Origin of the sequence: Parvularcula dongshanensis (assembly GCF_014199615.1) — a bacterium.
GTDB lineage: Bacteria > Pseudomonadota > Alphaproteobacteria > Caulobacterales > Parvularculaceae > Parvularcula > Parvularcula dongshanensis.
The window spans coordinates 218,986-331,254 of sequence record NZ_JACHOB010000002.1 but is presented as its reverse complement, the minus strand read 5'-3'; the positions used below and the strand labels follow the sequence as shown (position 1 = coordinate 331,254).

Annotated in this window: 111 protein-coding genes and 1 tRNA gene (2 of these 112 cut by a window edge); 72 read left to right on the top strand and 40 right to left on the bottom strand. The window is 65.9% G+C overall.

Features of this window, described 5'->3' with window-relative positions; genetic code table 11:
* The 3 genes in view from GGQ59_RS07305 to GGQ59_RS07295 are tightly spaced (at most 29 nt apart) and all read right to left on the bottom strand, a layout consistent with a single transcriptional unit that may run on beyond the window.
* A protein-coding gene (locus tag GGQ59_RS07305) for a phosphoglycerate dehydrogenase (RefSeq protein WP_183817126.1) crosses the window boundary here: on the bottom strand, positions 1–782 show its 5' portion. 115 nt of this gene lie to the left of the window's left edge; 782 of the gene's 897 nt are visible here — the first part of the coding sequence; its start codon is at positions 780–782; its stop codon lies beyond the left edge, outside the window.
* Positions 783–811: 29 nt separating this feature from the next.
* Complete coding sequence (locus tag GGQ59_RS07300) at positions 812–1,516, bottom strand: acylneuraminate cytidylyltransferase family protein (protein WP_221400923.1); 705 nt, start codon at positions 1,514–1,516, stop codon at positions 812–814.
* Positions 1,513–2,481 carry a glycosyltransferase family 2 protein gene (locus tag GGQ59_RS07295; RefSeq protein WP_183817125.1) on the bottom strand — a complete coding sequence of 323 codons (969 nt, stop codon included), beginning with the start codon at positions 2,479–2,481 and terminating at the stop codon, positions 1,513–1,515. The genes GGQ59_RS07300 and GGQ59_RS07295 overlap by 4 nt, the downstream gene beginning before the upstream one ends.
* 218 nt (positions 2,482–2,699) lie before the next feature.
* Here GGQ59_RS07295 and GGQ59_RS07290 point away from each other — a divergent pair, with 218 nt between their 5' ends.
* Positions 2,700–3,899: a hypothetical protein gene (locus GGQ59_RS07290; RefSeq protein WP_183817124.1), complete on the top strand. Its 1,200-nt coding sequence runs from the start codon at positions 2,700–2,702 to the stop codon at positions 3,897–3,899.
* Positions 3,900–3,914: 15 nt separating this feature from the next.
* A complete protein-coding gene (locus GGQ59_RS07285) occupies positions 3,915–6,206 on the top strand; it encodes a 6-hydroxymethylpterin diphosphokinase MptE-like protein (RefSeq protein WP_183817123.1) in 2,292 nt (763 codons plus the stop codon).
* On the opposite strand, the gene GGQ59_RS07280 is transcribed toward GGQ59_RS07285, so the two are convergent.
* From GGQ59_RS07280 to GGQ59_RS07270, 3 genes are read right to left on the bottom strand one after another with little or no spacing between them, the layout of a single operon-like run.
* Entirely contained in the window at positions 6,187–7,224 is a 1,038-nt protein-coding gene (locus GGQ59_RS07280) for a glycosyltransferase (protein ID WP_183817122.1), read from the bottom strand. The genes GGQ59_RS07285 and GGQ59_RS07280 overlap by 20 nt on opposite strands.
* On the bottom strand, positions 7,221–8,414 hold the full coding sequence (locus GGQ59_RS07275; RefSeq protein ID WP_183817121.1) for an ABC transporter ATP-binding protein: 1,194 nt from the start codon (positions 8,412–8,414) through the stop codon (positions 7,221–7,223). Before GGQ59_RS07275 ends, GGQ59_RS07280 begins: the two co-directional genes overlap by 4 nt.
* On the bottom strand, positions 8,411–9,193 hold the full coding sequence (locus GGQ59_RS07270) for an ABC transporter permease (RefSeq protein WP_183817120.1): 783 nt from the start codon (positions 9,191–9,193) through the stop codon (positions 8,411–8,413). The genes GGQ59_RS07275 and GGQ59_RS07270 overlap by 4 nt, the downstream gene beginning before the upstream one ends.
* Positions 9,194–9,381: 188 nt before the next feature.
* On the opposite strand from GGQ59_RS07270, the gene GGQ59_RS07265 reads away from it, so the two are divergent.
* A complete protein-coding gene (locus GGQ59_RS07265) occupies positions 9,382–10,422 on the top strand; it encodes a methyltransferase domain-containing protein (protein ID WP_183817119.1) in 1,041 nt (346 codons plus the stop codon).
* Between the two features lie 14 nt (positions 10,423–10,436).
* On the opposite strand, the gene GGQ59_RS07260 is transcribed toward GGQ59_RS07265, so the two are convergent.
* Together GGQ59_RS07260 and gmd are read right to left on the bottom strand one after the other, a co-directional pair.
* The gene (locus GGQ59_RS07260; RefSeq protein ID WP_183817118.1) at positions 10,437–11,411 is read right to left on the bottom strand and encodes a GDP-L-fucose synthase family protein; all 975 of its coding nucleotides are present in this window, start codon (positions 11,409–11,411) and stop codon (positions 10,437–10,439) included.
* A complete protein-coding gene (gmd, locus tag GGQ59_RS07255) occupies positions 11,408–12,445 on the bottom strand; it encodes a GDP-mannose 4,6-dehydratase (RefSeq protein WP_183817117.1) in 1,038 nt (345 codons plus the stop codon). The genes GGQ59_RS07260 and gmd overlap by 4 nt, the downstream gene beginning before the upstream one ends.
* Positions 12,446–12,523: 78 nt before the next feature.
* On the opposite strand from gmd, the gene GGQ59_RS07250 reads away from it, so the two are divergent.
* The 4 genes from GGQ59_RS07250 to GGQ59_RS07235 all read left to right on the top strand — a co-directional run bounded on the left by GGQ59_RS07250 (position 12,524) and on the right by GGQ59_RS07235 (position 15,982).
* The gene (locus tag GGQ59_RS07250) at positions 12,524–13,885 is read left to right on the top strand and encodes a hypothetical protein (RefSeq protein ID WP_183817116.1); all 1,362 of its coding nucleotides are present in this window, start codon (positions 12,524–12,526) and stop codon (positions 13,883–13,885) included.
* Positions 13,882–14,706, top strand: a complete 825-nt coding sequence (locus GGQ59_RS07245; RefSeq protein ID WP_183817115.1) for a 6-hydroxymethylpterin diphosphokinase MptE-like protein — start codon at positions 13,882–13,884, stop codon at positions 14,704–14,706. Before GGQ59_RS07250 ends, GGQ59_RS07245 begins: the two co-directional genes overlap by 4 nt.
* A gap of 30 nt (positions 14,707–14,736) precedes the next feature.
* The gene (locus GGQ59_RS07240; RefSeq protein ID WP_183817114.1) at positions 14,737–15,681 is read left to right on the top strand and encodes an FkbM family methyltransferase; all 945 of its coding nucleotides are present in this window, start codon (positions 14,737–14,739) and stop codon (positions 15,679–15,681) included.
* Between the two features lie 100 nt (positions 15,682–15,781).
* Complete coding sequence (locus tag GGQ59_RS07235; RefSeq protein WP_183817113.1) at positions 15,782–15,982, top strand: transposase; 201 nt, start codon at positions 15,782–15,784, stop codon at positions 15,980–15,982.
* 524 nt (positions 15,983–16,506) lie between these two features.
* On the opposite strand, the gene GGQ59_RS07230 is transcribed toward GGQ59_RS07235, so the two are convergent.
* Positions 16,507–18,363, bottom strand: coding sequence for a calcium-binding protein (locus GGQ59_RS07230; RefSeq protein ID WP_183817112.1), 1,857 nt, complete (start codon positions 18,361–18,363; stop codon positions 16,507–16,509).
* 201 nt (positions 18,364–18,564) lie between these two features.
* Between GGQ59_RS07230 and GGQ59_RS07225 the strand changes: the two genes are divergently transcribed.
* From GGQ59_RS07225 to GGQ59_RS07210, 4 genes are all read left to right on the top strand, one after another.
* Positions 18,565–18,765: a hypothetical protein gene (locus tag GGQ59_RS07225; RefSeq protein ID WP_183817111.1), complete on the top strand. Its 201-nt coding sequence runs from the start codon at positions 18,565–18,567 to the stop codon at positions 18,763–18,765.
* Positions 18,766–18,889: 124 nt separating this feature from the next.
* Entirely contained in the window at positions 18,890–20,290 is a 1,401-nt protein-coding gene (locus tag GGQ59_RS07220; RefSeq protein WP_183817110.1) for a M23 family metallopeptidase, read from the top strand.
* Between the two features lie 97 nt (positions 20,291–20,387).
* Entirely contained in the window at positions 20,388–21,020 is a 633-nt protein-coding gene (locus tag GGQ59_RS07215) for a histidine phosphotransferase family protein (protein ID WP_183817109.1), read from the top strand.
* Positions 21,021–21,141: 121 nt separating this feature from the next.
* A complete protein-coding gene (locus GGQ59_RS07210; RefSeq protein WP_183817108.1) occupies positions 21,142–21,522 on the top strand; it encodes a response regulator in 381 nt (126 codons plus the stop codon).
* Between the two features lie 12 nt (positions 21,523–21,534).
* Here GGQ59_RS07210 and GGQ59_RS07205 read toward each other — a convergent pair whose 3' ends face one another.
* On the bottom strand, positions 21,535–22,005 hold the full coding sequence (locus GGQ59_RS07205; protein ID WP_183817107.1) for a nicotinamide-nucleotide amidohydrolase family protein: 471 nt from the start codon (positions 22,003–22,005) through the stop codon (positions 21,535–21,537).
* A complete protein-coding gene (locus tag GGQ59_RS07200; protein ID WP_183817106.1) occupies positions 22,002–23,174 on the bottom strand; it encodes a bifunctional 2-C-methyl-D-erythritol 4-phosphate cytidylyltransferase/2-C-methyl-D-erythritol 2,4-cyclodiphosphate synthase in 1,173 nt (390 codons plus the stop codon). The genes GGQ59_RS07205 and GGQ59_RS07200 overlap by 4 nt, the downstream gene beginning before the upstream one ends.
* A 132-nt stretch (positions 23,175–23,306) precedes the next feature.
* Between GGQ59_RS07200 and GGQ59_RS07195 the strand changes: the two genes are divergently transcribed.
* The 49 genes from GGQ59_RS07195 (at position 23,307) to GGQ59_RS06955 (ending at position 68,748) form a co-directional block, all read left to right on the top strand.
* Positions 23,307–24,137: a hypothetical protein gene (locus GGQ59_RS07195; RefSeq protein ID WP_183817105.1), complete on the top strand. Its 831-nt coding sequence runs from the start codon at positions 23,307–23,309 to the stop codon at positions 24,135–24,137.
* A gap of 51 nt (positions 24,138–24,188) precedes the next feature.
* The gene (locus GGQ59_RS07190) at positions 24,189–25,505 is read left to right on the top strand and encodes a metal-dependent hydrolase family protein (RefSeq protein ID WP_183817104.1); all 1,317 of its coding nucleotides are present in this window, start codon (positions 24,189–24,191) and stop codon (positions 25,503–25,505) included.
* 256 nt (positions 25,506–25,761) lie between these two features.
* Positions 25,762–26,283, top strand: coding sequence for a 50S ribosomal protein L10 (gene rplJ, locus GGQ59_RS07185; protein ID WP_183817103.1), 522 nt, complete (start codon positions 25,762–25,764; stop codon positions 26,281–26,283).
* A 12-nt stretch (positions 26,284–26,295) separates the two neighbouring features.
* Positions 26,296–26,676, top strand: coding sequence for a 50S ribosomal protein L7/L12 (rplL, locus tag GGQ59_RS07180; protein ID WP_183817102.1), 381 nt, complete (start codon positions 26,296–26,298; stop codon positions 26,674–26,676).
* 253 nt (positions 26,677–26,929) lie between these two features.
* The gene (locus GGQ59_RS07175; RefSeq protein WP_183817101.1) at positions 26,930–27,430 is read left to right on the top strand and encodes a hypothetical protein; all 501 of its coding nucleotides are present in this window, start codon (positions 26,930–26,932) and stop codon (positions 27,428–27,430) included.
* Between the two features lie 69 nt (positions 27,431–27,499).
* On the top strand, positions 27,500–28,246 hold the full coding sequence (locus GGQ59_RS07170; protein ID WP_183817100.1) for a fimbrial biogenesis chaperone: 747 nt from the start codon (positions 27,500–27,502) through the stop codon (positions 28,244–28,246).
* A 12-nt stretch (positions 28,247–28,258) separates the two neighbouring features.
* Positions 28,259–30,709, top strand: coding sequence for a fimbrial biogenesis outer membrane usher protein (locus GGQ59_RS07165; RefSeq protein ID WP_183817099.1), 2,451 nt, complete (start codon positions 28,259–28,261; stop codon positions 30,707–30,709).
* On the top strand, positions 30,709–31,563 hold the full coding sequence (locus GGQ59_RS07160; RefSeq protein ID WP_183817098.1) for a hypothetical protein: 855 nt from the start codon (positions 30,709–30,711) through the stop codon (positions 31,561–31,563). The genes GGQ59_RS07165 and GGQ59_RS07160 overlap by 1 nt, the downstream gene beginning before the upstream one ends.
* Positions 31,564–31,824: 261 nt before the next feature.
* A complete protein-coding gene (gene rpoB, locus GGQ59_RS07155) occupies positions 31,825–35,910 on the top strand; it encodes a DNA-directed RNA polymerase subunit beta (protein ID WP_183817097.1) in 4,086 nt (1,361 codons plus the stop codon).
* A gap of 95 nt (positions 35,911–36,005) precedes the next feature.
* The gene (gene rpoC, locus GGQ59_RS07150) at positions 36,006–40,226 is read left to right on the top strand and encodes a DNA-directed RNA polymerase subunit beta' (RefSeq protein ID WP_183817096.1); all 4,221 of its coding nucleotides are present in this window, start codon (positions 36,006–36,008) and stop codon (positions 40,224–40,226) included.
* A 69-nt stretch (positions 40,227–40,295) separates the two neighbouring features.
* Complete coding sequence (locus tag GGQ59_RS07145; protein WP_183817095.1) at positions 40,296–41,303, top strand: glycosyltransferase family 2 protein; 1,008 nt, start codon at positions 40,296–40,298, stop codon at positions 41,301–41,303.
* Between the two features lie 9 nt (positions 41,304–41,312).
* Positions 41,313–42,269, top strand: a complete 957-nt coding sequence (locus GGQ59_RS07140) for a sulfotransferase family protein (RefSeq protein ID WP_183817094.1) — start codon at positions 41,313–41,315, stop codon at positions 42,267–42,269.
* Between the two features lie 278 nt (positions 42,270–42,547).
* Positions 42,548–42,919 (top strand): 30S ribosomal protein S12, encoded by a 372-nt coding sequence (gene rpsL, locus GGQ59_RS07135; RefSeq protein WP_183817093.1) that lies wholly within the window; start codon positions 42,548–42,550, stop codon positions 42,917–42,919.
* A gap of 33 nt (positions 42,920–42,952) precedes the next feature.
* Positions 42,953–43,423: a 30S ribosomal protein S7 gene (rpsG, locus tag GGQ59_RS07130; RefSeq protein ID WP_183817092.1), complete on the top strand. Its 471-nt coding sequence runs from the start codon at positions 42,953–42,955 to the stop codon at positions 43,421–43,423.
* A gap of 59 nt (positions 43,424–43,482) precedes the next feature.
* Positions 43,483–45,576 (top strand): elongation factor G, encoded by a 2,094-nt coding sequence (gene fusA, locus GGQ59_RS07125; protein WP_183817091.1) that lies wholly within the window; start codon positions 43,483–43,485, stop codon positions 45,574–45,576.
* Between the two features lie 47 nt (positions 45,577–45,623).
* Positions 45,624–46,799, top strand: a complete 1,176-nt coding sequence (tuf, locus tag GGQ59_RS07120; RefSeq protein WP_183817090.1) for an elongation factor Tu — start codon at positions 45,624–45,626, stop codon at positions 46,797–46,799.
* A gap of 117 nt (positions 46,800–46,916) precedes the next feature.
* Complete coding sequence (gene rpsJ, locus GGQ59_RS07115; RefSeq protein WP_183817089.1) at positions 46,917–47,228, top strand: 30S ribosomal protein S10; 312 nt, start codon at positions 46,917–46,919, stop codon at positions 47,226–47,228.
* A 5-nt stretch (positions 47,229–47,233) separates the two neighbouring features.
* The gene (rplC, locus tag GGQ59_RS07110; protein WP_343074287.1) at positions 47,234–48,202 is read left to right on the top strand and encodes a 50S ribosomal protein L3; all 969 of its coding nucleotides are present in this window, start codon (positions 47,234–47,236) and stop codon (positions 48,200–48,202) included.
* The gene (gene rplD / locus GGQ59_RS07105; RefSeq protein WP_183817088.1) at positions 48,202–48,822 is read left to right on the top strand and encodes a 50S ribosomal protein L4; all 621 of its coding nucleotides are present in this window, start codon (positions 48,202–48,204) and stop codon (positions 48,820–48,822) included. Before rplC ends, rplD begins: the two co-directional genes overlap by 1 nt.
* Entirely contained in the window at positions 48,819–49,130 is a 312-nt protein-coding gene (locus GGQ59_RS07100; protein ID WP_183817087.1) for a 50S ribosomal protein L23, read from the top strand. The genes rplD and GGQ59_RS07100 overlap by 4 nt, the downstream gene beginning before the upstream one ends.
* A 4-nt stretch (positions 49,131–49,134) precedes the next feature.
* The gene (gene rplB, locus GGQ59_RS07095; protein WP_183817086.1) at positions 49,135–49,974 is read left to right on the top strand and encodes a 50S ribosomal protein L2; all 840 of its coding nucleotides are present in this window, start codon (positions 49,135–49,137) and stop codon (positions 49,972–49,974) included.
* A gap of 19 nt (positions 49,975–49,993) precedes the next feature.
* Complete coding sequence (gene rpsS, locus GGQ59_RS07090) at positions 49,994–50,272, top strand: 30S ribosomal protein S19 (protein ID WP_183817085.1); 279 nt, start codon at positions 49,994–49,996, stop codon at positions 50,270–50,272.
* Positions 50,272–50,652: a 50S ribosomal protein L22 gene (rplV, locus tag GGQ59_RS07085; protein ID WP_183817084.1), complete on the top strand. Its 381-nt coding sequence runs from the start codon at positions 50,272–50,274 to the stop codon at positions 50,650–50,652. The genes rpsS and rplV overlap by 1 nt, the downstream gene beginning before the upstream one ends.
* Positions 50,652–51,386, top strand: coding sequence for a 30S ribosomal protein S3 (gene rpsC, locus GGQ59_RS07080; RefSeq protein WP_183817083.1), 735 nt, complete (start codon positions 50,652–50,654; stop codon positions 51,384–51,386). The genes rplV and rpsC overlap by 1 nt, the downstream gene beginning before the upstream one ends.
* Positions 51,387–51,456: 70 nt before the next feature.
* Positions 51,457–51,870 (top strand): 50S ribosomal protein L16, encoded by a 414-nt coding sequence (gene rplP / locus GGQ59_RS07075; RefSeq protein WP_183817082.1) that lies wholly within the window; start codon positions 51,457–51,459, stop codon positions 51,868–51,870.
* A gap of 3 nt (positions 51,871–51,873) precedes the next feature.
* Complete coding sequence (rpmC, locus tag GGQ59_RS07070; RefSeq protein WP_183817081.1) at positions 51,874–52,089, top strand: 50S ribosomal protein L29; 216 nt, start codon at positions 51,874–51,876, stop codon at positions 52,087–52,089.
* Positions 52,089–52,346: a 30S ribosomal protein S17 gene (gene rpsQ / locus GGQ59_RS07065; RefSeq protein WP_183817080.1), complete on the top strand. Its 258-nt coding sequence runs from the start codon at positions 52,089–52,091 to the stop codon at positions 52,344–52,346. Before rpmC ends, rpsQ begins: the two co-directional genes overlap by 1 nt.
* A gap of 79 nt (positions 52,347–52,425) precedes the next feature.
* Positions 52,426–52,794, top strand: a complete 369-nt coding sequence (gene rplN, locus GGQ59_RS07060) for a 50S ribosomal protein L14 (protein WP_183817079.1) — start codon at positions 52,426–52,428, stop codon at positions 52,792–52,794.
* A 2-nt stretch (positions 52,795–52,796) separates the two neighbouring features.
* Entirely contained in the window at positions 52,797–53,111 is a 315-nt protein-coding gene (gene rplX / locus GGQ59_RS07055) for a 50S ribosomal protein L24 (protein WP_183817078.1), read from the top strand.
* Positions 53,104–53,682: a 50S ribosomal protein L5 gene (gene rplE / locus GGQ59_RS07050; RefSeq protein WP_183817077.1), complete on the top strand. Its 579-nt coding sequence runs from the start codon at positions 53,104–53,106 to the stop codon at positions 53,680–53,682. The genes rplX and rplE overlap by 8 nt, the downstream gene beginning before the upstream one ends.
* Before the next feature lie 67 nt (positions 53,683–53,749).
* Entirely contained in the window at positions 53,750–54,055 is a 306-nt protein-coding gene (gene rpsN, locus GGQ59_RS07045) for a 30S ribosomal protein S14 (RefSeq protein WP_183817076.1), read from the top strand.
* A gap of 10 nt (positions 54,056–54,065) precedes the next feature.
* Positions 54,066–54,464 (top strand): 30S ribosomal protein S8, encoded by a 399-nt coding sequence (gene rpsH / locus GGQ59_RS07040; RefSeq protein WP_183817075.1) that lies wholly within the window; start codon positions 54,066–54,068, stop codon positions 54,462–54,464.
* Positions 54,464–54,997, top strand: a complete 534-nt coding sequence (rplF, locus tag GGQ59_RS07035) for a 50S ribosomal protein L6 (RefSeq protein WP_183817074.1) — start codon at positions 54,464–54,466, stop codon at positions 54,995–54,997. Before rpsH ends, rplF begins: the two co-directional genes overlap by 1 nt.
* A gap of 46 nt (positions 54,998–55,043) precedes the next feature.
* The gene (rplR, locus tag GGQ59_RS07030) at positions 55,044–55,406 is read left to right on the top strand and encodes a 50S ribosomal protein L18 (RefSeq protein ID WP_183817073.1); all 363 of its coding nucleotides are present in this window, start codon (positions 55,044–55,046) and stop codon (positions 55,404–55,406) included.
* An 11-nt stretch (positions 55,407–55,417) separates the two neighbouring features.
* Positions 55,418–55,999, top strand: coding sequence for a 30S ribosomal protein S5 (rpsE, locus tag GGQ59_RS07025; RefSeq protein ID WP_183817072.1), 582 nt, complete (start codon positions 55,418–55,420; stop codon positions 55,997–55,999).
* A gap of 8 nt (positions 56,000–56,007) precedes the next feature.
* Entirely contained in the window at positions 56,008–56,190 is a 183-nt protein-coding gene (gene rpmD / locus GGQ59_RS07020; RefSeq protein ID WP_183817071.1) for a 50S ribosomal protein L30, read from the top strand.
* An 83-nt stretch (positions 56,191–56,273) separates the two neighbouring features.
* Positions 56,274–56,765 carry a 50S ribosomal protein L15 gene (gene rplO, locus GGQ59_RS07015; RefSeq protein ID WP_183817070.1) on the top strand — a complete coding sequence of 164 codons (492 nt, stop codon included), beginning with the start codon at positions 56,274–56,276 and terminating at the stop codon, positions 56,763–56,765.
* A 137-nt stretch (positions 56,766–56,902) separates the two neighbouring features.
* Positions 56,903–58,249, top strand: coding sequence for a preprotein translocase subunit SecY (secY, locus tag GGQ59_RS07010; RefSeq protein WP_183817069.1), 1,347 nt, complete (start codon positions 56,903–56,905; stop codon positions 58,247–58,249).
* Positions 58,246–58,830, top strand: a complete 585-nt coding sequence (locus GGQ59_RS07005) for an adenylate kinase (protein ID WP_183817068.1) — start codon at positions 58,246–58,248, stop codon at positions 58,828–58,830. The genes secY and GGQ59_RS07005 overlap by 4 nt, the downstream gene beginning before the upstream one ends.
* Before the next feature lie 456 nt (positions 58,831–59,286).
* Positions 59,287–60,024 (top strand): phosphatase PAP2 family protein, encoded by a 738-nt coding sequence (locus tag GGQ59_RS07000; RefSeq protein ID WP_183817067.1) that lies wholly within the window; start codon positions 59,287–59,289, stop codon positions 60,022–60,024.
* On the top strand, positions 60,017–61,069 hold the full coding sequence (locus GGQ59_RS06995; RefSeq protein WP_183817066.1) for a phosphatase PAP2 family protein: 1,053 nt from the start codon (positions 60,017–60,019) through the stop codon (positions 61,067–61,069). The genes GGQ59_RS07000 and GGQ59_RS06995 overlap by 8 nt, the downstream gene beginning before the upstream one ends.
* A gap of 42 nt (positions 61,070–61,111) precedes the next feature.
* A complete protein-coding gene (locus GGQ59_RS06990; RefSeq protein WP_183817065.1) occupies positions 61,112–62,176 on the top strand; it encodes an acyltransferase family protein in 1,065 nt (354 codons plus the stop codon).
* Between the two features lie 208 nt (positions 62,177–62,384).
* Positions 62,385–62,753, top strand: coding sequence for a 30S ribosomal protein S13 (gene rpsM / locus GGQ59_RS06985; RefSeq protein WP_183817064.1), 369 nt, complete (start codon positions 62,385–62,387; stop codon positions 62,751–62,753).
* Entirely contained in the window at positions 62,753–63,160 is a 408-nt protein-coding gene (gene rpsK, locus GGQ59_RS06980; RefSeq protein WP_183817063.1) for a 30S ribosomal protein S11, read from the top strand. Before rpsM ends, rpsK begins: the two co-directional genes overlap by 1 nt.
* Before the next feature lie 46 nt (positions 63,161–63,206).
* The gene (locus GGQ59_RS06975; protein ID WP_183817062.1) at positions 63,207–64,223 is read left to right on the top strand and encodes a DNA-directed RNA polymerase subunit alpha; all 1,017 of its coding nucleotides are present in this window, start codon (positions 63,207–63,209) and stop codon (positions 64,221–64,223) included.
* 94 nt (positions 64,224–64,317) lie between these two features.
* Positions 64,318–64,737, top strand: a complete 420-nt coding sequence (gene rplQ, locus GGQ59_RS06970; RefSeq protein ID WP_183817061.1) for a 50S ribosomal protein L17 — start codon at positions 64,318–64,320, stop codon at positions 64,735–64,737.
* 81 nt (positions 64,738–64,818) lie between these two features.
* Positions 64,819–66,219 carry a Do family serine endopeptidase gene (locus tag GGQ59_RS06965; RefSeq protein WP_183817060.1) on the top strand — a complete coding sequence of 467 codons (1,401 nt, stop codon included), beginning with the start codon at positions 64,819–64,821 and terminating at the stop codon, positions 66,217–66,219.
* Positions 66,216–67,508, top strand: coding sequence for an AAA family ATPase (locus GGQ59_RS06960; protein ID WP_183817059.1), 1,293 nt, complete (start codon positions 66,216–66,218; stop codon positions 67,506–67,508). Before GGQ59_RS06965 ends, GGQ59_RS06960 begins: the two co-directional genes overlap by 4 nt.
* Positions 67,509–67,566: 58 nt before the next feature.
* Positions 67,567–68,748 carry an energy transducer TonB gene (locus GGQ59_RS06955; protein WP_183817058.1) on the top strand — a complete coding sequence of 394 codons (1,182 nt, stop codon included), beginning with the start codon at positions 67,567–67,569 and terminating at the stop codon, positions 68,746–68,748.
* 132 nt (positions 68,749–68,880) lie between these two features.
* Here the strand turns inward: GGQ59_RS06955 and GGQ59_RS06950 are convergent, their stop codons facing one another.
* From GGQ59_RS06950 to GGQ59_RS06855, 20 genes are all read right to left on the bottom strand, one after another.
* A complete protein-coding gene (locus tag GGQ59_RS06950) occupies positions 68,881–69,612 on the bottom strand; it encodes an SDR family NAD(P)-dependent oxidoreductase (protein ID WP_183817057.1) in 732 nt (243 codons plus the stop codon).
* On the bottom strand, positions 69,599–70,030 hold the full coding sequence (locus GGQ59_RS06945; RefSeq protein WP_183817056.1) for an HIT domain-containing protein: 432 nt from the start codon (positions 70,028–70,030) through the stop codon (positions 69,599–69,601). Before GGQ59_RS06945 ends, GGQ59_RS06950 begins: the two co-directional genes overlap by 14 nt.
* Before the next feature lie 81 nt (positions 70,031–70,111).
* Complete coding sequence (locus GGQ59_RS06940) at positions 70,112–70,555, bottom strand: hypothetical protein (RefSeq protein WP_183817055.1); 444 nt, start codon at positions 70,553–70,555, stop codon at positions 70,112–70,114.
* 58 nt (positions 70,556–70,613) lie between these two features.
* Positions 70,614–71,123: a hypothetical protein gene (locus GGQ59_RS06935; protein WP_183817054.1), complete on the bottom strand. Its 510-nt coding sequence runs from the start codon at positions 71,121–71,123 to the stop codon at positions 70,614–70,616.
* A 38-nt stretch (positions 71,124–71,161) separates the two neighbouring features.
* Positions 71,162–72,316, bottom strand: coding sequence for a GNAT family N-acetyltransferase (locus GGQ59_RS06930; protein ID WP_183817053.1), 1,155 nt, complete (start codon positions 72,314–72,316; stop codon positions 71,162–71,164).
* Between the two features lie 63 nt (positions 72,317–72,379).
* The gene (gene leuB, locus GGQ59_RS06925) at positions 72,380–73,432 is read right to left on the bottom strand and encodes a 3-isopropylmalate dehydrogenase (protein WP_183817052.1); all 1,053 of its coding nucleotides are present in this window, start codon (positions 73,430–73,432) and stop codon (positions 72,380–72,382) included.
* A complete protein-coding gene (gene leuD, locus GGQ59_RS06920) occupies positions 73,429–74,010 on the bottom strand; it encodes a 3-isopropylmalate dehydratase small subunit (RefSeq protein ID WP_183817051.1) in 582 nt (193 codons plus the stop codon). The genes leuB and leuD overlap by 4 nt, the downstream gene beginning before the upstream one ends.
* A gap of 150 nt (positions 74,011–74,160) precedes the next feature.
* Positions 74,161–75,561 carry a 3-isopropylmalate dehydratase large subunit gene (leuC, locus tag GGQ59_RS06915; RefSeq protein WP_183817050.1) on the bottom strand — a complete coding sequence of 467 codons (1,401 nt, stop codon included), beginning with the start codon at positions 75,559–75,561 and terminating at the stop codon, positions 74,161–74,163.
* A complete protein-coding gene (locus tag GGQ59_RS06910) occupies positions 75,558–76,742 on the bottom strand; it encodes a 2-isopropylmalate synthase (RefSeq protein ID WP_183817049.1) in 1,185 nt (394 codons plus the stop codon). Before GGQ59_RS06910 ends, leuC begins: the two co-directional genes overlap by 4 nt.
* Before the next feature lie 196 nt (positions 76,743–76,938).
* Complete coding sequence (locus tag GGQ59_RS06905; protein WP_183817048.1) at positions 76,939–78,213, bottom strand: threonine ammonia-lyase; 1,275 nt, start codon at positions 78,211–78,213, stop codon at positions 76,939–76,941.
* The gene (locus GGQ59_RS06900) at positions 78,197–78,487 is read right to left on the bottom strand and encodes an ACT domain-containing protein (RefSeq protein ID WP_183817047.1); all 291 of its coding nucleotides are present in this window, start codon (positions 78,485–78,487) and stop codon (positions 78,197–78,199) included. Before GGQ59_RS06900 ends, GGQ59_RS06905 begins: the two co-directional genes overlap by 17 nt.
* A gap of 1 nt (position 78,488) precedes the next feature.
* Positions 78,489–80,186 (bottom strand): acetolactate synthase 2 catalytic subunit, encoded by a 1,698-nt coding sequence (gene ilvG / locus GGQ59_RS06895; RefSeq protein WP_343074284.1) that lies wholly within the window; start codon positions 80,184–80,186, stop codon positions 78,489–78,491.
* Positions 80,183–80,368, bottom strand: a complete 186-nt coding sequence (locus GGQ59_RS06890) for a hypothetical protein (protein WP_183817045.1) — start codon at positions 80,366–80,368, stop codon at positions 80,183–80,185. Before GGQ59_RS06890 ends, ilvG begins: the two co-directional genes overlap by 4 nt.
* Positions 80,369–80,370: 2 nt before the next feature.
* Positions 80,371–81,396, bottom strand: coding sequence for a ketol-acid reductoisomerase (gene ilvC, locus GGQ59_RS06885; protein ID WP_183817044.1), 1,026 nt, complete (start codon positions 81,394–81,396; stop codon positions 80,371–80,373).
* A gap of 4 nt (positions 81,397–81,400) precedes the next feature.
* Entirely contained in the window at positions 81,401–83,083 is a 1,683-nt protein-coding gene (gene ilvD / locus GGQ59_RS06880) for a dihydroxy-acid dehydratase (RefSeq protein WP_183817043.1), read from the bottom strand.
* 378 nt (positions 83,084–83,461) lie between these two features.
* Positions 83,462–87,940, bottom strand: coding sequence for a glutamate synthase large subunit (gene gltB, locus GGQ59_RS06875; RefSeq protein WP_183817042.1), 4,479 nt, complete (start codon positions 87,938–87,940; stop codon positions 83,462–83,464).
* A 71-nt stretch (positions 87,941–88,011) separates the two neighbouring features.
* A complete protein-coding gene (locus tag GGQ59_RS06870; protein WP_183817041.1) occupies positions 88,012–88,845 on the bottom strand; it encodes a hypothetical protein in 834 nt (277 codons plus the stop codon).
* On the bottom strand, positions 88,842–90,329 hold the full coding sequence (locus GGQ59_RS06865; RefSeq protein WP_221400943.1) for an NAD(P)-dependent oxidoreductase: 1,488 nt from the start codon (positions 90,327–90,329) through the stop codon (positions 88,842–88,844). Before GGQ59_RS06865 ends, GGQ59_RS06870 begins: the two co-directional genes overlap by 4 nt.
* A 129-nt stretch (positions 90,330–90,458) precedes the next feature.
* Positions 90,459–91,244 carry a TorF family putative porin gene (locus GGQ59_RS06860; protein WP_183817039.1) on the bottom strand — a complete coding sequence of 262 codons (786 nt, stop codon included), beginning with the start codon at positions 91,242–91,244 and terminating at the stop codon, positions 90,459–90,461.
* A 130-nt stretch (positions 91,245–91,374) separates the two neighbouring features.
* Positions 91,375–92,766 carry an ammonium transporter gene (locus GGQ59_RS06855; protein ID WP_183817038.1) on the bottom strand — a complete coding sequence of 464 codons (1,392 nt, stop codon included), beginning with the start codon at positions 92,764–92,766 and terminating at the stop codon, positions 91,375–91,377.
* A gap of 182 nt (positions 92,767–92,948) precedes the next feature.
* On the opposite strand from GGQ59_RS06855, the gene proB reads away from it, so the two are divergent.
* The gene (proB, locus tag GGQ59_RS06850; protein WP_183817037.1) at positions 92,949–94,007 is read left to right on the top strand and encodes a glutamate 5-kinase; all 1,059 of its coding nucleotides are present in this window, start codon (positions 92,949–92,951) and stop codon (positions 94,005–94,007) included.
* A gap of 5 nt (positions 94,008–94,012) precedes the next feature.
* On the opposite strand, the gene GGQ59_RS06845 is transcribed toward proB, so the two are convergent.
* From GGQ59_RS06845 to GGQ59_RS06830, 4 genes are all read right to left on the bottom strand, one after another.
* Entirely contained in the window at positions 94,013–94,774 is a 762-nt protein-coding gene (locus tag GGQ59_RS06845) for a UDP-2,3-diacylglucosamine diphosphatase (protein WP_183817036.1), read from the bottom strand.
* Between the two features lie 45 nt (positions 94,775–94,819).
* On the bottom strand, positions 94,820–95,737 hold the full coding sequence (gene egtD, locus GGQ59_RS06840) for an L-histidine N(alpha)-methyltransferase (RefSeq protein ID WP_183817035.1): 918 nt from the start codon (positions 95,735–95,737) through the stop codon (positions 94,820–94,822).
* Positions 95,738–95,745: 8 nt separating this feature from the next.
* Positions 95,746–97,005, bottom strand: coding sequence for an ergothioneine biosynthesis protein EgtB (gene egtB, locus GGQ59_RS06835; protein WP_221400922.1), 1,260 nt, complete (start codon positions 97,003–97,005; stop codon positions 95,746–95,748).
* A 64-nt stretch (positions 97,006–97,069) separates the two neighbouring features.
* Positions 97,070–98,035 carry an NAD-dependent epimerase/dehydratase family protein gene (locus GGQ59_RS06830; protein ID WP_183817033.1) on the bottom strand — a complete coding sequence of 322 codons (966 nt, stop codon included), beginning with the start codon at positions 98,033–98,035 and terminating at the stop codon, positions 97,070–97,072.
* A 78-nt stretch (positions 98,036–98,113) separates the two neighbouring features.
* Between GGQ59_RS06830 and GGQ59_RS06825 the strand changes: the two genes are divergently transcribed.
* From GGQ59_RS06825 to GGQ59_RS06795, 7 genes are all read left to right on the top strand, one after another.
* Positions 98,114–98,722, top strand: a complete 609-nt coding sequence (locus GGQ59_RS06825) for a nicotinate-nucleotide adenylyltransferase (protein ID WP_221400921.1) — start codon at positions 98,114–98,116, stop codon at positions 98,720–98,722.
* Between the two features lie 217 nt (positions 98,723–98,939).
* Positions 98,940–99,335 carry a ribosome silencing factor gene (gene rsfS, locus GGQ59_RS06820; protein ID WP_183817032.1) on the top strand — a complete coding sequence of 132 codons (396 nt, stop codon included), beginning with the start codon at positions 98,940–98,942 and terminating at the stop codon, positions 99,333–99,335.
* 18 nt (positions 99,336–99,353) lie between these two features.
* Entirely contained in the window at positions 99,354–99,842 is a 489-nt protein-coding gene (locus tag GGQ59_RS06815) for a 23S rRNA (pseudouridine(1915)-N(3))-methyltransferase RlmH (RefSeq protein ID WP_183817031.1), read from the top strand.
* 45 nt (positions 99,843–99,887) lie between these two features.
* Positions 99,888–101,060, top strand: coding sequence for a peptidoglycan DD-metalloendopeptidase family protein (locus GGQ59_RS06810; protein WP_183817030.1), 1,173 nt, complete (start codon positions 99,888–99,890; stop codon positions 101,058–101,060).
* Positions 101,061–101,216: 156 nt separating this feature from the next.
* Positions 101,217–102,698 carry a S41 family peptidase gene (locus GGQ59_RS06805; protein WP_246408514.1) on the top strand — a complete coding sequence of 494 codons (1,482 nt, stop codon included), beginning with the start codon at positions 101,217–101,219 and terminating at the stop codon, positions 102,696–102,698.
* 38 nt (positions 102,699–102,736) lie between these two features.
* Complete coding sequence (locus tag GGQ59_RS06800; protein ID WP_183817029.1) at positions 102,737–103,048, top strand: hypothetical protein; 312 nt, start codon at positions 102,737–102,739, stop codon at positions 103,046–103,048.
* 62 nt (positions 103,049–103,110) lie between these two features.
* Positions 103,111–104,121, top strand: coding sequence for a glycoside hydrolase family 5 protein (locus GGQ59_RS06795; protein WP_183817028.1), 1,011 nt, complete (start codon positions 103,111–103,113; stop codon positions 104,119–104,121).
* Here the strand turns inward: GGQ59_RS06795 and GGQ59_RS06790 are convergent, their stop codons facing one another.
* The 3 genes from GGQ59_RS06790 to GGQ59_RS06780 form a co-directional block, all read right to left on the bottom strand.
* Positions 104,122–104,973, bottom strand: coding sequence for a TerC family protein (locus GGQ59_RS06790; protein WP_183817027.1), 852 nt, complete (start codon positions 104,971–104,973; stop codon positions 104,122–104,124).
* Between the two features lie 218 nt (positions 104,974–105,191).
* Positions 105,192–106,217 (bottom strand): zinc transporter ZntB, encoded by a 1,026-nt coding sequence (locus GGQ59_RS06785; RefSeq protein WP_183817026.1) that lies wholly within the window; start codon positions 106,215–106,217, stop codon positions 105,192–105,194.
* 46 nt (positions 106,218–106,263) lie between these two features.
* Positions 106,264–106,340, bottom strand: a tRNA-Met gene (locus tag GGQ59_RS06780).
* 362 nt (positions 106,341–106,702) lie between these two features.
* Between GGQ59_RS06780 and GGQ59_RS06775 the strand changes: the two genes are divergently transcribed.
* The 4 genes from GGQ59_RS06775 to GGQ59_RS15410 all read left to right on the top strand — a co-directional run bounded on the left by GGQ59_RS06775 (position 106,703) and on the right by GGQ59_RS15410 (position 110,106).
* On the top strand, positions 106,703–107,413 hold the full coding sequence (locus tag GGQ59_RS06775) for a glycoside hydrolase family 11 protein (RefSeq protein WP_183817025.1): 711 nt from the start codon (positions 106,703–106,705) through the stop codon (positions 107,411–107,413).
* A 202-nt stretch (positions 107,414–107,615) separates the two neighbouring features.
* Positions 107,616–108,110 carry a CREC-EF hand family protein gene (locus GGQ59_RS06770; protein ID WP_183817024.1) on the top strand — a complete coding sequence of 165 codons (495 nt, stop codon included), beginning with the start codon at positions 107,616–107,618 and terminating at the stop codon, positions 108,108–108,110.
* Positions 108,111–108,112: 2 nt separating this feature from the next.
* Positions 108,113–108,817, top strand: coding sequence for a response regulator (locus GGQ59_RS06765; protein WP_183817023.1), 705 nt, complete (start codon positions 108,113–108,115; stop codon positions 108,815–108,817).
* The gene (locus GGQ59_RS15410; protein ID WP_183817022.1) at positions 108,814–110,106 is read left to right on the top strand and encodes an ATP-binding protein; all 1,293 of its coding nucleotides are present in this window, start codon (positions 108,814–108,816) and stop codon (positions 110,104–110,106) included. The genes GGQ59_RS06765 and GGQ59_RS15410 overlap by 4 nt, the downstream gene beginning before the upstream one ends.
* Here the strand turns inward: GGQ59_RS15410 and cysN are convergent.
* Together cysN and cysD are read right to left on the bottom strand one after the other, a co-directional pair.
* Positions 110,091–112,001 carry a sulfate adenylyltransferase subunit CysN gene (gene cysN / locus GGQ59_RS06755; protein ID WP_183817021.1) on the bottom strand — a complete coding sequence of 637 codons (1,911 nt, stop codon included), beginning with the start codon at positions 111,999–112,001 and terminating at the stop codon, positions 110,091–110,093. The two genes, GGQ59_RS15410 and cysN, sit on opposite strands and share 16 nt — an antisense overlap.
* On the bottom strand, positions 112,001–112,269 hold the 3' end of the coding sequence (cysD, locus tag GGQ59_RS06750; protein ID WP_183817020.1) for a sulfate adenylyltransferase subunit CysD. It continues 637 nt past the right edge of the window; only the last 269 of its 906 coding nucleotides appear in the window; the start codon falls outside the window, past its right edge; its stop codon occupies positions 112,001–112,003. The genes cysN and cysD overlap by 1 nt, the downstream gene beginning before the upstream one ends.

The window sequence follows — 112,269 nt, the reverse complement described above, 5'->3', positions numbered from 1 at the left end:
AGCGGACTCTCAGTAGGCAGGGGCTCCGTTTCGAAGACATCTAGAGCCGCTGCTGCGATTGCACCCGACTGCAAACCCCTGTGGAGCGCCTGCTCCCGAATAATAGGACCACGAGCGACGTTCACGACAAAAAGTCCCCGTTTTACGCGGTCGACGATTTTATCGTTGAACATGCCGGCCGTATGCACGTTCAGAGGGCAAGTAAAGATCAAGAAGTCGAGCGTCTCGATCGCTTCTGGCCACACAGCCGCTCGTACTTCGAGGTCGGGGACGGCCACGAAAGCTGGGTCATAAGCAATGACCTCCATTCCGAACGCCAAGCAGCGACGAGCCGTCTCGCGCCCGATATCGCCAAATCCGACGATACCACAGCGCTTGTTCCATAGAGACACGCCAGCAGGTTTCGGCCACCCACCCGCTCGCACCTCTCGGTCGATCCGGTATAGAGACCGAGCGAGACCAAGGACGTAACCTGCCGCGACGTCCGCGACTTCGCGACCGAACACCCCCGGCGTGTTCGTGATTGGAATGCCTCTACGTTCGAAGGCTGCGAAGTCGACGTTATCAACGCCAACGCCCCACTTCACCGCCGCTCGTAGCCGACTGCCTCCTGCGTCTAGGACGCGTTCGGATGCAGGATCGTCTCCGATGATCCAGCCGTCATAGCCGGGCAGGAGATCGATCAACTCATCTTCGCTTAGGACCTGGGTCACGTCGCCTGGGCAACCTTCGAGCCCTGCGGCGTCGAAGTCATCGCCGAACTCCTCAAACAGTCGAAGCATGGGCGGACATGTGACTAGCACACGCGGCTTCATAGCAACGCCTCCGATGGGGCGGGACCACGCAGTAGAAGGCTTTCCGCTAAGTACCAGTCTGACCTTTCGTCAATGTCGACCGACTCCAACGGAGGAGTACGGTACAAGAGAGGCTTCAGTCCAATGCGTGCTCCGGTCTTGGCGAAGCTCTCGCGGCTGAAGAGGTAGGCAACGGAGTTCTCCTCAAAGTAGGGTTCGAGGTCCTGGGTCCGGATCAAATCGTTCGGGTCGTGATTGATCGGTGTACCAGCACCAGTATAGAATCGTGTTTGTAAGCGGTTGACCGAGAACAAACTATCGGCCCTTTTAGTGGCCAGCGCCTCTTCGTACTGATCGATCATGTCACCGATCGTGGCGGCCGAAAGAAGGGGATTGGTGGTGTGGGTCATGAAGTAGGCGTCGCCGCCAATAGCGTGTACATCGTCCTGAAGAACCAAGTTCATCGATACGAAGTCGCCACGAAGATCAGGCCGCCGTTCGCGTAGAACGATGCGTTCGTCTGAACCGCCTTCCAAACCGGCCGCCGCAAGCTCGGACAACGCATCGGTGTTGATCACGACCCGGCTGATGCGAGGCTCTTCAAGCAGAGCATCTAGGATCCAACGGAAGAGCGGTTTGCCAGCAATCGGACGGAAGTTCTTACCGCGAACCCGCTCGCTGTTAGCCTTCATTGGTAGGAGGGCTGTCACGTCGAGGCTCATGATTGCACCTCGATGCGACCAGCATCAAGCTGTGCTGTACTGGCGGCGCGTTCGCCAGTCGCAACACGTGGATAGTAGTAGGCCTCCTGTTCGGCGCGCGACAAGCGCCGGTTCTCATTGTGGCCCTTGTAGGTGCCCCAGAACTGCGCAGCGCGGAATTTCACCGTACTGAGTAGTTCGTTCAGCAGCCGCTTTTCTCGACGAGCTTCGATCCAGTCGTGCCAGACGCCAGCGGCGAAGTACCTAAGGCTGTCACGTCGCCCCACATGGATGTTCGGCATGATGTCACGTAAGGTAAGCGCTTCGCGGTAGTACCGATTTCTGGTCTGACGAAGCGTCTCGTCATGAATGTGGTAGACAGGGGCTTCAGCGACGTAGCCGACCTCGTAGCCAATGGTGGTCAGATGCTTCGCGAGCACCATGTCCTCTAACCCCGTGCACTGCTCGTCAAACCGATGATTCTCCCATATTTCTTTCAGGATCGCCGCATTCGCGTTGTTGCAGAAGAAGCCATCCTGCGGAACCTGGCTTTGTTCCGGAAAGTACTTCGCGAAGATCTGCTTCTCGGAAAACTTCGTCGTGTCGTGTCCGACCTGCCGACCATACACGTAAGCCGCATGTCCTTCGCGCAGCGGCGCAATCAGATTCGCTAGCCAGCGGTCATGTGTCGGGATGCAGTGGCTTGAGATGAAGACGAAGATCCGACCTCGAGCCGCTTCGCACCCCCAATTCAGACTGCGCCCAAAAGTAAAGCGATGCTGCGGGATGGTCACGACCTCCACGCCATTCGCCTCGGCGATATCGACCGTTCGATCAATCGAGCCACTGTCCACCAAAATGGTTTCGACAATAAGGCCATCCGTCTTTTGACGTCGGCATGCATCAAGCGCGGCGCCGAGCCAACGCTCCTCGTTGAGAGACCGAAAGATAATCGATACGTCAACCGGCTCGCTGGCGCTCGTCATGTGGATTGCCCTTCATGGTCGGACCGTCGCGGACACTATGCGAGGCGGTTTGCCGAGGCAACGCGGGCCTGAGCGGATTGAACCGTAGAAAACTAAATTGGTTGTAGGATGCAGGGTGGCAGGAAGCGGAAATGACACGTCGGGTATTCGTCGTCGGAAACGGACCGTCCTTGCGCCACGTCCCGCGAGAGGGGCTTCTGTGCGAGCGCTGGATCGGCATGAACGCAGCCTACCGGGCGTGGTCACAGGAACAGTCGTGGCCGACTTACTACGCTTGCCTGGACCTTGTCGTCGGTTTGTCCCACGCGTCGGCCATCACCGATATGGTCGAGCAGGCTGGGTCGCTGGGCATTGAGCAATTTCTTCTCCGTCGAAACCTGCTCGACGCTGCGCCTTCGATCCGCCGTTCGGACAAGGTGCTGTGCTACGATGATCTTCCAAAAAGTGGCATTCTGGCCCGCTGCCGGCCGGTGACGACTGGTAGTCATGCTGCCTTGTGGGGTGCCGAGTTGGGCTACGAAGAGGTTGTGCTTCTCGGAATCGACGGCCGTTACGTCGAAATGCTTCCGCAAGCTAAGCGCGAAGAGGGGATAGAACTCCGGATCCAACGTCAGGCGGCGAATCCGAACTACTACTTTGATGAATATCAGCAGGTTGGAGATCGCTACTGCGTGCCCAACCCGGGTGGGGGGACACATGCGATCGCGTGGCGCCGCGCCGCGCGCGCGCTTGATCAGCGCGGCGTGACGGTACTGAACGGCTCGAAAGCATCGGCTATCGACCGTTTCGAGACCGCCAAGGTTACGCTCGTCGAGGGGCGGCTGGACGTAGCGAGGTTAGGTTGCATGCCGCCGGGCGAGCCGCCAGCCGAAAGGTCGGATCCGCATGACCGGGTAACCGCCGAAACGGTGTTGAGCGCTCTCGCTCCTGCTTGGTACGGCCGCCTTTGGGATCCGCGCGGCATCGCGAGCCGCCGGCTCGCGCAACGGTTCGGCTGGCGGGTGCTCGAACAGTTGCCGAGTTCTTCGGATGCCTTGCGATGGGATGTCCTGGAGGCCGCAGACCCCGATGACCCCAACGAAGATTTTGGGGGGGTCGTCGTTCGCGGCGGCGGGGCCAATGCTGCGAGTTTAGCCCAGCAACTCGATCAGAAGTGGGATTTAGTCGCCGTCCTGAGGCGGCAAGGAGCGCGCGTCCGCCTTGGGGCACCGGACGGTTCCCCTTTGGCGCCGCAGGACGTGCTGGTGGCCCTACGCGAGCGGTGGCCGCCGATGCCTTCGTACGCGTCCGCTCTCGAAGTCGCCGCGCGTCCACCACACCGCCGTGCCGCAGCATTTCGACGCTTCCGGTCGTGGCGGAGCCGCGCGGCGCAAAGAGTCCGATCGCTGGTCCACGTCTTCGCAGCGGACAGGTCCTAGGTTAGTCGTCCCAACATGACCAAGGAAACCAAGCTGCGCTCAGAACTCGCGACCTACGAAGCACTTAAGGCGGAGTTGCCGCTGCAAGACCCGATATACCTGCCGACGGACAAGCTGCCTCTGGATGAGCAGATCAACGGCCTCAGAAGGGTTCGGGACCTATACCGGTCCGGCCTGCAACAGCATCGCGACTCGCTTCGCTTGCTCAAGCGCCGGTATGAAGGCTGCCCCCGCGCTTTCATTATTGGAAATGGACCGAGCCTCAATCAGACCGATCTGTCGAAGCTGGCTGGAGAGGTGACCTTCTGCGTCAACGGCTTCTTCCTTAAGGCGCTCGAACTCGACTGGACCCCGACGTTCTACGTCGTGGAGGACCACCTGGTGGCAGAGGATAGGGCCGAAGAAATCAACGCCCTGACAGGTTCGATCAAGCTATTCCCTGCCTCTTTGCGATACTGTCTGGATGAGGGACCGGACACAATCTTCTTCGATCATCGCCCGCGGCCGAGCTTTCCCGACGGCTTCGATTTCTCGACGCAGGCAGACAGAGTAACCTACACCGGCTGTACGGTGACGTTCACCTGCCTGCAGATCGCTCACTGGTTGGGTTTTCGTGAGCTTTACCTCGTGGGTGTAGATGCGAGCTACGCTATTCCTGGCGACGCGAAGAAATCCGACGCATATGGGACCGGCGTCCTCGACATGGTGTCGGATGACCCGAACCACTTTCACCCTGACTATTTCGGAAAGGGATACCGCTGGCACGATCCGCAAGTCGGTAAGATGCTGGAAGCATATGCAGAGGCGAAGCGGGTCGCAGACGCAGCAGGCAGGCCGATCCGAAACGCAACGGTCGGCGGCAAGCTCGAAGTGTTCGAGAGGGTCAATTACGACGACGTGCTGGTGACTATGCCCGAGAGGCAGCGGCGCGGCACTCAACAAACGGCGCCGCGTGTGCTTGTGCTTGACGCCGTTCCGTTCGGTCAGGGGACCGCGACGGGGGAACTCAAGGCGTCCTTGTTCGAGGACTGGCCATCCGATCGCCTTCTAGCGCTGTCGGCCGAGGGGCAGAACGATGTCGCCATCAGCCAAGACGGCGACACCAGGATCGCGTCGGGCAAGAACGATGTCCTACGCGCGGTTCGAAGGTTCTCGCCGGACGTCGTTCTCTACCGTCCGGTTCCCGACAAGCCGACGTTCGCCCGAACCGCCAGCGCCATACTTGCCGCCACGAAGGCGCCCTTGGTGACCTGGATCGTTGACACTTGGCAGGATCGCCTCGAACGAACCGATGCCGTTGCAGGCCGAAAAGTTGATCGAGAGCTGCGTGTCCTGTTTGCCAATGCGAGCCGCAACCTGGTGATCAGCCAGGAAATGGCAGATGATTTCGCAGCACGGTACGGTCGAGAGTTCTCGCCTTTAGCCAACGGTATTGTTCCGTCGGACTGGGCCGACTTCGTTCGGGAAGAACGTCCGTCACGGGCTGCTTGTGTCATTCGTTACGCGGGCGGGCTCGCTCCCGACATGACGCTCGGAACGTTGCTGACGATAGCTGACGCCGTCGAAGAGCTAGGAGGCGACTTAGACGTTACCTTCGAAATAAGGACCCGCGAACACTGGCTGCGAGAGCAGGGCGCTGCGTTCGATCGCTACCGCTACACGAAGGTCGTCCGGGCGGACATGTCGGCCTCGGCGTACCGGGCGTGGCTCGCTACGGCTGATATCGTCGTCATCGCTTACGATTTCGGCGAGCCGGCGCGATCCTACGTACGGCACTCGCTGGCGAATAAGCTTCCGGAATGTCTCGCATCGGGGGCAGCGGTGCTAGGCGTCGGACCTTCCGATTTTGCCACGATCAGGGCTCTACTCGCGGCTCCCGGTACAACGGTGGCGACGAGCCCGAAGGACGTATCAGCCAAGCTGCAAGAGCTGGTGCGAAACCCAGCTGCCCGTGAGAAGCAAGGAGAAGCGTCGAAAGAGTTCGCCCTCGATGCCTATGACATTGCCTTGCGGCGCGCGCGCTTCGAAGTGATCTTGCAGGACGCAGCCTCGTCGCCGCCACGCGGCGCCGGTGGGGATCTGGCCGCGCTAGCTGAAGGTCCTGTTTCCGTTCCTGTTCCTGTTCGTAGGTTGGTGACCTTCTACGCCGGGCGCCGCATCATCGCACCAACATTTGCGGTGAGTCTGGCGATGCTTCCTGCTCTGCCTGGACTGCAGGGCATCCCCGGTGCGCAGTTCGGACCCGCCTTGGCCATAGGTTTTACATTCGCGGTCGTCGGAAATTGGGTCAGTCAGTTGCGTCGATGAGCATCAAACTCGACAGACGAGCAGCAACGTTTGGCGCCGTAAGGACGACCTCACTCTCGGAAGCTGGATCCAAGAGCAAAGTTGCGTCAACGAAAGGGGCGTCTCCTCGGACGGTTTCGTCTTGAGTGCTCAGGCATACTGGGCCGGCTTCCGACAATACGGCGCGAATCTTCTTGACGTCGTCTTTGTAAGTAAAGACTGGGAGCCGGATGACATCGCTCCCGTCCACAACGTCCTTCCAAGGCTCTTTATAGGTCTGATGGTCTTTGCGGCCCCTGGGGCCGTACTGCAGGAGGTGAAACTTAGTAAAGCTTGCAAGGGACGTCGCTCGTGCGACAGGTCCGACGCGAGCTTTCAGAACCGAGTCGATCTCGGAGAAACGCCGTCCAAAGAGGTTCGCCGTCTTCGTGTCTGCCGCCCAAACGACAAGCGATAGGACCTCTTTGGTCATGGTAAAGCGGGCGCCCGCCTCGTAGAGGCGACACCATAGGTCCCAGTCCATTACATAGTGTAGATTATCACCAACGCCACCTACCGAGCGAACCGCTCCCGACCGGACGAAGCAGGACGGTTGCGAGATGATATCGTCGCGGTAAAGACGATCGGAAGGGGGTTTTATTGCAGGATGCACACCGATGATGTGACCTTGATCGTTCGCGATGAGGCTCTGGCCGTAGAAGACATCGGTCTGCGGCTCCGCAACGAAAGCGGCTGCTACGGTAGCGAGTGCGTTGGGCGACAGGCAGTCGTCGGCGTTCAACCACCCTAAAACATCAGTATCTAGAGCTTCCCAGCCTTCATTGATCGCAGCGGACTGCCCCGCGTCGGGCCCGTGACGCCTATAGGCGATTAACGGTGCGTAGCGATCGGCTAGCACGTGAACCCTGCGGTCATCACTCGCGTCACATAGCGCAACCTTCACCGGAACGGGTTGTGCCGCTAACGACGCGAAGGTGTGGGCAAGTCGAGGCTCGAAGCGCGGCCCGTGCGGAATGGTGATGCCAAACGTTGATGTCATGCCGTCTCGTTCTCAACTAGCGACCACCGCGATTTCGGATGGAGGAGGCCCCAAGACCCGGTCCCAGATTTTGCGATCTCGAGATCGGGTAGAGGGGTCCGGTGAACGAGTTCGGCACCGTCCCGAATGGCGAGAACGGCCTTGTATTGGCCTCCGCCTAAGGGGAGGGGGGCTACGGCTACGTGTATCGTTTTAGGATGACCTGGTTCGAGCGCAGCCAGTGCGCCAGAGCTGGGATCGGTAAAGTCCGCAACCTTCTGTCCGTCCTGGGTGTACAACAGGACGGACGCTGCCAAAGCGACCGGCGGTCTCGCGACGGTGATATCCAGATCCAAACTGAGCGGTTTGCCGAAGCCGAATACGTCGCGACTCCAGCGTCCTGATGCTGCCGTGACCGCTTCGGTGTTCTGGAGCACGGGGCCGGACACCGACCCGCCACGAGACGCAGCGCGTTGAATGCTCTCGTAGTAATCAATCCCCGCATCAACACTGCCATCGTAGACAATCTTCCCACCGTCTATCACGAGTGCACGGTCGCAGAAGTTTGCGGCCTGGCTGAGCGAATGAGTAACGAAGATCGTCGCGGTCCGACGTTTCATTCGCTCAAGACGACCAAGGCACTTATTTTTAAATTGAAGATCGCCAACGCCGAGCACTTCGTCGATTAATAAGATGTCCGGCTCAGTGTGGACTGCAATGGAGAATCCAAGTCGGAGTTTCATTCCTTGACTGTAGCTGCCGAACGGTGCGTCCAAACGCTCACCGAGTTCGCTAAAAGATAGAATATCGTCTGTTCGTTCGCGGACCGTTTCGACGTCTAGACCACGCAAGACGCCCACGAGCGCGACGTTGTCTCGCCCCGATCTTGCGGGGTCGAAGCCTGTCGTAAGGTCGAAGAGCTCTGTGACTCTGCCGCGCGTCAGAGCGCTGCCTGCATCCGGCAAGACATGGCCGGCTATTATGCGCAGCAGAGTCGACTTACCTGCACCATTACGGCCGAGAATCGCCACTGCCTCACCCCGGGAGACACTGAAGGTAACTTTATCCAGGGCAGTGAAACCGTAGAAGGAGGTCTCAATCGACCTGCCGGTTAGGCGGCCAACGATGCGCCTCGCATTGTGACGACGCTGTGCAGCCAAGCTCAATCCGAACAGCTTTCGGACATGCTCAACCTCAATCAAAGTGGTCATGAGGCCGCTTCTCTCAGGACCGAGCCTAGAGCTCCTGTCACCCAGAAGCCGAGGTAGGTCGTGCCAATCGAGAGGGCGCACAGAGTAACGATAAGCGTGAACGGCACGCCGTTGCCTAACAAGCAGGCACGAGTTTCAGCGATGATGAGCGCGAACGGGTTTGTGTTCATCAGCAAGTCTGACGTCTCGGGGCCGAGCGGAAAGACAGCGAGGCTGAAAAAGATTGCATATCTGAGGATAACCGTCGCCGCTTCGTAGAGGTCGGGAAAGACGAGAAAAGCAGGCAGAAGAATAATCCCAATACCAAGACTAACAATACCTGAAGTGACGATTAGGGCCAACCCCGCAGGTACATTCTCGAGTTCTATCGAGCCGTAGGAAAGAACGAAGGGGAGTGCGAAGGTTGCTCGGAGGGCGAAATCCAGAAGAACGCCGCCTGCTCCAGTTGCGATGATTCCTATGGGCGTGAACTGAGTTGTCCCGAGTAGCGACCTCTTCCTTCGAAATGTCTGTACAGGTGACATCAGAAGTTCGGAAAGGTAGAACCATAGGATCGTACCGATACCCACGTAGACGACCGGATGCACCCCCTCATCTCCGCTGGGAAGAATCATGCGGAGGAATATGAATGCGGAGATCGGCAGGATCGGTCTGACGACAGCCCAAAAGGCAGAGAAGGCGGTGCGGCGGTAAGGCGACACAAAGTCTTGCCAAACCAGATAGGCGATCCGATCCCATGAGGTGAGCAGCGACGCTGCCGCCATCTTAGCCGTTGTCATGACGACCTGTTGGTTGGATGCTAAACGCGAGGTTCCAACCCCATAGCCGATCGGTTCCGTAGGTCTACCCCACGGGCAGAGATGCGTCCGCTGGGCTAGGATGAGATTCAGTGAGGAGCACAGAAATGCGACAGGGTAGAGCCGGACGGTCTGCGTTGAGTTCGTTCAACCCCCAAGACGTCGCCTCGATGCGCACGTTCTTAGCGAATGCGACTAACGCCAGAGGCGACACACGTCCGGATCGTCTTCTGGCGATCTTCGCTGCGCTCCGTGCGAGCGCTGAGGAGGGCACCTGGCACAACGTCGCCGGGCTCAAGGCTTTCCTCCAGGATATTGCCGATTGGAACCCGTACGTCCCGCCATCTGTCGCGGCGAGGGTTGGGCAGCCTTCGCCTCGGTCCAAGCTGTCGTTCCAAGACGCGTGGCGTAGCGCGGGCTTGGCGATGCGCGATGAGCGCATCAAGGTTAGCGACCTGGAGGCAACGATCCGGGCGGAACCGCTAGTCGCCGAACAGTTTGCGAGGCGGAACTTGCACGACCAGCACTACTACTACTCCAAGTACCTGGAGTGGCATATCAGCATAACGGCGCTGGCTTCGCTGCCTGCGCGTCGTGTCGTTGATCTCGGTGCTGCCTATGACGGGTTCGCGCGCGTTGCCCGGGTCGGCGCGCCTACGGCTGAGATTATCATGGTCGACTTGTGCTTCCCAACTGGTCTTCATGCAAAGACTGAGGGGATCGTTCGCTACGGCACCGACGCGGCGGACTTGTCCGAATTAGAAGACGCTAGCATCGATCTCGTTGTCAGCCACAACGCATTCGAGCACTTCATGGGCGGTGCGGACGCTGCCGCCATCACCGAAGCGGCTCGCGTTCTTCGTCCTGGAGGACAACTTATCATCACACCGTTCTTCGCGAGCGCTTATCCGAGCGTTACGATCCAGCCCTTCTCCGCCTTCGTAGCTAGTAACGACGCGGCGCTTGCGGACGCGATCGAGGAGGAAGCCATGGCGGACGGCGTTATTGTCAGGTTCAATCATCAGATCATCAGCCCGTTCGCACGAGGGTACGACTTCGCCACCTTCTCATCGCGGCTTCTTCCTGCGGCTGGGAACATGACGCCGATGTTGCGCCGGGTGCGCCTTGAAGCGGACGCGTCAGGCGGCGCTCACGTCGCCGACGGAATTACTGTAGACAGTCTAGTTTTCACACAGGGGGTGCCAATCTAAGGCGTCTAGATATATCAGCGGCTGGCGAAAGTGCGGCGTCCGCCGGATAGGCTTTCACCAACTTCAGCCAAATAGTCATTCCATGTGGTTACCAGCCCGTCTCTCAGCTCGACTTTAGGCCTCCAACCAGTGCGGAAGAGGCGAGTGACATCGGTCAGCTTCCTGGGTGTGCCGTCAGGTTTGGATTGGTCGTAGGTGATCGGACCATCAAAACCAGCGACGGCAGCGATGATTTCCGCCAGCTCGGCTATGGTGATGTCCTTGCCGGTTCCCACGTTGATCGGAGCGTCGTCTTCGTAATTCGCCATCAAATGTACGAGGGCGTCGGCACAATCGTCGACGTGCATAAACTCCCTACGAGGGCGGCCCGTACCCCAAACGGTGAATGGTTTGCTCTCGCGGCGAGCCTCTCTAACGCGGTTGAACATTCCAGCAATGACGTGCGAGTTCTCTGGGTGGTAATTGTCGCCGGGACCGTAGAGGTTGGTTGGCATAGCAGAGATGAAACGGCAGCCGTACTGGCGCTGGTAGGCTTGGCACAACTTGACCCCTGCAATTTTGGCGATGGCGTACGACTCGTTTGTGGGCTCAAGCGGTCCCGTTAGTAGTGCGTCCTCCGTGATTGGCTGGGAAGCGTGTTTTGGGTAGATGCAAGTTGATCCTAGGAAGACGAGTTTCGACACGCCCACAAGCCGAGCGGCCTCAATCGCATTGGTAGCTATCATGAGGTTCTGAAACAGAAATTTCGCGGGATAAGTGCTGTTGGCGTAGATGCCGCCGACCAGTGCGGCTGCGACGAAGACTGCATCCGGACGGGCGGAGGCAAACCAATCCAGAGTTTGGCGTTGGTCCGTCAGGTCAAGTTCGTCCCGGCGCGCTGTCAGAACCTCGCAGGACTCCGCCCCGAGCCTACGCACGAGCGCCTTGCCAACCATTCCCCGGTGTCCAGCGACGTAGACCTTCTTACCTGCAAGGTCGAAAATAGTCATCTGCGGGCCTCGACAAGGTCTGCTGCAACCATCTCCGCGACGAGTTCCTTCAGTTCGACGGAGTGTTGCCAATTGAGTTCCCGGCGCGCCTTGGACGGATCAGCGATCAGCAGATCAACCTCGGCGGGGCGGAAGTATCTCGGATCGATTCGCACGCGGACTTCCCCCGTTTCTGCATCGCGGCCGATCTCATCGACACCGGTGCCTGTCCATTCAATCCGACGGCCCGTCTCAGCGAACGCGAGTTCGACGAAGTGCCGTACGGTATGTGTCTTCCCAGTCCCGAAGACCCAGTCCTCAGGCGCAGTGTGCTGAAGGACGCGCCACATCCCTTCGACGTAATCGCGGGCATGACCCCAATCTCGCTGGGCGTCCAGGTTACCAAGATAGAGGATGTCTTGTCCGCCAGCTGCGATGGTGGCGACCGCCCGGGTGATCTTTCGCGTAACGAAGGTCTCACCGCGAAGGGGACTCTCATGGTTGAAGAGAATGCCATTGGCGGCGAACATGCCATAGCTCTCCCGGTAATTCACCGTGATCCAGTATCCATAGAGCTTCGCTACGCCGTAAGGAGACCGTGGATAGAACGGCGTGTTCTCGGACTGAGGAACTTCTTGGACCTGACCATAGAGTTCTGAGGTAGATGCTTGATAGAAGCGAACTTTCTGTGTCATTCCGAGAATACGGATTGCTTCTAGAAGCCGCAGAACACCAATGGCATCTGCATTCGCTGTGTATTCTGGCGTCTCGAAACTAACCTGAACATGGCTCTGCGCTCCTAGGTTGTATATCTCGTCCGGCTCAACCGTCTGAATTAAACGAATAATGCTGGTTGCATCTGTTAAATCGCCGTAATGCAAGACGAAGCGTGGCTCGTTCTCGTGAAGATCCTGATATATGTCGTCGATCCTGCCTGTATTGAAGGAAGAGGACCGCCGTTTGATGCCGTGGACGGTGTAGCCCTTTGACAGCAGAAGGCGCGAAAGGTAGGCGCCATCCTGACCCGTTACCCCAGTGATCAAAGCAGTTTTCATACAAATCGAGCGTCCGTGTGATCTGTTGGGTGACGGTCTAGGCGGCGCTTACGGGTTAGCACAAGAAGACGTTGTTTCATGATCTCGATCGTATGGTTCGGCCGCTTTTCCGGTTTTGGCGGCTTGGCCGATGCTGCCTATGGTTACGTTGAAGCTTGTCGTGCGACCGGAATCGATACGATAGCAGTCGACACCCTGACGAACGACGTGGTGGGGCCGCATTCACGGAAGGTGAGCGTAGTAGCTTCGGACGGTAGGCTGACGATCAGCGCGATTAGACCCCAACACAAGATCGTCGTCGTTTGTCACGACTCGCCGCAGTTCCTTAAAAAAGTTGAGTTCCGCGGCGCGGTTAGGCTGATCGGTTTTGTTGTGAACGAGACTGCTACCTTCTCGCCACGCTGGGCTTACGATCTCATGGACTGCCACGAGATATGGACCGCATCGGACTTCAACGTCGACAATCTTTCCGCAGCCGTTCCGCCCTTCATGATCCGGAAGGTCCCTCACGTTCTTCCGACGCATCTGTCTTCCTTCGCTTCTGCAGGTCCGATCGATGCTGACGAGATTAAGTTCGGCATCGTCGCGTCACGACCGGAGCGGCGACGTATAGGTCAATGCGTCAGAAGTTTTCAACGAGCGAGGCGGGAGGGTGGTATCCCGTCGAACGCGCGCTTGATCGTCAAGACTTCAGAAGGTGGGCGAGAGGAGGTTGAAGAAGTTCTGCGTACCGCATCGCTTGACGGCGATGTTCTAGAAATATCGAACAATGTCGATCTGATCTCGGCAAGGTTCACCCGGCAGGACGTATGGGAATGGCTATCGACTATCGACGTCCTCGTGAGCAGCGAGTGGGGGAAGGGATGGGATTTGCCATCGTTCTATGCGCTCGGTATGGGTAAGATCTGCGTCGCGACTGGCTTCGGCGGGAACCTGGAGTACATGACGACCGAAAACGCGGTCTTGATGTCACCTGACTATTACGACTTCCCTGATCCCATGGAGGCGGTGAACGTCGCGCTCTACGTCGGGCACAAGGCAGCATACGTCCGCGATGCGACCATGACGGCGGCACTCGGTGTCGCTTATGGGCGTTGCAAAGACGGTTCCGCGCCCGCGGATCTGCGCTCGTTCAGTCCCGAAGTCGTTGGAAGCCATATCTGTGACCTTGTCGATCAGTATGAGCCGCACGATTACTATGAGGCGGGGGCGCCCCGTGTCGTCGCGGAACGGTTTCGCAAGGGGGGGGCATCGATCGCGCCCGAACCTTCGAACTTGCCTGCGCCAGTATCGCTCGTAGCGCCCTCAACGACCGTGCTCCCCCAGCCAAGCCCTGCTGAAGAGCGCCCGCTTGCCCACTTCTTTGCAAAAGCTCTTGAGCGTAGGCCGGTGCTCTACAGGTCCGCGCAAGCAGTCTATCGAATGAGCCTGAAACGATGACCAATTCCATCTACGACGATTTCATTCAACGTAGGCGTAGGCGTGTCGGTACTGAAGGAGAGATTGACCTCTCATCTACGGATCGTGAGCGATTGGCGAGTTTGGCTGGGAAGTTCTCTGGTCAGAGGATTTTCATCGTCGGAAATGGACCTAGTCTAAATAAGATCGATTTCGAGAAGCTGCGTGGCGAATATACCTTTGCTGCGAACCGAATTTACCTAATGTTCGATCGGACGTTGTGGCGCCCGACTTTCTACACAGCGATCGACTGGAGAGTCACGCCCGATATTCGCGATGAGATCATCGCAATGGAAGGGATCGAATATCCTATTTTTCCGACCCGCTACAAAGGTTTCTTCGATGAATTAGGCGATCCTTTCTGGTTCAAGTTGCGGGGCGGCGGCCCTCGGTTTTCCGATCAGTTCAGCCATGATATCCTGAATGACGGCGTTGCCGGACGTGGGTCGGTGCTGGTTCAGGCAATCCAAATAGCGTTCTACTTGGGCTTTAGTCCGATATACCTCGTCGGCGTCGACGTCAGCTACCGCGTGCCGAGTACCGTCATTCAGGAAGGAGGAGACCGGTTTGGCACTGGGACGCAACTGCTTCTGACCAGCACGCAGGATGACGACGAAAATCATTTCGATCCGCGATACTTCGGTGCAGGCCGAAAGTGGCACGATCCTAATACGGACGAAATGATCAGGGGGTTCGTTGCATGCCGCAAGGGGGTTGAGTTCTATGGCGGCAAGTTGCTGAACGCGACGGTGGGCGGCAACCTCAATCAGATCCCACGCGTGGATTTCGATAGCCTATTTTAAGTTGTGATTGGTTAAGGTTGGAGCGAGATCATGAGTAGTATCATCTATACCACCTACGGCCTGCTGCCCAGCCGGTTCGGATCGCTCGAGGTTACGTTCGCAACGTTCTCAGACTATGCTGACCCGTACTCCAGTCGCGTACGCAATTCGTGGCACATGGAAGGTCATTATATTCTGGCTGCCGAGCTGCTTCGGCCGGGTGATACGTTTATTGACGCTGGTGCGAACATCGGCACCTTCGCCTTCCCGGTCGCAAAATTGTCGGGCAGCGAAGGTATCCTTGTAGAGGCGCTGCCGGAGAACTGCGATTTGCTCCGGGCAGCAGCTATTAGGAACGGCGATGCATCGATTTCGATCGTCAACGCGGCGGTCGGCGGCGAGGAGGGGGAGATATTCATCGCAGGCTCGAGTGCCTATGCTAAAACCTCCAATACTGCAGAGGGCGGAGGCATACGGGTCAAGCAGGTGCCGCTGAGCACTCTTCTCGAACACTACAACCCCTTATCGCCCCGCTTGCTGAAGATCGACGTAGAAGGAAGCGAGCTAGAGACGTTCGAAGGTGCGCGAGATCTCCTCGCTTCGCGACGCATCCCCTACATCATCTATGAATCGAACGGCCCAGTTTGCCAGCATCGGAATTACTCTGTGCGGGATCTACGGCGCGCTCTCAGTCAACTAGGGTATGAAATCTTCACGATCGTTGGACGAACGCTCGTCCCAACCGATGATGAAGAGTTTCAGTTTCTTGGAAACGCCGATCTGTTCGCGACAATGGAAGGCATACCGGAAAAAATAAGTTTCGAGGTCGCTAAGCTTTCGAACGACCGGAAAATAAAGTCGGTGGTCCACACCCTGACAAACATGCCGCCTCAGTACAGAGACTTTATCCTGAATGAGCTCGAACTGGCACCGGACGAAATCAAGCACTCGACCGAAGTGCGGCAGGCAATGATGTCTACGAAAGACACCGTTTAGGTGGGGAACTCAAACAGACTGCTAGCAGCATTGAACTTCGTGCCGCCAAACGAGTGCGGACGGCGGCGGTGCGCCATGGCTGAACTGCTTTAGTTGTCCGATGGGGGCGCGGGAAGCGCTCGATCGGCACCCGCAGTACCGGAAGTCTGGCGGATCGGGGGTCGATGATCGGTCGGTGATCTCGAGCATCCTGTTCGTCCCAAAGAAGGGCCACCGTTGGCGGGAGGTGCCGTCCGAATACAGCCTGGCGGTGACGGTCTACAACCGCTACAACCGATGGTCTCGGCGCCGCATCTGGTAGCGCGCCGTTGCAAAGATTGCGGCAGCAAGGCCGGTAGCTGACGAGTTCAGTCTCGATAGCTGCTACGCGGAGGCTCACCGTTCCGCCTCGGGAGCGAAAACGGGGAGAGAACGAAGCGACCGGACGCAGTCGTGGCGGCAGATCGACGAAGATCCATGCCCAGGCCGATTGGTCGCTGTCCTGGTGATGCCAGGGAACCTCTCGGAAATCTTCGTCGTCGTCGAATGGATCGCCGACGTGGTCCCCGCCTCCGAAGCAGCTACTCTCCGACGACGCCGTTCCGACTCAACTGCAGAGCCTACGCGGGCAGGAACATTGTAGAACGCTTGGTTTGCCAAATGAAGATTGGCGACGCATCGCTACACGCTACGATCGCCTCGTTCGCAACTACCTCGGCGCCATCGCTCTTACCGCCGCATGGACCGTATAAGTTCCCAACCCAAGCTCACGTCGATCCTTCTTCGACGAAACTCAACAGGCTCGACGCGTCGCTTATGACGACGCATCGAGCGTGAAGGGAAAGGTCAGCCGAAGATAAAATCGCTGTTGTCCAACGCGCTGGCATCTACTCCTTGTAGTACAAGTAGAGCGTCACCCCCGAAGTTGATGGTAGTGTCCGTACCGTTCTGGGTAGTCGCCGCGGCGACTTCCGCGAAGGTATCAAAGGCACTTCCAAAGCCGAGTAGCCTGATCTTGTCAGCGTCATTCTCAAAGTCGACAACAATATCAGTGTCCGAAGCAATATCAAATGCGAAGGTGTCGTTGCCCGTGCCGCCAATCAGCACGTCGACACCCGCTCTTCCAAGGAGATAGTCGGCACCGTCGCCGCCCTCCAGAAGGTCGTCGCCTTCTTGTCCATCCATCGCGTCATTACCGCCGTTGCCGACGAGGCGATCGTTCCCGGCGCCGCCGTAAAGCGTGTCCCGACCGTCATGAGCGTAGATCAGGTCGTCTCCGTCCATGCCGTATAGGTAGTCGTTGTCAGCGAGGCCGCGCATGGTGTCGTTTCCAGCGCCGCCATAGAGTTGATCGTTCCCATCTCGACCGAGCATAAAATCGTTGCCATTGCCGCCGTCGAGTCGGTCAGCGCCGTCACCACCATCGAGGTAGTCGTCGTCATTGTTTCCAACGAGCCGGTCATTTCCGGCTCCCCCGTAAATGGTGTCGTTGCCGTCGTGAGCGTAGATCAGGTCGCCCCCAGCATCTCCGTAGATTAGGTCGACGCCGTCGAGACCCCTGATAGTGTCGTTGCCTTCGCCGCCTCGTATCGTGTCGTTGCCCTCGCGGCCAAGAATGACGTCATTACCGGTACCGCCAAGGATAGAATCGTTGCCGGTGCCGCCATCTAAATAATCGTCATCGGCGCCACCATCGATGAAGTCATCGCCTGCCCCGCCGTAGAGGGTATCATTACCCTCGTCGCCGCTTAGTGTATCGTTTGACATGTCTGTCCCAGTTGCGCTTCCGCCGTACAGCAGGTCATCTCCCATTTGACCAGAGAGTCTGTCTTCGCCTTGATCGCCGAAGACCGTATCTGCACCGTCGCCGCCAAAGAGGCCGTCACTGCCGCTGCCGCCACTGATATAGTCCCGTCCGCCTTCGCCGCGAAGGAGGTCGCTATCGGCTCCGCCACTGATCGTATCGTTGCCGACGCCGCCGAAGACGGTGTCATTCCCAGCTTCGCCAGCGATATCATCGTTACCGGCGTCACCATACAGCAAGTCGAAACCGTCACCGGCGCGAATGATGTCATTTCCATCACGCCCAAGCAGAAAGTCGTTGCCGCCCCCGCCCGACATAGCATCGGCGCCGGCCCCGCCGTCGAGAATGTCCATGCCCAGGCCGCCGTGAAGCGTGTCGTCGCCATCGCGGCCTGCTAGGGTATCGTCGTTGCCGGTTCCAAACAGAGTGTCACGCCCGACAGTGCCGAAACTCAGACGGTTTCCGGCAAGGTCGATCGTATCCCCGCTATCGTTAGTGAAATAGACTTGAGTACCGTTCTCCTGAAAGATCGTCTGCCCAGACTGAAGGTTCAGTATCGTCGTCGACGGGATAACAACAAAGTTGCCTGCTTCGAAGGTGCCATCGAGCGTAACCACGATTTCGCCGCTGGTTCCGGCGTCGGGTAGCGTGAGGGTAGTCGTTCCCCCCGCAGCGGCGACTCCTAGGTTGCTCTGCCCGAAGTAGGTCTGCAGCGCGACGATATGGTCATTTTGGCTGAAGTCGGTGATCCGGTCCTGTCCATCGCCGCGCGAGAAGAAGAATACGTCTCGTCCCCCGCCGCCAGTCAGCGTGTCGTCACCACCGCGCCCGTCTATGACGTCGTCGTCAGCGCCCCCGGTCAGGGTTTCGTTTGTATCGTCGCCGAAAATCTGTGCCATCGTCTTGCTCCCTGCTGCCGGGCGTCCCGTCGCCTGGCATTTTCCTGTCACGTTACGCATTTGCCTTGGTCCGGCAAGCGCGGTTCGCGCGGAGCCTAGCAAGGCTTGCACCGAACCCGTGTGCTGCCGAGCGTCCTCACGAAACCTTGTCCGTTTGATGACGTGCCCCAGCTTCAACGCGTTGAAGCAAGGAGCGCTTTCATGACCGAGCAGACCGATGCGTCCGAAGATCCCGCCGAGGCGATCCGCGCGGTGATCCGCGCCACCGTCTCCGCGTCCGGCGAGCCCGACCCGTCCGTGTTGCCGAACCTGGTGCGGGCGCAGCTTCGAGGGCACGACACCGCGGGCCACGACGTCGATGCCTATATTCGCGAGGTGCTGGCAGAGATGCGCGATGCCTGAAGGCGGCGTTCGGTCGCGCTGACACTCCGATTTGACCCGCGTTAACCCTTTCTTCACAAGTATGGCGGGCGTGCGGCACGCTGTTCGCAACGGATCGCCCTGAGCCACTTAACGGAGACTCAGCTTGGCGGCACCGTTTGCGGTCGGGACGAAGAGCCTGAAAGGAAGAGGCGCGGCGCTGGCCGCGGCCGGGTTGGCATTGTTTTCGGTCGGTCAGGCCGGCGTGGTCAGCAACCCCCTGCCTGACGGGAAGGGTGGGGGGCGCGATGCGGCATCCACCTATGGCGCGGCCGCGATCGGGGAGCGCCCGTTCGACCTCGACTGGGCCGATCGGGCGGCCGACCCGAGCCTTCTTTCCGACTACGCGGCGCTTCGTTCTCGAGCGCGGGTCGAGGCAGGCTACCGCACGCTCGTAGTGCCGAAGGGGTCGAACCTGACCGACGTCCTGATCGAGGACGGCGCGTCCGCCGAAGCGGCTGTGGGAGCGGTCGCGGCGCTCGGTGCGCTCGCGCCGCTCGACGAGGTATCGCCGGGTACGACCGTGGATGTCGCCTTCGCGGCGGCATCGCCCGCCAACGCTTCCGCCGGTGATGCGGACGCCCGTCTCACCCGTCTGCGCTTCTACGGCGAAGACGGCCGCCTTCTGACCGCCGAGCGAGACGCGGAGGGATGGAAGGCCGCGATCGAGATGCCCGAGGTCGAGGTCCGCTACGCGGCCGCGGCCTCCACCATTCCCGACAGCCTCTTTGCCGCCGGCCGTCGGGCAGAAGTCCCGCGCGAGGTGCTGTCTAAGCTCGCCAACATGTTTCTCTACGACGTCGACTTCGCCCGCGACATCCGCCGGGGGGACCGTTTCGAGGTCGTCTACGAAGTCCGCTACGATGCCGATGGCACGATGCTGGGCACGGGCGACATCGTCTTCGCCGCCATGACCTGGCGCGGCGGGACCCGCGCGCGGGGCTACTACCTTTCGAGCATTGAGGGAGAGCCCGCCTACTTCGACGTCAACGGGCAGAGCGCGCGCCGCATGCTGATGAAGACGCCGATCGAGGGCGCGCGGGTCACCTCCGGCTTCGGTACGAGGCGCCATCCCATCTCTGGCTACACCAAGCAGCACAAGGGCGTGGACTTCGGCGCCCATAGCGGGACCCCGATCATGGCGGCGGGCGACGGCATCGTGGAGCAGGCAGGGCCGTTCGGCACCTACGGCAACTACGTCCGCATCCGGCACCAGAACGGCTACGAGACCGCCTATGCCCATATGAGCGGCTTCGCACCCGGCATGCGGGCGGGCGCGCGGGTTCGGCAAGGCGACGTGATCGGCTATGTCGGCACGACCGGCCGGTCGACGGGACCGCACCTTCACTATGAGGTGACGAAGGACAAGGTGGCGCTCAACCCGATGACGCTCGAGGTCGCGAACGGGCGGCAGCTGGACGGTGAGCGTCTCGAAGCCTTCGAGGCGGAGCGAGCCCGGACCGATGCCCTGCGCGGTGCGCCCTACGCGGTGGCCGCGGCGGACTGAGCACGGCGAAGAGGGAAGGGGACGCGGGGCGCGCCGGGCGGTAAACACCGGGTTAACCCTCGCGTTCTAGCCAGTCCCTTTTGCCGGAGCCCGCCCCATGTCCGATCCCCGCGACGTCGTCCACATCTCTTCCCTGCTGGCCTCGCGTCTGTGCCACGACCTCGTCAACCCGGTCGGCGCGCTCAACACCGGGCTCGAGGTCCTCGACGAGGAGCAGGACCAGGAGATGCGCGACCATGCGATGAACCTGATCCGGGAGAGCACGGCGAAGACGGTCGCGCTCCTGACCTTCGCACGCACCGCCTTCGGCGCTTCGGGCTCTTGGAACGGGCACATCGACGCCGGCGAGGCGAAGGAGCTCGCGCTTGGCTACTATCGTCACGTCAAGGCGGACCTGGCTTGGGACATGCCGCCGGGCCCGATGGACAAGCCGCATGCCCGCATCCTTCTGAACCTCCTTCTCGTCGCCGAACGATGCGTTCCTCGCGCCGGCAGCACCGTGACCGCGGCGCCGAGCGAGGCCGGGTTCACCGTCACGGCGAAGGGGCCGCGGGCCAAGCTCGGGGACGACCTGGCGCGCGCGCTGGCCTGCGATGCCGCCGACCTCGAGGCGAAGGCGTCGCCGGGCTACCTGGCCGCGCTCATCGCGAGCGCGATCGGCGGTGCCATCGACGCTCGGGCCGCCGATGAGGAGACGGTCGTATTCACCGCCACGCTGCCGAGGCAGTAAGGCGGAACGCTCGAATTTGCGCGGCGCTCTTAACGCGGCCTTCAAGCTTTGGGCGTAAACGTGGCTCGGTATACGTGACGGCAACACTCCCGCCCGGGGGCGGCCGCAGCGAGGAAAGCAGATGGCTGATTGTCTGATCGTGGACGATTCAGAGGCCATGCGGGACGTCGCAGGACGGCTCCTGACCGGCCTCGGCCACTCCGTGCGTCAGGCGGCCGGCCCCGACGCCACCCTCGATGCCTGCGAAGAGGGAATGCCGGAAGTGCTGCTCCTGGACTGGGACCTGCCGGCGATGGGGGCGCTCGACGTGCTCCGTGCGGCGGCGGACTTCCCGGTCGACAAGCGGCCGGTGATTATCCTCTGCGCGACCGAGAACGATGCACGGCAGTTCGCGCTCGCACGCGCCGCGGGGGCACCCTATCACGTGCTCAAGCCGTTCGACCGCGAGAGCCTGCGCGACGTGATGCGCCGGGCCGGCTTCGAAGAACGCGCCGTCGCGTAGAGCGGGCCGGACCTAATCTAACCGGGACAGAAGAAGGCGTAAGGCTTCGTCGCGGGCCTGCGCGCGGACGTGCGACCGGTCGCCGCCGAAGACGTGCTGGGCGGTAATCGTCGGGCCGAGCCCCGCGAGGCCGAACCAGACGAGGCCGACCGGCTTCTCCGCGCTGCCGCCCGACGGACCGGCGATGCCGGTCACGGCCACTCCGAGGTCGGCCCCCGTGCGGCTGAGGGCGCCTTCAGCCATGGCGCGAGCGACCTCTTCGCTGACTGCGCCGTTCGCCGCCAGCATCGGTTCAGGCACGCCTAGAAGCGCCGTCTTCGCTTCGTTTGCATAGGTTACGAGCCCGGTTCCGAACACGGCGGAGCTACCCGGCACCTCGGTCAGCGCGGCGGCGATCAGGCCGCCGGTGCAAGACTCCGCCGTCGTCACGCGACGGCCGAGCGCCGCGGCGCGCGCGACGATCTCCGCGGCGAGGCGGCTCACGGGCGTGCCGTCGGCAGGCGAACGGCGCAGACGGCCTGCGCGGCGATGCCCTCCCGGCGGCCTTGGAAGCCTAGGCCTTCGGTCGTCGTCGCCTTGACCGACACGCGGGACGCCTCGCAGCCCAGGCACTCGGCGACGACGTCGCGCATCCTGTCTGCGTGCGGTGCGATCTTGGGCGCCTCGCAGATGATCGTGACGTCGGCGCTCGAGATCCGTCCCCCACGCTCTGCAAGGAGGCTCGCCGCGTGGCGTAGGAAAACGCGCGAATCCGCCCCGCGCCAGTGCGGATCCGAGGGTGGGAAGTGCCGCCCGATGTCGCCTTCGCCGAGCGCGCCGTAGAGCGCATCGGTGATCGAGTGCAGCGCCACGTCGGCGTCGGAGTGGCCGGCGAGGCTGTGACTGTGAGCGATGACGATCCCGCCGATCGTCACGGCGTCGCCGTCGGTGAAGGCGTGGACGTCGTAGCCGAAGCCGACGCGCGTCTCCTCGTTCGCGGCGAGCAGGGCCTCTGCCATGGCGAAGTCTCCTGGGAAGGTCAGCTTGATGTTGGTGGGTGCATCGGGGACCAGGACGACTTGGCCCCCGCGCTCCTCGATGACGCTCGCGTCGTCGGTGGCACGCCCCGGGGCCGCTTCGCGGTGGGCGGCGAGGATGGCCGGAAAGGCGAAGCCTTGCGGCGTCTGCGCCCGCCATAGGTCGTCGCGCGGCGCCGTTCCGGTCGAACGGCCCATCGCACCCCTCTTCAGCGTGTCGGAGACGGGGAGGGCGGCGATGGCGCCGTCCGGAGCGTCCTCTGCCTCGAGAGCGGCCAGCACACCGTCGATCGTGGCATGGGAGACGAAGGGCCGGGCACCATCATGGATGAGGACGAAGTCCAGTGGATCGACCTGCAACGCCGTCAGACCCGACAGGACGGAGGCCTGCCGGTCCGCGCCCCCGTGAACGAAGCGCGCCTTCGGGCCGGCGGCTTCTCGGAACCGGTGCTCGTCGTCGGGGTGGATCACGGTCAGGATCGAGGCGACGCGGGGGTGGGTCTCGAAGGCGCGCAATGTGCGCCTCAAGACCGGCTCGCCCCCGACGGGCTCGAACTGTTTGGGACCAGCCCGCCCTGACCGGGCGCCGCGCCCCGCCGCGACGATCAATGCTGCGATCTTTGGAGTGGATGTCATTGCTGCGCTCTAGCCGTGCCTGCCGATGGACGGTTCGGCTACGACTTCACGTTGCCGTGAACTTCCTGATTGTCGACATCATAGGGGCCAGTTTACCTTGATGAGAAGGACATCTCGATGGGCGGGCGACGCATGACTTCCCTTTCCGGCTCTCTGCTGGGTTTGCTGCACAACCTCGCGGCCGGTGGCCTCGTCGTGTCGACGCTGATCGCGCTTCTGTGTGCCGTCGTCGTGCTTCGCACCGGCAGCGAGCAGGACAGACGCCTCGCGGCGCTTGCAGAACAGGGGCAGGAACGTGCCCAGATATCGGCGGAGCAGGACGAGGCCGGGGACGCTGCGCGACTTCGCGCCAGGCTTGCTGAGGCGGAAGCCCGGGCCGTCGCTGCTTCCGAGCGCGCGGACGAACTCGAGACGAAGCTGGCCGACGCGGAGGTCGAGCGGCTCGCAGCGCAGGTCGAGGCGCTGGAGGCGGGAACGGACGAGCCGCCGGCGCTTGAGCGCGCCAGCCGCTTGGGCGAGTCGGAAGCCGCGCAGCCGGTCAGGCCACTTCCGCCAGAGGCCGAAGCCTTGCTCCGCCCGACCCCCGGGCCCCTCCTCGCCCAAGAGCAGGCGAACACCATCATCGCCGAGCTCGCGCCTTACGCCGGCGACTTCAGCATCGAAGTGACCTCCGCCCCGGACGAGCGCGCGCGCCTTTACGCCGCGCAGCTCGCGGCCGCGTTCCGGGGCGCGGGCATCGCGACGATCGGGCCTTACGGCGTTCTGACGACCTTCCAGGGCGACGGCGTCTTCATCAGCGTCGAAGGCGCCGCCGCCGAGCCGGGCGGCATCATCCTGAGCGCGCTTCAGTCGGCCGCGCTGCCGGCGCAGCCTGGCCCCTCCGACGGAGTCGCGGCGGACATCCTCGCGCCCGAAGAGGCCGATGTGCGCCTCTACGTGGGCGGGCCGCCGACCTCGTCCTAGCGCTGTAGGCGGGGGGTGACGGCGGCGGCGGCGCGCGCTTCTAATGCGCCGATGCGATTCGTCCTTTCCCTCCTCGTCCTCCCCGCTCTCATCCTCTCTTCCGCCGCGGCGGAGACCGTCCACCTCGTTCAAGCCGGAACGCTTCTCGCCGTCCCCGGTGAGGAACCGCTGCACGACGTCACGATCGTCGTCCGCGGCGACCGGATCGAGCGGGTGGCACAGGGCTATCTGAGCGAGGCGGGCGCCACCGCCGAGGCGTCCGACGACGTCGTCGTCCACGACCTGAAGGCGATGACTGTGATGCCCGGCCTCATCGACGGCCACGTCCACCTTCTCTCCGAGAACAACCCGAACCAGCGGCTGCAGCGGGTCGAGATGTCCGATGCGGGCAACGCGCTCATCGGCGCGAAGCACGCGCGCGATACGCTGATGGCGGGCTTCACGACCGTAAGGGACGTCGGCGCGGGCAGCGGTGATGCGATCTTCGCGCTGCGCGCGGCGACCGAAAAGGGCTACCTGCCAGGCCCGCGCATCTTCGCGGCCGGGGCCATCATCACGCCGACGGGCGGGCATGCGGACGGCACGCAAGGCTATCGCGACGACGTCGCCGAGCTCCTGCACTCGAGCGGCGTCTGCGACGGTGCCGAGGAGTGCCGCAAGGCCGTGCGCGAGCAGATCCGCCGGGGCGCGGACCAGATCAAGCTGACCTCGACCGGCGGCGTGCTCTCGAACACCGCGACGGGAACGGGCCAGCAGTTCACCGACGAGGAGCTCGCCGCCATCGTCGAGACGGCCCATGCGATGGGACGCAAGGCGACCGCGCACGCGCACGGCAAGGGCGGTATCGACGCGGCGCTTCGGGCGGGCGTGGATTCGATCGAGCATGGCACCTACCTCGACGAGGGCTCGGCGAAGCTCTTCAAGCGGTCCGGCGCCTACCTCGTGCCGACCATCCTGGCCGGTGTCACCGTCGCCGAGTGGGCGAAGGACCCCGACACCTTCCTTACGCCCTTCCAGAAGGCGAAGGCGGCCGAGGTCGGGCCCAACATGCTCGCCATGGCCCGCCTCGCCCACGAACAGGGAATCAACATCGCCTTCGGCACCGACACGGGCGTCTCGAAGCACGGCGAGAACGCGCGAGAGTTTCCGCTTCTGGTCGAAGCGGGCCTGACGCCGATGGAGGCGATCCGGGCCGCGACCGTCGAAGGCTCCCGGAACCTCGGACAGGAAGACCTGATCGGCACGGTCGAAGCCGGCAAGAAGGCCGACCTCGTCGCGGTGGACGAGGACCCCCTTTCCGACATCGAAGCGCTCCTCGACGTCGACTTCGTCATGAAGGACGGCCGGGTCTACAAGTCGCCGGAGTAGCCGTCGGGCGGGCCTGTATCGGATCGCAGGGTGGACAGCCGCCTTCCGATCCGATAGAGGCCCGCCCGCGCGGGGGTGAGCCCCGCGCCCGTCGAAGACAGCAGGCATCCATAAGCCCTGCCGAGGCGAGGTGACAGGCATCAGGCGGGCGGCCCTATGGGCCGGGTCCGACCTCTCGCCTTTCCCTCTACTCCTTCGCCGGTCCCAATCGCCCCGCGGGCGCGCTTCGGCGCGTGCGCACCGACTGAAGGTTGCTATGCCCCTTACCCGGGAACAGAAGAGCGATCAGGTCGCGTGGATGCAGGGCGTCCTGAACGACAACGAGGTCGTCGTCGTGATGCGCAATCACGGCATGACGGTGGCCGAGGTGTCGGACCTGCGTGCGCGCATGCGCGAGGCGGGCGGCGGCGTGAAGGTGGTCAAGAACCGCCTCGCCAAGATCGCTCTGAAGGACGCTCCTGGTGGCGAGGTCGCCGACCTCTTCACCGGCCCGACCGTCATCGCCTACTCAGAAGACCCGGTCACCGCGCCCAAGGTGATCGTGAAGTACGCCAAGGAGAACGAGAAGCTCGAAATCCTCGGCGGACGCATGGGCGACCAGGCCATGGACGCCAAGGGGATCGACACCCTGTCCGAGATGCCGAGCCGCGAGGAGATCATCGCCTCCATCGTCGGTCAGCTCATGGCCCCCGCCTCGAACCTCATCAACGCCGTCACCGCGCCGGCGTCGAACATCGCCTCCATCCTCAAGACGCTCGAAGAGCGCGAGAACGCGTAAGGAACCTTTATCATGGCAGACATCAAAGCCCTCGCCGAACAACTGGTCGGCCTCACCCTGCTCGAAGCCAACGAGCTGAAGAACCTTCTCAAGGACGAGTACGGCATCGAGCCCGCCGCCGGCGGCGCGGTGATGATGGCGGGTCCGGCTGGCGGCGACGCCGGTGCGGCGGCCGAAGAGCAGACCGAGTTCGACGTCGTCCTGACGGCGGCCGGCGACAAGAAGATCAACGTCATCAAAGAAGTCCGTGCGATCACGGGTCTCGGCCTCAAAGAAGCTAAGGACATGGTCGAAGGCGCGCCGAAGACCGTCAAGGAAGCCGTCTCCAAGGACGAAGCCAACGACCTCAAAGCCAAGCTCGAAGCGGCTGGCGCGTCGGTCGAACTCAAGTAGTCCTTCCGTCTACGTAGTACTGAGGCCCCGCTTCGGCGGGGCCTTTTTTATGACGGGGGCGGTCGAACAACGCTACTCAGACGAACTGCCATATTAACCAACAGTAACTTACCTATATCATATTTTAGCAGCAAAGTCTGCATCGCGTTGAAGGAGAGCGACGCGAAACCTCTGTGATGACTGCGTTTTGTCCTCTCAACGAGGAGAACTTTCCGTGGGGGAGAGTTCCAGAAAAAACCTGGAAGGAAATGCCATGAAACGCCTAGCAAGCCTTGCGGTCCTGTCCGCTGCCTTCGTCACGCCCGCCTTCGCGCAGGCCGGAGGCGGCCAGATCCGCGGCGTCGTGCAGCCCGTCTGTGCCGTGACCGATCTGTTCGGTTCGATTCAGTTCCCGGCACTGACGGCCGGCGCTTCGCTCAGCGACGACTTCTCCGTTCGCTGCAACGACGCGGACGGCGCCAAGTTGACGATCCGTTCCGTCGAGAACGGTCTCGAAAGCGACGATAACGAAGATCAAGTCGTCAACTACACCCTTGCCGTTTCCGGTACCGGGATCGGGGCGTATGACGGCCTCGGCTTCACCACGAACGGTCCGGGTGGGAACGACAAGACGGCCAGCGGCAATGCGGGCCCGGGTTCGGCCTACGCGCTCGCAGGCGGCGTAAGCGGTCTCATCAGCGTGACGCTGAACTCCACCGGCCTGTGGGCAGGCGGCTACTCGGACACGATCCAGCTTCAGATGACGGCGAACTAAGCCGTCCAGGCCGGGAGGGCGAAGGCCCCCCCGGCCATCTCGTTCGGGTCCGAAGGGGGAGTACGACCAATGCATGCGACGAGACCGTCCGCTATAGTCCGCATTCTGCTGGCCGCCGGTGCGGTGATGATCGCCGCGGGTTCGATGCTGAGCGCACAAGCGCATAGCGTCCAGCCGATGCGGTTCGACCTGCGGCCGAGCGGTTCGGGCAGCCAGACGACGCTGACGGTCGAGAACACCAGAGCCTACCCGATCACCCTCGAGATCCTCGTCGACGCTCTGACGTTTGGCGAAGACGGTGAGGAGGTTCTGACCTCGTCCGAGGACGACTTCCTCGTCTTTCCGCCCCAGATGATGATCGAACCGGGCAAGACTCAATCGGTTCGTGTGCGGTACATCGGTGATCCTACGATAAAGGAATCGAGGGCCTACCGGATCCACGTCAATCAGATCCCGGTCGATCTGACGGGCGAGCAAAGGTCCGGGGTCGCGCTCGCCGTGAACTTCGCGACCTTGGTCAACGTCGTGCCGGCAGGCGCGAAGCCGAAGGTGGTGGCGAGCGCGGTTGAGGAGGCGCCGGGCGGGTATGCGAGGCTGTCGCTGATGAACGAGGGAAAGGCCTATGCGCGGCTGCTCGACATGCGGCTCGCGTTGACGGCGAACGGCGAACGGCAAGTCTACGACGGCAAGGCGATGGAACCTTGGCTGAACGGTGCATCCAACCTGATGCTTCCCGGAACGCAGCGGGAGCTGATCGTGCCGCTGCCGGACGGCTTCACGGCGACCAATATGGAGGTCGCCCTTCTCGCGCAGTAGGGCGCGGGACCGGTGCCTTCGCTTCGTTTTGCTTCGGCGGTCCTTCTCTTCCTGCCTGTCTCCGCTCTGGCGGTAGAGCCGTTCGACCAGGCCGCACGCGGTGCCCCGTCGGCCGATGCAGCCCCCGACTTCGTACTCGATCTGCCTGTCTCCGTGGACGGTCAGTACCGAAGGGACCTCGCCGTCGGGGTCAGCATGGAGGGAAGGGTGTGGTTCCAGAGCGGCGCGCTTCGCGACCTTCTCGCGACGCTCGCACAGGACGGCTTCGTCGAGGAGATCGCTCTCTTGGACGACGAGAGCCTGGTATCCGCCGCGGCGCTGCTCGAGCGGGGGCTGGCGGTGACCTACGATCCGGCCAGCCTGAGTGTCGACATCGAGCTTCCCCCGGCGATGCGGCGAACGCAGCGCATCGCGGTCCGTCCGTTCTCGGACGCGCCGTCGGACGGACAGCTCGAACCTGCGGACATTGCCGTAGGCTTCGTTCTCGATCTTCGTCCCCGCTACGTTCACGAAGGGCCGAACGAAGGGCTCGCGCCGCTCGAAGGGCGCCTGGACGCGGTGGCCAATCTCGGCGGGTTTGGGGGATGGAACCTCATCGCCTCGGCGGACCTCCTGGAGGGAGCCAAGCACCCGGCGGTCGTCACGGACGCAGCGATCTTCAAAGACGACTTCGAGCGGGCGGTCCGTTTTCTGGCCGGTACGCTTCGCCCCGTTTCCCCTTCGCGCCTGCAGACCTCTCCGGACCTCGTCGGCGTCGGCGTGTTCCGAGATTACGCGGCGATCCAACCCTTCGCCAACCTACGGCCAAACGGCGCGACGAGCTTCACCCTCGAGCGCGAGAGCCTGGTGACGGTCGAAGTGAACGGGGGGGCGGTACTGACCGAGCGCCTCCCGGCTGGCTCCTACGACCTGTCGGACCTTCCCCTGATCACGGGCGGCAACGATGTGCGTGTGCTGATCGAAGACGGGTTGGCACGGCGCGAGGTCGCGGTCCTTGGCGCTTATGTCGATGTCGACCTCCTCGCTCAGGGGCGATCGCGCTTCGCGCTCGCGGCCGGGGGGTTGCGCCGCCGCGGGGGGGCGTTTCCCGAGACGAGCGGTGAGACCGTTCTCGTCGCGCAGTACGATCGCGGTCTGACCTCTCAGCTCACCCTCGGCGCTGCGGGCCTTGCCGTCGACGAGGACTGGCAGGTCTCGGCGCGCGCCGCCCTTGGAACCCCGATCGGCGTCTTCGCGGTCGAAGGCGCCTTGCAGGACCGCGCGGCGCGGGCGGGGGCGGCGCAGGCCCGCTACAGCTGGCAATCGAATCCGACCGCCCCGACAAGCCACAGGATCGACGCGCAGTTCGGGATCGCCGAGGCGGGGTTCGGGCCGCTCGCCCAGCTCTCCTTCGGTCCGGTCCGAAGCGAGCCGCGGCGTGTCGACGCGAACCTCCTCTACACGCTTCGCAGCGGCGCCTGGAACTTCACGGCGGCGGGCCAGTGGAGCGAGCGCGGGAAGGTCGAGACGGCCGCGGCCTCTCTCGGTGTGTCGGTCGCGCTGCGCGAGGTGACCTTCGGTTTGACGGCGCGCTACGAGCAGGTCAGCGATCCGGTCTTCGGTTCCTCCCATGAGGAGGCGGTGTTGTTCTCCGTCTCGCAGCGGCTGGGTGATCGTCTGCGCGGCCGCGTCACCTATGACAGCGACGAGCGCACCACGCAGGCCCAGATCCTCCGGATCGGGCAGCAGGGCGTGGGGGAGTGGAGCGGCCGCCTCTTGGCAACCGACGACAGCGTGAGCGAGTCGGTCGATGCCGCCGTGAGCCTGATCACGAACAGGGCGGAGCTCGGGCTCGAGCACCGATCGAGCCGCCGACGAGGGTTCGTCAGCTCGGAGACCTCGGGGCGCGTCGCCGTCGGCGTCGGCATCGCCGACGGCCGCGTCGCGGCCGGGCGACCCTTCGGGGCGGGCTTCGCGGTCATCGACCTGCACGAGTCGCTGAAGGGGCGCGAACTGACGGTCGTGCGGCCCGGCGGGGAGGTCGCGGCGAGGACCGGACGGCTCGGCCCGGCGCTTCACCCCCTGCGCGTCGCCTACAGGACGGAGACCATGATGCTGGAAGTCGAGGAACTCCCGGTCGGTTACGACATGGGACCGCCGGAGGTGGAGGCCTTCCCGGGGGCCGTCGCCGGCTACGTCTACACGGTCGGCTCCGGGGCGTCCGCCACGGTCATGGGCACGCTCGTCGGCGCTGATGGCGAACCCGTGGCGCTCGCCATCGGCGCCTTGGTCGCAAGAGACGGAAGCGGGGATCCCGCGGCCTTCTTCACCAACAGGACCGGCCGGTTCGTCGCTGAAGGCCTGAGGCCCGGCCAGTACGACGTGACGCTCGCGCCGGAAGGCCGCGTAGTGGCCGTGATCGAGGTCGAGGAGGGGGAGGAGGGGCTCGTACGCCTCGGAGAGCTGAGGCTGGCGGAAGAGTGATGCGCCTGCCGCTTCTCATTGCAACGCTGCTCGCGGCGTCGGTCGTTCAGTCGGGGGCCGTTCAGGACGCGGCCGTCCTCGACGTCCGGCGAGAGGACGAGCCCGCCTACGAGCCCTACGCCAGCGACGGGGTCATCGTTCGCCTCGCGGTCGCCGCGCAGGACGCGCCCGAGGGGGCATCGCTGCGGGTAGAGCCTGCGGCCGGCGCGGCGCTGGTCTTTCAAGGGCCCGGCGGTGCGCTTCCTTACGTGCTGCGCGACGCGGTCACGGCAAACGAGGGCGCCGTCCTCGCCCTGCCTATGCGTTCGGAGGGGACGGGGTCGGTCGCGGAGTTCGGCGCGGTGGTGAGCCCCGGCTACGTCTCGCCGCCGGGCACCTACGAGGCGCTTCTGGACCTGACGCTTCTTTCTCCTAGCGGCGAGGTGCTCTCGCAACTCGTCGCGGTTCCGCTCGGACTTCTGGTTCCGGCACGGGCGCAGGTCGTGCTGGCAGGGACTTCGGGTGCGTTCGACCCTGCGCTCAGCGTCGCCTTCATCGACCTCGGCACGTTGACGGACGGCGTCTTCCGCGATGTCTTCGTCACCGTCCGCGCCAACACGGCGAGCGAGATCACCGTCAGTTCCCAGAACGGCGGCGTCCTCGTGCACGATGAGCGTGCCGACCAGATCGTTCCCTACCGAATCGAACTCGACGGCGTGAGCGCAGTGCTGACCCAACCCCTGCGCGTGACGCGCAGTCCCGCCCTCGACTGGGCAGGAACCGCCTACCCCTTGCGGGTACAGGTCGACGAGGTCGGGCCCGTCTTCTCCGGAACTTACCGTGACGAGATCGTCATAGACGTCGTGCCGCACTGAAACCGCAGCCCAGCGCTTGCAATCCGGTGGCACGCGGTCTACTTGCCCCGCTCACCCCCGGTGCGGCCCCGGGGGGATGGCTGTGCACGTGCAACGATCATTCGTTAAGAAAAACTGACTCTGGTGTGACGCGACGGCGCGCGCTTGCTGCATGGCAAGGGCGCGTTTCGGCGTCTGGCATACCGCCCGCGGTCGCACGCTGCGGGCCTCCCCGAGCCGGGGGGTGCCAGACCGCCCGCTGCACCGCTGAAGGGACCTGTAATGGCTCAGAGCTTCGTCGAGAAGAAACGCATTCGCAAGGGCTTCGGCCGCATCGGCGACGCCGCCGAGATGCCGAACCTCATCCAGGTTCAAAAGGAGAGCTACGAGGCGTTCCTGCAGCGTTTCGTGCGGCCCGAAGAGCGGGGCCGGGACGGCCTCGAGGGCGTCTTCCGCTCGGTCTTCCCGATCTCGGACTTCACCGAGACCGCCTACCTCCAATACGTCTCCTACGAGTTCGAGGAGCCGAAGTTCGACACCGAAGAGTGCATGCAGCGCGACATGACCTACGCGGCGCCGCTCAAGGTCAAGCTTCAGCTCGCCGTGTTCGAGGTCGACGAGGACACGGAGTCCAAGTCGATCAAGGACATCAAGGAGCAGGAAGTCTACATGGGCGACATGCCGCTCATGACGGACAACGGCACCTTCATCATCAACGGCACCGAGCGCGTCATCGTCAGCCAGATGCACCGCAGCCCCGGCGTCTTCTTCGATCACGACAAGGGCAAGACGCACAGCTCGGGCAAGCTTCTGTTCGCTGCCCGGATCATTCCCTATCGCGGCTCCTGGCTCGACTTCGAGTTCGACCCCAAGGACATCGTCAACGTCCGCATCGACCGCCGCCGCAAGCTGCCGGCGACGACGCTGCTCTACGCGCTCGGCATGGACCAGGAGGACATCCTCGAGGTCTTCTACGACCGCATCTCTCACGAGGCGCAAGGTAAGGGCTTCACCATGCCCTTCGACGCGAAGCGCATCCAGGGCACCAAGCCCGAGCGTGACCTGATCGACGCCAAGTCCGGCGAGGTCGTGGTCGAGGCCGGCAAGAAGATCACCGCGCGCACGGTCCGCCAGCTCGAAGAGCAAGGTGTCGAGGCCTTCTTCCTCACCCGCGAGGAGATGATCGGCCGCTACTTCGCGCGCGACATCGTCAACCCGGAGAACGGCGAGATCTTCGCCGAGGCCGGCGACGACGTCACGGACGAGGCGCTCGAGGCGCTGGCCGAGCAGAACGTCACGTCCTTCGAGACGCTCGACATCGATCACCTCAACATCGGCGCCTACCTGCGCAACACGCTCGCGGCGGACAAGAACACCAACCGCGAGACCGCGCTGATCGACATCTACCGGGTGATGCGCCCGGGCGAGCCGCCGACCCTCGAGACGGCCGAAGCGCTGTTCTCGGGCCTCTTCTTCGACCCCGAGCGCTACGACCTGTCGGCCGTCGGTCGGGTGAAGATGAACATGCGCCTTGGCTTCTCGAACGAGGAGGTCACGGACGAGGTCCGCACGCTGCGCAAGGAGGACATCCTCACCGTCCTCAAGACGCTGGCGGGCCTGCGCGACGGCAAGGGCGAGATCGACGACATCGACAACCTCGGCAACCGCCGGGTGCGCTCGGTCGGCGAGCTGATGGAGAACCAGTACCGCATCGGTCTCCTCCGCATGGAGCGGGCGATCAAGGAGCGCATGAGTTCCGTCGAGATCGACAACATCATGCCGAACGACCTGATCAACGCGAAGCCGGCCGCGGCCGCGGTGCGCGAGTTCTTCGGCAGCTCGCAGCTGTCGCAGTTCATGGACCAGACGAACCCGCTGTCCGAGATCACGCACAAGCGCCGCATGTCGGCGCTCGGGCCGGGCGGCCTCACGCGTGAGCGCGCGGGCTTCGAGGTCCGCGACGTCCACCCGACCCACTACGGCCGGATCTGCCCGATCGAGACGCCGGAAGGCCCGAACATCGGCCTCATCAACTCGCTCGCGACCCACGCGCAGGTGAACAAGTACGGCTTCATCGAGAGCCCGTATCGCCGGGTGAAGGACGGGCACGTCACCGACGAGGTCGTCTACCTCTCCGCCATGGAGGAGCAGCGCTTCGCGATCGCTCAGGCCAATGCCGAGCTCAACGATGACGGCAGCTTCGCCAACGAGTTCGTCAACTGCCGGATCTCCGGCGACGCGACGCTCGTCCCGCGCGAGGACGTGGCCTACATCGACGTCTCGCCGAAGCAGCTCGTCTCGGTGGCCGCGGCGCTCATCCCGTTCCTCGAGAACGACGACGCCAACCGCGCCCTCATGGGCTCGAACATGCAGCGCCAAGCCGTGCCGCTGATCGAGGCCGAGGCGCCCTATGTCGGAACCGGCATGGAGAGCGTGGTGGCCCGCGATTCGGGTGCCGCGATCGCCGCGCGCCGTCCGGGCTTCGTCGAGCAGGTCGATGCCCAGCGCATCGTCATCCGCGCGACCGAAGAGACCGATCCGACCAAGTCGGGCGTCGACATCTACAACCTGCGCAAGTTCCAGCGTTCCAACCAGAACACCTGCATCAACCAGCGTCCGCTCGTGAAGATCGGCGACACGGTGACGGCAGGGGACATCATCGCGGACGGTCCGTCCACGGACCTCGGCGAGCTCGCGCTTGGCAAGAACGTGCTCGTCGCGTTCATGCCGTGGAACGGCTACAACTTCGAGGACTCGATCCTGATCTCCGAGCGCATCGTGCGCGACGACGTCTTCACCTCGATCCACCTCGAGGAGTTCGAGGTCGCGGCCCGCGACACCAAGCTTGGTCCGGAAGAGATCACGCGGGACATTCCGAACGTCTCCGAGGAGGCGCTTCGTAACCTCGACGAGGCGGGCATCGTCGCCATCGGCGCCGAGGTGCATCCCGGCGACATCCTCGTCGGCAAGATCACGCCGAAGGGCGAGAGCCCGATGACGCCGGAGGAGAAGCTCCTGCGCGCGATCTTCGGCGAGAAGGCGGCCGACGTCCGCGACACCTCGCTCAAGCTGCCCCCGGGCGTTTCCGGCACGGTGGTCGAGGTGCGCGTCTTCAACCGCCACGGCGTCGAGAAGGACGAACGGGCGCAAGCCATCGAGCGTGACGAGGTCGATCGCCTGGCGCAGGACCGCGACGCGGAGCTTGCGATCCTGGAGCGGAACATCTTCGGCCGCCTCGAGGACATGCTGGTCGGCGCCGAGGCGACCTCCGGACCCAAGGGCTTCAAGAAGGGGCCGGTCGCCAAGGATCAGCTGAAGGAGCTTCAGCGCGGTCTGTGGTGGAAGATCGGCCTCGCCAACGAAGCCGCCATGGGCGAGATCGAGAGCCTCAAGAAGCAGTACGACGAGAGCCGTGCGCGGCTCGAGGCCCGCTTCGAGGACAAGGTCGACAAGCTGCAGCGCGGCGACGAGCTGCCGCCGGGCGTCATGAAGATGGTCAAGGTCTTCGTCGCGGTGAAGCGCAAGCTTCAACCCGGCGACAAGATGGCTGGCCGCCACGGCAACAAAGGGGTGATCTCCAAGATCGCGCCGATGGAGGACATGCCGTTCCTCGAGGACGGCACGCCCGTCGACATCGTGCTGAACCCGCTCGGCGTGCCCTCGCGCATGAACGTCGGTCAGATCCTTGAGACCCACCTCGGCTGGGCCTGCCGCGGTCTCGGCCGTCAGATCGGCGACGCGCTCGAGGCGTACTCCCGCGACGACAGCAAGAAGGCGGACTACCTTCAGAAGCTGAAGGCCGTGTACGGCGAGAACCAGGAGCTGCCTGAGGACGAGTACGAGCTCAAGGAGCTCGGCAAGAACCTCATCAAGGGCGTTCCGATCGCGACCCCCGTCTTCGACGGCGCGCGCGAGGCGGAGATCGTCGAGATGCTGAAGAACGCCGGCCTGTCCGAGACGGGTCAGGTGACGCTTCACGACGGCCGTACGGGCGAGCGGTTCGCGCGCCCGGTCACGGTGGGGTACAAGTACCTCCTGAAGCTGCACCACCTCGTGGACGACAAGATCCACGCGCGTTCGATCGGCCCCTACAGCCTCGTCACCCAGCAGCCCCTAGGCGGGAAGGCGCAGTTCGGCGGCCAGCGCTTCGGCGAGATGGAGGTCTGGGCCCTCGAAGCCTACGGTGCCGCCTACACGCTGCAGGAGATGCTGACCGTGAAGTCGGACGACGTGGCGGGCCGGACCAAGGTCTACGAGGCGATCGTCCGCGGCGACGACGCCTTCGAAGCCGGCATTCCCGAGAGCTTCAACGTTCTCGTCAAGGAGATGCGGTCCTTGGGCCTCAACGTCGAGCTGCAGAACGGCTGACGACGAAGGGCAGGGGGCCTCGGCCCCCTGCGCCGACCGACTGAACCATACTCGCGGCGCCATCACGGTTCCGCACCGCCCTGAAAGGACACCCCATGTCTCAGGAACTCGCGAACGTCTTCAATCCGCTGGCCCAGCCGCAGACGTTCAACCAGATCCGCATCTCCCTGGCCTCGCCCGAGAAGATCCTTTCCTGGTCGTTCGGGGAGATCAAGAAGCCCGAAACGATCAACTACCGCACCTTCAAGCCGGAGCGGGACGGCCTGTTCTGCGCGCGGATCTTCGGTCCCGTGAAGGACTACGAGTGCCTGTGCGGCAAGTACAAGCGCATGAAGTACAAGGGCGTCGTCTGCGAGAAGTGCGGCGTCGAGGTGACCCTGTCCAAGGTGCGCCGCGAGCGCATGGGCCACATCGAGCTGGCTTCCCCGGTCGCGCACATCTGGTTCCTGAAGTCGCTGCCGTCGCGCATCGCCATGTTCCTCGACATGACGCTGAAGGACGTCGAGCGGGTCCTCTACTTCGAGAACTACATCGTCGTTGAGCCGGGCCTGACGGCGCTCGAGCAGTTCCAGCTGCTGAGCGAAGAAGAGTACATCGAGGCGCAGGAGCAGTACGGCGACGACAGCTTCACCGCCGGTATCGGCGCCGAGGCGATCCGCGACATCCTGGCCAACATGGACCTCGACGCGGTCACCGAGCAGCTGCGCGTCGAGATCAAGGAGTCGACCTCCGAGCTCAAGCCCAAGAAGCTCGCCAAGCGCCTGAAGCTGATCGAGGCCTTCATGACCTCGGGCAACAAGCCCGAGTGGATGATCATGACGGTGATCCCGGTCATCCCGCCGGAGCTTCGTCCGCTGGTGCCGCTCGACGGCGGTCGCTTCGCGACCTCCGACCTCAACGACCTCTACCGCCGGGTCATCAACCGCAACAACCGCCTGAAGCGCCTGATCGAGCTGCGCGCGCCCGACATCATCGTGCGCAACGAGAAGCGCATGCTGCAGGAGTCGGTCGACGCGCTGTTCGACAATGGCCGCCGCGGCCGCGTCATCACGGGCACGAACAAGCGCCCGCTGAAGTCGCTCTCCGACATGCTGAAGGGCAAGCAGGGCCGGTTCCGTCAGAACCTGCTCGGCAAGCGGGTCGACTACTCCGGCCGTTCGGTCATCGTGGTCGGGCCGGAGCTCAAGCTGCACGAGTGCGGCCTGCCGAAGAAGATGGCGCTCGAGCTCTTCAAGCCCTTCATCTACTCGCGCCTCGACGCGAAGGGCCTCAGCGCGACCGTCAAGCAGGCGAAGAAGCTCGTCGAGAAGGAACGCCCCGAGGTCTGGGACATCCTGGACGAGGTGATCCGGGAGCACCCCGTGCTCCTCAACCGCGCCCCGACGCTTCACCGCCTCGGCATCCAGGCCTTCGAGCCCAAGCTGATCGAGGGCAAGGCGATCCAGCTGCACCCGCTCGTCTGCACGGCGTTCAACGCCGACTTCGACGGTGACCAGATGGCCGTTCACGTGCCGCTGTCGCTAGAAGCGCAGCTCGAGGCCCGCGTGTTGATGATGTCGACCAACAACATCCTCAGCCCGGCCAACGGCAAGCCGATCATCGTGCCGAGCCAGGACATCGTCCTCGGCCTCTACTACATCACGCTCGAGAAGGAGGGTGAGCCCGGCAACGGCATGGTCTTCACCGGCCTCGACGAGATCGAGCACGCGCTCGAGTCGGGCGCGGTGAGCCTGCACTCCAAGATCAAGGCGATCTGGCGCTCGGTCGACAAGGACGGCAACGAGACGAAGGAGCTCGTCGAGACCACCCCTGGCCGCATGAAGGTCGCGGGCGTTCTGCCGAAGGACCACAACGTGCCCTTCCAGGCCGTGAACCAGCTCCTGACCAAGAAGACGATCCAGGGCCTGATCGACACGGTCTATCGTCACTGCGGTCAGAAGAAGACCGTCATCTTCGCCGACCAGGTGATGCAGCTCGGCTTCAAGGAAGCCGCGCGCGCCGGCATCTCCTTCGGCAAGGACGACATGGTCATTCCCGACACGAAGGCGGGGATCGTCGAGGAGACCCGTGCGCTGGCCTCCGAGTACGAGCAGCAATACGCCGACGGCCTCATCACGCGCGGCGAGAAGTACAACAAGGTCGTCGACGCCTGGGCCAAGTGTACGGACCGGATCGCCGACGAGATGATGGGCGAGATCAGCCGCACCAAGTTCGACCCCGAATCGGGCCGGACGTTGGAGCCGAACTCGGTCTACATGATGAGCCACTCGGGCGCCCGTGGTTCGCCCACCCAGATGCGCCAGCTCGCCGCCATGCGCGGCCTGATGGCCAAGCCCTCCGGCGAGATCATCGAGACGCCGATCGTCTCGAACTTCAAGGAAGGCCTCACCGTGCTCGAGTACTTCAACTCGACCCACGGTGCGCGGAAGGGCCTCGCGGACACGGCGCTCAAGACGGCGAACTCGGGCTACCTGACGCGTCGCCTCGTCGACGTGGCGCAGGACTGCATCGTCAAGGAGACCGATTGCGGCACCGATAAGGGCATCACCCACGAGGCGGTGGTCGATTCGGGCGAGATCGTGCTGCCCCTGGCGGAACGCATCCTCGGGCGCACCGTGCTTGAGGACGTGACGCACCCGGACTCGGGCGACGTCATGGCCAAGGCCGGTACGCAGCTCGACGAGCCGACGGCCGAAGCGATCGAGATGGCCGGCATCCAGAAGGTCAAGGTGCGCAGCCCGCTCACCTGCGAGACCAAGATCGGCGTCTGCGCGACTTGCTACGGCCGCGACCTCGCTCGCGGCGAGCCCGTCAACATCGGCGAAGCGGTCGGCGTCATCGCAGCGCAGTCGATCGGCGAGCCGGGCACGCAGCTCACCATGCGGACCTTCCACGTCGGCGGCACCGCGCAGGTGGGCGACGTCTCCCTCATCGAGGCGACGCACCCCGGCACGATCAAGCTCGAGAACCGGAACGTCGTTCGCGACAGCTCCGGCGACCTCGTCGTCATGGGTCGCAACACGCTCGTGAAGATCGTCGACAAGGACGGCTCCGACCTCGCCAGCTTCAAGGTCACCTACGGCACCAAGCTGCGGGTGGACGACGGCACCGAGGTCGCGCGCGGCCAGCGCCTCGCGGACTGGGACCCCTACACCCTGCCGATCCTCACCGAGGCGGCGGGCAAGATCTCCTACGAGGACCTCGTCGAGGGCGTCAGCTTCTCGAACGTGGCCGACGAGGCGACGGGTCTTTCGTCCAAGGTCGTTCAGGACTGGCGTTCGAACCCGCGCGGGTCGGACCTCAAGCCCGCCATCGGCATTCGGGGCGAGGACGGCGAGCTGGCCAAGGGCGAGCAGGGCGGCGAGCTTCGCTACCTCCTGCCCGTCGAGGCGATCTTGTCGGTCGAGGACGGTGCGGACGTCTCCGCAGGCGACGTGCTGGCGCGTATCCCGACGGAAGGCGCCAAGACGCGCGACATCACGGGCGGTCTGCCGCGCGTGGCGGAGCTGTTCGAAGCGCGCCGTCCGAAGGACCACGCCATCATCGCGGAGATCGACGGCCGGGTAGAGTTCGGGCGCGACTATAAGAACAAGCGCCGGATCTCGATCGTCCCCGTGGACGAGGACCAGCCCGCGGCCGAGTACCTCGTGCCGAAGGGCAAGCACATCGCGGTGCAGGAAGGGGACTTCATCGCCAAGGGCGAGTACCTGCTCGACGGCAACCCGGCCCCGCACGACATCCTCGACGTGCTCGGCATCGAGGAGCTGGCGAACTACCTGATCAACGAGATCCAGGAGGTCTACCGACTCCAAGGCGTGCCGATCAACGACAAGCACATCGAGGTGATCGTTCGCCAGATGCTGCAGAAGGTCGAGGTGACCGATCCCGGCGAGAGCTCGTTCCTCAAGGACGAGCAGGTCGACAAGGTCGAGTTCGACGAGGAGAACGAACGGATTGAGGCCGAGGGCAAGACCCCGGCCGAGGCCCGTCCGATCCTCCTCGGCATCACCAAGGCCTCGCTCCAGACGCGCAGCTTCATCTCGGCCGCGTCGTTCCAGGAGACGACCCGCGTGCTGACCGACGCCGCCGTCAACGGCAAGATCGACACGCTGGACGGCCTCAAAGAGAACGTCATCGTCGGGCGCCTGATCCCGGCGGGCACGGGTGGCCAGATGGCCAAGCACCAGATCGAGGCGGACCGCCGCGATCAGCAACTCATCGCCGAGCGCGAAGCGCGCGAGGCGGCGGCGCTGCCGGCTCCGGAGAGCGTCACCTTCGACCTGCCGGAGGACGAAGGATCCGCAGCGGCCGAGTAGGGCGCTGCGAGAGGTTAAGCTAAGAGCAGGGGACCCCGCTTCGGCGGGGTCCTTGCATTTCGAGGGGTCATGACGAACGCGGAACCGGTAGAGGGGCAGGGCGGCGGCGCGCTATCGCTGCGCATCGGCGTCGTCGTCATCGGACGGAACGAGGGCGAGCGCCTCGTGCGGTGTCTAGCCTCTCTTCCGCCACGCCTTCCTGCCGTCTACGTCGATTCAGGGTCGACCGACGAGTCGGTCGAAGCGGCGCGCAGGGCGGGGCTCTTCGTCCATTCGCTCGACATGAGCCGACCGTTCAGCGCCGGTCGCGCGCGTAACGAGGGTTTCGCCCTGCTGGCGCGGGAGGCGAAGGTCGACGCGGTACAGTTCCTCGATGGCGACACTGTCCTCCAGCCCGGTTGGCTCCCCCACGCGACCCGATTTCTAGCCGACCATGCCGATACGGTCGCCGTCGCGGGACGAAGGCGTGAGGTTCGGCCCGAATCGAGTTGGTACAACACGCTCTGCGACCTCGAGTGGGATACGCCCGTCGGAGAGGCGGACGCCGTCGGCGGCGATGCGCTCTACCGCGCGGCGGCCTTCTCGGCGGCCGGCGGCTTCGATCCCAACGTCATCGCGGGTGAGGAGCCCGAACTGTGCCTGCGCCTCCGTCGGGCGGGGGGTAGGGTCCACAGGCTCGACGCGGAGATGACGCTCCACGACGCCGCTATCTACAGCTTCGGCCCCTGGTGGCGGCACGCCGTCAGAGCGGGCTACGCCTGGACGCTCGGCGCGCTGATGCACTGGCGCGAAGGCCACTACGTCAAGGAGTTGGCGCGAACGATCGTTTGGGGGGCGGGGCTCCCGATCTTGGCGCTTCTCGCCTTGGCGGTCGGGTTTTGGCCCGTGGCGCTCCTCGTCGTCGCCCTCTACGCCGCGAAGTGGCTGCGCCTGGCCAAGCGCTTCTCCGGCCGTGTTCCCAAGCCGCCCCGCTACGCAGCCTTCTTGATGCTTTCCAACGTTGCGGAGACGTTCGGCGCGGCGCGGTGCCTCTGGGAAACGGCGATGGGGCGCCGCACGATCGTCGAGTACAAGTAGGACAAAGCGATGACCCCCGACTACGGCCCCCGCCTCCTCATCCTTTGCGGTGCTCTACGCTCCGGCACGACGCTCCTGCGTTTAATGCTTGGCCAGCACCCGCAGCTACTGGGGCGGGGGGAGAGCGACTTCCTCTTCGATGGTATCTCGCCGCAAGCGCTGCGGACGGGCGGGACACCCGACGAGCAGGCTGCCTTCGCCCACAACCTCGCCACGGCACGCAGTACGAAGTTGCAAGGCGTCACACCCCCGGGCCCGGGACCGATCCGGCAGATGATGGAAGCGGTCCTGGCGCAGGAGATGCCGCAGGACGGCCTCCTGCTGCTGACGCTCCACCGCCATTTCGACATCGCCGCGCACGCCTTCCCGAACGCACGCTTCGTCCACCTCGTCCGAGATCCGCGTGACGTCGCGCTGTCCTCTATGCGCATGGGTTGGGCGGGGAACGCCTATCACGGCGTCGGCGTATGGCTGCAGGCGGAGCAGGACTGGCAGAAGGCGAAGTCGCATCTCGACGCGGGGAACGGAACTTACGCCGAACTCACCTTCGAGGACCTGACCTCGGCCCCCGAATCGGCGCTTCGTAGCGTGCTACAGAAGGTCGATCTTCCCTTCCACGAGGCGGTGCTGACGCCGCCGGGATCGAGCACGTACAGCGCGCCCAAGGCGAACCGCATCAAGACCTGGCAGAACGAACTGAGCCCCCAAGAGGCGGCCGAGATCAACTGGCGTCTGCGCGAGATCCCGGACGACGAGCGCTACGATCGCAAGACGACCTTGAAGCCGAGTCCGCTACGCGCGCTTCAACTCGGGCTGGAGAGCAAGATCGGAAGGCAGCGGTTCGCGATCGATCGGTACGGTCTGCCGCTTTGGACGGCCGAGCACGTCGCTCGCCGCTTGCGGCTGCCGAACCACGCCCGGCTCATGGACCGGATCGAAGCGATCAATATCAAGCTTCTGAAGTAAGGGCCGCCCCGGGGCGTCGCATCGCTTTCGTCCCCTGCCGAAGTGTTGACGGACGCCGCTCGCGCGCGTATGGGCCGCGCTCACGCCGGATGGGGCGCTGTCGACGAAGCTTCCTCGAAGCTCAGTTCGAAACAACCCCGGGCAAGACGACATGGGTGGCATAGATCGCCGGCGCGTTCCGAAGGCTTCGGAGACGCGCCTAAACGCGATGATGTAGCCCGCGGCGCCTCGCAGCTCCGGCAGGGAAGATTTTGAACGGAACCAGACACGGGACCCGGATGCCGACGATTCAACAGCTGATCCGCAAGCCGCGCAAGCCGAAGCGGAAGATCAACAAGGTTCCGCACCTGCAGGGCAACCCGCAGAAGCGGGGCGTTTGCACGCGCGTCTACACGACGACTCCGAAGAAGCCGAACTCGGCGCTGCGTAAGGTCGCCAAGGTGCGCTTGACGAACGGCTACGAGGTCATCAGCTACATTCCAGGCGAAGGTCACAACCTTCAGGAGCACTCGGTGGTCCTGATCCGTGGCGGCCGGGTGAAGGACCTTCCCGGCGTTCGCTATCACATTCTGCGCGGCGTGCTGGACACCCAGGGCGTCAAGGACCGCAAGCAGCGCCGTTCGAAGTACGGCGCCAAGCGGCCCAAGTAAGCGTCAGCGCTAAAGATCGAGGATTAGAAGCCCATGTCACGACGCAGGCGCGCAGAGAAACGCACGATCCACCCGGATCCGAAGTTTCACGACACGACCGTTTCCAAGTTCATGAACTACGTCATGCTGGACGGGAAGAAATCGGCCGCGGAGAAGATCGTCTACGGTGCGATGGACCGTATCGAGCAGCGCATGAAGCGCCCGCCGGTGGACCTGTTCCACGAGGCGCTCGAGAACGTCACGCCCGCCGTCGAGGTTCGCTCGCGGCGTGTCGGCGGTGCGACCTATCAGGTTCCCGTCGAGGTTCGCCCGGACCGCAAGAGCGCGCTCGCCATGCGCTGGCTGATCGCGGCGGCGCGTAAGCGCAATGAGACCACCATGGTCGACCGACTGTCGGGTGAGATCATGGACGCCGCGCAGAACCGCGGCACCGCCGTCAAGAAGCGCGAGGACACGCATAAGATGGCCGAGGCCAACCGTGCGTTCTCGCATTACCGTTGGTAATTTGAACCGAAGCGCTCCCGGCCCTACAGGGCCGGCGGCAGCGCTCTGAAGGACCCATCATGGCCCGCGACTACAAGATCGAGGACTACCGCAACTTCGGCATCATGGCCCACATCGACGCGGGCAAGACGACGACGACCGAGCGGATTCTCTACTACACCGGCAAGTCCTACAAGATCGGCGAAGTCCACGACGGCGCCGCGACGATGGATTGGATGGAGCAGGAGCAGGAGCGGGGGATCACGATCACCTCGGCTGCGACGACGACCTTCTGGAAGGGTCGCGACGGCGAGCTGCGCCGCTTGAACATCATCGACACGCCTGGCCACGTCGACTTCACGATCGAGGTCGAGCGTTCCCTTCGCGTGCTCGACGGCGCGGTCGCGCTCCTCGACGGCAATGCCGGCGTCGAGCCGCAGACCGAGACCGTCTGGCGCCAGGGCGACAAGTACCACGTCCCTCGGATGTTCTTCGTCAACAAGATGGATAAGATCGGCGCGGACTTCTACGAGTCCGTCGACTCGATCCACGACCGCCTGGGCTGCAAGACCGTCGTCCTGCAGCTGCCGATCGGCATGGAGTCGGACTTCAAAGGTGTCGTCGACCTCATCGAGATGGACGCCATTATCTGGCACGACGACGACCTTGGCGCGTCCTTCGACCGCGTCGAGATCCCGGACGATCTCAAGGACAAAGCCGCCGAGTACCGTGAGAAGATGATCGAGACGATCGTCGAGCTCGACGAGGCGGCGATGGAAGCCTACCTCGAAGGCGACGAGCCGGACAACGACACGATCCGCGCGCTCATCCGTAAGGGCACGATCGCGGTCGACTTCCACCCGGTGCTCCTCGGCACGGCGTTCAAGAACAAGGGCGTTCAGCCTCTGCTCGACGCGGTCATCGACTTCCTGCCGAGCCCGGTCGACGTGCCCGCCATTAAGGGGATCGTCCCGGACACGGAAGAAGAAGTGAAGCGAAAGGCGTCGGACGAAGAGCCGCTGTCCATGCTCGCCTTCAAGATCATGAACGACCCCTTCGTGGGCACGCTCACCTTCTGCCGCGTCTACTCCGGTCACCTGGAGCGGGGGGCGACGCTGCTGAACACGGTGAAGGGCAAGAAGGAACGCGTCGGCCGCATGCTGCTGATGCACTCCAACCAGCAAGAAGAGATCCAGAACGCCTATGCCGGCGACATCGTCGCCATCGCGGGCCTCAAGGACACGACGACCGGCGACACGCTCAGCGTGCCGACCAAGCCGGTCATCCTCGAGCGGATGGAGTTCCCCGAGCCCGTCATCAGCCTCGCGGTCGAGCCGAAGACGAAGGCCGACCAAGAAAAGATGGGCATCGCGCTTCAGCGGCTCGCGGCCGAGGATCCGTCCTTCCGCGTGTCGACGGACGAAGAGTCCGGCCAGACCATCATCAAGGGCATGGGCGAGCTTCACCTCGACATCCTGGTCGACCGCATGAAGCGGGAGTTCAAGGTCGAGGCGAACATCGGCGCGCCGCAGGTCGCCTATCGCGAGACGATCACCAAGACGGTCGACATCGACTACACGCACAAGAAGCAGACCGGTGGCACCGGCCAGTTCGCGCGCGTCAAGATGAAGGTCGAGCCGGTCGAGGCGGGCGAGGGCTACAGCTTCGAGAACAACATCGTCGGCGGGAACATTCCGAAGGAATACATCCCAGGCGTCGAGAAGGGGATCAACTCGGTCCGCGAGGCGGGTCTCCTGGTCGGCTTCCCGCTGCTCGACTTCAAGGTGAACCTCTATGACGGCGCCTATCACGACGTCGACTCGAGCGTCCTCGCCTTCGAAATCGCCGCGCGCGGCGCGCTGCGCGAGCACAAGTCCGAGCTGGGCCTTGCCCTTCTCGAGCCAGTGATGAAGGTCGAGGTGGTCACGCCCGACGAGTACACTGGCACGGTCATCGGCGACCTCAACTCCCGCCGGGGCCAGATCCAAGGCCAGGAAGTGCGTGGCAACGCGACCGTGGTGAACGCCATGGTGCCGCTTGCCAACATGTTCGGCTACGTGAACAACCTGCGGTCCGCCACCCAAGGCCGGGCGCAGTACACCATGCAGTTCGACCACTACGAGCGCGTGCCCAACGCGGTCGCGGAAGAAGTGAAAGCGAAGCTGGCGGGCTAAGCCTTCCAGTTTCATCGGTACCAACTCGTCAGACTACGGAGAGACGAATGGCAAAGGCAAAGTTCGAGCGGACCAAGCCGCACGCCAACATCGGCACGATCGGTCACGTCGACCACGGCAAGACCACGCTGACCGCGGCGATCACGAAGTACTTCGGTGACTTCAAGGCATACGATCAGATCGACGCGGCGCCCGAAGAGCGCGAGCGCGGCATCACCATCTCGACGGCTCACGTCGAGTACGAGACCGATGCGCGCCACTACGCGCACGTCGACTGCCCCGGCCACGCCGACTACGTGAAGAACATGATCACGGGCGCGGCGCAGATGGACGGTGCGATCCTGGTGGTGAACGCGGCCGACGGCCCGATGCCCCAAACGCGTGAGCACATCCTGCTCGCCCGTCAGGTCGGCGTTCCGGCGCTCGTCGTGTTCTTGAACAAAGTTGACCAGGTCGACGACGAAGAGCTCCTCGAGCTCGTCGAGATGGAGGTGCGCGAGCTCCTCTCGTCCTACGAGTTCCCGGGCGACGACATCCCGATCGTCGCGGGCTCGGCGCTCGCGGCGCTTGAGGGTCGCGATCCCGAGATCGGCGAAGAGAAGGTCAAGGAGCTGATGGCGGCCGTGGATGAGTACATCCCGACGCCCGAGCGTCCCATCGACCAGACCTTCCTGATGCCGATCGAGGACGTCTTCTCGATCTCCGGTCGGGGTACGGTGGTCACGGGCCGCGTCGAGCGCGGCGTCGTCAACGTCGGCGACGAACTCGAGATCGTCGGCATCCGCGACACGAAAAAGACGACCTGCACGGGCGTCGAGATGTTCCGCAAGCTGCTCGACCGTGGCCAAGCGGGCGACAATGTCGGCGTTCTGCTGCGCGGTATCGACCGCGAAGGCGTGGAGCGTGGGCAGGTCCTGGCGAAGCCGGGCTCGGTCACCCCGCACACGGCCTTCGTCGCCGAGGCGTACATCCTAACGAAGGAAGAGGGCGGTCGTCACACTCCGTTCTTCAACAACTACCGTCCGCAGTTCTACTTCCGTACGACGGACGTGACCGGCATCGTCACGCTGCCCGAAGGCACCGAGATGGTCATGCCGGGCGACAACGTGAACCTGAACGTCGAGCTGATCGTGCCGATCGCGATGGAAGAGCGCCTGCGCTTCGCCATCCGTGAAGGCGGCCGGACCGTCGGCGCCGGGATCGTCTCGTCGATCACCAAGTAAGCCTTCGGGCTTGACTTCCGGGCGGGCCGCGCGCAACGCGGCCCGCTCTTTTTCACCCGGCTCCTCTGGCCCCCGAGCGCTTCGGGGCGGTGCATGAGCCCAAACTGGACGCCTTAGATGCAACAGAACATTCGGATACGCCTCAAGGCGTTCGATCACCGCGTGCTCGACAGCTCCGCGGTTGAGATCGTCAACACGGCCAAGCGGACCGGCGCGCAGGTGCGCGGCCCCATCCCGCTGCCGACCCATATCGACCGCTACACCGTCTTGCGATCCCCGCACGTCAACAAGAAGTCCCGCGAGCAGTTCGAGATGCGCACGCATAAGCGCGTCCTCGACATCGTGCAGCCGACACCGCAGACGATCGACGCGCTGATGAAGCTCGATCTGTCCGCAGGGGTCGACGTCGAGATCAAGCTGGGGGCGTAAGAGCGATGGCGCACAACCCCCAACCCATGCCGGCGCAGTCTCAAAAGCGGACGGGCATCATCGGCAAGAAGCTCGGTATGACCCGGCTCTACACGGCCGAGGGCACGCACGTGCCCTGCACGGTCGTCAGCCTCGAGGGCTGCCAGGTCACCGCGCACCGCACGGTCGAGCGCGACGGCTACATCGCGCTGCAACTCGGCGCGGGCACGGCGAAGGTCTCCCGTACGTCGAAGCCGATGCGCGGCCACTTTGCGAAGGCCGGCGTCGAGCCGAAACGGAAGCTCGCCGAGTTCCGCGTGCCCGAAGACGCGCTGATCGAGATCGGCGCGACCCTGACGGCGGATCACTTCGTTCCCGGCCAACGCGTCGACGTCGTCGGCACCTCGGTCGGTAAGGGCTTCGCGGGCGGCATGAAGCGACACAACTTCGGCGGCCTTCGGGCTTCACACGGCGTGTCCATCAGCCACCGCTCGCACGGCTCTACCGGACAGTGCCAGGACCCCGGCAAGGTCTTCAAGGGCAAGAAGATGGCCGGGCACATGGGCGACGTCCGCGTCACGACCCAGAACCTGGAAGTCGTCCGCACCGACGTGGCGCGCGGTCTGATCCTCGTTAAAGGCGCCGTTCCCGGCTCCAAAGGCGGCTGGGTCATGATCAAGGACGCCATCAAGAAGCCGCTGCCCGAAGACGCGCCGCTGCCCGGGGCGTTTGCCCTGAAGGGCGAGGAGCCCGAGGTCGAAGAGCCCGAGAGCACGATGGCCGAAGCGGGCGACAAGACGCCGGTCGGATCCTTCGACGCGCCGATCCCGTCCGAGTCCGAAGCGAAAGCCGAGGGCGGAGCCGAGCAGAGCGCAGCGAGCCCGAACCAAGGTAGCCAGGGCGAAACCCCTGAGGCGAAAGAGGCCGGATCGGCCGACGGCGCCGAGACGGATGGAGCCGGCGGCAACGCCGATGCCGGCGGAGGCAAGGAATAATGCAGATCGACGTTCTCACCCTGGATGCCGGCAAGGCCGGCACGGTGGAGCTGAACGACGCCGTCTTCGGCCTCGAGCCCCGCCGTGACATCCTCCACCGCTGTGTGACTTGGCAGCTCGCCAAGCGTCAGCAGGGCACGCACAAGACCAAGGAACGCGGCGAGATCGCCGGTACGACGAAGAAGTTCGTCCGCCAGAAGGGTTCCGGCGGCGCCCGTCACGGCAACAAGAAGGCGCCGCAGTTCCGGGGCGGCGGCGTCGCCCACGGTCCGCGTCCGCGTAGCCATGCGATCGCGCTGCCCAAGAAGGTCCGTGCCCTCGCGCTGCGCCACGCGCTCAGCGCCAAGGCCAACGCGGCCGAGCTGATCGTCATCGACGATCTGAGCTTCGACGGCGCGAAGACGAAGGCGCTGGCGGAGAAGCTGACGGGGCTCGGCCTTAAGAACGCGCTCTTCGTGGACGCGACCGTGAACGAGGGCTTCGCCCGCGCTGCACGGAACCTGAAGGACGTGGACGTGCTGCCGGTCGTCGGCGCCAACGTCTACGACATCCTGCGCCGCGAGAAGCTGATCCTGACGAAGTCGGCCGCTGAGGCCCTGGAAGCGAGGCTGGCATCATGAGCGAGACCAAGCGCGATCCGAAGGAACGGCACTACGATACGCTCGTCTCCCCGGTGATCACCGAGAAGGCGACGATCGCAGCCGAGAACAATCAGCACGTCTTCCGCGTGCGGCTCGATGCGACGAAGCCGCAAATCAAGGAAGCCGTCGAGGCGCTGTTCGGCGTGAAGGTGGCGGGCGTGAACACGCTTCGCTCCAAGGGCAAGAACAAGCGCTTCCGCGGTCGTCCCTACACGCGTTCCGACGTCAAGAAGGCGATCGTGACGCTCGAGGACGGCCAGTCGCTCGACGTGACGACGGGGCTTTGAGACCATGGCACTGAAGACTTACAACCCGACCAGTCCCTCGCGGCGCCAGCTCGTCACCGTGGACCGGAGCGAGCTCTACAAGGGCCGTCCCGAGAAGCAGCTGACCGAAGGTCTGACCAAGTCAGGCGGGCGCAACAACAAGGGCCGGATCACCGCACGCCGTATCGGCGGCGGCGCGAAGAAGCTCTACCGCGTAGTAGACTTCAAGCGTGACCGCTTCGATGCGATCGCGACGGTCGAACGGCTCGAATACGACCCGAACCGTTCGGCGTTCATCGCGCTCGTGGCCTATGGCGACGGCAAGAAGAGCTACATCCTCGCGCCGCAGCGGCTCGCCGTCGGCGACAAGGTGGTCTCGGCCGACCGGGCGGACATCAAGCCCGGCAACGCCATGCCGCTCGCCAACGTCCCCGTCGGCACGATCGTGCACAACGTCGAGATGAAGCCCGGCAAGGGCGGTCAGATCGCGCGTTCGGCGGGCACCTACGTGCAGCTCGTCGGTCGGGACGGCGACTATGCGCAGATCCGTCTGAAGTCCGGTGAGGTCCGCCTCGTACACGGTCTATGCCGCGCGACGATCGGCGCGGTGTCGAACCCGGACCACGCGAACACGAACATCGGCTCGGCTGGCCGCAAGCGCCACATGGGCAAGCGTCCGTCCGTCCGCGGCGTCGCGATGAACCCGGTCGATCACCCTCATGGTGGCGGTGAAGGCCGTACCTCAGGTGGCCGCCACCCCGTCACGCCGTGGGGCAAGCCGACCAAAGGCAAACGCACCCGCTCGAACAAATCGACCGACCGCCTGATCATCCGCTCGCGCCACGCGAAGCGGAAGGGCCAGTAGGACTTAAGGGAAACCCTCTATGCCACGCTCAGTCTGGAAAGGTCCCTTCGTCGATCGCTACCTGCTTAAGAAGGCAGAGGATGCGTCCGGCGGTGGGCACAAGGGCGGGATCAAGACTTGGTCCCGTCGCAGCACCATCCTTCCGCAGTTCGTCGGGCTGACCTTCAACGTCTATAACGGCCAGAAGTTCATTCCCGTGCACGTCACCGAGGACATGGTCGGTCACAAGCTGGGCGAGTTCTCGCCGAGCCGGACCTATTACGGCCATGGGGCCGACAAGAAGGCGAAGAGGCGGTAATGGGACAGTCCGCAAACCCCCGTCGCCTTACGGACGACTCGGCCATGGCGAAGGCGCGCATGCTGCGCGCGAGCCCGCAGAAGCTGAACCTCGTGGCGCAGTCCATTCGCGGCAAGTCCGTCGAGCGCGCGCTCAACGAGCTCGAGTTCAGCCGCAAGCGGATCGCTAAGGACGTCAAGAAGGTCCTCGAGAGCGCGATCGCGAACGCCGAGAACAACCACGACCTGGACATCGACGCCCTGGTCGTCGACCAGGCCTTCGTCGGCAAGAACCTGGTCATGAAGCGCTATAAGCCGCGTGCGCGTGGTCGCATGGGCAAGATCCTGAAGCCGTTCGCCGAGATCACGATCGTGGTCCGCGAGCAAGAGGAGGCCGCATAATGGGTCAGAAGGTAAACCCGATCGGCCTGCGCCTCGGGATCAACCGCACTTGGGACAGCCGCTGGTACGCGAGCAAGGCCGCCTATGGGGACCTCCTCCACGAGGACCTCAAGATCCGCCAGTATCTGCTCGACAACCTGAAGAACGCCGGCGTCTCCAAGATCGTCATCGAGCGGCCTCACAAGAAGTGCCGTGTCACCATCTACTCGGCCCGTCCGGGCGTGGTGATCGGTAAGAAGGGCGCCGACATCGAGAAGCTTCGCCAGAAGCTGTCGGAGATGTCGTCCTCCGAGACGGTCCTCAACATCGTCGAGATCCGCAAGCCTGAGACCGACGCGACGCTCGTCGCCGAGAACATCGCTCAGCAGCTCGAGCGCCGCGCGAGCTTCCGCCGCGCGATGAAGCGGGCCATGCAGACCGCGATGCGCATGGGTGCGCTCGGTATCCGGGTGAACTGTTCGGGCCGCCTCGGCGGTGCCGAGATCGCGCGGATGGAGTGGTACCGTGAGGGGCGCGTGCCGCTTCACACGCTTCGTGCGGATATCGACTACGGCACCGCGACGGCGCGTACGACCTATGGTGCGATCGGGATCAAGGTCTGGATCTTCAAGGGCGAGATCCTCGAGCACGACCCTTCTGCCCATGAGCGCCGCCTGATGGAAAACCAGACGGGTGCGCCGTCGGGCCGGGACCGCGATCGCGACAGGGACCGTCGTCCTCGGCGCGATAGCTAGAGTTTAACCGCTTCAGGTCGGGGGAGGGCGCCTCCCCCGAAACCGGAGCGACAGTCAAGGAACTGCCACCATGATGCAGCCGAAGCGGACCAAGTTCCGCAAGCAGCACAAGGGCCGGATCAAGGGGACCGCCAAGGGCGGGACCGATCTCAACTTCGGCTCCTTCGGCCTCAAGGCGATGGAGCCCGAAAGGATCACGGCCCGCCAGATCGAGGCGACCCGCCGTGCCATTACCCGCCACATGAAGCGGGCTGGCCGGGTATGGATCCGCATCTTCCCCGACGTGCCGGTCACCAAGAAGCCGACCGAAGTCCGGATGGGTAAGGGTAAGGGTTCGGTTGAGTACTGGGCCGCGCGCGTCGCGCCGGGCCGGATCATGTTCGAGATCGACGGCGTGCCCGAGAACGTGGCGCGCGAAGCGCTGACGCTCGGGGCGGCGAAGCTCCCGGTGAAGACGCGTATCGTCAAGCGGATCGGGGAGTAAGCCATGAAGTCCGAAGACGTCCGCGGCATGACCGACGACGAACTCTCAACGCGCCTCCTTGAACTCAAGCGCGAGCAGTTCAATCTCCGCTTCCAGAAGGCCTCGGGCCAGCTGGAGAAGACCGGACGCGTCCGCGAGGTCCGCAAGGACATCGCGCGGATCAAGACGGTCCAGACTCAGCGCAAGGCCGACGCCGCCACAACTCAAGAGTCCGCCTGATGCCCAAGCGTATCCTTCAAGGTCCCGTCGTCTCCGATAAGGGGAACAAGACGGTTGTGGTCCGCATCGATCGGGCCTATTCGCACCCGCTCCTCAAGAAGGTCGTGCGGCGTTCCAAACGCTATCACGCCCATGACGAGGCCAACCAATACAAGGTGGGCGACGTGGTTCAGATCCGCGAATGCCCGCCGAAGTCGAAGCTGAAGCGCTGGGAAGTCATCACCGACCAGTCGGCGGAAGCTACGGCCGAAGCGTAAAGTCATTCGGGCGTCGCGTCTGCGTGGCGCCCACGCGTTCACATCCTAACCGGGTCCCAAGTGGGCCAAGGAGGCAAGCATGATCCAGATGCAGACCAATCTGGACGTCGCCGACAACTCTGGCGCCAAGCGCGTTCAGTGCATCAAGGTGCTCGGCGGCGCCAAACGCAAATACGCGTCGGTCGGCGACATCATCGTGGTGTCCGTCAAGGAGGCGCTGCCGCGCGGCCGCGTCAAGAAGGGCCAGGTCATGAAGGCCGTGGTCGTCCGCACCGCCAAGGACATCAAGCGGCGCGATGGCTCCGTGATCCGCTTCGATCGCAACGCCGCCGTCATCATCAACAACAACAAGGAGCCGGTCGGCACCCGGATCTTCGGCCCCGTGACGCGCGAGCTTCGCCGGTCGGGCCACATGAAGATCGTCAGCCTCGCTCCGGAGGTGCTGTAACCATGGCCGCGAAGATCAAGAAGGGCGATACGGTCGTCGTTCTCGCTGGCAAGGACCGCGGGGCCGAAGGTCAGGTCCTGCGCGTGCTTCCTAAGGAGGACCGCTGCGTCGTTCAGGGCGTGAACCGCATCAAACGGCACACCCGCCCCTCGCAGAGCTCCGCCGGCGGCATCGTCGAGCGCGAGGCGTCCATCCACCTGTCCAACGTCGCGCTCAAAGACCCGAAGGACGGCAAGCCGACCCGCGTCGGCTTCGAGGTCCGCGACGGCAAGAAAGTCCGGATCGCCAAGCGCACCGGGGAGGTCCTCGATGTCTGAGACGCTCGAACGGTCCGAAGCGGACACCTACACGCCGCGGCTGCGCCGGCTCTACCGGGACAGGATCCGCGGACAGATGCAGGAGCAGTTCGGCTACCAGAACCCGATGCAGGTGCCGAAGATCTCCAAGATCGTCCTGAACATGGGCGTGGGCGATGCGGTGAACGACCGTAAGGTCGTCGACCAAGCCTTCCAGGAGATGCAGGCCATCGCCGGTCAGAAGCCGGTCATCACGACCGCCAAGAAGTCGATCGCCGGCTTCAAGGTGCGTGAAGAGATGGCGCTCGGCGTCAAGGTGACGCTGCGCGGCGACCGCATGTACGAGTTCATCGATCGCCTGACGACGATCGCGTTGCCCCGCGTGCGGGACTTTCGTGGTCTCAACGCGAAGAGCTTCGATGGCCGCGGCAACTTCGCGATGGGCCTGAAGGAGCACATCGTGTTCCCGGAGATCGACTACGACAAGGTCGAGGGTCAGCGCGGGATGGACATCATCGTCGCCACGACCGCGACCAATGACGAAGAAGCGCGCGCGCTTCTCAAGGCGTTCAACTTCCCGTTCCGTCAGTAGGCGGCGCGACAGCTAAGGCCAGGTCCGGCAGGCTCGGAAACCAGCCGTAGGAGAGAAGACAGAAGATATGGCAAAGAAGTCCATGATCGAGCGTGACGTGAAGCGGCGGAAGCTGGCTTCGCGCTACGCCGGCAAGCGCGATGCGCTGAAGGCGCAGATGCGCGACGAGTCGACGAGCCCCGAGGAGAAGTTCCGGGCGGCGATGAAGCTCGCCGAGCTTCCGCGCAACTCGTCCCCGACGCGCATCCGCAACCGCTGCCTCGTGTCGGGTCGGCCCCGCGGCTACTACCGCAAGCTGAAGATGTCTCGGATCGCGCTGCGCGAGCTCGGCTCGCTGGGCAAGATCCCAGGCCTCGTGAAGTCGAGCTGGTAAGGAGGCGAGAATGGCGATCAACGATCCCGTCGGCGATATGCTGACCCGCATCCGCAACGCTCAGCTGCGCGGTATGTCCAAGACCACGACCCCTGCGTCGAAGCTGCGCGGGCGCGTCCTCGACGTGCTCGAGGCCGAAGGCTACATCCGCGGCTACACGAAGGTGGAGCACGCGAACAACAAGCGCGACTTCGAGATCGAGCTGAAATACTTCGACGGTCAGCCGGTCATTCAGTTCATGAAGCGCGTGTCGAAGCCCGGTCGCCGGGTCTACACGTCGATCAAGGACATCTCGCCGGTTCGCAACGGCCTCGGCATCTCGATCTTGTCTACGCCGAAGGGTGTCATGTCCGACGCCGCCGCGCGCGAGCACAATGTCGGCGGCGAAGTCCTCTGCGAGGTGTACTGATGAGCCGGATCGGAAAAAGACCAGTTCCCGTACCGAGCGGCGTGACCGCAAGCGTCGAGGGACAGACGGTCAAGGCGAAGGGCCCGAAGGGGACCGCCGAGTTCGTCGTGAACGAGCTTTGCACGGCCGAGATGGGCGATGGCGGCGTGAAGATCACGCCGATCAACAAGTCCAAGGAAGCGCGGTCCATGTGGGGTATGTCCCGCACCATGGTCGCGAACACCTTCGAGGGCGTCTCGAACGGCTTCACGCGCAAGCTCGAACTCGTCGGCGTTGGCTACCGTGCCCAGATGAAGGGCAAGGACCTCTCCTTGGCGCTCGGCTTCAGTCACGACGTTCTCTTCACGCCGCCCGAAGGCGTGTCGATCAACGTGCCGCGGCCGACCGAGATCGAGATCACGGGCTCGGACAAGCAGGTCGTCGGTCAGACCGCCGCTAAGATCCGCGGCTTCCGTCCGCCGGAGCCCTACAAAGGCAAGGGCGTCAAGTACGAGAACGAGTACATCTTCCGGAAGGAGGGCAAGAAGAAGTAAGCCCGCTGCCCCTTGGGGCGCGGTCCTACACCTTCTGCGAACGCTTATGGCACTGACCAACATTCAAAAGAGAGCCCGCCGGGCCGGCCGTACCCGGTCGGCGCTCGCGCGCAAGTCCGGCGGCAAGGTCCGCCTCTCCGTCTTCCGCTCGTCGAAGAACATCTCGGCGCAGCTGATCGACGACGCTCAGGGGCGCACGCTCGCCTCGGCCTCGTCGCTGGAGAAGGACTTCCGCGAGGACGGCAAGGGCTCGACCACCGACGCCGCCGCGAAAGTGGGCACTCTCCTCGCCGAGCGGGCCAAGTCCGCGGGCGTTGAAGAGGTCGTCTTCGACCGTGGCGGTTACATCTATCATGGCCGGGTGAAAGCCCTGGCGGACGCCGCCCGTGAGGGCGGCCTGAAGTTCTGAGGGCTGCAACCATGGCAAGAGAACCGAGATCGGGTGGCCGCGGGCGCGGTCGGCGCGAAGAGGAGCGGGACGAGTTTCAGGACCGCCTCGTCGCGATTAACCGCGTCTCCAAGACGGTGAAGGGCGGCAAGAACTTCGGTTTCGCCGCGCTCGTCGTCGTCGGCGATCAGAAGGGCCGTGTCGGCTACGGCAAGGGCAAGGCGCGCGAAGTGCCGGAGGCGATCCGCAAGGCGAGCCAGGAAGCGAAGCGCAACATGATCCGCGTGCCGCTTCGTGACGGGCGCACGTTGCACCATGACGCCCAAGGGCGTCACGGCGCGGGCCGGGTCGTCCTTCGCACGGCGCCTCCGGGTACCGGCGTCATCGCCGGCGGTCCGATGCGGGCCGTCTTCGAGATGCTGGGCGTTCAGGACGTCGTTGCGAAGTCCGTGGGCACGTCGAACCCCTACAACATGGTTCGCGCGACCGTGGACGCGCTGACCAACCAGTCGAACCCGCGAGCCATCGCTGCCAAGCGCGGCCTCAAGGTCTCCGACATCATCAACCGGCGCGCCGAGGTCCTGACCGACGCATCCGCCGCCGACGCTGCGTGAGGGTAGTCATGGCTGACAAGATCACCGTCCGTCAGACCGGGTCGCCGATCCGCCGCCCGAAGGACCAAGCCGCGACCCTCAAAGGGCTCGGCCTCGGCAAGATCGGCCGCATCCGCGAACTCGAGGACACGCCCGCTGTGCGCGGCATGATCCGGAAGGTCGCGCACATGGTTCAGGTGGTCGGCGAGTAAGCCGGCCCCAACCGAACGTCGCCCGATAGGGCACAGGCGAGGCGGCGCATGGGGCGCCGCCGCTAGTCATTCAGGAGGACGCGATGCGTCTCAACGATCTTCGTGACAATGCGGGCGCCCGCAAGCCCAAGAAGCGTGTCGGCCGCGGTATCGGCTCCGGCAGTGGCAAGACCGGCGGCCGAGGCGTCAAAGGTCAGAAGTCCCGCTCCGGCGTCGCCATCAAGGGCTTCGAGGGCGGTCAGATGCCGCTCCACATGCGTCTGCCGAAGCGCGGCTTCCTTACGCCCAACGCGAAGAGCTACGCCGAGGTCAGCCTCGATAAGCTCCAGGCGATGGCCGATGCCGGCACGACGACCATCGATGAAGCGGCGCTTCGTGAAGCGGGCTACCTGCCGCGCGCGATGGACGGCGTTCGCGTCCTCGGCTCTGGCGAACTCACGGCCAAGCTCGACCTCACCGTGACCTACGCGACGAAGAGCGCGCGCGAAGCCATCGAGAAGGCGGGCGGTTCCGTGACCATCACGCGTCCCGAGAAGCACCAGCGCCTTCGCGGTCCGCACAAGCAGAACGCCTAAACCAAGACGACTCGCCGCCGATCCACGATGGGTCGGCGGCGCCCCTTACGAGACGGCACGCCCTTGCGTGTCGTCCGCCCGGCCGCCAAGTCCGCCTCTGACGGACCTTTCGTTCCGAGATCGCCCCCGGGATCGCCATGACCTCAGCCGCCGAGCAGTTCGCTGCAAACCTGTCCTTCGGATCTTTCGCCAAGGCGGAGGAGCTGCGGAAGCGTCTTCTCTTCACCTTGGGCGCGCTGATCGTCTACCGGATCGGGACGTTCATTCCGATTCCCGGCGTGAACCCGGCCGCCTTCGCCTCGCTCTTCCAGACGCAGACCGGTGGCCTCCTTGGCACCTTCAACCTGTTCTCGGGCGGCGCGACCGAGCGGATGGCGATCTTCGCGCTCAACATCATGCCGTACATCTCGGCGTCGATCATCATGCAGATGCTGTCTGCGATCGTGCCGTCGCTGGAGGCGGTGAAGAAGGAAGGCGAAGCCGGGCGCCGTCAGATCAACCAGTACACGCGCTACCTGACGGTCGCGCTCGCGCTCGTTCAGGGCTTCTTCATCGCGACGACGGTCGCGAGCCAGACCCAGAACGGCGTGCCGGTCGTGCCGGACGCCGGGCCGATCTTCCTGATCACCACCACGCTGACGCTTCTCGGCGGAACGATGTTCCTAGTCTGGCTCGGCGAGCAGATCACCGCGCGCGGCATCGGAAACGGCGTCAGCCTCATCATCTTCGCGGGCATCATCGCGGAGCTGCCGCGGGCCGCGGCGGGCCTCTTCGCGTCGGAGCGGGCAGGGGCGCTGCCGCCCTTCGTCGTCGTCCTCGTCGTCGCGATCGCGATCAGCCTCGTCGCCTTCGTCGTCTTCATGGAGCGCAGCCAGCGCCGCCTCCTCGTGCAGTATCCGCGGCGCCAGCAGGGCAACCGCATGACGCAGGGCGAGCGCTCGCACCTTCCTCTGAAGCTGAACACGTCGGGCGTCATCCCGCCGATCTTCGCCTCGTCGCTCCTCTTCCTGCCTGCGACGGCCGCCGGTGCCATCGGCAACGACGCGCCCGGCTGGCTGCAGACGGTCGTGGGCTCGGTCAGCCCGGGGTCGTGGCCCTACGTGCTGATCTACGGTGCGGGCATCGTGTTCTTCTGCTTCTTGTACACCTCGATCGTGTTCAACCCGGAGGATACGGCCGACAACCTGCGCAAGTACGGCGGCTACATCCAAGGCTATCGGCCGGGGGCGCGGACGGCGGAGTACATCGACTACGTTCTGACCCGCCTCACCGTGATCGGCGCGGCCTACCTCGCCTTCGTCTGCCTCATGCCCGAGTTCCTGCGGATGGAGTACTCCGCGATCCCGGTCTACCTCGGCGGAACGTCGCTGCTCATCGTCGTGACGGTGACGCTCGACACCGTGCAGCAGATCCAGGGACACCTTCTGGCGCAGCAGTACGAATCGCTGATCAAGAAGTCGCGGCTGAGAGGGGCACGTCGATGATCGTCATCTTCCTGGGACCACCGGGCGCGGGGAAGGGCACGCAGGCCGCCTACATCTCAGCGCGGCGCGACATCCCGCAGCTCTCGACGGGCGACATGCTCCGCGCCGCGATCGCGGCGGGGTCCGACGTCGGGCGTCAGGCGAAGGCGATCATCGACCGCGGCGAGCTCGTCTCCGACGACATCGTCGCGGGCATCATCTCCGAACGGATCGACATGGCGGACTGCGCTCGGGGCTTCCTCCTCGACGGCTTCCCGCGGACGGTCGAGCAGGCGCGGATGCTCGATGAGATGCTGACGCGGAAGGGCAAGTCGCTCGACTGCGTCCTCCTCCTGGACGTCGATCACGACGCGCTCGAGGCGCGCCGTGCGAAGCGCGTCGCCGAGACCGAGGCCGCCGGCGCGCCGCCGAGGCGCGACGACGATCCTGCCACCTTCGCGAAGCGTCAGGGCGTCTACAGAGAACAGACGGCGCCGCTCGTGCCGCACTACGAGGCGCAAGGCCTCCTCAAGACCATCGACGGCATGCAGCCCGTCGAAGCGGTCAGCGCCGAGATCGACAGCGTGCTGGACGCGTGTTGAAGATCGAAGGTTCGATAAGTCCGATCGATTGAGCGTCTGCGGTAGCTCCGACGCTGCCTTCTCGTCTATTCAGTGCCCATTAGCTTTGAGCGCGTAAGCGGTCTGAGTTGAGAGCCTGAATAGGTGGGCGCGGTGACACCTCGGTCGGAAGTTTCAGGTCCGTTACTCGGTAGTGGCGTGACGACGTCGCTACGGAACCGAGGTCTAGACCTTACGGGATGGACGAGAGACCACCACGTATACATTTTCGTTACGATATTCGCAGGCAGCGCGCTGCTGTTTGATACGGCAACTTTCGCTGCGCAGATTGGACGATTCATTCCGCGTTTCACGGCTCAGGTTCTGCCTCTTGCAGTGCCCGCTGCGCTTGCGTTCGGGATTCTCCGGTACCCGAACGGTCCGATCGGCGGCATCGCTCGGCTTGTTCGAGAACGGGGTGCCCGTGCCCTCATCGCCGTGACCGCTCTTTTTGCCGGGCTTGCCGCGTTCACCACGTTCAAGTCGGCAATTCCAAACCTCGTCCCATTCTACGCGGATCCCGCGATCGTTGCACTCGAGTCGTCTCTTCTCGGTAGCGATCCGTGGCGCTTGCTTCACGATGCGCTTGGACCGCGGCTTGGGTCTTTCCTTCTCTACTCCTACCACCTGCCCTGGTTCGCATGGTGGACGGGACTCTACGTCGTCGTCGCGTGGCTCAAGCCGAGCGTTCTGCGGTCGCAATACCTTCTAAGCTTCTTCCTCGTGCTCGTTCTTATCGGCGTCGTCGCCGCGACGTTTGGCGCTTCGGTTGGGCCGATCTTCTTCGATCGTATCTACGGTGGAGAGCGGTTCGGCGACCTGAGCCGAGCTCTTCAATCGGTCCGGTTCGGTGACAGCGTCGTGCGCTATGCCGACTACCTCTACTCGTTGCACACAGAAGGTAGGGCCGGGCTCGGGGGCGGGATCTCTGCTTTGCCGTCCATGCACTGCGCGGCCGTTACGTTGAACGCGCTCTACATGTCACAGGTTCATAGGTTGGCAGGAACGTTGGCCTGGCTGTTCGCCGCCTGCATCTACGTCGGTTCAGTCTACACCGGTTGGCACTACGTGGTGGATGGGTTGGTCTCGCTGGTAGGCGTAACGCTTATCTGGAAGGGAACGGGCTCCTACCTACGAACTCCTCAAACGCGCACCGAGAGCCAGCTTCGTGCGTGAGTCGTCCAACCCCCTTGCCCAACGTACTTCTGGCTTCGTGGAGCGTTTCCGCGCGCCGGTGAGGAGCACCAAGAGCGCAGCCAACGACCTTTGGCCGGTTTACGGACTCGTCGCCGTCGTTGGTCTTTGTGCGTGGATCGTCGATCCGTCTGCCATGTCTTACCAGGTGAGCCGCCTGATTGGCATCGTCATCGGCCTCATGCTGCCTATAGGACTCGTCTTCGGCTTTGCGGTTTCGATCGCGCTCGAGCCTCGGCGGCCGACGAGATGGTTCCTTCAGGTCGTCAGGACCCGCGGGGCGGGGGCAGGCGCCGTCACCGTGGCCTACCTCATCGGCCTTGCATCCTTGTCGACCTGCAAGGCGCATATCCCCGATGTCGTGCCTTTCTACGCAGATCGCTTCCTGGCGGACGCGGAGCGTGCTGTCCTCGGCACCGACGCGTGGCGCCTTGCCCACGCGGCGCCGGTTTGGCTCGGAAGCCTAGTCTTGTGGCTCTACCAACTCCCGTGGCTCATCTATTGGACGGGCGGTATCCTAGTTGCGGCCTGGCTCCCGCCTAGTCGATTGCGGACGCAGTACGTCTGGAGCTACTTCCTCACGATCTTCGTCTTGGGCATCGCTGTCGCAGCAGGCTCCGCGTCGGTTGGCCCCATCTTCTACGATCGCTTCTTCGGCGGCGATCGTTTCGCGGACCTGGCGCCGGCGCTGGATCTTCTTCCGATCGGGCGCGGAACCAATGGCTACGCGCAATATCTCCTCCGCCTCTACGAGACGGAGGCGCCAGGCCTTGGCAGTGGCATAAGCGCCTTCCCGAGCATTCACTGTGCGGCTGTCGTGCTCAATGCGCTCTTCCTGAGCCGTTTCGGCCGAGGATTGGGTGTCGCGGGCTGGTTCTTCGCGGCCTCGATCTTCTTCGGTTCGATCTACACGGGGTGGCACTACGCCACCGACGGAGTTGCATCATTGATCGGTGTGGTCGTCATCTGGCTGAGCGTCGATCGGATATTGCAGAAAACGGATAGCGATTTGTCGGCCGAAACGTAAGAGTTTCAAGTACAGCCTTCATTGAAGTACGGCAGGCAACCTATGGCGACGAAACCCCACCTTCAGCAGATCGACGCGTTGCGGGGTATCGCTGCACTTCTAGTGGCGTTCGTATTTCATCAGGGAGAAATCCTTGGTGCCGGAAGAACAGGTCCTCTTGATGGACTTCCGGTATTCACTTGGCTGCATGCGTATGGATGGACGTTAGTAGACCTATTCTTCGTCGTATCAGGTTTTGTGTTTTCGCACGTCTACTTGGAAGGTGGAGAACTTCGAGGGAAAACGACCGGCCGAACCTTTTTCGTTAGCCGCTTCGCTCGCCTTTATCCGCTGCACTTCGTGACGTTGTTGGCTGCAGTAGTTTTGATTCCGTACAGCACCGTATCGGTTCGAGTTCAAGAAACATACGACCTCAGGCACTTCGTCCTGAACCTTCTTATGCTTCAAGAAGTCGGAATATCGGAGGATGTCAGTTTCAATGCGCCGGCTTGGTCGATATCTGTAGAGGCACTGTGTTACGCAGTGTTCTTCTTCGCCGCACGCCGAGGGGGAAGATCACTCGTCACGGTGGCATTTGCTGCTGTTGTATTTGGACTGTTCCTGACGGTAGGAGGGCATGCCGGTGTTGACCACGTTTCTCGCGGGTTCGTCGGCTTCTTTGCTGGCCATTTCGCCTGGCGGCTCCGATCTGTACCGTGTATGAGCTGGACCCTCGTTGCAATCATCGCGGCGGGAATACTCGTTCACCCCCCTAAGGTCAGCTACGGTGCCTGGCTCGGGCTGACTGCTTGGCCGGCCCTGGTGCTACTCGCGCTTCGAAGTCACGTGCTCATCCGTCCGATCTTGCGGTGGCTGGGGAACATCTCCTACTCGATCTATCTCATCCACATGCCGGTCTACTATGCGGTTTCAGCGTTTGTTTTCGGCGGAAAGCTGGTGCCTCAACCGTTGTGGACGCCGGTTATCGTTTGTGTGAGCGTCGCTACTCTCATTCTGGCGCACCTAAGCTATCGTCATCTCGAGGCGCCGGCTCGCAGAGCAATCAAAGGTCGGTTCGGCTCGAAGACTGGCGCTTCGGCGCGGTTCGTGGTCGCGAACCGCGATTGATCGAGGGGCGGGGCTCGCACGCGAAGCTCGGGGCGGGGCATGCTATCCACCGCCTCCGGCGATCGGCAGCCGAAGTCAGGCCAGAGAGCCGACGCCGCCTTGACCGCGCCGCCGCACCCCTTATAAGCCCCCTTCGCACTGCGTTCCGCCGCGCTGCGCCCCGCTTTCGCGTGCGCTGGCGTTGCTATTGTTTTCAAGAGGTTGCCTGATGGCACGCATCGCTGGGGTGAACATCCCGAACAACAAGCGCGTTCATGTCGCGCTGACCTACATCCACGGTATCGGCCCTTCGCTGGCCAAGGAGATCACCGACAAGGTCGGGATCGACGAGGCGCGTCGTGTCCAGGACCTGACCGACGCCGAAGTCCTGCGCATCCGCGAGACGATCGACGGCGACTACACGGTCGAGGGCGACCTTCGTCGCGAGAACGCTCAGAACATCAAGCGCTTGATGGACCTCGGCTGCTATCGCGGCCTGCGTCACCGTCGCGGCCTGCCGGTCCGCGGTCAGCGCACTCACACCAACGCTCGGACCCGCAAAGGGCCCGCCAAGCCGATCGCAGGGAAGAAGAAGTAATGGCACGCCAACCCGCCCGCGGCGCCGGCCGCGCCGCCCCGCGCCGCCGCGAACGCAAGAACATCGTCAACGGCGTCGTTCACGTGAACGCGTCGTTCAACAACACCATGGTGACGATCTCCGACGAGCAGGGGAACGCCGTTTCCTGGTCGTCGGCCGGCATGATGGGCTTCAAGGGCTCGCGCAAGTCGACCCCCTTCGCCGCGCAGATGGCCGCCGAGGACGCGGCCAAGAAGGCGATGGACCACGGCATGCGCTCCGTCGACGTTCTGGTACGCGGCCCTGGCACCGGCCGGGAAAGCGCCCTACGTGCGCTGCAAGCGGCCGGCCTGACGGTCACCAACATCAAGGACGTCACGCCCATTCCGCACAACGGCGTTCGCCCCCGCAAACGCCGCCGCGTCTGATTTTTACGGGCCGTCGTCGCGGGCGGCCCCTCGGAGAGATCCGCTTATGTTAGAGAAGAACTGGCAGGACCTGATCAAGCCGAACAAGCTTGAGGTCGAGGCGGGCTTCGACCCGCAGCGCCGTGCGACCCTCATCGCGCAGCCGCTCGAGCGCGGCTTCGGCCTGACCCTCGGCAACTCGCTCCGCCGCATCCTGATGTCGTCGCTCCAGGGCGCGGCCGTCACGGCCGTCCAAATCGACGGCGTGGTGCACGAGTTCAGCTCCATTCCGGGCGTCCGCGAGGACGTCACGATCATCGTGCTGAACCTGAAGCAGCTCGCGTTGCGCATGCACGTCGACGGGCCGAAGCGCCTGACCTTGCGCAAGCAGGGGCCCGGCGTCGTCACCGCCGGCGACATCCAGGAGACGGCCGACATCGAGGTCCTCGACAAGGATCACGTCATCTGCACCCTCGACGAGGGCGCGGATCTGCGCATGGAGCTGACGGTGCAGACCGGCAAGGGCTACGTCCCCGCCGACCGCAACCGGCCCGAAGACGCGCCGATCGGCCTGATCCCGGTCGACAGCCTCTACAGCCCCGTTCGCCGCGTCTCCTACCGGGTCGAGAACACCCGTGAGGGTCAGGTGCTCGACTACGACCGCCTGCTGCTCGAGATCGAGACCAACGGCGCGGTCACGCCGGACGACGCCGCGGCCTACGCCGCCCGCATCTTGCAGGACCAGCTGCAGATCTTCGTCAACTTCGACGAACCGAAGAAGGACACCGGCGCGTCGCAGGACGACGAGCTGCTCTTCAACGCGGCGCTGCTGCGCAAGGTCGACGAGCTCGAGCTGTCGGTCCGCTCGGCCAACTGCCTGAAGAACGACAACATCGTCTACATCGGCGACCTGATCCAGAAGACCGAGGGCGAGATGCTTCGCACCCCGAACTTCGGCCGCAAGTCGCTGAACGAGATCAAGGAAGTCCTTGCGACCCTCGGCCTCCACCTCGGCATGGACGTGCCGGACTGGCCGCCGGACAACATCGAGGAGCTGGCTCGCAAGTACGAGGACCAGTCCTAAGCTTCGTGCCCGCTCCAGAAGGGGCGGGCGCTTTCCTTTTCCAAACCATCCGGGCCTTTGAGTAGAACGGGTTCCGGAGCAGTGGAGACACCCCATGCGCCACGGCGTCGCCCATCGTAAGCTCAACCGCACGGCCAGCCACAGGAAGGCGATGTTCGCCAACATGGCGGCGAGCCTGATCAAGCACGAGCAGATCACCACCACCCTGCCCAAGGCGAAGGAGCTGCGCCCCATCGCGGACAAGCTCGTCACCCTCGCCAAGAAGGGCGACCTCGCCGCTCGCCGCCAGGCGATCAGCCAGATCCGCGACGCGGCCATGGTCGGCAAGCTCTTCGAGACGCTCGGTCCTCGCTACGCGGAGCGCCAGGGCGGCTACACCCGCGTCATGAAGGCGGGCTTCCGTCACGGCGACAACGCGCCGATCGCGGTGATCGAGTTCGTCGACCGCGACGAGACCGCCAAGGGCATGGATTCCGGTCCGACGGCCGAAGCGGACTTCGACGACGAAGATTGAGTCTCCGTCTTCCCGAAGAGTCATGAGGCCGCCCTCGGGGCGGCCTTTTTCGTGCGCGTCGCCCCGGCTAGCTTGCGTAGCATGAGAACCCTCTTCGCCGGCGTGCTCTTCGCGCTCGTCCTTCCGCTGTCTTCCGCTCAAGCCCAGACCGTCGCGCCGCCGACCGACGCCGCGCTGCGCGCCTCCTACGCGCCGATCGTCGAGGAGGCCGCGCCCGCCGTCGTCAACGTCTTCTCCGAACGCACCGTCCAGACACGGGCGCGCTCCATGTTCGACGACCCGTTCTTCCGCGACTTCTTCGGCGATCGCGGGCTCGGCGGCCGCACGCGGGAGCGGGTGGAGCGCTCGCTCGGCTCGGGCGTCATCGTGGACCCGGAGGGCGTCATCGTGACGAACAACCACGTCGTCGATGGCGCGACGGCGATCCGTGTCGTCTTAGCGGACAGGCGGGAGTTCGACGCGGAGGTCGTCCTCGCCGACCAGCAGACGGACCTCGCCATCCTTCGCATCGATGCGGAGGGCTTGCCCGCACTGCCCTTCGCGGATTCAGACGCGGCCGAGGTCGGCGACGTCGTCCTCGCCATCGGTAATCCCTTCGGCGTGGGTCAGACCGTCACGTCCGGCATCGTCTCGGCGGTCTCGCGCTCGGCCGCCGGCGCGTCGGACTATCAGTTCTTCATCCAGACCGATGCGGCCATCAACCCAGGCAATTCGGGCGGGGCGCTGGTCGACGCCTCGGGCGCGCTGCTCGGCGTCAACACGGCGATCTACTCGCGCTCCGGCGGCTCGAACGGCATCGGCTTCGCGATCCCAGGCAACCTCGTACGCCGCGTCGTGGCCTCCGCCGAGGGCGGCGAGGCGGTGGTGCGCCGCCCCTGGCTCGGCGTCCAAGCGACCGCGATCGATGCGCGGATCGCGAGCGCCCTCGGCCTCGATCGTCCGCGCGGCGCGCTCGTCACCGCGGTCTATCCCGATGGTCCGGCCGACAAGGCCGGTCTCGAGGAGGGGGACGTCGTCCTCGCGGTGGCCGACCAGGACGTCTTCGAGCCGGAGGCGCTACGCTACCGTCCCGCTACGCTCGACCCCGGCAGCAAGGCCAAGCTGTCCATCCTGCGCGACGGCAAGGCGCGGGACCTGACCGCGACGCTCGCCTTCCCACCGGACCGCCCCGATGCGGACGAGCGTCGACTCACCGGCCAGCAGCCGCTCTCGGGTGCCACCGTCGCGAACCTCTCGCCAGCGCTCGCAGAGAGTCTCGGCCGCGACCCCTTCGAGACCGGCGTCGTCGTCACGGACACGGAGCCCGGCTCCTACGCCGCCCGCTACGGCATCGGCCGGGGCGTCGTCGTCCTCGGCGTCAACGGCGAGGAGACGGACGACACGAAGGCGCTCGAACGCGCCCTCGCGCAGCCCGCGCGCCTCTACGCGCTGACCCTCAGGACGCAGGACGGCCGCGTCACGACCCTCAGGGTCGGACGGTGAGCGACCTCTTCGGCTCGGCGGGGCTCGAGACGGGCGCCCCGCGTCCGCTCGCCGACCGCTTGCGTCCGCAGGCTTTGTCCGAGGTCGTGGGGCAGGACCACCTCCTGGGCGAGGGCGGTACGCTGCGCCGTATGCTGGATGCAGGCTCCCTGCAAAGCCTCATCCTCTGGGGCCCGCCCGGCACGGGCAAGACCACCATCGCCCGGCTCCTGGCCGCGGAGACGAAGCTCCGCTTCGTCCAGCTCTCGGCGATCCTCTCGGGCGTCGCAGACCTCAGAAAGGCCTTCGCCGAGGCGGAGGCCGCTCGCGCGGCGGGGCAGGGGACGCTCCTCTTCGTCGACGAGGTGCACCGCTTCGACAAGCGCCAGCAGGACGCCTTCCTGCCTCACGTCGAGGCGGGTACGGTCACCCTCGTCGGCGCCACGACCGAGAACCCGAGCTTCGCGCTCAACCCCGCCGTCCTGTCGCGCTGCCAAGTGCTGCGCCTCAAGCGCCTGGATGACGACGCGCTGGCGACCATCCTGTCCCGCGCGGAGGGCGACGCCTCCTTGCCGCTCACGAAGGAGGGCAGGGCGTCCCTTCTCGGCATGGCGGACGGCGACGGCCGCTTCCTCCTGAGCCTCGTAGAATCCCTCCGCGCTTTGCCGAAGGGCACGCCGCCACTGGGGCCCGAGGACCTCGCCGCTTTCGTCCAGCGCCGTGCGCCGAGCTTCGACAACGAGGCGCACTACGACCTCGCCAGCGTGCTGCAGAAGTCGATCAGGGGGTCGGACACCGACGCCGCGCTCTACTGGTGCGCGCGGATGCTGGAGGGCGGGGAGGACCCCCGCTTCGTCCTGCGCCGCCTGACGGTCATCGCGTCCGAGGACATCGGCAACGCCGACCCCCGCGCCCTGCCGCTCGTCATTGCGGCCCGGGCGGCCTACGAGGCCCTTGGCGACCCCGAAGGCCATCACGCCATCGGACAGGCGGTCGCCTTCCTCGCCAGCGCGCCGAAGTCGAACCGCGCCTACCGCGCGCTCAAGCTGGCGAAGGCCGCCGCCCGCGAGACCGGCACGCTGCCCCCGCCGCGCCACGCCCTCAACGCCCCGACGAAGCTCATGAAGTCAGAAGGCTACGGCCAGGGCTACGAGTACGATCACGACACGCCCGATGGTCATGCGGGCCTGAACTACTTCCCCGAAGGCATGGCGCGGCAGCGCTTCTACGAACCCTCGGACCGCGGCGCCGAGGCCAGGATCGCCGAGCAGATGCGCGCTTACGAGGCCCGGCGCCGCTCTCGCGAGTAGAGCCTTGCGGTCTCCGACGGCTGCGTTACCGTCTAGCCGGGCACAGGGGATACCACCGATGATCAAGGCTCTAGCCGTGTTGCTGGCCGCATTCGCGCTGTCGGGCGCGGCCGCTCAAGACCGTCGTCACCTCGAAGAGTACAAGGCCTACCTCGCCGCCCAGCAGGCGGGCGACGCGGCGGCGACCACGCGTTATGCCGAGGCCGCCTGGCGCGCCGCCGAGACGGAACTCGGCGGGCACGAGACGACGGCGCTTCTGGCACAGAATTACCTGTGGGAGGTCCTGCTCCGCGACCCCGAGGAGGCCGAAGAAGCCGCCGCTCGGGCCTTGGCACTCGGCGAGCAGGGGCTCGGCCTTGGGAACTTCACGCTGACCGAACTGCGGCTGGCGGACGCCTTCGCGAAGAACGTCCACCACCTGCGGCGGCGCTCCAATCGTGAGGCGCTCCTGGCCGCGATCGAGACCTACCCGCCGCAGGAGGCTCTCACGAGCGTCCTCGTCAGTGTCTACGATCAGTCGATCGTCAGGGCCTACGTCGCAGACGAGTACGGCCTCGCCTACGACGCCGCGACCCTGTTCGAACGGCGGTTGGCCGAGGAGCCGGGCGTGTCGGACTCGCGCCAAGCCTCCATCTTGACCAATCGGGCCGCCGCCCTGATCGCGAGCCGCCGCAGCCGGTTTGATTCGAAGTATTACAGCCGGACGGACGCGAAGAGCAGCGCTGGATACGAAGAGCGCCTAGCGGACGCTCAAATACTCCTGGACGCCGCCGCCGCGCTCTTTCCGAAGACGAAACGCCTCGACGAGATGGACCCTAACCAGCATCTCACCAGAGCGTGGAACGGCGTTGCCGTCGCGATCGGCAGGTCCATGGACTACGAAGTTCCCGAGGACTGGGCCTTCGAAGGGCATCGCGGCCGGTTCTCGTGGGACAGCTTGATGACGAGGGAGGGGGCGGACGGCGCGGAGATCCTTTGCGAAGTCTCGTGGACCAAGCGTGATATGCACTACCCGGCCGCGGCGATGCGTGACGGCTACATCGGAGCGGTGCTCGTCGGCTACCATCTCGACACGGACGGCCACGTGATCGAGCCGCGCGTCCTCGCCGAGATCCCACAGGAAATCTTCAGCCAAACCATTCTGAAAGAGATGAAGGACTGGGAGGCCGACGCCGGTAACCTCGATCCGGCCTGCCTTCGCGATCACCTCACGTCCTTCAACTTCACCATGCAGCGATAGGTCGTCCTCGGCGCGTCCGAAGACCAAAGCCGGCCGCCGCCAGCCGCCCCGGGTTCATCCCCGCCCCATCGCTGAGAGGCTTCGGCCGGAGGGGCGTAAGAAGCGGTGCGCCGCTTCCTTCCTCGTTCGCCTTCAGGACGTGGGCCGATCCTCGCGCCACGCCTTGAAGCTGACGAGGGTTCCGCTCTCCTCCCAACTCGGCTCGGCCATGTCCGCGACGAGAGGGGCGAGGTCTTCCGGCTGAGGCAGAGTGCTTTGATCCTCGCCGGGCATCGCCTTCTGCCGCATTCGGGTCGCGATGGGACCGGGGTCGACGAGGTTCGCCTTGACCGCGCCGTTCTCGCGCTCCGCAGCGTAGGTCAGGATCAGCCGCTCGAACGCCGCCTTGCTCGCGGCGTAGAGGCCCCAGAAGGGCACGGCCTTGCGCGCCCGGCCCGAGGTTACGCCGACCACACGGCCGGCCTCGGAAGCCCTCAGCAGCGGGTCGAGCCCGCCGAGGAGAAGCCAATTCGCGGTGACGTTCAGCGTCATCGCCGAGGAGAGGAGCTTGCCGTCGACGTCCGTTACCGGCGTCAGCTCGCCAAGGGTCCCAGCGTTCAGGATGAGGGCGTCCAGCTTGCCGAAGCGCTCCGCGAGGGCGCCTGGTAGGCGTTCCATCGCCGCCTCGTCGGTCAGGTCCGCGGGGATGAGGCTGCACTGCCCCCCAAGCTTCGCGACCTCGTCGTCGAGCGCTTCGAGCGCGCCGACCGTGCGGGCGAGGCACAGGACGTGGTGGCCGCGGCGCGCCATCTCCAGCGCCGCCGCCCGGCCGATGCCGCGCGAGGCGCCCGTGACGAGGATCAGCCTGCGTTCAGAGTCGTTCACGGATCACTCCTGCGATGCGTTCCAGCTCTTCCATCGGCGCGGGGCTCGACCCGTGCGGCTTTTCTTGCCGGTCGCGATAGACGGGAATGACGTGGAAGTGGACGTGGAACACAGACTGGCCCGCTGCCTCGCCATTGTACTGCACGATGCGCACGCCGTTGGGGCTCAGCGCGTCGACCACGGCGCCCGCGACGGCCTGCGTCCTTACGATCAGGCGGTGTAGCACCTGCGTCGGCGTATCGAGGAGGTTCACCGCCTTCACGTCCTTCGGCACGATGAGGACGTGCCCTTCGGACTGCGGGAAGGCGTCCATGAAGCACAGAACCGCCTCGTCTTCGTAGACCTTGGCAGCCGGCATCTCGCCGTGGATGATCCGAGCGAAGACGTTGTCGTCTTCATAGGCATGGTCGAGGCTCACCGCGGCTCCTCCGAAGCTTCGGCGGCAACAAAGCGACGGCAGCACCAAAGGTCCAGCCCCGTGCGCGGCCCGCGCTAGGGTCTACTCGATCACGTCCCGGATCTCCTCGAGCCGCTCTTCGGGCAGTTGAAGCCTGACGGACCGGCGCGTGCCGACGAGCTCGACGGAGAAGGGTTCGCTTTCCTCCGCCAGAAGCTCTCGCGGGACGAGAAGAACGAAGCTTTCCCGGACGTTCGAGGGCGACGTTACCCGGCGGTCCCGTTCGGAGAACTCGGTCTCCTGCCCGTTCACGCGCGCCGTGGTGAGAAGGGCGGGGGCGGTCCCGCTATAGGTGCCGTAGAGGTAGACCCCCCACTCGTCTTCGCCCGACCGCACGGCGCGCAGGCGGCTCGTCACCTGGTAGTTGTAGCCGCCCGCCGTGATCGGCTTGCCGACGTAGCGCTCGACGCCCCCGGCGCCCGGATCGGCAGAGGTCGTCGCGCAGGCAGCGAGGAGAAGGGCGGCAGCGAAGGCGATGAGTTTCATGGCATCCTCCCGTCCGCATCGTGGTCCCGGGCAGCCCGCCTGTCCAGCGACAGCGCCGCTACTGTTCGGGCCGAAGCTCCGGTAGGGCCTGCGCTGCGAGGACCATGGGGTCGGAGCCGAGGCCGTAGAGGTACTCTCGCCGCTCCGGCGTCCCCTGGTCGAGCGTCTCGAGCGTCGCGAGCTGGTCCGGCGTCAGGCCGAACTTGACGAAGCCCCGGCGCCACAAGCAGCCTTCGATCGCCTCGCGCCGCTCCCGGATCACCGCCCGTTCCCGCGACATCTCGACGTTGCGGATGCGGGCGAGGTCCACCGCGTCGCCCGGATCGAGCGCGAACGCGAAGTCCTCGAGCGCCTGCGGATCGACCGCGACGGAGGCGCCCTCGATCACGCAGTCGACGGACGCGTCGTCGTACTGCGACCGGCTGACGTTCGGCTTGCCCCAACTGAAGTAGCTGTATCCGGTCTTGGACGGCAGGCGGAAGCCGGGCTGCAACTGTCCTTCCGAGGTCGCGCAGGCGGCGAGCAGCAAGGCGGCGCCCAGCGAGGCGAACCGAAGATGACGTTTCACGACGCGTTCCCCCGAGTGCTCGGCGAGAGGGTAACGCGTCATTCCTTCCGCTTGAAGGGTGTGAACTCGCTCAGATACGCGATCTCCTCGTCCACCGCCTCGCGCTCATGGGCCAGGTAGTGCGCCACGGCCTCGCGGAAGTTCGCGTCGCGGAACCAGTGCGCGGAGTAGGTCGCGACCGGCGCGTAGCCGCGGGCGACCTTGTGCTCGCCCTGGGCGCCCGCTTCGACGCGCGAGAGCCCGCGGGAGAGGGCGAAGTCGATCGCCTGGTAGTAGCAGACCTCGAAGTGGAGGAACGGCACGTGCTCGGTCCGGCCCCAGTAGCGGCCATAGAGCGTCTCGTCCCCGATCAGGTTCATCGCGCCAGCGATGGGCCGTCCGTTTCTGTAGGCCATGATGAAGAGGAGACGGTCCGCCATCCGCTCGGTCAGAAGGCTGAAGAAGGAGCGGGTCAGGTAGGGCGAGCCCCACTTTCGCTCGCCGGTGTCCTGATAGAAGGTCCAGAAGGCGTCGAGGACGTCCTCGGTGACGTCGCTGCCGGTCAGCCAGCGGATGTCGACGCCGCAGGACGCGACCGCCTCGCGCTCCTTGCGCAGCGACTTGCGGTGCCGGGCATTGAGGGCGCCGAGGAAGCCCTGCCAGTCGCCGTAGCCCGCATCGCGGAAGTGGTACTGCTGCCCGCTGCGGATGAGGTAGCTCGAGGCTTCGAGGAGGTCCTTCTCGGCCGGTTCGGGAAAGTTCACGGCGAAGGTCGAAAGGCTAAGCTGGTCCGCGACCTGCGGGCCGACGCTCGCCAGCAGTTCGCGGCCCTCCTCGGTAGCGGAGAGGAGTCGCGGCCCGGTCGCGGGCGTGAAGGGGACGGCGGAGAGGAGCTTGGGGTAGTAGCGGCCTCCCGCCCGGCGGTAGGCGTCGGCGAAGGCGTGGTCGAAGACGTACTCGCCCTGGCTGTGGCCCTTCAGATAGGCGGGCTGCACGCCGATCACCTCGCCGTCGCGCTTGAGGACGAGGTGGCGGGGCGCCCAGCCGGTCTCCGGTTTCACCGAGCCCGACTCTTCGAGGGCGTGCAGGAAGTCGTAGGCGACGAAGGGGTGGAAGGGGCGGCCCTCAGGGTTCGCCTGCGCGTCCCAGGCCGCCTTGCCGATCTCGTCTATCGACGGAACCGTCTCCGCCGTCAGCGCCGCGCTGCCGTCCATGTGTGAGGCTCCTACCGTCTCGAATGGAAGGTAGAGCGCTCGGCGCCGGTGCCGAATGCGGCGTCAGAGCGCGGCGAGGACGGCCTTGGTGAAGTCTTCCGTGCTCGCGCTGCCGCCGAGGTCGCGGGTGCGAAGGCCCTGGCCGAGCGCGGCCTCCACCGCGGCTTCGATCCTGGCGGCCGCTTCGGGCGCGTCGCCTGAGTGCCGGAGGAGCATGGCGGCGGAGAGGATCGCGCCCGCTGGGTTCGCGGCGCTCTGTCCAGCGATGTCGGGCGCCGAGCCGTGGATCGGCTCGTAGACGCCGGGCTTGCCGGGCTCGCCGAGGCTCGCCGAGGCGGCGAGGCCGATGGAGCCGACGACGGCGGAGAGCTCGTCCGAGAGGACGTCGCCGAACAGGTTCTCGGTCACGACGACGTCGAAGCGCGCGGGCCGCGTCGTCAGGTGCATCGCCATCGCATCGACGAGGACGTGGTCGACCGTGACGTCGGGATAGTCCGGCGCCAGCGCCTCGACCGCGTGCCGCCAGAGGCGGGAGGTGGCGAGCACGTTGGCCTTGTCGACCGAGGTCAGGTGCTTCTTCCGCCCGCGCGCCGCCTCGAAGGCGACGCGGACGACGCGTTCGACCTCCGCCCGGCTGTAGGGCATGAGGTCGGAGGCAGCCTCCGTGCCTTCCGTCTTCTCGCCGAAGTAGACGCCGCCCGTCAGCTCGCGGACGATGAGGACATCCGTGCCCTCGACGCGCTCGGGCCGCAGGGGCGAGGCGTCCTCCATGCCGGGGAAGAGGCGGGAGGGCCGCAGGTTCGCGAACAGTCCCATCGCCGAGCGCAGGGCGAGGAGGCCCTTCTCCGGGCGGGGGCCGCCCGTCTTCGCGGCCTCGTCCCATCTCGGCCCGCCGACCGCGCCGAGGAGGACGGCGTCGCAAGTCAGGCAGGCGTGCCTTGTCTTCTCGGGGAAGGGATCGCCGGTCGCATCGATGGCCGCGCCGCCGAAGAGCTCGTGATCGGTGCGAAGGCCGATGCCGGCGGCTTCGCAGGCGACGGCGAGGACGCGCTCGGCGGCCTCCGTGACCTCGGGGCCGATGCCGTCGCCGGGGAGGATCGTGACGTGAAGGCTCATGCCGCGCGTCCTTCTTCGAAGGCTTCGATCTCGGGCATCGCGTTCAGAAGGACGCCGAGCGGATCGTTGCCCTCGAGCAGGCACCGCCGCGCGAAGGGCTCGGTCGAGAAGGGCACGACGTGGTTGCCGAAGCGCAGCTCCTCGGCGTCGAGGTCGATCGTCACCTCGCGGCCCGGCTGTTCGAGAAGGTCCTTGTGAACCTCGGGGCTGACCACGACCGGCAGGAGGCCGTTCTTGAGGCTGTTCGAACGGAAGATGTCCGCGATCGAGGTGCTGATCACCGCGCGAAGGCCGTAGGCGAGGAGCGCCCAGGGCGCGTGCTCCCGCGAGGAGCCGCAGCCGAAGTTGTCGCCAGCGACGAGGACCTGGTGGCTACCCGTGTCCGTGCTGTTCAGGATGTGCCCTTCATCGAGGACGCCGTCCGGCCCGTAGCGCCAGTCGTGAAACGCCGCCTCGCCGAGCCCGTTCTTGTCCGTGGTCGTCAGGAAGCGGGCCGGGATGATCTGGTCCGTGTCGATGTTCTCCTCGGGCAGGACGAGCGTGCGCGAGGTCAGGGTGCGGAAGGGTTCGAAGGTCATTGCGTACGTCTAAGGTTGCTTGCCCTCACTCGACATCGAAGATGTCGGTCTCTCCCAAAGGGAGAGACGGGCGCGTATCGAGAGGGAAGGTCGCCGCTTGCCTACCTCTCCCTCTGTGAGAGGTCCAAATCTTCGATTTGGGGTGAAGGCTCACGCCGCCGCGCCGACATAGTCGCGGGGATCGGCCACGAAGCCCGCCACCGCGCTCGCCGCCGCCGTCGCTGGGCTCGCGAGCACCGTCCGCACGCCTTCGCCCTGTCGGCCGCGGAAGTTGCGGTTCGAGGTCGAGACGACGACCTCGCCGGGCGCACCCTTGTCGCCGTTCATGGCGATGCACATGGAGCAGCCGGGCTCGCGCCACTCGGCGCCCGCGGCGAGAAAGACCTCGTGCAGGCCTTCGGCCTCGGCCTGGCGCTTCACGCCTTCGGAGCCGGGGACGATCAGCGCGGTCACGCCGTCCGCGACCTTCCGGCCTCGGAGGATCGCAGCGGCGGCGCGGAGGTCCTCGATCCGGCCGTTGGTGCAGGAGCCGACGAAGACGCGGTCCACCTTCATCGAAGAGAGGTTCTGCCCGGCGGTGACGCCCATGTAGCGAAGGCCCGCCGCCTGGCTGTCATTGGCGGGGGCGGGGACCGAACCCCCGATCCCGCCCGCCTCGTCCGGGCTGACCCCGAAGGTGACCATGGGGGTGATCGCACCCGCGTCGATCACGATTTCGGCGTCGAAGGTCGCGTCGTCGTCGGAGCGAAGGGCGTGCCAGTCCGCCACCGCTGCGTCGAAGTCATCGGGCACACCCGGGCGGCCGCGCAGGTAGTCGAAGGTCGTCTCGTCCGGCGCGACCATGCCGGCGCGGGCGCCCGCCTCGATCGACAGATTGCAGAGGGTCATGCGGCCCTCCATCGAGAGGGCACGCACCGCCTCGCCCTGATACTCGAGGACGTAGCCCGTGCCGCCCTCCATGCCGAGCTTGGCGATGACGGCTAGTGCCATGTCCTTCGCGGTGACACCCGGCGTGACCGGCCCGTCGAAGAAGACGCGCATCGTCTTGGGCTTGCTCTGGAACAGGCACTGCGTGGCGAGGACGTGCCCGACCTCGGTCGTGCCGATGCCGAAGGCGAGGGCGCCGAAGGCCCCGTGGGTCGAGGTGTGGCTGTCGCCGCAGACGATGGTGAGGCCCGGCTGCGTGCGGCCGAGCTCCGGCCCCACGAGGTGCACGATGCCGCGCCGCTCGTCGCCGAGGTCCAGAAGCTCGATCCCGGCCTCGCGCGCGTTCGCGCGCAGCGTCTCGACCTGCTTCTCTGCCTGCGCCGTGACGTAAGGGAGCCTGCCGTCCGCCCCGGCCCGCAAGGTGGGCACGGAGTGGTCGAGCGTCGCCAGCGTCAGGTCCGGACGACGGACCTTCAGCCCGCGTTCCTTGAGGACCTGGAACGCCTGAGGGCTCGTCACCTCGTGGACGAGGTGAAGCCCGATGTGCAGGATCGCCGGGCTGTCCGACTGCTCCGGCCGAACCAGGTTCCGATCCCAGACCTTCTCGAACAGCGTCCCCGTCACAGCGCGGGCACCACCCGGTTCGAGGCGCCCGAGACCAGGCTGCGCAACTCTTCGTCCGACACTTCGTGCTTCTCGTCGGCCAGGATCTTGAACGCGGCGAAGACGCTGTCCCGGCGCTCGGGCGAGACCTCGTGACCGAGCTGCTCGAGGCGCGCGAAGAGCGCGTGCTTACCGGAGTGCTTCCCGAGGACCAGGCTCGAATGCGGCGCGCCGACGTCCTCGGGCTTCATGATCTCGTAGGTCTCGCGGTTCGCGAGCATGCCGTGCTGGTGGATGCCCGCCTCGTGGGCGAAGGCGTTGCGGCCGGTGATCGCCTTGTTTCGCGCGACCTTCTCGCCGGTGATGTCCTCGAGCGTGCGCGCCGCGTCGTAGAACTGCGTCGTGTCCACCAGGGTGTCGACGCCGTAGCTGTCGCGGCGCGTCTTGATCGCCATCACGGCCTCTTCCATCGCGCAGTTGCCTGCGCGCTCGCCGATGCCGCTGATCGTGCACTCGATTTGGCGGACCCCGGCGCGCACAGCGGCGAGGGAGTTCGCGACCGCCATGCCGAGGTCGTCGTGGCAGTGGGCGGAGAAGACCGTGTCGTCGTCCGGCTCGACCGCCTCGATCAGGTAGGAGAAGAGACGATGCGTCTCTTCCGGCGTGAAGTAGCCGACGGTGTCGGGCACGTTCAGCGTCGTCGCGCCGGCCTCGTTCGCGGTCTTCAGGCACTCGGCCAGGAAGGTCTTCTCGGTCCGCATCGCGTCCTCGGCCGAGAACTCGACGTCGCCGAAGACCTTGCGGGCGTAGCGCACGCCGTGGTCGATCGCGTCCAGGATCTCGCCCTTGCGCATCTTGAGCTTGTGCTCGCGGTGCAGCGGCGAGGTGCCGATGAAGACGTGGGCACGCTTGCGCTTGGCGGTGTCGAGGGCCTTGGCCGCGGCGTCGATGTCGCGCTCGGTCACGCGGGCGAGGGAGCAGACGATGGGCCCGTCGGCCTCCTCCGCCACGGCGCGCACGGCCTCGGCGTCACCGGGGGAGGCGGCGGCGAAGCCCGCCTCGATCACGTCCACCTTGAGGGCGGAGAGGGCACGGGCCATGCGCAGCTTGCCCTTCATCGTCATCGAGTAGCCGGGCGACTGCTCGCCGTCGCGCAGCGTGGTGTCGAAGATGCGGACGATCGGCGCGGGGGTGTAGGTCATGGAAGCCTCTGGAAGCGGACCGTTCCCCGGAAGGTGGGGACGGAATATGAAAAGGGAAACCGTTTCGCCTCGGACGCTTACGCCCCCGAGGTGCCGCTAAGGCGCCGTCCGTATAGTGATAGCGTTCTCATTCCGCTCGCTCGTTGCATCTTGGGCCTCCCGAGGGGTTCAGCGTCGTTCCGCCTTTGACGGCAGCTTAGTAGTTCGCCGTCTCGACGGGTAGGCCGTCCGCGCGCAAGGTTTCGATGATGCGGTCCATGTGGGCGCCGTCATTCGCCTCGACCGATATGTCGAGGTGGGTCTGCTTCGCCGGCAGGTCGTTGAAGACCTTGTGGTAGGCGACGTCGATGACGTTGCCGCCCGCCCGTCCGATCGCGGCGGAGACCCGCGTCAGCTGGCCGGGGACGTCCGTCAACGTGATCCGAAGCCGCGCGAGGCGCCGCTGGCGCGCGAGGTCGCGCATCAGGATCGAGGAGAGGAGACGGGTGTCGATGTTCCCGCCGCAAAGGACGCTGCCGACCGTGCGGCCTTCGAATAGCTTGGGATGCGCCAGGATCGCGGCGAGGCCTGCAGCCCCTGCGCCCTCCACTAGCGTCTTCTGCGTCGCGAGGAGGAGGGAGAGGGCGCGCTCGAGGTCGCGCTCCTCGACCGTGACGATCTCGTCGACGAGCTCGCCGACGATCCTGCGCGTCAGGACGCCCGGGTTGCAGACCGCGATGCCCTCGGCGAGCGTCATGCCGCCGCAGGGCTCCGCCCGGTTCTCGGTCGCGTTGATCATGCCGGGGTAGAGCGCGGCCTGGACGCCGACCACGCGGACGTCCGGACGCCGCGCCTTCGCGACGGACGCGATGCCCGCGATGAGGCCGCCCCCGCCGATCGGCACGACGAGCGTGTCGATGTCCGGGACCTGGGCTAGCATCTCCGCCGCGACCGTGCCTTGCCCCGCGCAGACGTAAGGGTCGTCGAAGGGGTGGACGAGGGTCAGGCCGTCCGCCGCGCAGGCGCGCTGCGCCTCGGCGTTCGCCTCTTCGAAGCCGTCGCCGTGCAGCACGATCTTGGCGCCGAAGCGCCGCGTCGCCTCGACCTTCACCGAAGGGGTGTGCTGCGGCATCACGATCGTCGCTTCGATGCCGAGGAGCGCCGCGTGCCGGGCGAGGCCCTGGGCATGGTTGCCCGCCGACGCCGCGATGACGCCGCAGGCGCGTTCCTTAGGGGCCAGCGACAGGAGCTTCGCGAGCGCGCCGCGCTCCTTGAAGGCCGCTGTGTACTGAAGGTTCTCGTATTTGAGGTGGAGCTCGCACTCCGTCTCTTCGGACAGCTTGCGGCTCTTCAGGCACGGCGTCTCCAAGATCTCGCCCCAGGCGGGGTCGGCCTTGGTCGTGATCGCGGTCCACTCGGGTTCGGGCAAGCCGAGGGGGTTTCCTACGGCAGGCTCCTCTTCGAGCGCCAACGCCTCAGATGACGGCCGCATGGGGGATCTCCTTCCAACGGCTCGGCTTCTGACGGCTGCGGCGCTCCAGCGTCACGCGACGGACGTTGTAGAGGCGCTCGATCTGCAAGCGGAGCGTCTCGATCGAGCGGTTGTTTCCGTAGGGGCTGACCTGCACGCGGGTCATGACGCCGCCCTCGACCTCCTCGACGAGGAGGGAGCGGACGGACCAGCCGCGCTGCTCGATCACGGTCCAGACGCGGCGCAGCGTGCCGTTCACGTCGTCGCTCTCGATGGTGAAGGTCTCGATCGTCATCTCAGCCTTCCTTGTCCAGCATCTCGTGGTTCGCCTTGCCCGGCGCGACCAGCGGCCAGACGTTCTCGTTGGGGTCGATGACGACGTGCATCAGGATCGGCCCTTCGGCGCCGAGCAGGCGGTCGAGCCCGGCCTCGACCTCCTCCGGCTTGTCGATCGTGAACGCCTCGACGCCGAAGGCCTGCGCGACGACGGCGAAGTCGGGGTTGTCCGAAAGGTCGACCTCGGAGCGGTTGCCCTCGAAGAAGAGGTCCTGCCACTGACGGACCATGCCGAGGTGGGAGTTGTTGAGGACGATCACCTTGAGCGGCACGCCGTAGCGGCGCAGCGTGGCGAGCTCTTGAATGTTCATCATGAAGCCGCCGTCGCCCGAGATCGAGACGACGCAGGCGTCGGGCTCTGCGAACTTCGCGCCCACTGCCGTCGGCAGGGAGAAGCCCATGGAGCCGAGGCCCCCCGAGGTGATGTGCGCCTGGGGCCGCGAGAAGCGGCAGTGCTGCGCGACCCACATCTGGTGCTGGCCGACGTCCGGGACGGCGACGAACTTGTCCCCCGCCTTCTCGGACAGGCGGTGAAGGAGGGCGGGCGCATAGATGCCGCTGACCGGCGCGTCGTAGCGCGGCGCGCAGGCCTGGCGTCGCTCCTCGTTCAGCTTCACCCACGGCTCGATGCCGGAGGGCTCCGGCCGGAAGGAGCGCACAGCGGGCTTGAGGTCGCAGGAGACCGGCACGTCGGCGCGGCGCAGCTTCGAGATCTCGCTCGCGTCCTTGTCGAAGTGGATCACTCGCGCGTGCGGCGCGAACTTCTCGAGCGCGCCGGTCGCGCGGTCGTCGAAGCGGGCGCCGACGTTGATCAGGAGGTCGCACTCCTGCACCGCCATGTTCGCCGCGCGGCTGCCATGCATGCCCAGCATGCCGAGGAACTGCGGGTGCCCGGTCGGCAGGACGCCGAGGCCCTGCAGCGTCGACACGGCGGGGATGCCCGACCGTGCGACGAGGGCACGGACCTCGTCCACGGCGCCCGAGCGGACGGTGCCGCCCCCGATGTAGAAGAGCGGCTTCTTGGCTTCGCGCACCGCGGCCTCGGCCCGGCGCAGCCCTTCTTCGTCCAGGCAGGGGGCGGGCGTATGCCGCGCGGCGTAAGAGCCGCCTTCGGCCGCCGCCATCTGCACGTCCTTGGGGATGTCGATCAGGACGGGGCCCGGGCGTCCGTGCTCGGCGATGTCGAACGCCTCGGCGATGATGGCCGGGATGTCGTCCGCGTGCCGAACGATGTAGCTGTGCTTCACGATCGGCATGGTGATGCCGAAGGTATCGATCTCCTGGAAGGCGTCCGTGCCCATGACGGGCTGCGCGACCTGGCCGGTGATCGCGACCAGAGGGACGGAGTCCATGTAGGCGTCTGCGATGCCCGTCACGAGGTTCGTGGCGCCGGGGCCGGAGGTCGCGATGCAGACCCCGGCCTTGCGCGTCATCCGCCCGACAGCGGCCGCGGCGAAGGCGCAGGCCTGCTCGTGACGGCAGAGGATGTGGCGAAGCCCGGAGCCCGGCAGGGCGTCGTAGACGGGCATGATCGCGCCGCCGGGATAGCCGAACACGGTCTCGATCCCATGGGCGACGAGCGCTTCCACCACGAGGCGGGCGCCCGTCATGGGCCTCGGTTCGGCGTCGGGGGCGATGGTTCTGGCGGTCTGGCTCATGGCGCGCATCCCATGAAGACGGCGAAGGGGTTGGCGGGGGTCGCAGCGTCCTCCTCGGACGGCGCTTCGGGTTCGGGCCGCGCCGCCGGGGCAGGCGGCTCGGGCAGGCGGACGCGGCCGGCCGCGACCAGGCGATCGTAGCGCTTGCGCGCCCGTTCGGCGGGAGAGGCCGGCCGCGTCACGATCAGTTCTCCGGTGCGTTGTTGGCGCCGGGCTTCAGCCAGCTCATCCGGCCGCGAAGCTTACGGCCGACTTCCTCGATCGGATGGTCGAGGTCGGCGGCGAGGAGGGCGTTGTAGGCGGGCTTGCCGGCCTGGTTCTCCAAGATCCAGTCGCGGGCGAAGGTGCCGGACTGGATGTCCTTGAGGACCGCGCGCATCCGCTCGCGCGTCTCTTCGTTGATGACGCGCGGGCCGGAGCGCAGGTCGCCATAGATCGCGGTCTCGGAGATGAACTCGTGCATCTTGGCGAGGCCGCCCTCGTTGAGGAGGTCCACGATCAGCTTCAGCTCGTGCAGGCACTCGTAGTAGGCGAGCTCCTCGGGGTAGCCCGCCTCGACCAGCGTCTCGAAGCCCATGACGACGAGCTCGGTCGCGCCGCCGCAGAGGACGGCCTGCTCGCCGAAGAGGTCGGTCTCGGTCTCGGCCTTGAAGCTCGTCTCAAAGACCGCCGCCGCCGTGCCGCCGATCGAGTCTGCGTAGGATAGCGCCTTGTCGGTCGCGTGACCCGACGCGTCCTGATGGATCGCGAAGAGGCAGGGCACGCCGCGCCCGCGCTCGAACTCGCGGCGGACGAGGTCGCCGGGGCCCTTCGGCGCCACCAGGAACACGTCGACGTCCTTGGGCGGCGTCACCTGGCCGTAGATGACCGAGAAGCCGTGTGCGAACATCAGCGCGTCGCCGGCTTGCAGGTTCGGCGCGACGTCGTTCTTGAAGATCTCCGCATGCGCCATGTCAGGCGCCGTCAGCGCGATGAAGTTCGCCTCCTTCGCCGCGTCCGCGGGGGACAGGACGCGGAAGCCGTCGGCTTCCGCCTTCTGTTCGGACGGGCCGCCCCGGCGCGCGCCGATGATCACGTCGACGCCGGAATCGCGCAGGTTCAGGGCGTGCGAGCGCCCCTGGCTGCCATAGCCGATGACGGCGATGGTCGTGTCCTTGAACGTGTCCGGCTTCACGTCGTCCTTGGTGAAGACTCGCAGGTCTTGGGCCATGATCTTACTTTCCCTCGCGGATGATGGTTGTTGCGCCTTGGCTCGCCGAGCCGACCAGCGCTGCGAACTTGTCGAAGTAGCCGCCCATGCGGCGGAGCGGGCGGGGCGTGTGCGCGGCTCTGCGTGCGTCCCAGTCGATGTCGGCGTCGATCCTGCGTCCCTCCGCGTCGATGCGGATGATGTCGCCTTCCTGCAGGAGGCCGATCGGTCCGCCGCGCGCGGCCTCGGGCGCGACGTGGCCGATGACGAAGCCGTGGGAAGCGCCGGAGAACCGGCCGTCCGTGATCAGCGCGACCTTGCCCGCGAGGCCTTGGCCGGCGAGCGCGGCGGTCACCGCCAGCATCTCGCGCATGCCAGGGCCGCCCGCGGGGCCCTCATAGCGGATGACGCAGACGTCGCCCGCCACGATCTCGCCGCGCTGGACCGCGGCAAAGCAGTCCTCCTCGCTCTCGAAGATGCGCGCGGGGCCTTCGAAGGCCGCGTCGGCGTAGCCCGCCGTCTTCAGGACCGCCCCCTCGGGCGCGACGTCGCCGTAGAGGACGCGCAGCCCGCCGGTCTTCTTCACCGGGTTTTCCAAGGGGCGGATCACGTCGCGGTCGGCGCTCTCCTCGGCGCCTTTCAACTCTTCGAAGAGAGACTTGCCCGAAACGGTGGGCGCGTCCTCGAGGAAGCCGCCTTCCATCAGCACCCGGCCGAACCGGCGGCAGCCGCCGGCGGCGTGAAGGTCCTGGGCGAGGTAGCGGCCGCCGGGCTTGAGGTTCGCGATCACCGGCGTCTCGCGCGAGAGGGCGTCGAAGGCGTCGATCGAGAAGGGCGTACCCGCCTCGGCCGCGATGGCGGCGAGGTGCAGGACCGCGTTGGTCGAGCCGCCCGAGGCGACGACCGAGAGCGCGGCGTTGCGCAGGCTCGTCTCCGTCACGAAGCTGCGCCCGCCTTCCGCGAAGGCGCGTTCCGCCGCGAGGCGGCCGCAGCGTTCGGCCTCGGCGGCCTTGTCCGGATGCTCGGCGGGCGGATCGCCCGCGCCCATCGGAGCCAGCCCCAAGAAGGCGAGGGCCATCGCCATGGTGTTGGCCGTGAACTGACCGCCGCAGGAGCCCGCGCCGGGGCAGGCGGCGCGCTCGATCGCGCCGAGCTCCGCATCGTCGATCGCGCCGCGTCCGTGCGCGCCCACCGCCTCGAAGGCGTCTTGGATCGAGATGTCCTGTCCGGCCTTGGCGCCCGAGGCGGGGCAGCCCGCCGCGATCGTGCCGCCGTAGAAGACGACGCCGGGCACGTCGAGGCGCGCGAGCGCCATGGCGGCGGCGGGGATGGTCTTGTCGCAGCCGACCATGATGACCGCCGCGTCGAGCGCGTGCCCGCGCACGGCCAGCTCGATCGAGTCGGCGATGACCTCGCGGCTCATCAGGCTCGCGCGCATGCCCTCATGGCCCATAGTGATGCCGTCCGAGACGACGAGGGCGCCGAACTCCACCGGCCAGCCGCCCGCCTCGCGCACGCCCTTCAGGACGCTGGGCGCCAGGTCCCGCAGGTGCATGTTGCAGGGCGTGACCGAGGAGTAGGTGTTGATGACCGCGACCATCGGCTTGTCGAAGTCTTCGTCGGTCATGCCGGTCGCGCGCAGCATGGCGCGCGCAGCCGCCCGGCTCGGCCCTTTGGTGATCGCGTCGCTGCGTTTGGTCTTTGTCATTACGATCTGTCGTTCGAAGTCTGAGGTCAGAAACAAAAAAGCTCCCCGGAGGGAGCTTCGCGTCGGAGGCTGGTACGCCTAGTCCGATGCCGCTCCCGGGGGGCTGCAGGGAATAAGGAGTACGAGGAGTACGGGCAGCGCAGCGGCGTCGCTGGGCGCGCGGGCGTCGTCGGTAAGATCGTCGCGATGCGGCACGGTGCGACCCGTTCGGCTGGAGGGGGAAGCCCTCGATAGTCGCGCGGTTAACACAGAGGCGTGCTCTCGCGCAACCAGAAACTGGCACGAAGATGCGGAGTGAGGCCAGAGCGTTAGGCGTTTCTGCCAAACCCTGCCGCTCAAGCGCTGAAGCGGCGATGCCGCCGCCTCAGCGCCCGTTCGTTAGAGACGAGCCGATACGGCCGAGATCTCGTCCTCTTCGGCCATCTCCTTCGCGCCGTGCGGCCGCACGAAGCGGAAGTGCGCCTTCTCGGTCTCCCAATTGGCGAGCAGCTCTGCGCCGTAGGGCGACCGCGTCTCCTCGACGTGTCGCTCGATCAGCGCGTGGCACTCGGCCTCCGCCTCGGCGGTCAGCCCGCCCCAGGTCACGTGCTCGGGGTTCGCCAGCGCCTCGAACGTGTTCTGACGATCGTAGACGTAGGCCCGTCCCCCCGTCATGCCGGCGGCGAAGTTGTCGCCGACAGAGCCCAGGATCGCGACGACGCCGTTCGTCATGTACTCGCAGCCGTTCGAGCCGCAGCCCTCGACCACGGCCGTGGCGCCGGAGTTCCTGACCGCGAAGCGCTCTCCGGCCCGGCCCGCCGCGAAGAGCGCGCCGGAGGTCGCGCCGTAAAGGCAGGTGTTGCCGACCATCACCATGCCGCTCGGCTCGCGCTTGAAGCCGCGCACGATGATCTCCGCGCCTGACAGGCCCTTGCCGACGTAGTCGTTGGCGTCGCCTTCGACCTCGATGCGGAGGCCCTTCGCGCCGAAGGCGCCGAGCGACTGTCCGGCGGAGCCGTGAAGGCGGACGGTCAGGTGCCCGTCGGGCAGCCCGTCCTTGCCGAACCAGCGGATGATGTGGTGGCTCGTCCGCGTGCCGACGCCCCGATGCGTGTTCCTGACCGTGTAGGTCAGCTGCATCTTCTCGCGCCGACGCCAGACGGGCGCGGCGTCCGCGACGATCTGCGCGTCGAGCGTCGGATCGGGTTCGCGGCGCCCCTCCCGCGTCGAGCGGGGCGGGCGCGGCCCTTCATTGGCGCGGACGAGAAGCGGGTTGAGGTCGAGGTCGTCGAGCGTGTCCGAGCCTCGGCTGACCTGGCGTAGCAGGTCCGACCGCCCGATGACGTCGTCGAGGCTCGATGCGCCGAGCGAGGCCAGGATCTCGCGCACCTCCTCCGCGATGAAGGTCATCAGGTTCACGACCTGATCGGCGGTGCCGACGAACTTCTTCCGCAGCGCTTCGTCCTGCGTGCAGACGCCGACGGGGCAGGTGTTGGAGTGGCACTGGCGCACCATGAGGCAGCCCATGGCGACGAGGCTGAGCGTGCCGATGCCGAACTCCTCGGCGCCGAGCATCGCCGCGATGACGATGTCGCGGCCCGTGCGGAGGCCGCCATCGGTGCGCAGCGTCACCGCCTCGCGCAGGTCGTTCAGCGTCAGCACCTGGTTCGCCTCCGCGAGCCCCAGCTCCCAGGGCGAGCCTGCGAACTTGATCGAGGTCTGCGGGCTCGCGCCCGTGCCCCCGACATGGCCCGAGATGAGGATCACGTCCGCCTTCGCCTTCGCGACGCCCGCCGCGATCGTGCCGACGCCCGCCGAGCTCACGAGCTTCACGCAGACCCGTGCTTCCGGGCTGATCTGCTTGAGGTCGTAGATCAGCTGGGCGAGGTCCTCGATCGAGTAGATGTCGTGGTGGGGCGGGGGCGAGATCAGGGTCACGCCCGGGGTCGCGTGCCGGAGGCTCGCGATGTAGGCGTTGACCTTGAAGCCCGGCAGCTGCCCGCCCTCGCCGGGCTTGGCGCCTTGGGCCACCTTGATCTCGATCTCGCGGCACTGGTTCAGGTACTCGGCCGTTACGCCGAAGCGCCCCGACGCGATCTGCTTGACCGCAGAGTTCATGTTGTCGCCGTTCGGCATCGGCTCGTAGCGGCGCGGATCTTCCCCGCCTTCGCCGGAGACCGACTTCGCGCCGATCCGGTTCATCGCGACGTTGAGCGCGCCGTGCGCCTCGGGGCTCAGCGCGCCGAGGGACATGCCGGGCGTGATGAAGCGCTGGCGGATCGCGTTGACGCTCTCGACGTCGTCGAGCGCGACCGCGTCGCCCATCGTCTTGAAGGTGAGAAGGTCGCGAAGCTGGATCGTGCCTTGCGTGTTCAGGGCCTTCGAGAACCGTTTGTAGGCGTCGTAGTCGTTCTCGCGGACCGCGGTCTGAAGGTCGCGGACCAGCGTCGCTTCATAGGCGTGCCGCTCGCCTTGGCTGCGAACCCGGTAGAAGCTGCCGACCGGCAGGCGCAGCGCGTCGTCCTCGTCCTGAGGCCAAGCGCGGTCCTGGAGGCCGAGAAGGCCTGCCTCGAGCCCGGCGAGGCCGATGCCGGAGATCCGCGACGAGGCGTCCGGGAAGAACTCCGCGAGCAGGGTCCGCGAGAGTCCGAGCGTCTCGAAGTTGCATCCGCCCCTATAGGCCGAGATGACCGAGACCCCCATCTTGGACAGGATCTTCAGAAGACCGTTCTCGATCGCCGTCTTGTAGGCGAGGACGGCCTGGCCGATCGTCACGCCCGGATACTTGTTCGCGGCGTGACGGCTCGCGATGGTCTCGAGCGCGAGGTAGGGGTTCACGGTCGTCGCCCCGACGCCGATCAGCACGGCGGCGTAGTGGCTGTCGACGCACTCCGCAGAGCGGACCGTCAGCGAACAGGACGAGCGGAGCCCCGTCTCGATGAGACGCCGGTGGACGCCGCCCGCGGCCAGGATCATCGGGATCGGCAGGCGGCCCTGACCCTGCGCTTCGTCGGTCAGGACGATGTGGTCCGCGCCGTCGCGGACGGCCTTCGCCGCCTCGTCGCGGATGCGGTCGAGGGCGGCGCGCAGACGCTCGCCCGTGCCGTCGGCATCCGTGAAGGTGCAGTCGATGACCACGCCGCCGAGCTTCTGCGACATCCGGGCATACATGCCGTTGGTCAGGATCGGCCCGTCGAGGACGTAGACGTTGGTCTGCGTCTCGTCCTCGGCGAGGATGTTGCCGAGGTTCTTGAACCGCGTCTTCAGCGACATGACCCGGCCCTCGCGCAGGGGGTCGATCGGCGGGTTCGTCACCTGGCTGAAGCGCTGGCGGAAGTAGTGCGAGAGCGGACGGTACTGGTCCGAAAGAACGGCGAGCGGCGTGTCGTCGCCCATCGACCCCACCGCCTCCTTGCCCTCGGTGACCATGGGGCGAAGGATGAGCTCGAGGTCTTCCTGGGTGTAGCCCGACCCCACCTGGCGGCGGCGCAGGTCGAGCTCTTCGAAGAGACGATCCTCGGGGCCTGGCCCGATCTCCTCGTCGAGGTTCTGAACGTTGCCGAGCCACTCGGCATAGGGGTGCGCCTGGGTCAGGTGGTCGAGGATCTGGGCGGGGTCGTAGAAGCGCCCCTCGTCGAGGTCGACGGCGATCATGCCGCCCGCCGGCACGGCGCCGCGCGTGACGACCTTCTTGTCGCCCGTCGGGCACATGCCGCTCTCCGAGCCGACGGCGAGGAGGCCGTCCTCGGTGATGGCGTAGCGCAGGGGCCTGAGGCCGTTGCGGTCGAGCCCCGCGATCGCCCAGCGTCCGTCGAAGGCGCAGATCGCGGCGGGGCCGTCCCACGGCTCCATGACCGCGTTGCAGTACTCGTAAAGAGCGCGGACCTCGGGCGTCATGATGTCCCGGCGCTTGGACCAAGCCTCTGGAATCAGAAGCGCCTTCGCCATCGGCGCGGAGCGTCCGCCATGCACCATCACCTCGAAGACGGCGTCGAGCGCGGCCGAGTCCGAGCCGCCGGGCTGGATGACCGGCTTGATGTCGCCGCCATGCTCGGCGAACGCGGTCGAGGCCATCTTGACCTCGTGGCTGCGCATCCAGGCGACGTTGCCGCGCAGCGTGTTGATCTCGCCGTTATGCGCCAGCATCCGGAAGGGCTGGGCCAGGCGCCACTGCGGGAAGGTGTTGGTCGAGTAGCGCTGGTGAAAGATCGCGAAGGAGGAGACGAAGCGCTCGTCCTTAAGGTCGAGGTAGAAGCTGTCGATGTCGCCCGCGAGGAACATCCCCTTGTAGATGACGTCGCGCGGGGAGAGCGAGCAGACGTAGAAGTCCTGCAGCCGCTCGGCGAGGGCCTGCTTCTCGATCCGTCTGCGGACGAGGTAGAGCGTGCGCTCGATGTCGTGGAGGTCGCGCCCTTGCGGGTCATGGAACAGGATCTGCTCGATCTCGGGCCGCGCGGCGTTCGCCGTCGTGCCGATCACGGTCGAATCGACCGGCGCCTGCCGCCAGCCGTAGAGCCTAAAGCCGAAGCGCAGGATCTCGGTCTCGACGATCGCGCGGGCGCGGTCCTGACCGGAGAAGTCCGTGCGCGGCAGGAAGATCATGCCGACGCAGACGTCCGCGCGCGTCGGCTCGTGCCCGCCGCGCGCGACCTTCTCGCGGAAGAAGTCCTGCGCCACGTCGACGCGAAGCCCAGCACCGTCGCCGGTCTTGCCGTCGGACGCGACCGCGCCGCGGTGCCAGACGGCCTTGAGCGCGTCGATGGCGCGCGTGACGACCTCGCGCCGGGGCTTGCCGTCGATGGCGGCGATCAGCCCGACGCCGCAGGCGTCGTGCTCGTCACGAGGGTCGTAGAGTCCGAAGGGAACGACTTCCGTCATTGTCCGCTCCTTGTTCATGATCAGATCCGATCTGGCTTCGTCGGAATTGATGGGGAGTTCGATCGGCGCGCTCATTTCTTCGTCCGTTCAATCCTGCCGTCCTGCACCTGCCACACGTTCTCGTCGCTCGTGCCTACGTAAATCGGCACGTCGTGTGCGAGCGAGGCGAATACGTGATGTTCTTCAGGGTAGGGCGTCATGATGTGCGTGATGAATAGTGCGCCCGCGTTATTTTCAGGCTGGTTGGCGACCGCGATGCAGGTCTTGGAAAAGTCCCTCTTCTGCAGAACGTCGTTTCCATCTGGGGACACGGTGAAACGATAGTGCTTACCCAGAACGACCAGATTTGGCACCCGAGTGGCGGAGAAGATGTACCCGTAGAGCTTCCCTTCGGGATCACCCGGAATGGGAACGACGGCGGTGTTGATCGAAGGAAAATCGTTACACCGCTCGATGCTCTGGTCCATGATGGCCGTGCGCGCCCGCCACCTTAGCGCTTCGATGGCCGTCAGCGCGGAGCCGTCGGGCAGGCGCTCCTCCGCCAAGACCTGCCGACCTCGCGACCTGACTCGGAACAGAGCGGAAGGTTCGTCATCACGCAAACCGACAAAGGCGGTCTCGTACGCGTCGCCGTCCTCGTAGCTCACCCATCCGCGTATATCTGCACCGATCAACTCAGCGTATTCTTTGTCCGCGAGAAGCGCGTCGGTCGCGACCCAAGCCGCCGTGTCCTGATCGAAGATCAGGTGTCCGAGCAACTCTGCGCTCTCGACCTCGGTCTGGAATTCAGCTGTCCGGCGTGCGGTTTGCGGCTCTGCGGAGTCCGCACCGGGGGTCGCGCATGCGGCGAGGGCGAGCGCGAGGCCACAACTGAGATTCGCCGACCATGCGCTGAGCCTCGTCACTTCGCGGCCACGGGTTCGTAGGCGCGGGGGTCGTACTCTTCGAGCTGCTTGCCGACCGTATTCGTGCCGTGCGGCAGCTCGCCTCTGCGGAGGTAGTCGTGGATGCCGGCGGCGGCCTTGCGCCCGTCGTGGATCGCCCACACGACGAGGCTCGCGCCGCGCACGATGTCGCCCGCGCCGAAGACGCCGGGGAGGGAGGTCTCGAAGCTCGACGGGTCCGCCTTGATCGTGCCCCAGCGGGTCAGCGCGAGGTCGGGCTCCCCGAAGGCGCCCGGCAGGTCTTCGGGGCTGAATCCGAGCGCCTTGATGACGAGGTCCGCGTCGAGGTCCACCTCCTCGCCCGGCACTTCCTCCGGCGACTGACGGCCCGACTGGTCGGGTGCGCCCAGGCGCATCTTCGCGACGCGCACGCCTGACAGGGCCTCCGGCTCTCCGAGGAGAAGCTTGGGGTTGGAGAGCCAGCGGAACTCGATGCCCTCTTCCTCCGCGTTCAGGACCTCGCGCGCCGAGCCCGGCATGTTCTCGCGGTCCCTGCGGTAGAGGCAGGTGACCGAGGTCGCGTCCTGACGGATCGCCGTACGGACGCAGTCCATCGCCGTGTCGCCGCCGCCGACGACGACGACGCGCTTGCCCTTGGCGTTCATGTAGCCCTCGTCGAAGGCGGGCACGCGATCGCCGAGGCCCTTGCGGTTCGACGCGGTCAGGTAGTCGAGGGCGCTGACGACGCCGTTATTGCCGACGCCCGGCACGGAGAGATCGCGCGCCTTGTAGACGCCCGTCGCGATCAGCACCGCGTCGTGCTTCTCGCGGACCTCCGCGAAGGGGAGGGCGCCGCCGACATCGGCGTTCTGGACGAAGGTCACGCCCGAATCGATGAGGCGCTGGACGCGGCGCGCGACCACGTCCTTCTCTAGCTTGAAGCTCGGGATGCCGTAGATCATCAGGCCGCCCGCCCGGTCGTACCGGTCGTAGACGGTGACCTTGTAGCCGAGGTGGCGCAGCTGGTCGGCGGCGGAGAGGCCCGCCGGGCCCGCACCGATGATGCCGACCGATTGCGGCCGTTCGCGCTTCGGCTTGATCGGCTTGATCCAGCCGTTCTTCCACGCATTGTCGGTGATGTACTGCTCGACAGCGCCGATCGTCACCGTGCCGTGCCCGGACTGCTCGATCACGCACGACCCCTCGCACAGCCGGTCCTGCGGACAGATGCGCCCGCAGACCTCGGGCATGTTCGAGGTCGCGGCGGACATCTCCCAAGCTTCGCGAAGATCGCCTTCGGCCGCGAGCCGCAGCCAGTCGGGAATGTGGTTACCGAGCGGGCAGCCCGAGGTGCAGAAGGGCACGCCGCACTGCGAGCACCGCGACGCCTGGGCCTCGGCCTGGCGTTCCTGAAAGCCTTGGTAGATCTCCTCGAAGTCCTCGCGGCGCAGCTCGGGCGCCCTTTTGTCGGGCGTCTGGCGCGGCAAGCTGACGAAGCGCAGCATGTCGGACATGGCGGGAACCTCGATGGAACTGACTGGAGCCCGGAACGGATACGCCCGCGAGGACGTAATGTCCACGCGGGCGTACCAGTTTGGCAGAATGTCGCGCCCGAAGGCGGGGTGGCAGCGTCGTTAGAAGGTTTTTCCGACCGTCAGTACGACGGTCGCGCCGTAGATGTCCTTGGCGCGATCTTCGAGAACGTCGATCCGCTCGGCGGGAAGGCCGGAATCGCCGAAGTCGGTGTCCGCGTCAGTATCGACATAGGCGACCGAGACGTCCAGTCCGGCGAAGGCCGTGGAGACGCCGAGCTGCCAGTCGAACTGATCGCTGCCCGAGAAGACGAACGAGCCGTCCGTATATCCGATCTGGGCGAAAGCCTCGAAGGGGCTGTCGCCGAGCGGCACGCTCCCCGAGCCGTAGAGGTAGAGGTTGTCCCCTCCGGCATTGTCCTGGTCGGGAACGTACGCCGCGCCCGCCGTCAGGCTGACCACGCCGGCGTCCCCGGCGACCGAGCCGTAGAGTTCTACGTAGTCGTCGTTCGAGGCGCCCGGGTATTGGTAGTACAGGACACCGACATCGATGGCCGCGCTACCGACGTCGAAGGCGTAGCCGCCATAGAGGTCGAGTTCGGTCTCCGAGCTTTGATCGATCTCGGCGCTACCGTCGGCACCGACGACGATCGCGGGAAGGTAGGCGTCGATCGACGACATCCACGTGCCGACATAGAGGCCGTTCTCATGGGTGAGGTCGAAGCCGCCTTGGATCGCGAGGCCACCGTTCGAGTAGGAGACGCCCCGGAAGCGATAGTCGCTCGTGTAGGCGACGTTGGCGCTGATGCCCCAGGGGGCCTCCTGCGCGAGGGCAGCGCTTCCGCTCAGGGTCGCTGCCGCGGCAAGAAGAGCAAGCTTGATTTTCATGTGACTGTCCCAGGTTGAAGTGAAGTGGTGACGAGCGCCCCGAGCCCGTCACGAGAAGAAAGTCCCCCGAGCCGCGGACGCCGCCGCGGGCCCTTCGCCGCGCCCCAGGACAGGGGCGCGGCAGGCGTCGTCAGACCGTGCTGCCGACGGGTTGAGTGCTCCCCGCGTAGGCCGAAGAGCCCGCCGCCACGCCCCGGCCGCCATCGGGCACGCCATCGACGAACTCGGGGTAGGCCTCGAGGCCGAGTTCGGCCGCGTCGCCGCCGATCAGCTCTTCCTCTTCGGAGAGGCGGATGCCGACGGTCAGCTTGAGGACGAACCAGACGATGGCGGAGGTCGGAACGACCCAGGCCGCGACCGCGAGGACGCCGATCGCCTGCGCGCCGAAGCCCGCATCCGGGTTCGTCACCGGTACGACGAGCGTACCGAAGATGCCGGCGACGAGGTGGACCGGGATGGCGCCGACGACGTCATCGAGCTTCACCTTGTCGAGGAGCGGGATCACCAGGGTGACGATGATGGCGCCGACGGCACCGATCAGGATCGCCGCGCCGACCGACGGCGTCAGCGGTTCGGCCGTGATTGAGACCAGGCCGGCGAGCGCGCCGTTCAGGACGAGGGTGAGGTCGACCTTCTTGTAGAGCGCTTTGGTCAGGATCAGCGCCGCGACCGCACCGCCGGCAGCGGCCATGTTGGTGTTGGCGAAGATCCGGCTGACCGCGACGGCGTCGCTGACCGTGCCGAGCGCGAGCTGGGAAGCGCCGTTGAAGCCGAACCAGCCGAGCCAGAGGATGAACGTGCCGAGCGTGGCGAGCGGCAGGTTCGAGCCCGGCATCGGCCGGGTCTTGCCGTCGACGTACTTGCCGAGGCGCGGACCGAGGATGAGGCAGCCCGTCAACGCCGCCCAGCCGCCGACCGAGTGGACGATGGTCGAGCCGGCGAAGTCCTGGAAGTTCAGCTGGTCGAGCCAGCCGCCGCCCCACTTCCACGCGCCGGAGATCGGGTAGATCAGGCCGGTGAGGATCACGACGAAGGCGAAGAAGGGAAAGAGCTTCACGCGTTCGGCCATGGCGCCCGAGACGATCGAAGCCGCGGTCGCGACGAAGACCATCTGGAAGAACCAATCGGAGTGATCGGCGTAGCCGCCGGCTTCACCGACGATGTCGGCCCCACCGGGCGCGCCTTGCGCGGCGTTCCAGATGCTGAACGTGCCGAACCACTTCTCGACCCCGTCATACATGAGGTCGTAGCCGACCAGATAGTACATGATTCCGGCGATCGCGTAGAGCGCGATGTTCTTGAGGCAGATGTCCGCCACGTTCTTGGACCGGACGAGGCCCGCTTCGAGCATGCAGAAGCCCGCCGCCATGAACATGACGAGGAAGCCGCCGACCAGGAACAGGAAGCTGTTCAATATGTACTGCGTGTCGACCGCAGCCTCCTGCGCTGCGGCTGAGGACGCGATCAACGCTCCCGTCCCGGTGGTAGCGAAGACGATCCCCGCCTTCCTGAGTTGTCGCATTGCGATCTCCTTAACCCTCTATCTGACTCGCGAGGCCGTGATACGATACTGTCATGTGATTGTGCGGCGCAATGGGGTGACGCAAGTAATTGCTAACCGATGCTGCAACCGTGACTGATTCGTCGCAAAAATACCACGGCGCAGGTCGTTCGCCGTCGTCACTTGCGTGCTACGGAGCCGCGATGAGCGGTCTGCGCCCCATCCTCGAATCGTCCCGCCGACTGGTCGTCAAACTCGGCTCGTCCCTGGTGGCCCCGCCATCGGGTCGCGGCGCGAGCCTGCCCGGCCTCGCGCGCGACCTCGCGGCGCTCGACGCGGAAGCCACGCTCGTCTCCTCGGGCGCCGTCGCGCTCGGGCGCGGCAGGACCGGTCGCTCGGCTTCCGACCTTCCCGCCCGGCAGGCCCTGTCGGCGATCGGCCAGCCCCGGCTGATGCGCCTCTGGCAGGACGCGTTCGCCGAGACCGGACGGGAGGTCGCGCAGATCCTTTTGACGCCGGACGTGACCGAGGACCGCGCCCGCTACCTGAACGCGCGCGCCGCGCTGCGGGCAGTGCATGCGATGGGCGCGATCCCGATCGTCAACGAGAACGACGCGGTCGCGACCGAGGAGCTGCGCTCTGGTGACAATGACCGCCTCGCCGCGCAGACGGCCGGCCTGATCGGCGCGGACACGCTCGTTCTCCTGTCCGACGTGGACGGGCTCTACGACCGCGATCCGTCGGAAGCGGGCGCCGCGCACGTGCCCTTCGTTTCCCGCGAATCGCTAGGCGGCTACGACACGGCGCGCATGGTCAGCCGGTCCGGCGTCGGCACGGGCGGCATGGGTTCGAAGGTCAGGGCGGCGGCGCTCGCGTCCGGGTGGGGCGTCAGGGTCGTCATCGCCTCGGGGCGAAGCGATTCCCCGATCGGCGACCTCCTGCGCGGCGACGCCCGGTGCACCGTGTTCGAGGCGAGGGACGAGCGCGCGCCCGCCCGGCGACGCTGGCTATCGAGCCGGGCGCACATGGCGGGACGCGTCCATGTCGATGCTGGCGCTGCGGCTGCGCTCCGCCGCGGAGCGAGCCTCCTCGCGGTCGGGGTCAGGGACGCGACGGGCGGCTTCGAGGCGGGCGATCTGCTGCGGATCGAGGGTCCGGACGGTCCGGTCGCCTTCGGTCTTGCGAGCTGCAGCGAGGAGACGGTTCGCTCAGGGGAGGCGAAGATCGTCGTACACCGGGACGATCTGGTGCTGGAAGGCTGACGGCCTCACGCGTGGACGGCGGGTTCCGACACGAGTTCCCAGCGTCCGTCATGGTGCTCGACCAGGGCCGTGCAGCTCTCCACCCAATCGCCGTCGTTCATGTAGACGACGCCCGAAAGCGCCTTGATCGCGGCGACGTGGATGTGCCCGCAGATCACGCCGTCGAAGCCCTTTCGATGCGCATACTCGGCCACGTGCCCTTCGTAGCGCTCGACATAGGCGGCGGCACGCTTCGAGTTGTCGCGAAGGTGCCGCGACAGCGACCAATAGGGCAGGCCGAACCGCTTACGGACGCGGTTCAGCTTCACGTTCAACCAGACGGCGAGGTCGTAGACGTTGTCGCCTAGGGTCTTCAGGAGCTTCCCGTCGGCCAACATGTGCCGGTCGAAGAGGTCGCCGTGCAAGACGAGGTAGCGCTTCCCGTCCGCGCCCTCGTGGACGATGCGGTTGCAAAGCCGGATGCGGCCGAAGGAGACGCGGTAGCGTAGGAAGCCGCGCAGCACCTCGTCGTGGTTGCCGACGATGTAGGTGACCTCGGTATCGCGCTTCGCCGCGGTCAGGATGCGGCGGACGACGTTGGTGTGGCTCTGCGGCCAGAACCACTTCGCGCGAAGACGCCAACCGTCGACCACGTCGCCGACCAGGACGAGCCGCTCGGCCGTGTTCGCCTTCAGGAACCTGGCGAGCGCTTCGGCCTGGCAGCCTCGGCTGCCGAGGTGCAGGTCGGAGATGAAGATCGTCCGGTAGCGGCGGGAGGGGGCGTTCATCCCCGCAGGGCTTTCGCGATTCGAGTGACGGTTTCTTGTCCGGCGCTAGCTCCGAAGGAGAAAAACGCCGAACCAGTCCCGCTCGTCGGTCCAGATCCGTTCCGTCCGCCATCCCGCACGGTCCGCTAGGGCGGCGAAGCCGTCCTGCGTGTACTTGTGGCTGTTCTCGGTGTGGATGCTTTCGCCCTCGGCGAAGTCGAAGCGCTCACCTGCCACCGTCACGGTCTGGGGCAGGGCGGAGACGAGGTGCATCTCGATCCGCGAGGCGTCCCCATTCCAGCGCGCCTCGTGACGGAAGTGCTGCGGATCGAAGCCGGCGGCGAGTTCCCGGTTCATCCGGGTCAGGAGGTTGAGGTTGAAGGCGGCGGTGACGCCCTCCTCGTCGTCATAGGCGCGGACGAGAACGTCCTCCGACTTCACGAGGTCCGCGCTGACGAGGAAGAAGGCGCCGGGTCCGAGCGTCTCGCGGCTGCGGCGAAGGAAGGCTTCGGCGCCGCCTGCATCGAAGTTGCCGATGGTGGAACCCGGAAAGAACCCCAAGCGCGGCTCGGCACCGAGGAACGCTTCGGGCAGCGCCGCGGGCTCGGTGAAGTCGGCGGCGACCGGCAGCACTTCGAGCTTGGGGAACTTCGCCCGTAGGCTCTCCGCAGCCTCGGACATGAAGTCTTCGGCGATGTCGATCGGGACGTAGAGGACAGGGTCGACCGCCTCGATCAGGCGGACGGACTTCACGCTCGCGCCGCTTCCGAACTCGGCCACCGCCGCGCCTGGCAGGCGCTCGCCGACCTCGGGCAGAGCCGCGTCGAAGATCGCTGCCTCGGTGCGGGTGGGGTAGTAGGCGTCGAGGCTTGTGATGTCCTCGAAGAGGACGCAGCCCCGATCGTCATAAAGCCACTTCGGACTGAGCGTCTTCTGGGCACGGGCGAGGCCCGCCAGGACCTCGTCCCGGAACGTCGTGTCCATGTCGTCCCTTATACGTCGCGGGCCAGGCGGAGGCCCGAGAACTGCCACCGCTTATCGGGTGAGAAGAAGTTGCGGTAGCTCGCCCGGACGTGGCCGGGCGGAGTCGCGCAAGAGCCGCCGCGCAGCACCATCTGCCCCGACATGAACTTGCCGTTGTACTCGCCGACCGCGCCCTCCGGGGCACGGAAGCCGGGGTAGGGCAGGAAGGCGCTCGCGGTCCATTCCCACACGTCGCCGAACAGGGAGTCGAGCCCGGTCTGCGGGGCCGGACGAAGTCGGCCCGTGCCCGCGTCGTTGCCTTGGACGCGAACCGTCCGGGCCGCGGTCTCCCACTCGGCCTCCGTCGGCAGGCGCCCGCCCGCCCAGGTCGCGAAGGCGTCGGCCTCGTAGTAGCTGAGGTGGCAAACGGGCGCGTCCTCGTCGATCGGCTGGCGCCCGCGCAGAGTCATCACGCTGAAGCCATCCGCTTCGCGCTGCCAGTAGAGGGGCGCGTTCCAGCCCTCGCATTGCCGCGTCGCCCACCCATCGGAGAGCCACAGGCGCGGCTGGTCGTAGCCGCCGTCCTCGATGAACGCTCGGTACTGCCCGCAGGTCACGGCGCGCTCGCAGAGCTCGAAGGGCCGCAATAGGACCTCGTGCGAGGGGCCCTCGCAGTCGAAGGCGAAGCCGTTCTCCGCCCCGATCCGAACGATACCGCCCTCGAAGCGCGTCCAGCCCGCTTCCCCGTCGGGCCGAGCGACCGCGAGCGGCTGTGGCGACCGGTAAGCGGGCTCCAGGGGATTGCACGAGAAGAGGTGGAGGATGTCCGTCAGGAGGAGTTCCTGATGCTGTTCCTCATGGGCGAGGCCCAGCGCCAGGAGGTCTTCATCCACCTCGCCTGCCTCGATGGTGGCCACCATCGCCTCGTCGACATGGGCTCGGTAGGCGCGAACCTCGTCCAGCGTCGGCCGCGTGATCATGCCGCGACGGTCACGCGCGTGACGGGGGCCGAGCGCCTCGTAGTAGGAGTTGAAGAGAAAGGGGAAACGCTCGTCGAAGAGCGCGTAGCCGAGACGGTCCTTCAGGAAGAACGTCTCGAAGAACCAGGTCGTGTGCGCGAGGTGCCACTTGGCCGGGCTCGCGTCGGGCATCGACTGAACCGTCGCGTCGGCGTCGGAGAGCGGTTCTGCGAGCCTCAAGCTCGCGGCACGCACGGCGTTGAATCGGGCGAGTGCGTCAGCCGGCTCGGAAGCAGGCGAGGCGGGGGCCTTGCGCGGCGTCGAGGGCAAGCGTCATCCTCCTATAGCGCAAGGAGAGTTGCAGCGCCCGGCGCTCAGAGCAAATTCCTGCCGGTCACGATTGCGTCCGCGCCGCGAACCAGTCGGCGAAACGGGCCAGACCCTCGTCAAGCGGCGTCACGGGGTCGTAGCCGAGCTCCGTGCGGGCCCGAGTGATGTCCGCCCAGGTCCGCTCGACGTCGCCGGGCTGCATCGGGGCGAGCTCGATCTGCGCCTTCCGCCCAAGTGCCTGTTCGAGAAGGCGAACCATCTCGCCAAGATCCTGCGGCCGGTCGTTGCCGATGTTGTAAACGCGGTGCGGGACGGGTCCGTGCGCACCCGTCTCGCGTCCGAGGGCCGCCAGGATTCCCGTTACCACGTCGTCGATGTAGGTGAAGTCGCGCGCCATGCGCCCCTCGTTGAAGAGGCGGATCGGCGCGCCCTTCAAGATCGCCTCGGCGAAGATCCAAGCCGCCATGTCGGGCCGGCCCTCCGGTCCGTAGACGGTGAAGAAGCGCAAGCCCGTCAGCGGCAGTCGATAGAGACGGGCGTAGGATTGAGAGAGAAGCTCGTCCGACTTCTTGGTCGCCCCGTAGAAGCTGACCTGATCGTCGGTGCGGTCGTCCTCGGCGAAGGGCACCTTTTCGTTGGCGCCGTAGACCGAGGAGGATGAGGCGTAGACGGTGTGCCGGACCTGCCGGTGCCGCGCGAACTCCAAGACCTGGGCATGGCCGGTCAGGTTCGCCCGGACGTAGGCGAGGGGGTCCTCGAGCGAGTAGCGCACGCCCGCTTGAGCCGCGAGGTGGACCACCCGGTCGATCCCGTCCGGCAACCCGGCGAGCACACCGGGCTCGGCGAGGTCGGCCTTGACGAAGCGGAAGCCCGCCCGATCCTCGAACGTGGCAAGGCGGGCGCGCTTCACGGCCGGATCGTAGTAGGCGTTGAGCGAATCGAGGCCGATCACCTCGTCGCCGCGGTCGAGCAGCGCCCGGCAGACGGCGGCGCCGATGAAGCCTGCCGCACCGGTGACGAGGATCGACATGGAAGAACCGCGCAGCTTCGGAGAAGAGCCTATCAAGCCCAGGGGCGGGGCGCGGTCAAACGGGCAGGGGGCGGCGGCGTGACCGACGGCTTGCCCCGCTTCGCACCCGAAGACGCGGTCGGCCTCTTCGGGGGGTCGTTCAACCCAGCCCATGGCGGTCACCTCGCCGTCGCGGAGGCCGCGCGCCGTGCCTGTAACCTCCGCGCCGTGGTCTGGCTGGTCAGCCCGGGAAACCCGCTGAAGGCGCAGGCGGGCTACTTGTCGCTGCCAGAACGCACCGCCCGCGTTCGGGCCATGACGAAGGGGCGACCGGCGATGATCGCCTCGGATGCCGAGGCCCGCCTCGGGACCCGCTACACCGTCGACACCGTTGCCGCGCTCGCGGGGCGCCATCCCGGGGTGCGATTCGTCTGGATCATGGGAGCGGACAGCCTGGCGAGCTTTCACCGCTGGCGGCACTGGCGGCGAATCGCGAACACGCTTCCGCTCCTGGTCGTCAGCCGCCCGGGCCAGGCGATGCCGGCGCTCACGAGCCCTTCGGCCCACGCATTGCGCCAGTATCGCCTTCGCGAAGCAGACGTCGCCTCGCTCCCGCGCTGCCGGCCCCCCGCCTGGGCCTACCTTCCGGCCGTGCACGACGCCCGCAGCGCCACCGAGATTCGCCGCCGCGAAGCTTCAAGCTGTTGAGAAGAAAAGGGCACTAGGGCGTCTTTTCTCAACTCTCGGCAAGACCCCTTCTTTTCGGCCGTCTTGGCTGTTATCTTGGAGAGGTCGCCAAGCTTCGGCGGCGTTACGACTGGAGAGATCCCTGATCGCTTCCCCCCGGGCCCACAAGGCCGCCAATGACGCGCCCCTCCGCCTCGTGGCGGATGCAGGGCTGGACGCCGCCGCCGACAAGGCCCCGATGCTGCCGATCATCTTGTCGCGGCTCGACGAGGATCAGGCGCAGGACGTCGTCTCCATCAACCTCACCGGCAAGTCCGACATCGCCGATGCGATGATCATCGCCTCCGGCCGCTCTCAACGCCACGTCGGCGCGCTCGCCGACAAGATCCTTCGCGACCTCAAGGACGCGGGATACGGCACCGTTCCGGCGGAAGGGCTGCCGGCCTGCGACTGGGTCCTGATCGATGCGGGCGACGTGGTCGTGCACCTGTTCCGTCCGGAGGTCCGCGACTTCTACCGTCTCGAACGCATCTGGGCGCCCGAACGCTACGAGCCCGCCAGCAGCGACGCCGCGGCGGACGGACCCGGCGCGCCGTCGACCGATGCGGGTGAGGACACCGGCCTTCCGCACTGACGCGAAGGTTTCTTCGAGGTGCAGATCCTTCTCGTCGCGGCCGGACGACGTGATCCGTTCGAGGGCGCGACGGCGGACTACCTCGCCCGTGCCGAAGCGACCGGACGGCAGCTCGGCCTGACGGGGCCCATCCTGAAAACCATCGAGGCGCCGCGTGCGCTCTCGGGGCCTGCGCGTCAGGCCCGCGAGGCCCAACTCCTGCTCGATGTCCTGCCCGAGAAGGCCCGCGTCGTTCTTCTCGACGAACGCGGAAAGGACGTCGGCAGCCGCGCCTTCGCCAACCTGATCGGACGGGAGCGGGAGGCGGGGGCGGCCTCTCTCGCCTTCCTCGTCGGCGGAGCGGACGGGTTCGATTCGTCGCTGCTCGACAGCCTCGGCTCTCGGGTCGCGGCGCGGGTCGCCTTCGGACGCGCGACTTGGCCGCACATGCTCGTCCGGCTGATGCTGGCCGAGCAGCTCTACCGCGCGACGACGATTCTTTCGGGCCATCCTTATCATCGCGACTGATTGGGCATTGAGGCGGCGCCCCGGCCCAAGCTAGGCAGGGCGGCGGTGCGCTTCCTGCTCGTCCTCCTCCTTCTTCTCAGCCCCGCTTTCGCTCAGGACGCGAACGAGGCCGAGCGGCTCCGCGAGATCGAGCAGCTGCGCGAGGAGAAGGCGAAGGACGCCGAGGCGCTGCGGGCGCGAACCGCCGCGGCGGCCGAAGCGCTCAGGCAGCTTCAGGCGAACCTGGTCCGGACCGCCGAGAGCCTTCAGGAGGCCGAGGCCGCGGCGACCGCTGCCGAGGTGGCGCTCGCGCGAACCGAGCGCGAGCGCGCCGAGGTCGCCGAACGGCTCGCTGGACGGCGCCGCGCCGTGTCGGAGGTCCTGGCAGCGCTTCAGAACCTCGAGCGGACGCGACCGCCTGCGCTCGCCGTCTCTCCCGACGACGCGAACCGCGCCGCGATGGCTGCGATCGCCCTCTCCGCAGTGACGCCGGAACTCACGGACGAGATCGAGGCGCTCAAGACCGACTTGGCACGCATCGAGGAGATCCGTGCCCGTGCCCAGCGTGAGCAGCGTGCGCTGGCCGGGGCGGAGGCCGCGCTGACGGAGCGGCGGCGCCTCCTCGAGGAACAGCTCGCCGACCGGGAGCGGCGACAGGCCGCCGACGTGACCCGCCTTCGCCGGATCGAGCGGGAGGACGCCGCGCTCGCCGCCGAGGCGACGACGCTCCAGGGGCTGATCGAAGGCATCAGCCGGCGGGACGAGGGGCGTCCCGTACCGGCGGCCCCGTCGCTCCGGCCGGCGCCGACCGACCTGCCGCCCCCCGAGATCTACGCGGGCTTGCCGGACCGCTTCGCGGACGCGCGCGAGCGCCTGCCGCTTCCCGCGTCGGGACGGATCGTGCAGCGCTTCGGCGATACCTTGCGCGGCGGCGGTCGGGCTCAGGAACTGAGCTTGGTGACCCGGGGCGGGGCGGTCGTGACAGCGCCCTTCGGCGGCGTCGTGAAATGGGCCAAACCCTACGGTGCCCTCGGCAACATCGTCATCCTCGACGTCGGCGACGGCTACACCCTCGTCCTGATCGGCCTCGGCGAGTTCACCGTGCGGCGCGACGACCGGGTGCGGCCGGGCGAACCCCTCGGCTACATGCCGCCGGCGGGGGGCACGCTGCGCTTGCACTTGCGGCGGGCCGGACAGGTCCTCGACCCCGAACCTTGGCTGCGGCCGGGCGGCGGCTAAGGCTTTGTTAACGCTGTCGGTAAGGCCTCGTTAACCAAGCGGGCGTTCGATCTCGCTTCCGTGACACGAGTTTCACGTCGGTCGGCGCGGCCCACCCTTTGCTAAGGTCCGTATGCCATGCCACATTATCTACGAAGAAAGCCGGGGACAGCCCAGATGAGAAAGTCCGCCTCCAAGTCTTCGATGCAGCGCGGTGCCTCGGTGCCGGCCTTGGCGGTCTCGGCCGTCATGGGCGGCGCTGTGACGGCAGCCCTCCTGACGACGGGCTTCGCGCGCTCGGGCTTCGACGCGGACACGTTCCGCCAGCTCGACCTCTTCGGCGAGGTCTTCGAGCAGGTCCACGAGAACTACGTCGAGGATCCGGAGGACGAGCAGCTGATCGAAGGCGCGATCTCCGGCATGCTGACCAGCCTCGATCCGCACTCGAGCTACCTTCCGCGCGACGACTTCGACTCGATGCAGGAGCAGACGCGCGGCTCCTTCGCCGGCCTCGGCATCCAAGTGACGCTCGAGACCGAGGATCCGGGGCGCGGCCTCGTCAAGGTGATCAGCCCGATCGACGACACGCCGGCGGCCCGCGCCGGGCTCGAGCCGAACGACCTCATCTACGAGATCGACGGCGAGACCGTCTTCGGCATGACGCTGACCGAGGCGATCAACCTGATGAAGGGGCCCAAGGGCACCTCGGTCGACCTCAAGGTCGTTCGCGAAACCGAGCCGGAGCCGCTCGAGTTCTCGCTCGTCCGAGACGTCGTCACGGTGAACCCGGTCGTCAGCCGGGTCGAGCGCGGAAAGTTCGGCTACCTCCGCCTCGCGAGCTTCACCGCGCAGTCCGAAGCCAAGCTGCTGGCGGCGCTGGAGGACATGAACAAGGAGTCGGGCGGGGTCAAAGGCCTGGTCATCGACCTGCGCAACAATCCGGGCGGCCTGCTCGACCAGGCGGTCGCCGTCTCCGACGCCTTCCTCGACGGCGGCGAGATCGTCTCGACCCGCGGCCGCAGGGCCAAGGACTCCATGCGCGAACTCGGCACCCCAGGGGACCAGCTTCGGGGCAAGCCGATCGTCGTGCTCGTCAATGGCGGCTCCGCCTCGGCCTCCGAGATCGTCGCCGGCGCGCTCCAGGACCGCAACCGCGCCCTGCTGCTCGGCACCAAGACCTTCGGCAAGGGATCGGTCCAGACCGTGCTGCCGCTCGCCAACGGCATGAACGGCGCGCTGCGGCTGACGACGGCCCGCTACTACACGCCCTCCGGCCGTTCGATCCAAGCGCTCGGGATCGTGCCCGACATCGTCATGCCGATCACCAGGCCCGGCCAGGACGGCCCCGCCGAGCGACGTTCCGAAGCGGACCTGCGCGGCGCCCTCGACGTGCCGAGCGCCATTCCGGACGAGACCACCGCGACGGACGATCAGATCGGCGGCGACACGCTGACGACCAGCCAGCAGATCCTCCTGGACGGCCAGGCCGAGCTGAAGAAGCAAGAGCAGGCCGAGGAGAACGCCACCGCGCTCTTCGTCGAAGCGGTCGAGTGCCCGGCAGAGGAAGACTGCCAGCTCAATCGTGCCCTCGACATCCTCGAGGATCAGACCCGCTACGACCAGCTGCTCGCCGATGCGGGCCTGATCGAGCGCCACTGACGGAACGAAGAGGGCGGCCCACGGGCCGCCCTTTCTCTATGAGCGACTTTCCCGTGACGCCCGACGGCCGCTACTTCGTCGCGAAGGGCGTGCTCTGGCGGCGGACCGACCCGAACCTCCCCGAAGAGACACGAAAGGCGCAAGTCGGCGCGCTCATGCGGGCTCGCCGTGCCGTGCGCGACGCGCAGACGAGCGACGAGACCGCCGCCGCTCGTGCCGCCGTCCAGAAGGCCAAGGTGGCGCTCGGAGAACGAGGGCCGGTGTGGTGGCGCGACGGCGCGCCCGACTACAGCCGCCGGGCGCCGAAGAACACGCCCTATGCGGCCTGGTGGGCGGACCTCGAAGACTGACCTCGGCACTCGCGGTCCGCCTCCGTCCTGAGTAAGGGGACGGTTCCGATCGGAGCCTGCCTATGTCTCTTCTCTTGCGCGCCCTTCCGTCCTTGCTCGCCGCCGCCGCGGCGCCCGCTGCCCTCGCACAGGAGGCGCGGACCCCGGTCGAGCGGCACGGGGCTCTCTCGGTCGAGGACGGCGGGCTCGTGGACGAGAAAGGCGACCCCGTCTCCCTCGCCGGGGTGAGCTTCTTCTGGTCGAACACCGGTTGGGCGCAGGAGCGGTTCTACGATCCGGCGGTCGTCGAACGCTTCGCCGAGGACTGGGGGGTGTCCCTCGTCCGCGCCGCGATCGGCGTAGATGCGGGCGGGGGGCTGATCGATGATCCCGAAGGCAACCGCGCGCGCGCCGAGGCTGTGATCGAGGGGGCGATCGACGCCGGCGTCTACGTCGTTCTCGACTGGCACTCGCACCATGCCGAGGATCATCCGGACGAAGCGGTCGCCTTCTTCACCGACATGGCGAAGCGCTACGGCGACGCGCCGAACCTTATCTACGAGGTCTACAACGAGCCGCTCGACGACGCGGATTGGTCGGCCACGATCAAGCCCTACGCCGAGCGCGTCATCGGCGCGATTCGTGCCGTCGACCCTGACAACCCGATCGTCGTCGGCACGCCGACCTGGTCGCAAGACGTCGACGATGCCGCCGCCGACCCGATCGAGGGGCAGGAGAACGTCCTCTACACGCTTCACTTCTACGCCGGGTCGCACAAGGAGAGCCTGCGGGCGCGCGCGCAGGCGGCGATTGACGGTGGGCTGCCGATCTTCGTGACCGAGTGGGGGACCGTGAACGCCGATGGCGACGGGGCGCCGGACACCGCCTCCACGCGCGACTGGGTCGGTTTCATGCGCGAGAACTGCCTCTCGCACGCGAACTGGTCCGTCTCGGACAAGCAGGAGGGCGCGGCCCTGTTCCGCCCCGGCACGCCCGCCGAGGGGCCTTGGCCGGACGAAGCGCTCACGCCGTCCGGCCGATTGGTGAAGAGCATCCTCGCGGACTGGCAGACGGCCTGCGCGGCCGCCGACTGATCAGCCCTTCGCTGCGCTGATCCCGACGTTCGGTTCGGTCGTCGGCACGCCCATCCGCGCGGCCTCCGAGCGCTGGGAGAGGAGCTTGGTGCGGTAACGGCTCTGAACGACCGAGACGCACACCATGACGAAGATGACGAAGTAGAACGTCGCCTTCGACATCGCCTGCACCTCGAAGCCGAAGAACGACATGTGTGCCAAGTGGCCGGCGTCGGACAGGAGGAGGACGCCTACGACCAAGAGGATGAAGAGCCCCAGCACCTCGTAGGCACGGTTCTTCTCCAAGAAGGCGGCGACGTGATCGGATAGCCAGACCATGAGCGCGCCGCCCGCGACGATCGCGATCCCGAGGACGACGAAGACCTCCGACAGCGCGATCGCGGAGAGGAGGCTGTCGAAGCTGAAGATCAGGTTCATCGTGACGATCCAGAACAGCGCGCCGCCCACCGTCCGCTTCGCCGTCGTCTCTTCGTGCTCGAGATGGTCGACCGAGAGGAGGTGGAAGATCTCCTTCATAGCGGTCCAGATGATGAAGGCGCCCCCGAACAAGGTGATCAGCACCCTTACGGTGAAGGCGGCCGTGAAGGGGTGCGTCTCGATCGAGAAGAGCGGATCTTGGAGCTGCTGGAAGACGAGCAGGATGACGAACAACAGGACGAGCCGGAACAGGACGGCGAGCCCGATCCCGACCCGCCGGACGAAGCGCTGTCTCTCTGCGGGGACGCGCCGGCTCTCGATGGTGATGTAGAGCAGGTTGTCGAAGCCGAGGACGGCTTGGAGCAGGACCAGCATCAACAGCGTGAAGAGGTTTGAGAGGGTGAACAGCCCGTCCAGGCTGAAGATGTCGGCCATTACGTCCTCCAGATCGTCCGAAGGAGTGTTCCGGTTCGCACCGGCTTGTCTAGGCTCGTTTGCTGTCGCGATGGTTCAGCCTCGGGGCCCGTCCGGTTCGGACGGGCCCCCGATGCCCTCGGAGAGTGCAAGGCCGGGGCACAGGACTGAACGAAGTCTAGCTTCGCAAGCGGCGTGCCGTAACGCCGTCGCGGGGAAAGTTGTTCACAGCTTAACGGCTACAACCAGCCCATGCGGCGGAACACGAGCAGCAGCGCGACGCCGAGCGCCGCACAGAGAAGGCAGACGAGCCAGAACGCGGCGTCGGACTGCGCCCCCGGCATGCCGCCGACGTTGATGCCGAGAAGCCCGGTGACGAAGCTCAAGGGCAGGAAGACGGCCGAGACGACCGAGATGATCATCATGTTCCGATTCATCTCGTCGGCCCGGCGGGCGGCGATCTGCTCGTAGATCACGCCCGCCCGCTCGCGGGTGATGTCGAGTTCTTCGACCACGCGGGTGACGCGTTCGGCCTCGTCGCGCACGCTTTGGAGCGTCTTCTTGGAAAGGAGCCCCGCCTCGTTCATCGAGAAGCGCGTGACCGCCTCGCGTTGCGGTGCGACGTAGCGGCGAAAGACGATGGCGTCGTGCCGCATGGCCGACAGCTCTCCGCGAAGGTCCTCGGTGTCGGCCCGCAGCGAGAGCTCCTCGAGCGCGTCCACCCGGTCGGAAAGAGCGTCGACGACCGGTTCCAGCCGGTCGGTCAGCCCCCCGATCAGGCGGAGAAGAAGAGAGCCGGCATCGCGCGGCGCGGCCCCCTTGCGCAGTTCGTGCCGGATATCCTCGATCGCCCGCGACCGCTGCTTGCGGACGGTGATGAGGCGACCGGGCGCGAGGTGGATGCGGATGCTCAGCATGTCTTCGGGCGAGCGGCCTTCGTTCAGGTTCACGCCGCGCAGGTTCATGAGCAAGCCGTCCTCGTGCTGAACGCAGCTCGGCCGCGTCTCCTCGGCCAGGAGGAGGCGAAGCGTCGCCTCGTCGAGGTCCAGGTGACCGGGAAGCCAACTGCGGGCGCATTCGAGGGCGAAGTGCAGCCACAGGTAGCCGCCCTCGGGGGGCGTGACGCCATCGCCGTCGATCAGCTCCTGGCGGGAGAGAGGGGTGGCGACGCCGCGGGCGTCCACGGCGAACCCCTCGATCAGGCCGGTGCGAGGGCAGTGCGGTGGCGCGCTGGTCGCGCCGAGGGTGTCGAGCGTTTCGGACATGGGTCCGTCCTAGCCCGGTTTCGTAAGCGGAAAGTAGCGAGGGGGATGGTAGCGGAGGAGGGACTTGAACCCCCGACACGCGGATTATGATTCCGCTGCTCTAACCAGCTGAGCTACTCCGCCGAAGGGCACCGCTATGCCGAAGGCAGGGCGCGATTGTCAACGCGTGTCTTCGCCCAAGTGAACGCCGGCTGCTCAGCCGGCCGTAGGAGGAGGACGGTTATGCGGCCGGCCGCCTGCATGCGTCATCCGCAAGGGTGAGGTGTCTTTTCGTTCGCGCGAACTGCGGCCGACCTTTGACCCAAAAAGTTGTTAGCGCTAGCACTTGAAAGTCGAACGAAGAAGAAGTGGCAGGAAACGTCGAAAGGACCGGCGGTCGGACGAGCATCGTCCGCGCGTATTCTCTCTATTGCTCTTGAACACGATAAACTTCGTGCGGCCCGTGCTGAAAACAGTGCGGTGATAACAGCAAAAGGGAGGAAACCATGCTGAAAAGACTATCGACCCTCGTCGCGGCGACCGTCGCTCCATCGCTCTTGCTGCTCGGCGCGCCTGCCTACGCGCAGACCCAACAAGTCTGCGACGCCGACGCGACGGGCACGAATAGCGGCTTCTTCTACTCGACCTACTACCGCAAAGGCAGCGCCTGCCTGAACATGACGGACCAGTACGGCGGCGGAAACTACGGCGCGAGCTGGAGCCTTCAGTCCACCGGGCCGGTCGGGGAGCGCGGCGACTTCGTCGGCGGCAAGGGCTGGGCGACGGGCAGCCGCTACCGCACGGTCGGCTACAACCTCGGCTCGTGGAACCCCGGAAACGGCTGGCTCGCGCTCTACGGTTGGACCGAAAACCCGCTCGTCGAGTACTACGTCGTCGACACCTGGGGCGAGTGGCGCCCGACCCAGGGCACGCGCGTCGGCGAGGTCTACAGCGACGGCGCCTGGTACGATGTCTACCGCAATCAGCGCGTGAACGCGGACAGCATCGTCGGTCCCAATCAGACCTTCTACCAGTACTGGAGCATACGCCGGAACAAGGTCTCCACCGGTCAGAACCGAACGATCACCTTCAACAACCACGCGACCGCTTGGGCCGCGGCCGGTCTGCCGCTCGGCTCGACCTGGCGCTACCAGACCCTCGCTACCGAGGGCTACGGCAGCAGCGGCAGCGCGAACGTCACGGTCTGGGGTCAGTAGGTGTGAGCTAAGGGGCCTGGCGCTAGGAACCCCGCTCGTCCCGGCCGCCATCAAGCGGCGGCCGGGACGAAGGCCGATCATTCCGCTCGCCACGCGGCGTCTTCCGGTTACACTTCGCGACCCGAAGACGCCGCATCGGCATTCGGCTGCGAAGGACGCCGGTTAGATCGTTCCTTACAGTCGAACCGGAAAGGATCGCTCGATGAAGACGATGATCGCAGGGACTATCGCCACTCTCCTCCTCGCCGGGACGGCGCTCGCGGGGCAGCACGGGCACGGGGCGAAGATCGACACGGACGGTGACGGCGCCTTCTCGCTCGCCGAGATGCAGGCGGCCGCCGAGGCGCGCTTCGCGAAGGTGGATGCGAATGCGGACGGCTACGTCTCGGCTCAGGAGCGCGAGGAGACGCACGCTCGAATGAAGGCGAAGATGCGCGAGCGGATCGCCGAGAAGCGGGGCCAGGAGGCGGCCGAACGCTTCGACGAGCGCGCGCAGGAGTGGGAAGGCAAGCGTAAGGGCCGGGGCGGCGAGGGCTTCATGGCCCGCCTCGACGAGAACGATGACGGGTTCGTCTCGCTCGAAGAGACGCGCGCGCGGACGGCGGAGCGCTTTTCCAAGATGGATGCGGACGGCGACGGCCTCGTCACCCGCGAGGAGATGCGTGCAGCGCGACCGCACCGCGGAAAGCGCGACTGACCTTGACGGAGGCGAGCTCCTCCTTGCTCGTCGTCGACGACGAGCCCTCGATCCTGGAACCCCTGGCCGAGTACCTTCTCGGCCAGGGGTTCCGGGTTTCGACCGCGCCGGGCGCCGCGGAGGCGCGGGCGCTCATCGCGAAGGAGAGCTTCGACCTGGCCGTCCTCGACCTGATGATGCCGGGGGAGGACGGCCTGTCGCTGACCCGGTGGATACGCGCGAACGGGTCCCTGCCGGTGATCCTCCTGACCGCGCGCGGCGACCCGATGGACAAGGTCGTCGGGCTCGAGGTCGGGGCCGACGACTACATGGCCAAGCCGTTCGAGCCGCGTGAACTCCTCGCGCGCATTCGAACCGTCCTGCGCCGGGGCGCGCCGCACGGCGCGGCGAGGCGCTACGACTTCGCGGGCTTCGTCATGCACGTCGCGGAGCGCCGTCTCGTCGCGCCGGACGGCGAGGCGGTGGACCTCACGGGCGGCGAGTTCTCGCTCCTTCAGGTCCTGGCCGAGGCCGCCCCGCGCGTGGTCGGCCGCGACGACCTCCTGGCCGCGACCCAGGGGCGCGAGACCCATGCCTTCGACCGAGCGGTCGACAACCAGGTCAGCCGCCTTCGCCGCAAGATCGAGCCCGATCCGAAGGAGCCGCGGATCATCAAGACGGTGCGCGGTGGCGGCTACACGCTAGCCGCCAGCGTCGTCAGGCGGTGAGGAGGCTCTGGCCGAGAAGGCTCGGCGTTCAACTCGCCGTTCTCCTCGCGCTCGCGCTCTTCGCCGCGCAGGCGGTGAACCTCGGCCTGCTGGCGGCGAGCCGGCGCTACGCCGCCGAGGTGCAGGCGACGACCCTCGCCGCGAGCGTCCTCGCCCGGCGCCTCGACGAGGACAGACCGAGCCTGCGCAGCCGGTGGCGGGGCCGGTTCGTCCAGGCGGGGGCCGGACCGGAGGGAAAACGCCGGGAGCGCCTCGAACGGGTCGCGGAGGACACCTTGTCTGAGGACGGCGACGCGCGGGCCGTGCGCGTCGTGCGGACGCCGATCGAGTGGCGCGGAGAGACCCGGCGCGGCGTGTCCGTCGCCGTCGAGGGTGATGGCGGCTGGGTTCATGCCAGCGTGCCCCTGCGCCGGCGTGACGACGTCGCGATCGCGCCGCTCCTTCTTCAAACGGGGCTCCTCTACCTCATCGTGCTTCTGCCGGTCTTATGGCTCGCGCGCAGGATCGCCCGGCCGCTCGCCGCGCTGACCGAGGCCGCCCGCACGCATCGAGTGGGCGCGCCGCCGCCGGATCTGCCGGAGCAAGGTCCTGAGGACGTCCGGCAGCTGACCGCGGCCTTCACCGCCATGCAGGCGCGCATCGCCGCGCTCTTCGCCGAGCGGGACGCCATGCTGGGCGCGATCGGCCACGACCTCAGGACGCCGATCACGGCCCTGCGCCTGCGGGCCGAGCAGGTTCAGGACGAGCGCCTGCGGGGAAAGATGATCGCGAGCCTGCGCGACACCGAGGCCATGCTCGAGGACGTGCTGACGCTCGCGCGTTTCGGCGCGCCGAGCGGCGATGCCGAGGAGACCGACCTCGCGGCGCTCGCGAAGGAGACGGCGGACACGGCGCGGGCCGCGGGCGAGCGGGTCACGTTGGGCGTGCTGCCGAGCGTTCGTGCGGCCGTCCATCCCGTCCTGGTCCGCCGGGCTCTTCAGAACCTCGTCGGCAACGCGCATCGCTACGCGAATGGCGGCCGCGTCGAACTCCGTCAGGAGAAGGACGAGGCGGTGCTGACCGTCACCGACGACGGCCCCGGCCTTCCGGACGGTTTTCTGGCCGGCGCCGGCACGGCCTTCTTACGAGGGGAGGGCTCGAGAAGTCGCTCGACGGGCGGCACGGGGCTGGGCCTCGCCATCGCCCGGCGGGTGGCGGAGGTCCATGGCGGGACGCTGACCCTGACGAACAGGCCGGGCGGCGGATTCTCCGCCGCCCTTCGCCTGCCGGTGAATCAGCCCGTGAGGTAGCCGTTCTCGTCGAGGTAGCCGACGATCTTCTCGGCGGCTTCCTCGGCCGTCATGTCGACCGTGTTGATCGTCAGCTCCGCGTTGCGGGGCGTCTGGTACTCGGAGTCGATGCCGGTGAAGTTCTTCAGCTGACCCGAGCGCGCCTTGGCGTAGAGCCCTTTGACGTCGCGGCTTTCCGCGACCTCGAGCGGCGTGTCGACGTGCACCTCGATGAACTCGCCTTCGCCCATCAGGTCGCGCGCCATCTGGCGCTCGTCCCGGAAGGGCGAGATGAACGACGTCATCACGAGGAGGCCAGCGTCGAGCATCAGCTTCGCGGTCTCGGCCACGCGGCGGATGTTCTCGACCCGGTCGGCATCGGTGAAGCCGAGGTCCTTGTTCAGGCCGTGCCGCACATTGTCCCCGTCGAGGATCAGCGTGTGGCGACCCATGTCGTGGAGCCGCTTCTCGACCAGGTTCGCGATCGTCGACTTGCCCGAGCCCGACAGGCCCGTGAACCAGAGGACGGCGGGCTTCTGGTGCTTGATCGCGGCGCGCTCGGCCTTTCCGACCTCGAGCGCCTGCCAGTGCACGTTGGCGGCTCTGCGCAGCGAGTAGTCGATCATGCCCGCGCCGACCGTGGCGTTGGTCTGCTTGTCGATGACGACGAAGCTGCCGGTCTGGCGGTTCTCCCGGTACGGATCGAAGGCGATCGGCGCGGAGAGGTTGAGGTTCACCTCGCCGATCTCGTTGAGCGCCAGCGTCTTGCCGGGGCGCTCTTCGAGCGTGTTGACGTCGATCTTGTTCTTCAGCGCCGAGACGACGCCGGGCAGCGTCCGGTTCGCCGTCTTGAAGACGTACTGACGGCCCGGCAGCATCTCGTCGTCCGCCATCCAGATCATCTTGGCCTGGAACTGGTCCGACTGCTCGGCGGGCGAGTCCTTGCCGCAGATCATGTCGCCGCGGCTGACGTCGATCTCGTCGGTCAGCGTCAGGGTGACGGCCTGCCGCTTGATCCCCTCTTCGAGGTCGCCGTCCATGGTCACGACGCGCGCGACGGTCGAGCGGCGGCCAGACGGCACGGCGATGATGGGATCGCCCGGCCTCACGCTGCCAGAGGCGATCGTGCCGGAGAAGCCGCGGAAGTCGAGGTTCGGCCGGTTCACCCACTGGACGGGCAGGCGGAAGGGGGCTTGGGTGTCGACCTCGGTGCTCACCGTCTCGAGGTGCTCGAGGAGGGCGGGACCGTCATAATAGGGCGTGTTCTTCGAGCGCTCGGTGACGTTGTCGCCCGCGAGCGCGGAGAGCGGCACGCAGAGGATCTCGCCGAAGCCGAGGTTCTTCGAGAACTCGCGGTAGTCCCGCTCGATCTCTTGGAACCGGTCCTCGGAGTAGTCCACGAGGTCCATCTTGTTGACCGCGAGGACGACGTTCCGGATGCCGAGCAGCGAGCAGATGAAGCTGTGCCGCTTGGTCTGCGGCATCAGCCCTGCGCGCGCGTCGACCAGCAGGATGGCGAGGTCCGCCGTCGAGGCGCCGGTCGCCATGTTGCGCGTGTACTGCTCGTGGCCGGGCGTGTCCGCGACGATGAACTTGCGCCGCTCGGTCGAGAAGAACCTGTAGGCGACGTCGATCGTGATGCCCTGCTCGCGCTCGGCGGCGAGGCCGTCGACGAGGAGGGCGAAGTCGATGTTCTGCCCTTGCGTGCCGTGCTTCTTCGAGTCCGCGTCGAGGCCGGCGATCTGGTCCTCGTAGAGCATCTGCGCGTCGTAGAGCAGGCGCCCGATCAAGGTGGACTTGCCGTCGTCCACCGAGCCGCAGGTGATGAAGCGGAGGAGGGACTTCTCTTCGTGGCGCTGCAGGTAGGCGACGACGTCCTCGTCGATCAGCGCGCGGTCCTGGTCGGTGAGGGCCATTAGAAGTAGCCTTCCTGTTTCTTCTTCTCCATCGAAGCGGCTTGGTCACTGTCGATGACGCGGCCTTGGCGCTCGGATGAGGTGGCGAGGAGTGTTTCCTGAATGATCTCGGGCAGGGTCGCGGCCTTGCTCTCGACCGCGCCCGTCAGCGGGTAGCAGCCGAGCGTGCGGAAGCGGACGGACTTGGTCTCGACGTTCATGCCTTCGAGCGGCATCCGGTCGTCGTCGACCATGATCAGCGTGCCGTCCATGTTCACGACGGGACGCT

Excerpts from the sequence above, each read along its gene's own strand:
- GGQ59_RS07300 (WP_221400923.1), bottom strand. The coding sequence starts at position 1,516 with ATGAGCCTCGACGTGACAGCCCTCCTACCAATGAAGGCTAACAGCGAG.
- GGQ59_RS07295 (WP_183817125.1), bottom strand. The coding sequence starts at position 2,481 with ATGACGAGCGCCAGCGAGCCGGTTGACGTATCGATTATCTTTCGGTCT.
- GGQ59_RS07290 (WP_183817124.1), top strand. The coding sequence starts at position 2,700 with ATGAACGCAGCCTACCGGGCGTGGTCACAGGAACAGTCGTGGCCGACT.
- GGQ59_RS07285 (WP_183817123.1), top strand. The coding sequence starts at position 3,915 with ATGACCAAGGAAACCAAGCTGCGCTCAGAACTCGCGACCTACGAAGCA.
- GGQ59_RS07280 (WP_183817122.1), bottom strand. The coding sequence starts at position 7,224 with ATGACATCAACGTTTGGCATCACCATTCCGCACGGGCCGCGCTTCGAG.
- GGQ59_RS07275 (WP_183817121.1), bottom strand. The coding sequence starts at position 8,414 with ATGACCACTTTGATTGAGGTTGAGCATGTCCGAAAGCTGTTCGGATTG.
- GGQ59_RS07270 (WP_183817120.1), bottom strand. The coding sequence starts at position 9,193 with ATGACAACGGCTAAGATGGCGGCAGCGTCGCTGCTCACCTCATGGGAT.
- GGQ59_RS07265 (WP_183817119.1), top strand. The coding sequence starts at position 9,382 with ATGCGCACGTTCTTAGCGAATGCGACTAACGCCAGAGGCGACACACGT.
- GGQ59_RS07260 (WP_183817118.1), bottom strand. The coding sequence starts at position 11,411 with ATGACTATTTTCGACCTTGCAGGTAAGAAGGTCTACGTCGCTGGACAC.
- gmd (WP_183817117.1), bottom strand. The coding sequence starts at position 12,445 with ATGAAAACTGCTTTGATCACTGGGGTAACGGGTCAGGATGGCGCCTAC.
- GGQ59_RS07250 (WP_183817116.1), top strand. The coding sequence starts at position 12,524 with ATGATCTCGATCGTATGGTTCGGCCGCTTTTCCGGTTTTGGCGGCTTG.
- GGQ59_RS07245 (WP_183817115.1), top strand. The coding sequence starts at position 13,882 with ATGACCAATTCCATCTACGACGATTTCATTCAACGTAGGCGTAGGCGT.
- GGQ59_RS07240 (WP_183817114.1), top strand. The coding sequence starts at position 14,737 with ATGAGTAGTATCATCTATACCACCTACGGCCTGCTGCCCAGCCGGTTC.
- GGQ59_RS07235 (WP_183817113.1), top strand. The coding sequence starts at position 15,782 with ATGGGGGCGCGGGAAGCGCTCGATCGGCACCCGCAGTACCGGAAGTCT.
- GGQ59_RS07230 (WP_183817112.1), bottom strand. The coding sequence starts at position 18,363 with ATGGCACAGATTTTCGGCGACGATACAAACGAAACCCTGACCGGGGGC.
- GGQ59_RS07225 (WP_183817111.1), top strand. The coding sequence starts at position 18,565 with ATGACCGAGCAGACCGATGCGTCCGAAGATCCCGCCGAGGCGATCCGC.
- GGQ59_RS07215 (WP_183817109.1), top strand. The coding sequence starts at position 20,388 with ATGTCCGATCCCCGCGACGTCGTCCACATCTCTTCCCTGCTGGCCTCG.
- GGQ59_RS07210 (WP_183817108.1), top strand. The coding sequence starts at position 21,142 with ATGGCTGATTGTCTGATCGTGGACGATTCAGAGGCCATGCGGGACGTC.
- GGQ59_RS07200 (WP_183817106.1), bottom strand. The coding sequence starts at position 23,174 with ATGACATCCACTCCAAAGATCGCAGCATTGATCGTCGCGGCGGGGCGC.
- GGQ59_RS07195 (WP_183817105.1), top strand. The coding sequence starts at position 23,307 with ATGACTTCCCTTTCCGGCTCTCTGCTGGGTTTGCTGCACAACCTCGCG.
- GGQ59_RS07190 (WP_183817104.1), top strand. The coding sequence starts at position 24,189 with ATGCGATTCGTCCTTTCCCTCCTCGTCCTCCCCGCTCTCATCCTCTCT.
- rplJ (WP_183817103.1), top strand. The coding sequence starts at position 25,762 with ATGCCCCTTACCCGGGAACAGAAGAGCGATCAGGTCGCGTGGATGCAG.
- rplL (WP_183817102.1), top strand. The coding sequence starts at position 26,296 with ATGGCAGACATCAAAGCCCTCGCCGAACAACTGGTCGGCCTCACCCTG.
- GGQ59_RS07175 (WP_183817101.1), top strand. The coding sequence starts at position 26,930 with ATGAAACGCCTAGCAAGCCTTGCGGTCCTGTCCGCTGCCTTCGTCACG.
- GGQ59_RS07170 (WP_183817100.1), top strand. The coding sequence starts at position 27,500 with ATGCATGCGACGAGACCGTCCGCTATAGTCCGCATTCTGCTGGCCGCC.
- GGQ59_RS07160 (WP_183817098.1), top strand. The coding sequence starts at position 30,709 with ATGCGCCTGCCGCTTCTCATTGCAACGCTGCTCGCGGCGTCGGTCGTT.
- rpoB (WP_183817097.1), top strand. The coding sequence starts at position 31,825 with ATGGCTCAGAGCTTCGTCGAGAAGAAACGCATTCGCAAGGGCTTCGGC.
- rpoC (WP_183817096.1), top strand. The coding sequence starts at position 36,006 with ATGTCTCAGGAACTCGCGAACGTCTTCAATCCGCTGGCCCAGCCGCAG.
- GGQ59_RS07145 (WP_183817095.1), top strand. The coding sequence starts at position 40,296 with ATGACGAACGCGGAACCGGTAGAGGGGCAGGGCGGCGGCGCGCTATCG.
- GGQ59_RS07140 (WP_183817094.1), top strand. The coding sequence starts at position 41,313 with ATGACCCCCGACTACGGCCCCCGCCTCCTCATCCTTTGCGGTGCTCTA.
- rpsL (WP_183817093.1), top strand. The coding sequence starts at position 42,548 with ATGCCGACGATTCAACAGCTGATCCGCAAGCCGCGCAAGCCGAAGCGG.
- rpsG (WP_183817092.1), top strand. The coding sequence starts at position 42,953 with ATGTCACGACGCAGGCGCGCAGAGAAACGCACGATCCACCCGGATCCG.
- fusA (WP_183817091.1), top strand. The coding sequence starts at position 43,483 with ATGGCCCGCGACTACAAGATCGAGGACTACCGCAACTTCGGCATCATG.
- tuf (WP_183817090.1), top strand. The coding sequence starts at position 45,624 with ATGGCAAAGGCAAAGTTCGAGCGGACCAAGCCGCACGCCAACATCGGC.
- rpsJ (WP_183817089.1), top strand. The coding sequence starts at position 46,917 with ATGCAACAGAACATTCGGATACGCCTCAAGGCGTTCGATCACCGCGTG.
- rplC (WP_343074287.1), top strand. The coding sequence starts at position 47,234 with ATGGCGCACAACCCCCAACCCATGCCGGCGCAGTCTCAAAAGCGGACG.
- rplD (WP_183817088.1), top strand. The coding sequence starts at position 48,202 with ATGCAGATCGACGTTCTCACCCTGGATGCCGGCAAGGCCGGCACGGTG.
- GGQ59_RS07100 (WP_183817087.1), top strand. The coding sequence starts at position 48,819 with ATGAGCGAGACCAAGCGCGATCCGAAGGAACGGCACTACGATACGCTC.
- rplB (WP_183817086.1), top strand. The coding sequence starts at position 49,135 with ATGGCACTGAAGACTTACAACCCGACCAGTCCCTCGCGGCGCCAGCTC.
- rpsS (WP_183817085.1), top strand. The coding sequence starts at position 49,994 with ATGCCACGCTCAGTCTGGAAAGGTCCCTTCGTCGATCGCTACCTGCTT.
- rplV (WP_183817084.1), top strand. The coding sequence starts at position 50,272 with ATGGGACAGTCCGCAAACCCCCGTCGCCTTACGGACGACTCGGCCATG.
- rpsC (WP_183817083.1), top strand. The coding sequence starts at position 50,652 with ATGGGTCAGAAGGTAAACCCGATCGGCCTGCGCCTCGGGATCAACCGC.
- rplP (WP_183817082.1), top strand. The coding sequence starts at position 51,457 with ATGATGCAGCCGAAGCGGACCAAGTTCCGCAAGCAGCACAAGGGCCGG.
- rpmC (WP_183817081.1), top strand. The coding sequence starts at position 51,874 with ATGAAGTCCGAAGACGTCCGCGGCATGACCGACGACGAACTCTCAACG.
- rpsQ (WP_183817080.1), top strand. The coding sequence starts at position 52,089 with ATGCCCAAGCGTATCCTTCAAGGTCCCGTCGTCTCCGATAAGGGGAAC.
- rplN (WP_183817079.1), top strand. The coding sequence starts at position 52,426 with ATGATCCAGATGCAGACCAATCTGGACGTCGCCGACAACTCTGGCGCC.
- rplX (WP_183817078.1), top strand. The coding sequence starts at position 52,797 with ATGGCCGCGAAGATCAAGAAGGGCGATACGGTCGTCGTTCTCGCTGGC.
- rplE (WP_183817077.1), top strand. The coding sequence starts at position 53,104 with ATGTCTGAGACGCTCGAACGGTCCGAAGCGGACACCTACACGCCGCGG.
- rpsN (WP_183817076.1), top strand. The coding sequence starts at position 53,750 with ATGGCAAAGAAGTCCATGATCGAGCGTGACGTGAAGCGGCGGAAGCTG.
- rpsH (WP_183817075.1), top strand. The coding sequence starts at position 54,066 with ATGGCGATCAACGATCCCGTCGGCGATATGCTGACCCGCATCCGCAAC.
- rplF (WP_183817074.1), top strand. The coding sequence starts at position 54,464 with ATGAGCCGGATCGGAAAAAGACCAGTTCCCGTACCGAGCGGCGTGACC.
- rplR (WP_183817073.1), top strand. The coding sequence starts at position 55,044 with ATGGCACTGACCAACATTCAAAAGAGAGCCCGCCGGGCCGGCCGTACC.
- rpsE (WP_183817072.1), top strand. The coding sequence starts at position 55,418 with ATGGCAAGAGAACCGAGATCGGGTGGCCGCGGGCGCGGTCGGCGCGAA.
- rpmD (WP_183817071.1), top strand. The coding sequence starts at position 56,008 with ATGGCTGACAAGATCACCGTCCGTCAGACCGGGTCGCCGATCCGCCGC.
- rplO (WP_183817070.1), top strand. The coding sequence starts at position 56,274 with ATGCGTCTCAACGATCTTCGTGACAATGCGGGCGCCCGCAAGCCCAAG.
- secY (WP_183817069.1), top strand. The coding sequence starts at position 56,903 with ATGACCTCAGCCGCCGAGCAGTTCGCTGCAAACCTGTCCTTCGGATCT.
- GGQ59_RS07005 (WP_183817068.1), top strand. The coding sequence starts at position 58,246 with ATGATCGTCATCTTCCTGGGACCACCGGGCGCGGGGAAGGGCACGCAG.
- GGQ59_RS06990 (WP_183817065.1), top strand. The coding sequence starts at position 61,112 with ATGGCGACGAAACCCCACCTTCAGCAGATCGACGCGTTGCGGGGTATC.
- rpsM (WP_183817064.1), top strand. The coding sequence starts at position 62,385 with ATGGCACGCATCGCTGGGGTGAACATCCCGAACAACAAGCGCGTTCAT.
- rpsK (WP_183817063.1), top strand. The coding sequence starts at position 62,753 with ATGGCACGCCAACCCGCCCGCGGCGCCGGCCGCGCCGCCCCGCGCCGC.
- GGQ59_RS06975 (WP_183817062.1), top strand. The coding sequence starts at position 63,207 with ATGTTAGAGAAGAACTGGCAGGACCTGATCAAGCCGAACAAGCTTGAG.
- rplQ (WP_183817061.1), top strand. The coding sequence starts at position 64,318 with ATGCGCCACGGCGTCGCCCATCGTAAGCTCAACCGCACGGCCAGCCAC.
- GGQ59_RS06965 (WP_183817060.1), top strand. The coding sequence starts at position 64,819 with ATGAGAACCCTCTTCGCCGGCGTGCTCTTCGCGCTCGTCCTTCCGCTG.
- GGQ59_RS06955 (WP_183817058.1), top strand. The coding sequence starts at position 67,567 with ATGATCAAGGCTCTAGCCGTGTTGCTGGCCGCATTCGCGCTGTCGGGC.
- GGQ59_RS06940 (WP_183817055.1), bottom strand. The coding sequence starts at position 70,555 with ATGAAACTCATCGCCTTCGCTGCCGCCCTTCTCCTCGCTGCCTGCGCG.
- GGQ59_RS06930 (WP_183817053.1), bottom strand. The coding sequence starts at position 72,316 with ATGGACGGCAGCGCGGCGCTGACGGCGGAGACGGTTCCGTCGATAGAC.
- leuB (WP_183817052.1), bottom strand. The coding sequence starts at position 73,432 with ATGAGCCTTCACGTCACGATCCTCCCCGGCGACGGCATCGGCCCCGAG.
- leuD (WP_183817051.1), bottom strand. The coding sequence starts at position 74,010 with ATGACCTTCGAACCCTTCCGCACCCTGACCTCGCGCACGCTCGTCCTG.
- GGQ59_RS06910 (WP_183817049.1), bottom strand. The coding sequence starts at position 76,742 with ATGACCTACACCCCCGCGCCGATCGTCCGCATCTTCGACACCACGCTG.
- GGQ59_RS06905 (WP_183817048.1), bottom strand. The coding sequence starts at position 78,213 with ATGCGGCCGTCATCTGAGGCGTTGGCGCTCGAAGAGGAGCCTGCCGTA.
- GGQ59_RS06900 (WP_183817047.1), bottom strand. The coding sequence starts at position 78,487 with ATGACGATCGAGACCTTCACCATCGAGAGCGACGACGTGAACGGCACG.
- ilvG (WP_343074284.1), bottom strand. The coding sequence starts at position 80,186 with ATGAGCCAGACCGCCAGAACCATCGCCCCCGACGCCGAACCGAGGCCC.
- ilvC (WP_183817044.1), bottom strand. The coding sequence starts at position 81,396 with ATGGCCCAAGACCTGCGAGTCTTCACCAAGGACGACGTGAAGCCGGAC.
- ilvD (WP_183817043.1), bottom strand. The coding sequence starts at position 83,083 with ATGACAAAGACCAAACGCAGCGACGCGATCACCAAAGGGCCGAGCCGG.
- gltB (WP_183817042.1), bottom strand. The coding sequence starts at position 87,940 with ATGACGGAAGTCGTTCCCTTCGGACTCTACGACCCTCGTGACGAGCAC.
- GGQ59_RS06865 (WP_221400943.1), bottom strand. The coding sequence starts at position 90,329 with ATGCTGCGCTTCGTCAGCTTGCCGCGCCAGACGCCCGACAAAAGGGCG.
- GGQ59_RS06860 (WP_183817039.1), bottom strand. The coding sequence starts at position 91,244 with ATGAAAATCAAGCTTGCTCTTCTTGCCGCGGCAGCGACCCTGAGCGGA.
- GGQ59_RS06855 (WP_183817038.1), bottom strand. The coding sequence starts at position 92,766 with ATGCGACAACTCAGGAAGGCGGGGATCGTCTTCGCTACCACCGGGACG.
- proB (WP_183817037.1), top strand. The coding sequence starts at position 92,949 with ATGAGCGGTCTGCGCCCCATCCTCGAATCGTCCCGCCGACTGGTCGTC.
- GGQ59_RS06845 (WP_183817036.1), bottom strand. The coding sequence starts at position 94,774 with ATGAACGCCCCCTCCCGCCGCTACCGGACGATCTTCATCTCCGACCTG.
- egtD (WP_183817035.1), bottom strand. The coding sequence starts at position 95,737 with ATGGACACGACGTTCCGGGACGAGGTCCTGGCGGGCCTCGCCCGTGCC.
- GGQ59_RS06830 (WP_183817033.1), bottom strand. The coding sequence starts at position 98,035 with ATGTCGATCCTCGTCACCGGTGCGGCAGGCTTCATCGGCGCCGCCGTC.
- rsfS (WP_183817032.1), top strand. The coding sequence starts at position 98,940 with ATGCTGCCGATCATCTTGTCGCGGCTCGACGAGGATCAGGCGCAGGAC.
- GGQ59_RS06805 (WP_246408514.1), top strand. The coding sequence starts at position 101,217 with ATGAGAAAGTCCGCCTCCAAGTCTTCGATGCAGCGCGGTGCCTCGGTG.
- GGQ59_RS06800 (WP_183817029.1), top strand. The coding sequence starts at position 102,737 with ATGAGCGACTTTCCCGTGACGCCCGACGGCCGCTACTTCGTCGCGAAG.
- GGQ59_RS06795 (WP_183817028.1), top strand. The coding sequence starts at position 103,111 with ATGTCTCTTCTCTTGCGCGCCCTTCCGTCCTTGCTCGCCGCCGCCGCG.
- GGQ59_RS06790 (WP_183817027.1), bottom strand. The coding sequence starts at position 104,973 with ATGGCCGACATCTTCAGCCTGGACGGGCTGTTCACCCTCTCAAACCTC.
- GGQ59_RS06785 (WP_183817026.1), bottom strand. The coding sequence starts at position 106,217 with ATGTCCGAAACGCTCGACACCCTCGGCGCGACCAGCGCGCCACCGCAC.
- GGQ59_RS06775 (WP_183817025.1), top strand. The coding sequence starts at position 106,703 with ATGCTGAAAAGACTATCGACCCTCGTCGCGGCGACCGTCGCTCCATCG.
- GGQ59_RS06770 (WP_183817024.1), top strand. The coding sequence starts at position 107,616 with ATGAAGACGATGATCGCAGGGACTATCGCCACTCTCCTCCTCGCCGGG.
- cysN (WP_183817021.1), bottom strand. The coding sequence starts at position 112,001 with ATGGCCCTCACCGACCAGGACCGCGCGCTGATCGACGAGGACGTCGTC.